At 52.6% G+C, this 115,343-nt stretch carries 109 protein-coding genes, 7 tRNA genes, 1 other RNA gene and 1 riboswitch (1 of these 118 running past the window's edge); of the genes, 52 read left to right on the forward strand and 65 right to left on the reverse strand.

Annotation, left to right across the window (positions count from 1 at the left end; all coding sequences use genetic code 11):
* Positions 1-1,207: the 5' portion of an NAD(P)H-hydrate dehydratase gene (locus tag NQF89_RS02775; RefSeq protein WP_266137449.1), read on the reverse strand. 269 nt of this gene lie to the left of the window's left edge; 1,207 of the gene's 1,476 nt are visible here — the first part of the coding sequence; it begins with the start codon at positions 1,205-1,207; its stop codon lies beyond the left edge, outside the window.
* 59 nt (positions 1,208-1,266) lie between these two features.
* On the opposite strand from NQF89_RS02775, the gene NQF89_RS02780 reads away from it, so the two are divergent.
* From NQF89_RS02780 to NQF89_RS02790, 3 genes are all read left to right on the forward strand, one after another.
* Positions 1,267-1,710 carry a hypothetical protein gene (locus tag NQF89_RS02780; protein WP_155579399.1) on the forward strand — a complete coding sequence of 148 codons (444 nt, stop codon included), beginning with the start codon at positions 1,267-1,269 and terminating at the stop codon, positions 1,708-1,710.
* Between the two features lie 181 nt (positions 1,711-1,891).
* On the forward strand, positions 1,892-4,123 hold the full coding sequence (locus NQF89_RS02785; RefSeq protein WP_407652346.1) for a DEAD/DEAH box helicase: 2,232 nt from the start codon (positions 1,892-1,894) through the stop codon (positions 4,121-4,123).
* The gene (locus tag NQF89_RS02790) at positions 4,120-5,418 is read left to right on the forward strand and encodes a class I SAM-dependent RNA methyltransferase (RefSeq protein WP_099027146.1); all 1,299 of its coding nucleotides are present in this window, start codon (positions 4,120-4,122) and stop codon (positions 5,416-5,418) included. The genes NQF89_RS02785 and NQF89_RS02790 overlap by 4 nt, the downstream gene beginning before the upstream one ends.
* 12 nt (positions 5,419-5,430) lie before the next feature.
* On the opposite strand, the gene NQF89_RS02795 is transcribed toward NQF89_RS02790, so the two are convergent.
* The 8 genes from NQF89_RS02795 to NQF89_RS02830 all read right to left on the reverse strand — a co-directional run bounded on the left by NQF89_RS02795 (position 5,431) and on the right by NQF89_RS02830 (position 12,753).
* Positions 5,431-5,787 carry a HesB/IscA family protein gene (locus tag NQF89_RS02795; RefSeq protein WP_099027147.1) on the reverse strand — a complete coding sequence of 119 codons (357 nt, stop codon included), beginning with the start codon at positions 5,785-5,787 and terminating at the stop codon, positions 5,431-5,433.
* A 14-nt stretch (positions 5,788-5,801) separates the two neighbouring features.
* On the reverse strand, positions 5,802-6,251 hold the full coding sequence (locus NQF89_RS02800; RefSeq protein WP_266137450.1) for an SUF system Fe-S cluster assembly protein: 450 nt from the start codon (positions 6,249-6,251) through the stop codon (positions 5,802-5,804).
* 7 nt (positions 6,252-6,258) lie between these two features.
* Positions 6,259-7,470, reverse strand: coding sequence for an aminotransferase class V-fold PLP-dependent enzyme (locus NQF89_RS02805; RefSeq protein WP_266137451.1), 1,212 nt, complete (start codon positions 7,468-7,470; stop codon positions 6,259-6,261).
* Positions 7,460-8,662 (reverse strand): Fe-S cluster assembly protein SufD, encoded by a 1,203-nt coding sequence (gene sufD, locus NQF89_RS02810; protein ID WP_266137452.1) that lies wholly within the window; start codon positions 8,660-8,662, stop codon positions 7,460-7,462. Before sufD ends, NQF89_RS02805 begins: the two co-directional genes overlap by 11 nt.
* The gene (gene sufC, locus NQF89_RS02815) at positions 8,659-9,429 is read right to left on the reverse strand and encodes a Fe-S cluster assembly ATPase SufC (RefSeq protein WP_266137453.1); all 771 of its coding nucleotides are present in this window, start codon (positions 9,427-9,429) and stop codon (positions 8,659-8,661) included. Before sufC ends, sufD begins: the two co-directional genes overlap by 4 nt.
* Positions 9,430-9,432: 3 nt before the next feature.
* A complete protein-coding gene (gene sufB, locus NQF89_RS02820) occupies positions 9,433-10,914 on the reverse strand; it encodes a Fe-S cluster assembly protein SufB (RefSeq protein ID WP_155573306.1) in 1,482 nt (493 codons plus the stop codon).
* On the reverse strand, positions 10,889-11,383 hold the full coding sequence (locus NQF89_RS02825) for an SUF system Fe-S cluster assembly regulator (RefSeq protein WP_266137454.1): 495 nt from the start codon (positions 11,381-11,383) through the stop codon (positions 10,889-10,891). Before NQF89_RS02825 ends, sufB begins: the two co-directional genes overlap by 26 nt.
* Before the next feature lie 113 nt (positions 11,384-11,496).
* Positions 11,497-12,753 (reverse strand): DUF445 domain-containing protein, encoded by a 1,257-nt coding sequence (locus NQF89_RS02830; protein WP_155579403.1) that lies wholly within the window; start codon positions 12,751-12,753, stop codon positions 11,497-11,499.
* Positions 12,754-12,966: 213 nt separating this feature from the next.
* On the opposite strand from NQF89_RS02830, the gene NQF89_RS02835 reads away from it, so the two are divergent.
* Positions 12,967-15,759, forward strand: coding sequence for a phosphoenolpyruvate carboxylase (locus NQF89_RS02835; protein ID WP_266137455.1), 2,793 nt, complete (start codon positions 12,967-12,969; stop codon positions 15,757-15,759).
* A 66-nt stretch (positions 15,760-15,825) separates the two neighbouring features.
* On the opposite strand, the gene NQF89_RS02840 is transcribed toward NQF89_RS02835, so the two are convergent.
* The 4 genes from NQF89_RS02840 to NQF89_RS02855 all read right to left on the reverse strand — a co-directional run bounded on the left by NQF89_RS02840 (position 15,826) and on the right by NQF89_RS02855 (position 21,868).
* Positions 15,826-17,160: a voltage-gated chloride channel family protein gene (locus NQF89_RS02840; RefSeq protein ID WP_266137456.1), complete on the reverse strand. Its 1,335-nt coding sequence runs from the start codon at positions 17,158-17,160 to the stop codon at positions 15,826-15,828.
* Positions 17,161-17,206: 46 nt separating this feature from the next.
* Positions 17,207-17,289, reverse strand: a riboswitch (Fluoride riboswitch).
* 103 nt (positions 17,290-17,392) lie between these two features.
* Positions 17,393-19,504 (reverse strand): elongation factor G, encoded by a 2,112-nt coding sequence (gene fusA / locus NQF89_RS02845; protein ID WP_266137457.1) that lies wholly within the window; start codon positions 19,502-19,504, stop codon positions 17,393-17,395.
* 123 nt (positions 19,505-19,627) lie between these two features.
* A complete protein-coding gene (rpmB, locus tag NQF89_RS02850) occupies positions 19,628-19,933 on the reverse strand; it encodes a 50S ribosomal protein L28 (protein ID WP_099027157.1) in 306 nt (101 codons plus the stop codon).
* A 129-nt stretch (positions 19,934-20,062) separates the two neighbouring features.
* Positions 20,063-21,868 carry an ATP-binding cassette domain-containing protein gene (locus tag NQF89_RS02855; protein WP_155573311.1) on the reverse strand — a complete coding sequence of 602 codons (1,806 nt, stop codon included), beginning with the start codon at positions 21,866-21,868 and terminating at the stop codon, positions 20,063-20,065.
* Between the two features lie 170 nt (positions 21,869-22,038).
* Here NQF89_RS02855 and NQF89_RS02860 point away from each other — a divergent pair, with 170 nt between their 5' ends.
* Entirely contained in the window at positions 22,039-22,890 is an 852-nt protein-coding gene (locus tag NQF89_RS02860) for an NUDIX hydrolase (protein WP_230880604.1), read from the forward strand.
* Positions 22,891-22,940: 50 nt separating this feature from the next.
* Positions 22,941-24,083 carry an AI-2E family transporter gene (locus tag NQF89_RS02865; protein ID WP_266137458.1) on the forward strand — a complete coding sequence of 381 codons (1,143 nt, stop codon included), beginning with the start codon at positions 22,941-22,943 and terminating at the stop codon, positions 24,081-24,083.
* Between the two features lie 11 nt (positions 24,084-24,094).
* On the opposite strand, the gene NQF89_RS02870 is transcribed toward NQF89_RS02865, so the two are convergent.
* The 7 genes from NQF89_RS02870 to NQF89_RS02900 form a co-directional block, all read right to left on the reverse strand.
* Positions 24,095-24,171, reverse strand: a tRNA-Pro gene (locus NQF89_RS02870).
* Positions 24,172-24,245: 74 nt separating this feature from the next.
* Positions 24,246-25,346 (reverse strand): MerR family transcriptional regulator, encoded by a 1,101-nt coding sequence (locus tag NQF89_RS02875; protein ID WP_155579407.1) that lies wholly within the window; start codon positions 25,344-25,346, stop codon positions 24,246-24,248.
* Positions 25,343-25,654: an integration host factor subunit alpha gene (locus tag NQF89_RS02880; protein WP_266137459.1), complete on the reverse strand. Its 312-nt coding sequence runs from the start codon at positions 25,652-25,654 to the stop codon at positions 25,343-25,345. The genes NQF89_RS02875 and NQF89_RS02880 overlap by 4 nt, the downstream gene beginning before the upstream one ends.
* 72 nt (positions 25,655-25,726) lie before the next feature.
* The gene (locus NQF89_RS02885) at positions 25,727-26,716 is read right to left on the reverse strand and encodes a beta-ketoacyl-ACP synthase III (protein ID WP_155573314.1); all 990 of its coding nucleotides are present in this window, start codon (positions 26,714-26,716) and stop codon (positions 25,727-25,729) included.
* Between the two features lie 8 nt (positions 26,717-26,724).
* Entirely contained in the window at positions 26,725-27,828 is a 1,104-nt protein-coding gene (gene plsX, locus NQF89_RS02890) for a phosphate acyltransferase PlsX (protein ID WP_155573315.1), read from the reverse strand.
* A gap of 107 nt (positions 27,829-27,935) precedes the next feature.
* Positions 27,936-28,139, reverse strand: coding sequence for a 50S ribosomal protein L32 (gene rpmF, locus NQF89_RS02895; protein WP_099027164.1), 204 nt, complete (start codon positions 28,137-28,139; stop codon positions 27,936-27,938).
* A 222-nt stretch (positions 28,140-28,361) separates the two neighbouring features.
* On the reverse strand, positions 28,362-28,961 hold the full coding sequence (locus tag NQF89_RS02900; protein WP_155579409.1) for a DUF177 domain-containing protein: 600 nt from the start codon (positions 28,959-28,961) through the stop codon (positions 28,362-28,364).
* A 214-nt stretch (positions 28,962-29,175) separates the two neighbouring features.
* Between NQF89_RS02900 and NQF89_RS02905 the strand changes: the two genes are divergently transcribed.
* Positions 29,176-29,700: an outer membrane protein assembly factor BamE gene (locus tag NQF89_RS02905; protein ID WP_230873286.1), complete on the forward strand. Its 525-nt coding sequence runs from the start codon at positions 29,176-29,178 to the stop codon at positions 29,698-29,700.
* A gap of 58 nt (positions 29,701-29,758) precedes the next feature.
* On the opposite strand, the gene NQF89_RS02910 is transcribed toward NQF89_RS02905, so the two are convergent.
* Complete coding sequence (locus NQF89_RS02910) at positions 29,759-30,235, reverse strand: MarR family winged helix-turn-helix transcriptional regulator (RefSeq protein ID WP_155573318.1); 477 nt, start codon at positions 30,233-30,235, stop codon at positions 29,759-29,761.
* 206 nt (positions 30,236-30,441) lie between these two features.
* Here NQF89_RS02910 and rpsU point away from each other — a divergent pair, with 206 nt between their 5' ends.
* Complete coding sequence (gene rpsU / locus NQF89_RS02915; protein WP_026294133.1) at positions 30,442-30,645, forward strand: 30S ribosomal protein S21; 204 nt, start codon at positions 30,442-30,444, stop codon at positions 30,643-30,645.
* A 76-nt stretch (positions 30,646-30,721) separates the two neighbouring features.
* Here rpsU and NQF89_RS02920 read toward each other — a convergent pair whose 3' ends face one another.
* Positions 30,722-32,134, reverse strand: coding sequence for an ArnT family glycosyltransferase (locus NQF89_RS02920; protein WP_266137460.1), 1,413 nt, complete (start codon positions 32,132-32,134; stop codon positions 30,722-30,724).
* A gap of 16 nt (positions 32,135-32,150) precedes the next feature.
* Positions 32,151-32,615, reverse strand: coding sequence for an Lrp/AsnC family transcriptional regulator (locus tag NQF89_RS02925; protein WP_266137461.1), 465 nt, complete (start codon positions 32,613-32,615; stop codon positions 32,151-32,153).
* A 239-nt stretch (positions 32,616-32,854) separates the two neighbouring features.
* On the opposite strand from NQF89_RS02925, the gene trxB reads away from it, so the two are divergent.
* On the forward strand, positions 32,855-33,838 hold the full coding sequence (gene trxB, locus NQF89_RS02930; protein ID WP_266137462.1) for a thioredoxin-disulfide reductase: 984 nt from the start codon (positions 32,855-32,857) through the stop codon (positions 33,836-33,838).
* A 185-nt stretch (positions 33,839-34,023) separates the two neighbouring features.
* Positions 34,024-34,968 (forward strand): LysR family transcriptional regulator, encoded by a 945-nt coding sequence (locus NQF89_RS02935; protein WP_155573543.1) that lies wholly within the window; start codon positions 34,024-34,026, stop codon positions 34,966-34,968.
* On the opposite strand, the gene NQF89_RS02940 is transcribed toward NQF89_RS02935, so the two are convergent.
* Both NQF89_RS02940 and NQF89_RS02945 read right to left on the reverse strand, forming a co-directional pair.
* Positions 34,952-35,236, reverse strand: a complete 285-nt coding sequence (locus tag NQF89_RS02940; protein WP_155573322.1) for an HU family DNA-binding protein — start codon at positions 35,234-35,236, stop codon at positions 34,952-34,954. The two genes, NQF89_RS02935 and NQF89_RS02940, sit on opposite strands and share 17 nt — an antisense overlap.
* Positions 35,237-35,374: 138 nt before the next feature.
* On the reverse strand, positions 35,375-35,857 hold the full coding sequence (locus NQF89_RS02945) for a MucR family transcriptional regulator (RefSeq protein WP_155573323.1): 483 nt from the start codon (positions 35,855-35,857) through the stop codon (positions 35,375-35,377).
* Positions 35,858-36,074: 217 nt separating this feature from the next.
* Between NQF89_RS02945 and NQF89_RS02950 the strand changes: the two genes are divergently transcribed.
* From NQF89_RS02950 to NQF89_RS02960, 3 genes are read left to right on the forward strand one after another with little or no spacing between them, the layout of a single operon-like run.
* Positions 36,075-38,273, forward strand: a complete 2,199-nt coding sequence (locus NQF89_RS02950) for an FUSC family protein (protein ID WP_155579413.1) — start codon at positions 36,075-36,077, stop codon at positions 38,271-38,273.
* 5 nt (positions 38,274-38,278) lie between these two features.
* Entirely contained in the window at positions 38,279-39,388 is a 1,110-nt protein-coding gene (locus NQF89_RS02955; RefSeq protein ID WP_266137463.1) for a glycosyltransferase, read from the forward strand.
* Positions 39,385-40,233: a fumarylacetoacetate hydrolase family protein gene (locus tag NQF89_RS02960; RefSeq protein ID WP_266137464.1), complete on the forward strand. Its 849-nt coding sequence runs from the start codon at positions 39,385-39,387 to the stop codon at positions 40,231-40,233. Before NQF89_RS02955 ends, NQF89_RS02960 begins: the two co-directional genes overlap by 4 nt.
* A gap of 146 nt (positions 40,234-40,379) precedes the next feature.
* Here the strand turns inward: NQF89_RS02960 and NQF89_RS02965 are convergent, their stop codons facing one another.
* Entirely contained in the window at positions 40,380-41,414 is a 1,035-nt protein-coding gene (locus NQF89_RS02965; RefSeq protein WP_196424599.1) for a tetratricopeptide repeat protein, read from the reverse strand.
* Positions 41,415-41,506: 92 nt separating this feature from the next.
* A tRNA-Ser gene (locus NQF89_RS02970) sits at positions 41,507-41,596 on the reverse strand.
* Between the two features lie 313 nt (positions 41,597-41,909).
* Here NQF89_RS02970 and rplU point away from each other — a divergent pair.
* From rplU to obgE, 3 genes are all read left to right on the forward strand, one after another.
* On the forward strand, positions 41,910-42,224 hold the full coding sequence (rplU, locus tag NQF89_RS02975; protein WP_099027176.1) for a 50S ribosomal protein L21: 315 nt from the start codon (positions 41,910-41,912) through the stop codon (positions 42,222-42,224).
* Positions 42,225-42,253: 29 nt separating this feature from the next.
* Positions 42,254-42,520 carry a 50S ribosomal protein L27 gene (gene rpmA / locus NQF89_RS02980; protein WP_099027177.1) on the forward strand — a complete coding sequence of 89 codons (267 nt, stop codon included), beginning with the start codon at positions 42,254-42,256 and terminating at the stop codon, positions 42,518-42,520.
* Positions 42,521-42,627: 107 nt separating this feature from the next.
* Complete coding sequence (gene obgE, locus NQF89_RS02985; RefSeq protein WP_155573328.1) at positions 42,628-43,629, forward strand: GTPase ObgE; 1,002 nt, start codon at positions 42,628-42,630, stop codon at positions 43,627-43,629.
* A gap of 49 nt (positions 43,630-43,678) precedes the next feature.
* On the opposite strand, the gene NQF89_RS02990 is transcribed toward obgE, so the two are convergent.
* From NQF89_RS02990 to budA, 5 genes are all read right to left on the reverse strand, one after another.
* The gene (locus tag NQF89_RS02990; RefSeq protein WP_266106593.1) at positions 43,679-44,269 is read right to left on the reverse strand and encodes a LutC/YkgG family protein; all 591 of its coding nucleotides are present in this window, start codon (positions 44,267-44,269) and stop codon (positions 43,679-43,681) included.
* Between the two features lie 11 nt (positions 44,270-44,280).
* The gene (locus NQF89_RS02995) at positions 44,281-45,693 is read right to left on the reverse strand and encodes a lactate utilization protein B (RefSeq protein WP_266137465.1); all 1,413 of its coding nucleotides are present in this window, start codon (positions 45,691-45,693) and stop codon (positions 44,281-44,283) included.
* Entirely contained in the window at positions 45,690-46,433 is a 744-nt protein-coding gene (locus tag NQF89_RS03000; RefSeq protein ID WP_155573330.1) for a (Fe-S)-binding protein, read from the reverse strand. The genes NQF89_RS02995 and NQF89_RS03000 overlap by 4 nt, the downstream gene beginning before the upstream one ends.
* A 175-nt stretch (positions 46,434-46,608) precedes the next feature.
* A complete protein-coding gene (alsS, locus tag NQF89_RS03005) occupies positions 46,609-48,291 on the reverse strand; it encodes an acetolactate synthase AlsS (RefSeq protein WP_266137466.1) in 1,683 nt (560 codons plus the stop codon).
* A gap of 77 nt (positions 48,292-48,368) precedes the next feature.
* Positions 48,369-49,100 carry an acetolactate decarboxylase gene (budA, locus tag NQF89_RS03010; protein WP_099027182.1) on the reverse strand — a complete coding sequence of 244 codons (732 nt, stop codon included), beginning with the start codon at positions 49,098-49,100 and terminating at the stop codon, positions 48,369-48,371.
* Positions 49,101-49,201: 101 nt separating this feature from the next.
* Here budA and NQF89_RS03015 point away from each other — a divergent pair, with 101 nt between their 5' ends.
* A complete protein-coding gene (locus NQF89_RS03015) occupies positions 49,202-50,116 on the forward strand; it encodes a LysR family transcriptional regulator (RefSeq protein WP_155573332.1) in 915 nt (304 codons plus the stop codon).
* A gap of 5 nt (positions 50,117-50,121) precedes the next feature.
* On the opposite strand, the gene NQF89_RS03020 is transcribed toward NQF89_RS03015, so the two are convergent.
* Positions 50,122-50,388, reverse strand: a complete 267-nt coding sequence (locus tag NQF89_RS03020; RefSeq protein WP_155573333.1) for a DUF2312 domain-containing protein — start codon at positions 50,386-50,388, stop codon at positions 50,122-50,124.
* A 367-nt stretch (positions 50,389-50,755) separates the two neighbouring features.
* On the opposite strand from NQF89_RS03020, the gene zwf reads away from it, so the two are divergent.
* The 25 genes from zwf to NQF89_RS03145 all read left to right on the forward strand — a co-directional run bounded on the left by zwf (position 50,756) and on the right by NQF89_RS03145 (position 80,610).
* A complete protein-coding gene (zwf, locus tag NQF89_RS03025; protein ID WP_266137467.1) occupies positions 50,756-52,228 on the forward strand; it encodes a glucose-6-phosphate dehydrogenase in 1,473 nt (490 codons plus the stop codon).
* A 126-nt stretch (positions 52,229-52,354) separates the two neighbouring features.
* Complete coding sequence (locus tag NQF89_RS03030; RefSeq protein WP_266137468.1) at positions 52,355-52,807, forward strand: hypothetical protein; 453 nt, start codon at positions 52,355-52,357, stop codon at positions 52,805-52,807.
* A gap of 50 nt (positions 52,808-52,857) precedes the next feature.
* Positions 52,858-53,258, forward strand: an RNA gene (gene rnpB / locus NQF89_RS03035) — RNase P RNA component class A.
* 351 nt (positions 53,259-53,609) lie between these two features.
* Positions 53,610-54,086, forward strand: a complete 477-nt coding sequence (gene mraZ / locus NQF89_RS03040) for a division/cell wall cluster transcriptional repressor MraZ (protein WP_155579420.1) — start codon at positions 53,610-53,612, stop codon at positions 54,084-54,086.
* A 29-nt stretch (positions 54,087-54,115) separates the two neighbouring features.
* The gene (gene rsmH / locus NQF89_RS03045; RefSeq protein ID WP_155579481.1) at positions 54,116-55,060 is read left to right on the forward strand and encodes a 16S rRNA (cytosine(1402)-N(4))-methyltransferase RsmH; all 945 of its coding nucleotides are present in this window, start codon (positions 54,116-54,118) and stop codon (positions 55,058-55,060) included.
* Positions 55,057-55,800 carry a cell division protein FtsL gene (gene ftsL, locus NQF89_RS03050; RefSeq protein ID WP_266137469.1) on the forward strand — a complete coding sequence of 248 codons (744 nt, stop codon included), beginning with the start codon at positions 55,057-55,059 and terminating at the stop codon, positions 55,798-55,800. Before rsmH ends, ftsL begins: the two co-directional genes overlap by 4 nt.
* Positions 55,801-56,017: 217 nt before the next feature.
* Positions 56,018-57,790 carry a peptidoglycan D,D-transpeptidase FtsI family protein gene (locus NQF89_RS03055; RefSeq protein WP_266137502.1) on the forward strand — a complete coding sequence of 591 codons (1,773 nt, stop codon included), beginning with the start codon at positions 56,018-56,020 and terminating at the stop codon, positions 57,788-57,790.
* A 9-nt stretch (positions 57,791-57,799) separates the two neighbouring features.
* Positions 57,800-59,287 (forward strand): UDP-N-acetylmuramoyl-L-alanyl-D-glutamate--2,6-diaminopimelate ligase, encoded by a 1,488-nt coding sequence (locus NQF89_RS03060; protein WP_266137470.1) that lies wholly within the window; start codon positions 57,800-57,802, stop codon positions 59,285-59,287.
* On the forward strand, positions 59,287-60,699 hold the full coding sequence (locus NQF89_RS03065) for a UDP-N-acetylmuramoyl-tripeptide--D-alanyl-D-alanine ligase (RefSeq protein WP_266137471.1): 1,413 nt from the start codon (positions 59,287-59,289) through the stop codon (positions 60,697-60,699). Before NQF89_RS03060 ends, NQF89_RS03065 begins: the two co-directional genes overlap by 1 nt.
* The gene (gene mraY, locus NQF89_RS03070; protein ID WP_155573340.1) at positions 60,699-61,790 is read left to right on the forward strand and encodes a phospho-N-acetylmuramoyl-pentapeptide-transferase; all 1,092 of its coding nucleotides are present in this window, start codon (positions 60,699-60,701) and stop codon (positions 61,788-61,790) included. The genes NQF89_RS03065 and mraY overlap by 1 nt, the downstream gene beginning before the upstream one ends.
* Before the next feature lie 2 nt (positions 61,791-61,792).
* Complete coding sequence (murD, locus tag NQF89_RS03075; protein WP_266137472.1) at positions 61,793-63,169, forward strand: UDP-N-acetylmuramoyl-L-alanine--D-glutamate ligase; 1,377 nt, start codon at positions 61,793-61,795, stop codon at positions 63,167-63,169.
* The gene (locus NQF89_RS03080) at positions 63,169-64,362 is read left to right on the forward strand and encodes an FtsW/RodA/SpoVE family cell cycle protein (protein ID WP_155579427.1); all 1,194 of its coding nucleotides are present in this window, start codon (positions 63,169-63,171) and stop codon (positions 64,360-64,362) included. Before murD ends, NQF89_RS03080 begins: the two co-directional genes overlap by 1 nt.
* A gap of 3 nt (positions 64,363-64,365) precedes the next feature.
* Complete coding sequence (gene murG / locus NQF89_RS03085) at positions 64,366-65,478, forward strand: undecaprenyldiphospho-muramoylpentapeptide beta-N-acetylglucosaminyltransferase (protein WP_155579428.1); 1,113 nt, start codon at positions 64,366-64,368, stop codon at positions 65,476-65,478.
* Between the two features lie 42 nt (positions 65,479-65,520).
* On the forward strand, positions 65,521-66,939 hold the full coding sequence (gene murC / locus NQF89_RS03090) for a UDP-N-acetylmuramate--L-alanine ligase (RefSeq protein ID WP_266137473.1): 1,419 nt from the start codon (positions 65,521-65,523) through the stop codon (positions 66,937-66,939).
* Entirely contained in the window at positions 66,936-67,847 is a 912-nt protein-coding gene (gene murB / locus NQF89_RS03095; RefSeq protein WP_266137474.1) for a UDP-N-acetylmuramate dehydrogenase, read from the forward strand. The genes murC and murB overlap by 4 nt, the downstream gene beginning before the upstream one ends.
* Before the next feature lie 13 nt (positions 67,848-67,860).
* Positions 67,861-68,853, forward strand: coding sequence for a D-alanine--D-alanine ligase (locus NQF89_RS03100; RefSeq protein WP_266137475.1), 993 nt, complete (start codon positions 67,861-67,863; stop codon positions 68,851-68,853).
* Between the two features lie 6 nt (positions 68,854-68,859).
* The gene (locus tag NQF89_RS03105) at positions 68,860-69,753 is read left to right on the forward strand and encodes a cell division protein FtsQ/DivIB (protein WP_266137476.1); all 894 of its coding nucleotides are present in this window, start codon (positions 68,860-68,862) and stop codon (positions 69,751-69,753) included.
* A gap of 4 nt (positions 69,754-69,757) precedes the next feature.
* The gene (gene ftsA / locus NQF89_RS03110) at positions 69,758-71,077 is read left to right on the forward strand and encodes a cell division protein FtsA (protein WP_155573348.1); all 1,320 of its coding nucleotides are present in this window, start codon (positions 69,758-69,760) and stop codon (positions 71,075-71,077) included.
* A 129-nt stretch (positions 71,078-71,206) separates the two neighbouring features.
* Positions 71,207-72,643, forward strand: a complete 1,437-nt coding sequence (gene ftsZ, locus NQF89_RS03115) for a cell division protein FtsZ (protein ID WP_155579433.1) — start codon at positions 71,207-71,209, stop codon at positions 72,641-72,643.
* Positions 72,644-72,655: 12 nt separating this feature from the next.
* On the forward strand, positions 72,656-73,708 hold the full coding sequence (gene lpxC / locus NQF89_RS03120; protein ID WP_266137477.1) for a UDP-3-O-acyl-N-acetylglucosamine deacetylase: 1,053 nt from the start codon (positions 72,656-72,658) through the stop codon (positions 73,706-73,708).
* Positions 73,690-74,727 carry an outer membrane protein assembly factor BamD gene (locus tag NQF89_RS03125; RefSeq protein ID WP_230873287.1) on the forward strand — a complete coding sequence of 346 codons (1,038 nt, stop codon included), beginning with the start codon at positions 73,690-73,692 and terminating at the stop codon, positions 74,725-74,727. The genes lpxC and NQF89_RS03125 overlap by 19 nt, the downstream gene beginning before the upstream one ends.
* A gap of 128 nt (positions 74,728-74,855) precedes the next feature.
* A complete protein-coding gene (gene recN / locus NQF89_RS03130) occupies positions 74,856-76,592 on the forward strand; it encodes a DNA repair protein RecN (RefSeq protein WP_266137478.1) in 1,737 nt (578 codons plus the stop codon).
* Complete coding sequence (ligA, locus tag NQF89_RS03135; RefSeq protein ID WP_266137479.1) at positions 76,589-78,664, forward strand: NAD-dependent DNA ligase LigA; 2,076 nt, start codon at positions 76,589-76,591, stop codon at positions 78,662-78,664. Before recN ends, ligA begins: the two co-directional genes overlap by 4 nt.
* Before the next feature lie 9 nt (positions 78,665-78,673).
* Complete coding sequence (locus NQF89_RS03140; RefSeq protein ID WP_155573353.1) at positions 78,674-80,035, forward strand: hemolysin family protein; 1,362 nt, start codon at positions 78,674-78,676, stop codon at positions 80,033-80,035.
* A complete protein-coding gene (locus tag NQF89_RS03145) occupies positions 80,032-80,610 on the forward strand; it encodes an isochorismatase family protein (protein WP_266137480.1) in 579 nt (192 codons plus the stop codon). Before NQF89_RS03140 ends, NQF89_RS03145 begins: the two co-directional genes overlap by 4 nt.
* A 1-nt stretch (position 80,611) precedes the next feature.
* Here NQF89_RS03145 and NQF89_RS03150 read toward each other — a convergent pair whose 3' ends face one another.
* On the reverse strand, positions 80,612-81,994 hold the full coding sequence (locus NQF89_RS03150) for a glucoamylase family protein (RefSeq protein WP_155579438.1): 1,383 nt from the start codon (positions 81,992-81,994) through the stop codon (positions 80,612-80,614).
* 313 nt (positions 81,995-82,307) lie between these two features.
* On the opposite strand from NQF89_RS03150, the gene glf reads away from it, so the two are divergent.
* Positions 82,308-83,462, forward strand: a complete 1,155-nt coding sequence (gene glf / locus NQF89_RS03155; RefSeq protein ID WP_155573356.1) for a UDP-galactopyranose mutase — start codon at positions 82,308-82,310, stop codon at positions 83,460-83,462.
* A gap of 6 nt (positions 83,463-83,468) precedes the next feature.
* Here the strand turns inward: glf and NQF89_RS03160 are convergent, their stop codons facing one another.
* Positions 83,469-85,334 (reverse strand): glycosyltransferase family 2 protein, encoded by a 1,866-nt coding sequence (locus tag NQF89_RS03160; RefSeq protein ID WP_266137481.1) that lies wholly within the window; start codon positions 85,332-85,334, stop codon positions 83,469-83,471.
* A 144-nt stretch (positions 85,335-85,478) separates the two neighbouring features.
* Here NQF89_RS03160 and NQF89_RS03165 point away from each other — a divergent pair, with 144 nt between their 5' ends.
* Positions 85,479-86,372, forward strand: a complete 894-nt coding sequence (locus tag NQF89_RS03165; RefSeq protein ID WP_155573358.1) for a glycosyltransferase family 8 protein — start codon at positions 85,479-85,481, stop codon at positions 86,370-86,372.
* 109 nt (positions 86,373-86,481) lie between these two features.
* On the opposite strand, the gene NQF89_RS03170 is transcribed toward NQF89_RS03165, so the two are convergent.
* The 4 genes from NQF89_RS03170 to NQF89_RS03185 form a co-directional block, all read right to left on the reverse strand.
* A complete protein-coding gene (locus NQF89_RS03170) occupies positions 86,482-87,123 on the reverse strand; it encodes a hypothetical protein (protein ID WP_155573359.1) in 642 nt (213 codons plus the stop codon).
* A 111-nt stretch (positions 87,124-87,234) separates the two neighbouring features.
* Positions 87,235-88,275, reverse strand: a complete 1,041-nt coding sequence (locus NQF89_RS03175) for a glycosyltransferase family 32 protein (protein WP_196424601.1) — start codon at positions 88,273-88,275, stop codon at positions 87,235-87,237.
* Between the two features lie 4 nt (positions 88,276-88,279).
* Positions 88,280-88,936 carry a hypothetical protein gene (locus tag NQF89_RS03180; protein ID WP_155579440.1) on the reverse strand — a complete coding sequence of 219 codons (657 nt, stop codon included), beginning with the start codon at positions 88,934-88,936 and terminating at the stop codon, positions 88,280-88,282.
* A gap of 47 nt (positions 88,937-88,983) precedes the next feature.
* Positions 88,984-90,828, reverse strand: a complete 1,845-nt coding sequence (locus NQF89_RS03185; RefSeq protein ID WP_155573362.1) for an HAD-IIIC family phosphatase — start codon at positions 90,826-90,828, stop codon at positions 88,984-88,986.
* Positions 90,829-90,984: 156 nt separating this feature from the next.
* On the opposite strand from NQF89_RS03185, the gene NQF89_RS03190 reads away from it, so the two are divergent.
* Together NQF89_RS03190 and NQF89_RS03195 are read left to right on the forward strand one after the other, a co-directional pair.
* The gene (locus NQF89_RS03190) at positions 90,985-91,626 is read left to right on the forward strand and encodes a hypothetical protein (RefSeq protein ID WP_266137482.1); all 642 of its coding nucleotides are present in this window, start codon (positions 90,985-90,987) and stop codon (positions 91,624-91,626) included.
* A 17-nt stretch (positions 91,627-91,643) separates the two neighbouring features.
* Positions 91,644-92,678: a glycosyltransferase family 32 protein gene (locus NQF89_RS03195; RefSeq protein WP_155573364.1), complete on the forward strand. Its 1,035-nt coding sequence runs from the start codon at positions 91,644-91,646 to the stop codon at positions 92,676-92,678.
* Between the two features lie 123 nt (positions 92,679-92,801).
* Here NQF89_RS03195 and NQF89_RS03200 read toward each other — a convergent pair.
* From NQF89_RS03200 to ispH, 8 genes are all read right to left on the reverse strand, one after another.
* Positions 92,802-92,878, reverse strand: a tRNA-Arg gene (locus NQF89_RS03200).
* Positions 92,879-92,899: 21 nt separating this feature from the next.
* Positions 92,900-92,976, reverse strand: a tRNA-Pro gene (locus NQF89_RS03205).
* 79 nt (positions 92,977-93,055) lie between these two features.
* The gene (gpt, locus tag NQF89_RS03210; RefSeq protein WP_155573365.1) at positions 93,056-93,571 is read right to left on the reverse strand and encodes a xanthine phosphoribosyltransferase; all 516 of its coding nucleotides are present in this window, start codon (positions 93,569-93,571) and stop codon (positions 93,056-93,058) included.
* A gap of 146 nt (positions 93,572-93,717) precedes the next feature.
* Positions 93,718-93,793: transfer RNA gene (locus NQF89_RS03215), tRNA-Asn, on the reverse strand.
* Positions 93,794-93,922: 129 nt separating this feature from the next.
* A tRNA-Asn gene (locus NQF89_RS03220) sits at positions 93,923-93,998 on the reverse strand.
* A gap of 110 nt (positions 93,999-94,108) precedes the next feature.
* Positions 94,109-94,576 (reverse strand): ribonuclease HI, encoded by a 468-nt coding sequence (gene rnhA / locus NQF89_RS03225; RefSeq protein ID WP_266137483.1) that lies wholly within the window; start codon positions 94,574-94,576, stop codon positions 94,109-94,111.
* Positions 94,566-95,519, reverse strand: a complete 954-nt coding sequence (locus NQF89_RS03230) for a homoserine kinase (protein ID WP_155573367.1) — start codon at positions 95,517-95,519, stop codon at positions 94,566-94,568. The genes rnhA and NQF89_RS03230 overlap by 11 nt, the downstream gene beginning before the upstream one ends.
* 6 nt (positions 95,520-95,525) lie before the next feature.
* Positions 95,526-96,548, reverse strand: a complete 1,023-nt coding sequence (ispH, locus tag NQF89_RS03235; protein ID WP_155573368.1) for a 4-hydroxy-3-methylbut-2-enyl diphosphate reductase — start codon at positions 96,546-96,548, stop codon at positions 95,526-95,528.
* Positions 96,549-96,711: 163 nt separating this feature from the next.
* Between ispH and NQF89_RS03240 the strand changes: the two genes are divergently transcribed.
* Positions 96,712-97,314: a hypothetical protein gene (locus NQF89_RS03240; protein WP_266137484.1), complete on the forward strand. Its 603-nt coding sequence runs from the start codon at positions 96,712-96,714 to the stop codon at positions 97,312-97,314.
* Positions 97,315-97,328: 14 nt separating this feature from the next.
* Here NQF89_RS03240 and NQF89_RS03245 read toward each other — a convergent pair whose 3' ends face one another.
* From NQF89_RS03245 to NQF89_RS03255, 3 genes are all read right to left on the reverse strand, one after another.
* A complete protein-coding gene (locus NQF89_RS03245; protein ID WP_155573370.1) occupies positions 97,329-98,423 on the reverse strand; it encodes a glycosyltransferase family protein in 1,095 nt (364 codons plus the stop codon).
* Positions 98,424-98,429: 6 nt separating this feature from the next.
* A complete protein-coding gene (locus NQF89_RS03250) occupies positions 98,430-99,026 on the reverse strand; it encodes a hypothetical protein (protein ID WP_155573371.1) in 597 nt (198 codons plus the stop codon).
* Positions 99,027-99,205: 179 nt separating this feature from the next.
* Entirely contained in the window at positions 99,206-99,751 is a 546-nt protein-coding gene (locus NQF89_RS03255; protein WP_155573372.1) for a DUF4142 domain-containing protein, read from the reverse strand.
* Positions 99,752-99,861: 110 nt separating this feature from the next.
* Here NQF89_RS03255 and NQF89_RS03260 point away from each other — a divergent pair, with 110 nt between their 5' ends.
* Positions 99,862-100,248, forward strand: coding sequence for a DUF423 domain-containing protein (locus NQF89_RS03260; RefSeq protein ID WP_196424603.1), 387 nt, complete (start codon positions 99,862-99,864; stop codon positions 100,246-100,248).
* Here the strand turns inward: NQF89_RS03260 and NQF89_RS03265 are convergent.
* The 11 genes from NQF89_RS03265 to ffh form a co-directional block, all read right to left on the reverse strand.
* On the reverse strand, positions 100,245-100,565 hold the full coding sequence (locus NQF89_RS03265; protein ID WP_266137485.1) for a hypothetical protein: 321 nt from the start codon (positions 100,563-100,565) through the stop codon (positions 100,245-100,247). The two genes, NQF89_RS03260 and NQF89_RS03265, sit on opposite strands and share 4 nt — an antisense overlap.
* Before the next feature lie 127 nt (positions 100,566-100,692).
* Complete coding sequence (locus NQF89_RS03270; protein ID WP_155573374.1) at positions 100,693-101,898, reverse strand: pyridoxal phosphate-dependent aminotransferase; 1,206 nt, start codon at positions 101,896-101,898, stop codon at positions 100,693-100,695.
* Positions 101,898-103,100 carry a pyridoxal phosphate-dependent aminotransferase gene (locus NQF89_RS03275; protein ID WP_155573375.1) on the reverse strand — a complete coding sequence of 401 codons (1,203 nt, stop codon included), beginning with the start codon at positions 103,098-103,100 and terminating at the stop codon, positions 101,898-101,900. The genes NQF89_RS03270 and NQF89_RS03275 overlap by 1 nt, the downstream gene beginning before the upstream one ends.
* Before the next feature lie 49 nt (positions 103,101-103,149).
* A complete protein-coding gene (gene leuB / locus NQF89_RS03280; RefSeq protein WP_266137486.1) occupies positions 103,150-104,259 on the reverse strand; it encodes a 3-isopropylmalate dehydrogenase in 1,110 nt (369 codons plus the stop codon).
* Positions 104,256-104,918, reverse strand: coding sequence for a 3-isopropylmalate dehydratase small subunit (gene leuD / locus NQF89_RS03285; RefSeq protein ID WP_155579453.1), 663 nt, complete (start codon positions 104,916-104,918; stop codon positions 104,256-104,258). Before leuD ends, leuB begins: the two co-directional genes overlap by 4 nt.
* A gap of 2 nt (positions 104,919-104,920) precedes the next feature.
* Positions 104,921-106,363: a 3-isopropylmalate dehydratase large subunit gene (leuC, locus tag NQF89_RS03290; protein ID WP_155573378.1), complete on the reverse strand. Its 1,443-nt coding sequence runs from the start codon at positions 106,361-106,363 to the stop codon at positions 104,921-104,923.
* A 33-nt stretch (positions 106,364-106,396) separates the two neighbouring features.
* Positions 106,397-106,774 carry a 50S ribosomal protein L19 gene (gene rplS / locus NQF89_RS03295; protein WP_155573379.1) on the reverse strand — a complete coding sequence of 126 codons (378 nt, stop codon included), beginning with the start codon at positions 106,772-106,774 and terminating at the stop codon, positions 106,397-106,399.
* Positions 106,775-106,798: 24 nt separating this feature from the next.
* The gene (gene trmD, locus NQF89_RS03300; RefSeq protein WP_155573380.1) at positions 106,799-107,503 is read right to left on the reverse strand and encodes a tRNA (guanosine(37)-N1)-methyltransferase TrmD; all 705 of its coding nucleotides are present in this window, start codon (positions 107,501-107,503) and stop codon (positions 106,799-106,801) included.
* The gene (rimM, locus tag NQF89_RS03305; protein ID WP_155573381.1) at positions 107,500-108,042 is read right to left on the reverse strand and encodes a ribosome maturation factor RimM; all 543 of its coding nucleotides are present in this window, start codon (positions 108,040-108,042) and stop codon (positions 107,500-107,502) included. Before rimM ends, trmD begins: the two co-directional genes overlap by 4 nt.
* A 22-nt stretch (positions 108,043-108,064) precedes the next feature.
* Complete coding sequence (gene rpsP, locus NQF89_RS03310; RefSeq protein WP_155573382.1) at positions 108,065-108,421, reverse strand: 30S ribosomal protein S16; 357 nt, start codon at positions 108,419-108,421, stop codon at positions 108,065-108,067.
* A 53-nt stretch (positions 108,422-108,474) separates the two neighbouring features.
* Entirely contained in the window at positions 108,475-109,896 is a 1,422-nt protein-coding gene (ffh, locus tag NQF89_RS03315; RefSeq protein WP_266137487.1) for a signal recognition particle protein, read from the reverse strand.
* Between the two features lie 177 nt (positions 109,897-110,073).
* On the opposite strand from ffh, the gene NQF89_RS03320 reads away from it, so the two are divergent.
* From NQF89_RS03320 to NQF89_RS03330, 3 genes are all read left to right on the forward strand, one after another.
* Positions 110,074-110,874, forward strand: coding sequence for an NAD(P)H-dependent oxidoreductase (locus tag NQF89_RS03320; RefSeq protein ID WP_457851384.1), 801 nt, complete (start codon positions 110,074-110,076; stop codon positions 110,872-110,874).
* A gap of 52 nt (positions 110,875-110,926) precedes the next feature.
* A complete protein-coding gene (locus tag NQF89_RS03325; RefSeq protein WP_266137488.1) occupies positions 110,927-112,237 on the forward strand; it encodes a DUF2130 domain-containing protein in 1,311 nt (436 codons plus the stop codon).
* 510 nt (positions 112,238-112,747) lie between these two features.
* Positions 112,748-112,837 (forward strand) — tRNA-Ser (locus NQF89_RS03330).
* 91 nt (positions 112,838-112,928) lie between these two features.
* Here the strand turns inward: NQF89_RS03330 and NQF89_RS03335 are convergent.
* Both NQF89_RS03335 and NQF89_RS03340 read right to left on the reverse strand, forming a co-directional pair.
* Positions 112,929-113,192 carry a hypothetical protein gene (locus NQF89_RS03335; protein WP_099027240.1) on the reverse strand — a complete coding sequence of 88 codons (264 nt, stop codon included), beginning with the start codon at positions 113,190-113,192 and terminating at the stop codon, positions 112,929-112,931.
* Between the two features lie 21 nt (positions 113,193-113,213).
* Complete coding sequence (locus NQF89_RS03340) at positions 113,214-113,534, reverse strand: hypothetical protein (RefSeq protein ID WP_155579455.1); 321 nt, start codon at positions 113,532-113,534, stop codon at positions 113,214-113,216.
* Between the two features lie 82 nt (positions 113,535-113,616).
* Between NQF89_RS03340 and NQF89_RS03345 the strand changes: the two genes are divergently transcribed.
* Complete coding sequence (locus tag NQF89_RS03345) at positions 113,617-114,186, forward strand: hydrolase (protein WP_266137489.1); 570 nt, start codon at positions 113,617-113,619, stop codon at positions 114,184-114,186.
* 79 nt (positions 114,187-114,265) lie between these two features.
* Here the strand turns inward: NQF89_RS03345 and NQF89_RS03350 are convergent, their stop codons facing one another.
* Together NQF89_RS03350 and NQF89_RS03355 are read right to left on the reverse strand one after the other, a co-directional pair.
* A complete protein-coding gene (locus NQF89_RS03350) occupies positions 114,266-114,595 on the reverse strand; it encodes a hypothetical protein (RefSeq protein ID WP_155579456.1) in 330 nt (109 codons plus the stop codon).
* Between the two features lie 69 nt (positions 114,596-114,664).
* Positions 114,665-115,222, reverse strand: a complete 558-nt coding sequence (locus NQF89_RS03355; RefSeq protein WP_099027272.1) for a DsbA family protein — start codon at positions 115,220-115,222, stop codon at positions 114,665-114,667.
* Positions 115,223-115,343 lie beyond the last annotated feature (121 nt).

Raw genomic sequence — 115,343 nt, forward strand, 5'->3', positions numbered from 1 at the left:
CGACCCGACCATCAGGGGCTGCAATGATGCTATCGGCCCCTTTCAGCACGACCACAAGATTCAACTGCTTTGCTGCGTGACGGGCTGCCTGTAAGCGATCCCCCTGAATAGGCCCGAAAAGCCGTGCAAACTCCCCCATATGCGGTGTCATAACAGTCGCCCCCTTTAAACGCCCGGGATTCCCCGCAGCCCAAGAAAAAGCACCTGCATCAACAACAATCTGCCGCCCTTCCTTTTGGAGTAACGGAAGGGTACGTCCCACTTCATCAGGCTGCAAACCGGGGCCACAAACCCACACATGCCGCCGTTTATCCTCCAAAGCGGCGGCTAAAGATTGGGTATCAACAATCGCGGCTGGAGAGGCGAGTCGATACATCATGGCGGCCGCCTCTGGCACTGTCAGCCGCACCATACCCGCCCCAACATGCCGCGCTGCCTCAGAGGCAAAAAAGGCTGCACCGGGCATCTCGGCCCCGCCGCACACACTTACCACACCACGGCTATATTTATGATCAAGCGGCTCTTGCTGCGGTAATGCCCATAAGGCAGGGCCATTCTCCCACATTATACTGCGCGTATCAGCTAAAATCGCTTCAGGAATGGCCAAATCAGCACACAGCACCTCCCCACAAACCGAACGTCCCGGCAAAAGCAAATGCCCCGGCCGCTTGCGGATAAGTGCAATGGTCTTAGCACATGGTGCTACCTGCCCCATCAAGCTGCCCGTTGCGCCATCAAGACCAGAAGGAACATCAATAGCAATAATGCGCGGTGCCGCTGCAAAAAAGGCTTCTACAAGAGGCGGTAATGGCCGATTCACCCCGGCCCCAAAGACGGCATCCACCACCAACTCCGCCCTTGCAGCTTCCTGCGGGGTAAAATCGACCACATCACCATGCCAGCGCGCCGCCATTTGCTGGGCCAAGCTGCCCTCAACAGGGGGCTGCGTCATCGCAACACGCACCGGCCACCCCCATGAGAGCAAATGCCGTGCCAGCACATAGCCATCCCCGCCATTATTCCCCGGCCCGCACGCCACCACAACACGACAGGGCTTTACATGCTGGCGGATTAGCCGTGCGGCCATCATGCCTGCACGCTCCATAATCATAGGGAGAATCGCCTCCATGGCTTGGTCCATCTGGCGTGTTTCTTCTGGTGATAAAAGAGCTGATGACAAAAAACTTTGCTGGGAAAGACAGGACATAAAGCAATCTTCTCTCTATAAAGGTGGGCGAACAGATTATGACACAGTATGGATGAACTATGACCAGCTCTCTGCTTTGGGGCGTTGTCCTTGCCCTACATCTTCTTTGTATCACCTATTGGGTTGGTGGGGCTATTTTCTGCCTACAAACACGCCGCACCACACGTTTATTAGACGCCCAACAAGCCAGCACGGTTTTATTGCAGAGCTATAGCCGTTTTTTAAGAGCGTTATGGCATGTTATTCCTCTTGCTATTCTCAGCGGCATTGCGCTCATCATCCATGCAGGTGGGCATCTACCATGGCCGTATCATCTTATGGCCCTGTGCGGCCTCTTAATGATTATTCTCTTTCTAAGCATGACTTTTGGCCCCTTACGGACGGCACGCCGTGCTTTGCGGCCTCAACCGCAGCTCTTTACCACTTTACACCGCCGTACTGCGCTCATGGCACTTTGTGGCATTATTGCCATCTTTGCCGGGGCTCTTGGTGGGGTGGGCTAATAAACACCCTGTTTTAACTATAAACCGCTTGGCCTTCACCTTGCCAAAAAGGGCTTTTGCAGATAACAAACGAGAAACGCATACTGCAGAAGGTCGTTTCCCCTATCTGCAAAATGCGCGTGGGGCTGTCCGACGGGGTGCCGGATGGCCAGACCTGTAACAGCAATAGTCCGAGAATCATTTGAGCAGCAAAACCTCCTCTGGTCCGTCCAAAACCCGCAGCAGCACAAGCCGCACACGGAAAACCCCTTCCCCACGCACCAAAACAGCTAAGGCAGAGGCCGAAACGGGAACGGAACCATTAAGCGATGAGGATGTGAAGGCCGACTCTACGCCTACCCCCCCTAAAAAGACGACCACGCGCCGCCGCACAACGGCAACGAGCCGCAAAAAAGCCGTCACTCCTGCTGAGACAGAGAGTGGAGCTGATGCTTCTATTGAGGCTGAAGCTGCAACTGAGACGCCAAAACGCAAAACACCCACCCGCCGCCGTACAACCAAAGCTACCGCAGCGGAAGAGACCATTCTTGCTGACGGACCTGAAAAGAAGCCCGCTAAACGGACACGCCGTAAGACGGTGAGTGCAGATGAGGCCCCTACCACCACGGACGATGGCGAGGCCAAAGCCAAACCGACTACGCGTAAAAGAACGACCCGCGCCAAAGCAAAACCCGTAGCCTCTGAGCCTGAAGTGACGGATGCGGACGAGGCTCCAGTCCCCAAAACGCAGCGTACACGCCGTAAAAAAGCGGTTGAATCAAAAACCACTGCACCAGCCGATGAGGCTATAGCAGATGGCGATTCTACCACACCAAAGACAAAGCCCCGTACTACTACGCGGAAGCGGGCAAGTACGCGCAACACTAAGAGTGCAGACACCAATAAACCTGCTGAGCAGACCGAGACACAGCCCGTCACAGCGTCTTCATCGCAGCATAAAGACACCCCTCATCATGAGGATGCGGAGCAGGAAGGCCGTCCGCGCTTCCAAGACCTTGCCTTATCAGCCCCTATTCTTAAAGCTGTTGAGGCCATGGGGTATACTCACCCAACGCCTATCCAAGCTCTTGCCACGCCGGCAATTCTAGCAGGGCGTGATGTGCTGGGGGTTGCCCAAACAGGGACGGGTAAAACAGCCTCTTTCACGCTGCCTCTTCTAGAGAAGCTCTCCAAATCCCGCGCACGAGCGCGTATGCCGCGTTCGCTCATTCTGGAGCCCACGCGGGAACTAGCATTGCAAGTAGCAGAGAACTTCAAGCTTTATGGGGCACATCTCCGCCTGACCCACGCTCTATTAATCGGCGGGGGGAAACTGAATGAACAACGCGATATTCTTAATCGTGGGGTAGATGTACTCATCGCCACACCGGGGCGTTTACTAGATATGTTCGACCGCGGCGGGCTGCTGCTTACACAAACGGACACGCTCGTTATTGATGAAGCAGACCGTATGCTAGATATGGGCTTCATCCCTGATATTGAGCGCATTGTCAGCCTCCTCCCTCGCCAGCGTCAGACGCTTTTTTTCTCTGCGACGATGGCACCGGAGATTCGCCACTTAGCGGATAATTTCCTCAATAACCCGAAGGAAATCACCATTGCGCGGCAATCCTCTGTTGCTAGCACGATTACTGAAGGGCTGCTCATTGTCGAGAAACGGGATAAAAACCGCGCTATCTCCGCATTACTACGCCATGATGATGTTCAAAATGCCATTATCTTCTGCAACCGGAAGCGCGATGTTGATTCCCTAGAACATTACCTTACTAAACAGAAGTTCTCTGTAGGGCATCTCCATGGTGACCTCGCCCAAGATGTGCGTTTTGATACGTTAGAGCGTTTTCGCTCTGGTGAGTTATCCATTCTTGTTTGCTCTGACGTTGCAGCACGCGGGATTGATATTGGCGGGCTTTCCCATGTTGTGAATTACGACCTCCCCTTTAATGCGGAGGATTATGTTCACCGTATTGGTCGGACAGGCCGCGCAGGGAAGGAAGGAGTCGCCTATAGCCTCGCCACGCCTGATGAGCAAAAGCTGCTCGAATCTGTTGAGGCCCTCACCGGTAAGAAAATTGAAGCTATAGAGGTTGAGGATTTCCCCTCCCTGCAATGGCGCGGCGAGGATGAGGCGAAACCATCTCATAAAAAAGATGGGGCGAAAAATACCCGCCAAGGGCGCAACAAACGCGCCCCAGAGGCAAAAACGGACGAGCAACCCACACCGCCGAAGAAGCAAGCTTCACGCGCTCTTCTTCCTGAGGCGCGTAAGCATGACCATAAACGCTCTGGTCGGGCGGAGCTGCTCCCCCCTGTGCCAGAGACAAATGGCATGCAGGATGGTTTTGGTGAGAACGTCCCTGCCTTTATGAAGGTCAGCTATCTGCCAGATCCGCATGAACCTTCTGATTCATGAGGGGGGATTCCCAGCAATGCCATCTCACGGTCGAGCAGCTAGGCCGCTCAGGCGATGGGATGGTGCGTTACGAAGGACGCAGCTATTACATCCCCGGCACATTGCCCGGTGAGCAGCTTCATCTACGTTTTCATCACGAATCAGTAGAGCTTTTGGGGTGGGATCATTATGCCCCGGAGCGTGTTAACCCCCCTTGTAGCCTTGCAGGCCGTTGTGGGGGGTGTACCCTCCAACATATGGAGCCTACCGCCCTCCTGCATTGGAAGGCCCAGCACATAGAGCACGCTTTAACCAAAAGTGGCTTTACCGACCTCCCCACCCCCATAATGTATCAAACCCCACCTCATAGCCGCCAAAGGCTGGATGTGGCCCTGCAACGCGTGCCCGGTGGGGTTATTCTCGGCTTACATGAACGCGGTGGGGACCCCGTTGATATGACGGAATGTCCGCTCATCCGGCCAGAACTATTCGCTCTATTGCCCCCATTGCGTACATGCCTTGCCTCATTAGGGGCTTTGACAGGCCGGGGAGCTTTAGCGATTAATCTGCTCGAAAGCGGACCAGACCTCACCTTAGAAACCCCCGCCCCTTTGAGCGGCTCAGACCGTGAAAAACTCGCAGCTTTTGCGCGTGCGCACCATATACCACGCATCACATGGCGGCCTGCCCCCGGCAAAATGATGGAAACTGCTGCCCAGAATGGCCCCGTTTTTCATCATTTTGGGGGTGTAAAAGTCACCCCGCCCCCCGCTAGTTTCCTCCAAGCCAGTAGCGAGGGTGAGGCCGCTATTTGCGAAGCCGTATTAGCAGGGCTGCCTCCCCTCAACCGTAAAGACCGCATTATTGAGCTTTATGCAGGCTGTGGGACATTAACCTTCCCCCTCGCACAGCATGGTTTTGTGAAAGCCTATGAAGGCGATAAAGCGGCTATATCCGCGTTACGCGCAGCCACGCATGGAAGTCGCGCTGAGGGAGCAGAGCGCGACTTAAACCGCCAACCTCTCCTCCCAACCGAGCTTAATCAGGCACGCGTTGTTGTGTTGGACCCACCCTATGCAGGGACGGGCAAGCAACTCGCCTCGCTTATACGCTCGACTGTGCAGGACATCATCTATGTAAGTTGCAGCCCTGCAGCGTTGGAGAAAGAACTTCCAGCCCTCCACAAAGCTGGGTTCGCCTTGCTCTCATGGCATGTGATTGACCAGTTCCTATGGTCAAGCGACGTAGAGGCCGTCTTAACACTCTCGCGCGACCCCAAACGCATCCGCAAGGCGAGAAAAGCACGGCAAAGCTAATCTCTATACCGCTTAAACGTGGAAACTTTCCCCGCAGCCGCACCGGCCTTTCTCATTAGGATTGGTAAAGGTGAATCCTGATTCAAGCTCCTTCACCTCATAATCCATTACAGTACCGATGAGGAACAAAGTGGCCTTGCGGTCCACCAGCAACGTCAAGCCATGGTCCTCAACGCGCTCATCCCCTGCTGTGGCCTCAGAGACAAAATCCATCTCATAAGACATGCCAGAGCAACCGCGCTTACCAACACTAATCCGCAAAAGCTTACCCTGCTCTGCCCCTTCATAAAGGGCTTTTAAACGGGTAGCGGCTTTATCTGTTAAGCTCATCAAGGGTGGTAAAGAACGCTTCTTGGGCATTTCTGTCATGATATTCCCCTTGCTTAAAACATATTCAAGGCCAAACGGGCCTGATCGCTCATCCGGCTCATATCCCATGGCGGGTCCCACACGACCTTAACGGTCACTTCCTTCACCGTGGGGACGGAAAGAACAGCGTAACGGACCATCTGGGGTAATTCTTGCGCGCTAGGGCAGTTAGGCGCGGTAAGGGACATCTCAATATCCACACGGCCATCATCATGCAAATCAATCGTGTAAATCAGCCCTAGCTCATACACATTCACTGGAATTTCCGGGTCAAAGACCGTCTCAATCGCAGCAATGACTTCATCTTGCTGTGGCGGCGCATCCACTGGTGGGGGGACAAGCTCCTCCTCCCCCGCATAAGCCTCCTCTTGCGTAGGCAGGGGCATCCCTTCTGTAGGCGTAGTCGCCTCACCTACCAGAGGGGCTGTGGAATCATTCATCATCTGGTCATCTGCGCCTGTCATAACACCCTCACGCAAGTAAGCTACGCGTACGCTCAATCCCGTGTGCCAGAGCGTCTATATCATCACATGTTGTATAGATAGCAAAGCTAGCGCGTGCTGTCGCTTGCACGCCAAGCTCATGCATCAATGGTTCGGCACAATGTTGCCCCGCACGGATGGCAATGCCCTGTTGGTCCAGCAGTACAGCCAAATCATGCGGATGAGCCCCCTCCACTTGGAAAGAGAACACCCCCCCACGCTCTACAGGGCGGCCCATAATGCGAACACCCTCTAGCCCCTCAAGCCGCTCTTGCGCATAAGCCACCAACTCACGCTCATGCGTTTCTATCCGCTCAGCCCCTATGCCCTCAACAAAGCGAATAGCCGCCCCAAGGCCGAGCACCTCCAAAATAGCGGGCGTCCCAGCCTCAAACTTATGCGGCGCATCCGCCCATGTTGCTGCTTTAAAAGAGACAGAGCGAATCATATCCCCGCCCCCTAGGAAAGGCGGCATCTCCTCCAGCAAAGGCAGCTTACCCCACAAAATGCCAACACCAGTTGGGCCATATAATTTATGCCCCGTAAAGACAAAGAAATCCGCACCAAGAACCTGCACATCTACCTTGCGATGCACGATAGATTGGGAGCCATCCAAAATGATTTTTGCCCCATAATGATGGGCCAGCTCCACAAGCCGCTTGGCCGGTGTAATGGTCCCCAACACGTTGGACATATGCGTGACTGAGACAAGAGCCACACGACCATCACGCAGCAAATCCTCATAAGCGGTCAGGTCAATATCCCCCGCAGCATTAAGCGGTGCAACGCGCAGCTCAATACCCAACCGCTCTCGTAACATAAGCCACGGGACGATGTTCGCATGATGCTCCAAGGCGGAAATCAGCACCGCTTGACCAGGTTTTAGCTGATTGCCTAAGGAATGAGCCAAAAGGTTAAGGCCCTCTGTGCTATTCTTTGTAAAGACAATCTCACGCCGGTCCGCTGCATTAAGGAAGCGCGCTACATCATCACGCACGGCCTCATAAGCCTGCGTGGTCCGCTCGCTCATATCATAAAGGCCGCGATGAATATTCGCATAACAATGCCGCGCCGCATGCCCCATAGCCTCGATGACACATTCCGGCTTTTGGGCCGAGGCCGCACTATCTAAAAAGACAAGCGGGCGGCCATGTGCCGTCTCTGAAAGAATGGGGAATTGGGCGCGTACATCATCCAACATGGCCGGGTAATGCCTTTAGCAAATAATGACGGAGGCTCTCATGCTCTACGAGCTCTACCGTCTCTAGCAAGAAAGCCTGTACGAGCATATCACGCGCCTGCGCCTCTGGCACACCGCGCGAGCGTAGGTAAAAAAGCTGCTCCTCATCCAACGCCCCCACAGTCGCCCCGTGGCTGCATTTGACATCATCAGCATAAATCTCAAGCTCTGGCTTGCTGTTCATCTGCCCTTTTTCAGAGAGAAGCAGGGCCTGATTCATCTGATACCCATCCGTCTTTTGGGCAATTTGGTCCACCAAAATCTTACCCTGAAAGACCCCTTGCCCTTGCTCGGAGAGGACTGTCCGCACCGTTTGGCGGGATGTGCAATCCGGTGCGGCATGATGAATCATAGAGGACAGGTCATTCAGCCGCTCTCCATCCACAAGCTGAATCGCATTCACATTCGTATTGCTAAACGGCCCATTAAGCTGGCTAACAACCTCTTGCCGCGCTAAGGCTCCACCCTGATTGAGGGTAAAGCTATCATAATTGCCCCGCCCCTCAATCTTGGCCCCAGCAATCGCAAGGCGTGCTGCAAGGGGGCTCTCTTTTTGATGCGTGATATGGCTAAAATGAGCCTCCTCCGCACAATGAACATCCATTTGCGGGTTTGTCAGATACCGCCCAGTCCCCAGCTGAATATCCAGCAAAGTCAACTTTGCCCCTTTTGCTAAGGTAACACTATGGTGCAAATGGGTGGAGACATCCTCGCCCTCAGTAAGGCTGACCATAATCACCAAACCCGCATCCCGCCCAGCGGGAACCTTCAACCGCGCACCCGGCTGACGCAAAGCGGCATTCAATCCCGCTGAAAAGCGCCCTGTTAGCAAGCGCGGTACAGCGGCCCCATCACCATATTCTTGCACTTCCATACAAGCAGGTAGATGGGACAATGCAGGGCAGAATTGCCCATTGGCAAAAACCAAAATCCCATCATGCTGAGGGAGGTCTAGCTCTGCCACGCTCTGCTTAATGCGCGCCTCCCCCAACGCAGGAGCAGCCTGCCATGCCACCCCATTAAGCGATTGCAGCGGCGTATAATGCCATGCTTCCACTCGTCTTGTCGGCAGCCCCTCCGTACCAAGCAGGGCTGCACGCTCCCCAGCACGACCCGTTAGAGCCTGCCAAGCTGCTGCCTTATTCTCACTCACGCTGCGGCCTCAAGAAACTGTTTATAGCCTTGTTTTTCCAGCAATTTGGCCACCTCTGGCCCACCGCTATGGATGATACGCCCATGGGCCATCACATGCACACGGTCTGGCACGATGTAATCCAAAAGACGCTGATGATGAGTAATCACCAAAGAAGAGAAATCCGGCCCACGCAGGGAATTAACCCCCTCTGCCACAATACGCAGCGCATCAATGTCCAAGCCGCTATCTGTCTCATCCAAAATGGCTAAGGAAGGCTTCAATAAGCGCATTTGCAGCACTTCATTACGCTTCTTCTCACCACCGGAGAAGCCGACATTCACGGCCCGTTTGAGCATCTCATCCGACATGGAGAGACGCTTTGTCTCTGCCCGTACGAGTTTGAGGAAGCTTACAGCATCCAACTCCTCCTCCCCGCGGGCCTTGCGCACGGCATTAACGGCGGTCCGCAAGAAGTTAGCGTTATTTACCCCCGGCAATTCCACCGGAGCTTGAAAGGCCAAAAACACACCAAGAGCAGCGCGTTCTTCTGGCTCTAAAGCTAATAAATCTTGCCCCTTAAACTGCGCTGATCCTGCCGCAACTTCGTAATCCTCACGCCCTGCCAGAACATAAGAGAGTGTGGATTTACCAGAGCCATTCGGCCCCATAATGGCATGAACCTCCCCTTTGGGAATCTCCAAGCTTAGGCCCTTTAGAATCTCCTTTGGGGTGCCATCAGCATCAATCTGGGCTTTCAGCCCCTCAATTTTTAGAAACTCACTCATACCTTACCCCACGCTTCCTTCTAGGCTGATTTGAAGCAATTTCTGCGCTTCCACAGCGAATTCCATTGGCAGCTCTTTAAGCACTTCCCGGCAAAAACCATTGACGATAAGCCCCACAGCTTCCTCCTCGGAAAAACCACGGGAGCGACAATAAAAGAGCTGGTCCTCAGAGATTTTGGAGGTTGTGGCCTCATGCTCGACACGCGCACTCAGAGAGCGGCTCTCGATGTAAGGCACTGTATGCGCCCCGCATTGGTCGCCAATAAGCAAGCTATCGCATTGCGTAAAGTTCCGCCCATTGCGTGCCTTTGGCTGCATCCGCACCAAACCACGATACGTGCTATCGGACTTCCCTGCCGAGATTGTCTTTGCCACAATGGTGGAGCGTGTATCGGGGGCGAGATGGATCATCTTCGTACCCGTATCAGCTTGTTGATGACCATTTGTTACGGCAACGGAGTAAAACTCCCCCACTGAGCCTTTACCGGCAAGAATACAGGAAGGGTACTTCCATGTAATGGCAGAGCCTGTTTCTACCTGCGTCCACGAGATGCGGGCGCGATCGCCTTTGCAAATCCCCCGCTTGGTTACGAAGTTATAGATACCGCCTTTGCCATCCTCATCACCGGGATACCAGTTTTGCACTGTGGAATATTTAATGGAGGCATCCTCCATCGCCACAAGCTCTACAACAGCAGCATGAAGCTGATTTTCATCACGCTGCGGGGCTGTACAGCCCTCCAGATAGGACACTGTAGCACGGTCCTCAGCGATGATTAAGGTCCGCTCAAACTGCCCAGTATTACGAGCATTAATGCGGAAGTAAGTGGATAGCTCCATCGGGCAACGTACCCCTTTAGGCACATAGACGAAAGAACCATCGGTAAAGACAGCTGAGTTTAACGCCGAGAAGAAATTATCCCCCACTGGCACAACCGTGCCGAGATACTTCTTCACCAAGTCTGGATGCTCAATAATCGCCTCAGAAATTGGGCAGAAAATCACTCCCGCTTCGGCCAATGTTTTACGGAAAGTCGTCGCAACAGAGACGCTATCAAACACCGCATCAACGGCAACGGGCGTTTTTTGCCCGGCCCCCTCAACACCAGCGAGCATCTCTTGCTCATGCAGGGGGATGCCGAGCTTCTCGTAAGTCTTCAGCAGTTCGGGATCCACCTCATCAAGGCTTTTAGGCCCCGGCTTCTTTTTAGGCTGAGCGAAATAATGGGCATCTTGATAATCAATGGGAGGGTGCTTCACCTTCGCCCAATTTGGCTCGCTCATCTCCTGCCAAGACCGAAACGCCTTTAACCGCCATTCCAACATCCATTGCGGTTCTTTCTTCCGTGCAGAAATGAGCCGGACGATGTCCTCATTCAGTCCCTTAGGGGCGAGGTCCATCTCCACATCTGTCTCAAAGCCCCATTCATAATTGGACTTTGCCAGTTTCTCTACAGCTTCACGAGTTTCCGACACAGCCGGCATGGCATCCTCCCTGTCCTTCAGCTACACGCATTGTCGCTCCCGCCGATGCGGCAGAGGACGGATCAAACTTGAGAGCGGGGTTGGCCATATCCGCAAGGCTAATACTCTCTAACGCCTGACGAACAGCCTGATTGACCATATCCCATTGGCCAGAGAGACCACAGGTCTCCCCATGGACACATTCCCGCCCATCACAACAGGCGGTAACACGAATGGGACCATCCACAACCGTAATGACCCGCGCTACAGAAATATCCTTTAGCTCATCAACTAACCGGTACCCCCCACGCGCACCACGAAAGGAAACCACAAGCCCACCAGCGGCAAGGCCTTTTAACAGCTTTGCCACGGTTGGCTCTGGCACGCCTGTCTCCTGCGCGAGAGCCGCCGCCGTGGCCAAAGTCCCACGCTCCCCTAATCTTACGAGGACAACAGTCGCATAGTCAGCCAATTTGGATAGTCTCAGCACGGTGAAAACCCACAACCTCTGTTACGATTCTTTATTTAAGACCTGCACGGTCCGTATTCAAGGAGGTGGCCTATATTTTCCCGGGGGTCAAGCTTTATCTTGGGTTTTTTAGGCTATGGTACAAGCCAAACCAACAAAGCTTCTAACAAAGCTCCTACCACAAAACCCACCACGGTGCCATTCACACGAATATAAGCGAGGTCACGCCCAATACCGGCCTCTAACCGTGCCGAAAGGCTCTCTGCACTCCATTCTCCCATCACGCGCTCTATCATCCCTGCGGCATAATGCTGCGTAGCAGGCAGAGCCTTTATTACTGCTTGCTGAACTGCTTGGTTCATCCGATTAGACAAAACCGTCCCATGCGTTAAGCTCTCAATAAATTGCTGATAAATCGTGCGTAATGCCTGCATGCTTAGCCCATCATCACGCGCGCTATCATCCTCGACCATCATCCGCAAACGCTGCCATAAGCTCCCACTCCATTCCTTGACACTTTCATGGGCAAAAAAGGCCGTAATGCTCTCCATCACATCATGCGCACTTTGTGGGTCGTCCTCTAACTCCTGAATCTTTGTGCGTACCCACCGGGTAAAGCCATGTCTTAAATCGGAATCCATGGGGTCCACACGTCCCAACTCGGCCCGTAATGCTGTAAGCACTTGTGTTGCAATAGATGTTCCCATAGCCCAGCCAATCAGCCGTCCACCTTGCTCCTTCACCCGTTTTTCTACAAAACCTCGTAAATCCTCCTCGCGCGTTGTAACAAACTCCTTCAACTGAGCGAGAAAGAAGGAGAACACCTCCTGATGTATCTCCTCATCCACTAACGCTTTAAAGCCTCGCAACACTAGAGCTGTGACATCTTCACGCTTTAAGAGTGTGGGAAATAACGTCACCAAAAACGAACTACCGCGCCCATCACCAATACGCTCTAAAATCGCTGGGGTCAGGTTGCGTAAATATCTTAGGATTTGATTCTCGATCTCTGGCTTTTGCAAAAAGCGCGCTAACAAAACAGGGAGATCAACTTGCTCTAATAGGCGAATCACCTCCACTTTTGTGAGAAAATGCTCCACCATAAACCGCCCCAAAGCACTCCCAAGCTGTGCTTTGCGTTGCGGAAGGATAGCCGTATGCGGGATAGGCAGCCCTAGAGGATGGCGAAATAAGGCCGTCACGGCAAACCAATCAGCAACCCCACCAACCACACCAGCTTGGCTACCAGCTTGGAGCATGTCCAACCATAATGGTGTGCCATATAGATGTTGCCATAGGCTCAACCGGCTAATAATTGCCACGCCGGAGGCTCCTGCCAGCAACAATGTCGCACTCAGAGAGACCCGATTTTTCCGCTGTGGAACGGACATGATAACGGTCACCCCCTCCTAAAGCCTCGATAAAACCCACGCTTATTAAAACGGAGGGGCTTATCCTCGCTCCTTAAAGTAAGTACGCAACAGTTTTTATCAATGCTTGGCTCTCTAGCACGATTCCGCCTATACAGGAACAATCACGTTAGAAGGGGAAGTGAGCCTTCCCTACCTAATAACCACAAATGAACACAAGCGAGACTGTTCCTCATGCCAGATTGCGCCTCCCCAACTGACGCATCGCCTGCCGAACTGATTAAATCCTACGCGGCTACGCTTACACATAAGCCGCATGACCTCTCCAGCCTCATTATTACATTAGCGGAAAAAATAAGTGCTCCGGGAGAGAATGAGACAATCAAACAGGCGATCCGTCTATTACGGGACCGCAACTTCACAACACGCGCTGCCGCCCTGCGCCGTTATATCGGCTTAGAGCAAAACGGGGCGGAGGCATCCCCTACCGAACGGTTACGCCATGTAGCAGAGCAGCTTGTAGCCCATGCAAAAACGCCGGATGACCTCGCTATAACGGGTTTTTCTGCCGTTTTTACAGCCCATCCCACCTTTGCTTTAGCCAATGATGTGTACGACCTTCTCGCCCAATGTGCGGAGGACCCGGCCCATCCTCTCCCCATCCTGCCGACCCATCGCCGTGCTGCCCCTCCCACATTGGATGAGGAACAGGCCCTCGCCCTTGCCGCCATCACGCGCGGACGCGATGCATTGGATGTCCTCGCCCAAAACATCTTCCAAGCAGCACGTCAGCGTTGGCCAGAGGTCAAGAACCTAAATCCCGCCCCTATCAAACTCGCAAGCTGGGTAGGATTTGATACTGATGGACGTAATGATATTGGCTGGTGGGATACAATCCGCATCCGCCTCGGCCTTAAAATCGCCCAGCTAGAACGCCTCTTAGAGGGGCTGAAAAAGATTGGACTGCACGATTCCCCTCTCGGGGAGCGCGTTCTTGCGGCCCTTATGGCCACTGTGCAGCAACGCGATGCCTGCCCACGCTCCATCCCGGGGAAAAGCTTAACGCCAGAAGAGATTGTTCAATTCTCACACAAGCTCATCTCATTGCGCGAGACGGCCTTGCTTCATGCGGAAGATTTGCTCCCGCTCTTCCAAGCAGAGCGTGCCAAGCTGGATGACGCAACGGCTCAAGAGCTTGATGTCATCCGGGCTGGCTTTCTCAATCACGGTCTTGGTATCTCCCATATCCATACCCGCCTCAATGCTGCGCAGATTTATAATGTCGCACGCACGCGTTTAGGGTTGACGGACGATCCAACACTCCCCTTCCATCGCCGGGCTTTACTCTCCCATATTGATGCCGCGATGGATAACCTCAAACCCCTCGCGATTGATTTCGGGGCCTTGTTGGTTGAACCAAGTGCCGCCTCGCGTTTGATGATGGTGATGGCGCAGATCCTCAAACATATTGATTCCGGCTCGCCCATTCGCTTCCTCATTGCAGAAACGGAGAGCGGCTATACGCTGCTTGCGACTTTGTGGTTAGCGCGCCTCTTTGGGATTCGGGATGAGCAAATCGAAATATCTCCCCTCTTTGAGACTGAAACAGCTCTCGAAAATGGGGCGGAGATTCTTGAGGAAGCCTTCCGCTCTCCCCATTGGCGGGCTTATCTCCGTGTTAATGGGCGGCTCTCGCTGCAATTTGGTTATTCCGATTCCGGCCGGTATGTCGGCCAGCTCGCAGCAGGGCCAATGGTCGAGCGGCTACGGTTACGCACCTTAGAGCTTATGAAAGAACACGGGCTGGATGACATCGCCCTCACTATGTTCGACACACATGGTGAGAGCATTGGCCGTGGGGCACATCCTTTCAGCCTTAAAGAGCGGTTGGATTATTTCTCCCCCGCTAATACCCGCCAAGCGTTAAAAAAGGCCGGTATCACCAGCCGGGTGGAAACGGCCTTCCAAGGGGGGGATGGGTATCTTCCCTTCGGCACGGCTAAGCTTGCTGCCTCTACCATCGCCACATTAGCGGAGTTTGTCGCCGCTCAACATGAGCCAATCGACCCTATTGCTTTAAAAGACCCCCTCTTTAGCAAGCCTGATTTTGCGATGGATTTCTTCTCCACCATCGCCCTAAAGATGGGGGATTTGGTGGATGACCCCGGCTATACAGCCCTCCTGAGTGCTTTTGGCCCCTCTTTGGTGGATAAAACAGGCTCCCGCCCTTCTGCTCGTCAATCCGATACAGCGCGGGTAACGCGTATTACGCACCCAAGCCAAATTCGCGCTATCCCTAATAACGCCATCCTCCAACAACTTGGCTGGTGGGCCAATGTGCTACATGGCCTTGGGGGCGCAGCACGACGTCATAGCGAGCAATTTGAGCAATTACGGCATAAATCTCCCCGTTTTCGCCAGCTTATGGATTTCGCAATCCAAGCTCTTAAACATTCGGACCTGGATGTCCTGCGTGCGACCATCCATCAGCTTGACCCCGGCACATGGCTCAACCGCGCAACAGAGTGCGATAATGCCGATGACCGTATGCACTTCCTCAGCATCGCGCGCGACTTGGAGGAGCTAGAGTTCTGGAAGAGTGTGCCCGCCCTTTTCCGCCGGATTCAACGGGAGGATATTGCTCTCCGTTCCGCCTGGCCAGAAACACCCCGCATGGAGGTTGAAGAAAAGCTCCTCCATGTCATCCGTTTCGCTTTGATGGAACGGATTTGGACATTAGGCACCCAGATCCCCTATTTCGGCCCACGTGGCGGCCTCACGCGTGAGGCCATCACCACCTTGATTCTCTGCCTCGATGTCCCACGGGCCTTGCGCCTCTTGGATGATCTTTTCCCCATCTCTGCCCCCAGCATTGCCGACCTCGACTTCGGTGAACCCGGCGGGGCGGGAGAAGCCCAAGGCTTTGCACGCGAACATCGGGAAATCTTCCAACCGCTGCAAGAGGCGTTTGACCTCCTTCGTGAGGTTGGCATCGCCATCATGCATGCAAACCATTGCTTTGGCTAACACGCTTATAATGGTCCCTTCCCTCTGAAAGGGACCATCAAGCAAAAAAGCAGCGCGCGCGAGCGGTTAGTCCTCCTCCCGCCACACACCGTTTCTGGCACGTTTTAACAAGATACCGGGTTGGAAATCAGCCCGCCAAATCTTGGGGATACCAACCCGTTGGGAGAGGTAAATCCCCGTATGGCCGGAGCATAAATACGCAATAAAACAACCCGTTGCGTAATAAACGATGTTCGTACCCCCAAAAAGCTCGACCCCCATAATGGTACAAGCTAATGGGGCATTTACTGCGCCCCCAAAGACAGCCACCATGCCTACACCGGCTAGCAAATCCCCCGGCACACCTAAAAATGGTGCGAGGGCATTGCCTAACCCAGCCCCTATGAAGAAGAGCGGCGTAACCTCCCCTCCTTTATAGCCTGTTGCCAAAGCAATGACGGTAAAGAGCAGCTTTAATAACCAACTCCACGCATAATGTGTTGAGCCGAAGAAATTGACAATGGACGCCCCGCCAAGCTCCGGTGCTGTAACGCCCAAGCCCAAATAATCCCGCGTCCCTAAAAGCCAGACCAGTGCAATCGTTGCGACACCGCCAATAGCTGGCTGCAACCATGTTTGAGGACAAAGCTTTTTAATAAGCGGAGCAAGCCTATACACCCCCTCGGAGAACGCCTTACTCGCAAACCCAAAGGCTACCGCTGCAAGGGCCACTTTAGCCCATAACAACGCATCCACATGGAAAGCAGGCTGACCTTGAGCTGCAAACCCTTTAAAACTAACGATATAACTCGCATGATGAATTCCCCATTGATGGCATGTCCAATCTGCTATGATGGACGTTACTGCAACGGGCAAAAGTGCTGAATAATCCAACGCCCCAAGCGTGACGACCTCCAGCCCAAACACCGCCCCGGTAATCGGTGTGCCATAAACTGCCCCTAGGCCGGAGGCCATACCAGCCATGAGGAGGATACGCGTCTCTCTTTCATCAAGGCAGAAGAGTCGCGCAAAATTACTGGCAAGGCTTCCGCCCATCTGCACTGCTGTACCTTCCCGCCCGACAGATGCCCCGAATAAATGGCTCACCACCGTCCCAATGAACACAAGGGGAGCCATACGCAACGGTACGCCTTCACCAGGCTTGTTAATCTCATCAAGAATGAGGTTATTGCCCCCGCCGGCACGGCCACCCCACCAATAATAAGATAACGCTACAGCAACACCCGCCAAAGGCAGCCCATATAGAATGTTCGGATGGGTAAAGCGATAATGCGTTACCCATTCCAACATCCACAGGAACAGAGCGCAGAAGCTCCCTACAAACAGGGCAAGCGGCACTAAAAGGCAGAACCAACGGCCCAAGCGCAGCATAAAGGCTATAATTTCTTTAAAAGATACCATATCAGACTCCTACACCATGCCCCTTATCCTTAATTCATAAGGGGGTCCATTGGTAGGAATCATCAGCCTTTCCCTCGCGGGTGGCGGTTCGGCCTATCGGCCCGGTGGTAATCCATCACCGTATAACGAGGATAACATCATTCTTAGGGATAAGGTCAAGCCCAAAAAGAAAACCCTCCGCCAGATGACTGACGGAGGGCCTCCCCTAAGCAAGACTTACCTGCAAAGCGTCTTAGGTACGCTCTGCGATAATCTCATCCTGCACGTTGCGCGGCACAGCTTCATAATGATGGAACTGCATTGTAAAGGACGCACGGCCCTTTGTTGCGGAACGCAGATGAGAAATGTAACCGAACATTTCCTTCAGCGGTACTTGAGAGCGAATCAGAACAGTAGAGCCAGAGGTCTCCTGATTCTGAATGATACCACGGCGGCGGTTAAGGTCACCCACAACGTCACCAACATGATCGTTCGGTGTGGTGATTTCCACATCCATGATAGGCTCCAGAATAACCGGGCCAGCCTTCTTCATCCCCTCGCGGAAGCACGCCTTAGCGGCGATCTCAAAGGCCAGAGCGGAAGAGTCAACATCATGGTACTTACCGTCTTCCAGCGTGAACTGAAAGCCCACAGTCTCGAAGCCTGCTAGAACACCCGTGCTGGCCTGCATACGGATACCTTTTTCCACCGCAGGAATATATTCCTTCGGCACGGCACCACCGACAATCTTATTCTCGAAGAGAATCTCTTCTGCGCCCTTCTCTGTCAGCGGCTCGAAGGTGATCTTCACCTCAGCGAACTGACCAGACCCACCGGACTGCTTCTTATGCGTGTATGTCTCGGTGTGGGACTGTGTGATGGTCTCACGATAAGCCACCTGCGGAGCACCGATATTGGCATCCACGCCATATTCACGGCGCAGGCGGTCCACGATGATGTCCAGATGCAACTCACCCATACCGGAGAGGATGGTCTGGCCTGTCTCTTGGTCTGTACGCAGATGCAAGGACGGATCCTCAGCTGTCAGCTTTTGGAGAGCCAGTGTCATCTTCTCAACGGCGTCTTTGGTCTTCGGCTCGACAGAAATATCAATCACCGGAACCGGGAACTGCATACGCTCCAAAATGACAGGGTCAGCAGCATCAGCCAAAGTATCACCTGTTACAGTGTCCTTCAGCCCCACGAAGGCAGCAATATCACCAGCTCCAACAGACTTTACTTCCTGACGCTTATCAGCGTGCATTTGGAACATGCGGCCCACACGCTCCTTGGTGCCCTTGGTGGTGTTCAGCACGGTATCACCCGTATTCAACACACCACGATAGACACGCACGAAGGTCAATGTGCCGTATTTATCGGAGATAATCTTAAAGGCCAGACCAGCAAACTTACCCTCTGGGTCAACCGGGATGATCGGCAAGAAGCTCTCATCAACTTCCTTATCTTCCGGCGGAGCAATACGGATGCCCTCAACCTCATCAGGAGCAGGAAGGTAATCAATCACGGCATCAAGAAGAGGCTGCACACCCTTATTCTTAAAGGCAGTACCGCACAGGACAGGGCGGAACTCACCAGCGATTGTACCTTTTTTGATACAACGCTTCAGTGTGGCGACATCCACCTCACCTTTATCGAAATATTCTTCCATCGCAGCGGTATCGACACTCAAAGCTGTGTCGAGAAGGTTCTGGCGTGCTTCCTCAGCACGTTCCTTCATATCGGCTGGAATCTCTTCGTAATGGAACTTCGCCCCAAGCTCGCCACCTTCCCATACGATGGCGCGCATCTCCACGAGGTCCACAACACCGACCATATTCTCCTCAGAGCCAATCGGCAGCTGAAGGGGAATCGCCACGATGTCCAGCTTTTCCTTCAATGTGCTGAAAGCGTAGTCGAAGTCAGCCCCGGTGCGGTCCAGCTTATTGATGAAGATAATACGCGGCACGTTATAGCGGTCTGCCAAACGCCAATTGGTCTCAGATTGCGGCTGCACACCAGCCACACCCTCGATCACGAAAATCGCACCATCCAGCACGCGCAGGGAGCGGTTCACCTCGATGTTAAAATCGATATGGCCGGGAGTGTCGATGATGTTGATGCGGTGGTCATTCCACTCACACGTCACAGCAGCGGAGGTAATGGTAATACCGCGCTCACGCTCCTGCTCCATATAGTCAGTTGTGGTGTTCCCGTCATGCACTTCACCGATACGATGAGACATACCGGTGTAGTAGAGCATACGCTCTGTTGTGGTCGTCTTACCGGCATCAATATGTGCGGTAATACCGATGTTACGAATCTTTGAGAGAGCGGACTTCGCGCCCTGGACGCTATCGTCGGTCACGGGAAACCTCCAAAATCAAGGAAAGGTGCCTCGGCTTAATACCGGGGCACCCTCATAAGCCCTGTATGAATATCATAAATCGTCCTCCAGCAGAGCCACCCCAGAGGAACCATCAAACCCTTATCAGGCTGCGGACTGTGCCGTCTTACGCTCCTGAACGCGCAGGATACGCCGCTTAATCACCAGAGCTTCTGGCGTTAGCTTACGGTTTGGCGTGCCGAGCAGGAAGGAATCCAGCCCGCCATTATGCTCAACCGTGCGGATGCCCTTGGCAGAGAGGCGCATACGCACAGGGGCCCCAAGAATATCGGAAAGAAGGGTGGCCTCCTGCAGATTCGGCAGGAAACGACGGCGGGACTTGTTATTGGCGTGGCTGACGTTATTGCCCGTCAGTACCCCTTTGCCCGTGACATGGCAACGGCGAGACATAGAACTTCCTCGATACTGTGATACGCCAAGCAACGAGGCTCGGCGTGTTCCGTAAATAAGGCGGGCTTATGACTTACTAACGACGATACGTCAAGTCTTTCCTGCCTTTCTACCGACAGAAGCAGCCCGCTATCCCTCTACAACCGAATGAGCCTTAGTGAAACCCCCTCTTACCTGTAATCTCCACATTCCTGCATAAATACCCGCTTTTCTCAGCAATTCTTCATGCGTTCCCTCCTCCACCACACGCCCGGCCTCCATAACGAGAATATGGTCAGCCGTTTGAATCGTGGAGAGGCGATGGGCAATGACAAGTGTTGCCCGCCCTTGAGAGAGCTTCAATAATTCTTGCTGAATAGCATGCTCAGTGCGCGTATCTAACGCACTGGTGGCCTCATCCAACACAAGCAGGGGCGGATTGCGCAAAATCACACGAGCAATCGCAATGCGTTGCCGCTCCCCGCCGGAGAGGCGTATCCCACGTTCACCCACTATACTCTCTAGCCCATCAGGCAACTGCGCTAATAGGGGACCAAGCTGAGCGGCTTCTGCCACGCGTTGAATCTCATCCCTACTAGCCCCAATCCGCCCATAAGCAATGTTCTCAGCAATCGTGGCGTTAAAAAGGGATGTCTCCTGTGCAACCACACCGATGTGACCACGCACAACATCCACTGCAAGCTCTGGCAAGGGCACGCCATTCATGAATACAGTACCAGAAAGCGGGTCATAAAGGCGGCTCACCAATTTCGCTAACGTAGATTTACCAGAGCCACTCCGCCCCACAATCGCTACCCTCTGCCCCGCATGAAGCTTAAAACTCACATCCTTGAGACGCAGCTTATCAGCCTCATAGCCAAAGCAGACATGCCGCATTTCTATCCCCACACTACCTGATGGCCCTTTGGGCAATGGCGTAGGATGTGCAGGCGAGCGTATCTCTGGCTCTAAAGCAAGAAGCTCAAGATAGGATTCAATATCTACACGCGCATTACGCCAGCCAGCCCCAACATAATTTAAGGCCCCCACCGCGCTATAGACACTCCGCAAATAAGTGCCCATCAATACAAACTGCGCTACACCAAGACGATGCGCTAAAATATCCCTCACTGCCAGCCCCAATAAAGCCGCACTAGCAAAGGCGATTACGCAATTACGAATAGCTTGGGAGCCCCCAACAAGCCATTGCAAATGGCTCTCGGCACGATTTAACCCCCGCCATACGACTTTTTGCCGCTCACATTCATAGGCTATATTCCCAAAAGCACGCACAATATCGGCATTGAGCAGACTATCCACTATATGCCGATGCACCATATTATTCGCCGCATTACGCGCCCGCCGCGCCCGCATACGCCAGCGTGTAAAGAGATACGATATTGCGCTATATAAAAGGAGCGTGCCGCACAGTAGAACGAGGTACTCCCCACTAAACACACGCAACACGACAAAAAAGGTTAGCCCCAATCCCAGCATATTCGGCAATAGATTGGAGAGGGCCATATCCACAATCATGCTTGCCGCGTCCGCCCCTCGGTCAATAATCCGCGTTAAGGCCCCTGTTTGCCGGCTTTGATGAAAGCGTGCGCTAAGATGATGGATATGCTCCACTCCCAACACGCTAATACGTTCTTTTAAGGTCGTCCTTACCGGCATCATCAACACGCTACGCGCTGGCCCTGCTACGGCCCCTAAGACACGCAGCACCGTATATTGTGCAAGCAGGGCTATCATGGCTGCCGCTACGACATCACGCCCTGAAAGCTGACCAACCATACGGCTAAAAAGCCATGGCGTGGCCACTGTTGTGCCACTTTCCACCACTAATAGAAGGCAGGACACACCAAAGCGCATCACCCAGCCATACAGCCTTGCTGGTCGCACCTTTTGCCATAAAACACGCAGGGATAAACGCTGTGTCGTGCTGGATGCCATGAGCCCCTATCCCTTTTAGCATTGGAATGAGCTGAATAAGAATGACAATTTTTTTACACAGATAGCCCTTTTCTGCCAGTGGTTCCCTGTTATGGCTGTTACAAGCACGCCTTCCTAAGCAGGCTATCTTTTACGCATCCGAGCCTCTATCGAGGCCTTGAGAGGGACTTATGCTATCCCCTGCCGCCGCACCATTCCTCCGCCATATAAAACGCTGCCACAATGTCACACTCCCCGCAGGGCGAATCCCACTTTTATATCAAGGCATGACAATAGGATTAGTGGACCCTAACGCCCTAGACTGGCTCACCAGTGGTCCATGTGCATCCTTGCTCCATGTGACCTCTAACGCCATTACCCTCCCCGCGGGGGAGCATCTGCGTGACATCAGCACCGCCCTCATCGCGCAAGAGCGTGTTGTACCGTTTAATGAATGGTTTGATGTACGCACACCAGAAGGCACCATCATCGGGCAAATTGACCGCGCTCTTATTCCTGTTTTTGGTGTGGAGGCCTCTGGCGTCCATATGAACGGCCTCGTACGTAAAACAGATGGTTTATATCTCTGGGTTGCCCATCGTAGCCCCCATAAACGCCTAGACCCCAGCAAGTTAGACCATCTTGTTGCTGGCGGTATGAGCAGTGGCCTTACACCTCTTGAGACCCTTGTTAAAGAAGCGGAAGAAGAAGCGGCTATCCCTGCTGACATTGCCCAACAAGCACATCATGCCAGCACACTCCATTATGCTATGACGCGCCCAGAGGGCCTCCGGCGTGATAAGCTTTATTGCTATGACCTCACTTTACCTGAAACATTCATCCCTCATGCAAATGATGGTGAGGTCGAATCCTTTCATCTCACCCCTATTCAGGAGGTTTTTCAACGCGTGCGGGAAAGTGATGACTTTAAATTTAACGTCAATCTCGTTCTCTTAGACCTTTTCCTCCGCCTTGAGATGTTCGATAAGCAGGATAGTCTATTATTGACACGCGCTCTACACGGGCAGACTAAGCCCGCTTAGTTTCTCATTCCTTCATAGCCATAGAGCGTTGTGGTATTTTTTGGAACAACATGACCGAAACATCTCCTCCCCCCACACAAAAACCCTTCCCTAAAGAAGCACGCCAGTTGCGTCTGCCTGCGCCCTCCAAAACATTACAGCGGCGCGCACGCAGTTTTCTTGCGCTCTTCTTCATCATCGCTGCCCTTTGGACGCTAAGAAACATGCTGCCAGCCCTACTATGGGGCTGTATCTTTGCAATTGCGTTATGGCCTCTTTATAAACGGGCTACCAAGCGCTTCGGGACCTCCATTTGGCTTCCCCTCTCATTCACCGCTGTTCTAGCCTTGGTCTTTTTGGTACCGGTCTCCTTCATCAGCCTAAAAATCGCCGATGAGGTCAGCGGAGCTTTGTTGTGGGTCGATCAGATTCGTCATCAAGGCATCCCTACCCCAAATTGGGTGGACCGCCTTCCTATTGCCTCCGCGCAAGTGAAAGCCTTCTGGGCGCAACATCTCAATAACCCCGATACGTTAAACGAGCTTGTCCACTCCCTCAGAATGGGGCGCGGGGTTGCGTTTGGTAAACAATTTGGCTCTGAGATTCTCCATCGCGGTATCTTATTTGTCTTTTCTTTGCTTACGCTTTTCTTCCTTCTCAAAGATAGTGAGAGCATCATCCGCAAATGCCTCATCGGCTCACAGCGGCTTTTCGGCGCGCAAGGGGAAACATTAGCGCGGCAGATTATCTCCTCCATTCATGGCACTGTCTCCGGCCTTGTCCTTGTTGGGCTTGGTGAAGGGGCCATCATTGGAGTGTGTTACATCATAGCCGGAGCCCCACAGCCACTCATCTTCGGCCTCGCCACAGCCATTGCTGCCATGGTGCCACTACTGGGCTGGATTGCCGTAACGGGTGTATGCTTCCTCATCGCCTTTAAAGGTAGCATGCTCGCCGCTGTCATTGTGTGGCTTATTGGGGCGATTGTTCTCTTTATTGCCGACCACTTCATCCGCCCTATCTTAATCGGCGGTAGTACAAAAGTACCCTTCCTATGGGTTCTGCTTGGCATCCTTGGGGGGGCAGAAACATGGCATCTCATGGGCCTGTTCCTTGGCCCGGCCATTATGGCAGGCCTGCACATGCTCTGGAGCCTCTGGACCAGCAATAAAGGCCCGGGACTGCGTGTTGTGCGTTATCATAGGAGGAGATGAACCGCAGGAGATGGTCGGGCAGGCGGGATTCGAACCCACGACCCCCAGTCCCCCAGACTGATGCGCTACCAGACTGCGCTACTGCCCGTCGTCCTGCGGTGAGGAAGCTCTAGCAGCCTCGCGCCATTCCTGCAATGGGGCGAGGCTCTTTTTTAACTTTTTTTACTCTGTAATGAGCTGTTTCAACTGGTACAGCTCACCCTGTAACTCTTGTAGGAACTGCTGAATCCCTGCCTGTTTCTGCCCTACAGCGTGATGTTCTTCATCCCGGGCAGATAAGGCTTGCTGCAAAGAGGATCGCTCTGCCTTTAAGGTCGCATTAGCACTCTCTAGGGCTTGAACACGCTCTGTTAACCGTACCTGCTCCTGCCGCATCGCCTCCCCTTCCTTCAGAGAGCGTTTAAGCCGCACATTCTCATCTTCTAAAGTTTGCATGAGAAGGACAGACTGCTCAAACTTTTGAACCAACCTATGCCGCTCATTTTCTAACAACGTCTGTCGTTCTTCTCCCGCGCGAGTCTCAGCCTCATGGGTCGTTTGTCTTTTTTGCTCAGCATCGCGTAACGATTTACACTCTGCTCGACTGCGCGCAAGCTCCTCACGCAAAGCCACAAGGGCGGCAGTATGCTCACTCTCTTGCACCTGCATATGGGCTTTGTGCCCAGCTAACTCCCTCTTTAGCTGCTCTATCGTATCATGTAGGGCGGCGTTATCTTCCTCCAACGCACGCTTAGAGGCTTCATAGCTCTGACGCTCATACTCATCGCGACTCTGCGCGGCCTCTTGCTTTTGCCTTAGAAGCTCATTTTCATCCTCAAGTGTCTTGAGGGAGAGAGCAATCTGTCCAAACGCTTCCAACTGCTCCCCAAGCTGTTTATTTTCTTGCTCTAGCTGCTTCAATCTCTCTGTCAAAGAAGTCACATCATGACGTGATAAACCATGATTCTGAAACGAGTCTTCTTTGGAAAGTCGTTGCGATTCTGCAGGTTTTTCCGTCTTAATCACCCCATCTTGTCGCAAGCAAGAGATAATCTCGTGGCTTTTGGCCCCCTCTTGATAAAGCAGGCGCGCAATATGCCTTACAACTTCAACGGCATGAGCATCATAATAACTCTGCCCATCCTCACCTTGATGAGTCGCAAAAACGGGATATAAACTCTCCCACGAATGAAGACGATAAAGAGGCAGGCCTAGCTCCTCCGCCACACTCAAAGCTGAGCGTAACCTTTCCTGATGGAGGTGATGTGATGGCGTTGCTGTCATAACTGAACATCCTGCATCGGTGATGAGCTATTCACACTATCTCGTAATAAGCGTGAAGGACGAAAGAAGGGCACACGCCGCGCAGAGATAACAGCTTCCTCCCCCGTTAGCGGGTTACGGCCTAACCGGGGGGCTTTATCCCGTACGGCGAATGTCCCAAACCCACTAATCTTCAGCGGCTCGCCTCGCTCAAGCGTTTGGACGAAAAGCTCGAACATTTCCTCCAAGAACAAGGTCGCCTGCTGACGCGAAAAACCCTGCTCCTCTTGAAGAAAATCTACCAAATCGGCGCGTGCAATGGTCTCCATAATGGATAAACCGTATCACGCGCTTCTCATTTAGCACACTGAAAAAAATGCAAAGCCGTTAATAACCGCATATCACATACGGATTAAGGCTGAACCCCATGTTAAACCACCGCCTAGAGCTTCCATCAAAACAAGATCACCTTGTTTGATGCGCCCATCGCGTACTGCCTCATCCAAAGCAAGTGGAATAGAGGCCGCAGAGGTGTTTGCATGGCGGTCTACCGTGACCACAACGCGCTCTGCAGGGAGATGAAGCTTCTTAGCCATCCCCTCAATGATTCGAAGATTAGCCTGATGTGGGACCATCCATTGGATGTCCGTCCCCTTTAAGCCGTTTGTCTCCAAAGCTTCATCCACCGCTGCTGCCAGATTTACCACGGCATGACGGAAAACCTCACGGCCTTGCATCTTCAAGGCAACCTTGCCAGACGCACAACCAACCGCACCATCCACATAAAGGAGGTCACCCAAATGGCCGTCCGCATGGAGATGAGTTGATAAAATACCCTCTCCCTCACCAGCACCTGACTCTAGCAGCACAGCCCCGGCACCATCGCCAAATAACACGCATGTGGAGCGATCTTCCCAGTCCAGCAGGCGTGAAAAAACCTCAACCCCGATGACCAAGACTCGCCCCACTTGACCAGCACGAATCATAGAATCAGCTACCGATAGCGCATAAACAAAGCCCGAGCAGGCCGCACTAACATCAAAGCCAAAACCACGCTCCATCCCCAAAGCGGCCTGCACACGCACCGCAACAGAGGGAAAAACTTGGTCAGGTGTCGAAGTCGCTACGATAACAGCATCCACATCATCTGCTGTTTTGCCTGCGTAATCTAACGCATTCTGCGCTGCTTTATGAGCTAGAGAAACGGCTGTCTCGTCACCAGAAACGAGATAACGCTGACGAATACCTGTCCGTGTCCGAATCCATTCATCTGACGTATCAATCTGTGCAGCAAGCTCATCGTTACTTACAGCACGCTTGGGAAGAGCCGCCCCAACACCTGTTAACCGACTACCAGCTCTCTTATTCTCAGAGGAAGGATTCTGCGCCATGGGAGGTCTCACTCCTGCTCTTTTGCCTCTACGGGCTGGCCGAGCATCCCAAGCTGCTCCAACCGATGACGAATCTTATCATTGAGGGTGTTTTCAACAGCATCAATCGCGACATCCACAGCAGAAGCAAATCCCTCTGCATCTGCACCACCATGAGATTTTACAACAATCCCATTTAACCCGACAAACACCGCACCATTATATCGGCTAGGGTCAATCCACTCCCGCATGCGGCGCAAACCGGGGCGCACCAACATATAGCCGAGCTTCGTCAACCAATTCGTTTGGAAGACATGCCGCAGGAGACCTAGAGCCAGCTTTAAAGCCCCTTCCCCCGTTTTTAGCGCAACATTGCCCGTAAACCCATCGGTCACAACAACATCCGTTACGCCTGCGGTAATATCATGTCCCTCTACAAAACCATGAAAACTATCGGCCAACACACTATCACGCAGTCTTTCCGCTGCTTGCCTTAGCCGCTCATCACCTTTTAGATCTTCTGAACCAACATTGAGCAAGCCAATAGTCGGGGCTTTTAATGACAGAGTCGCTTGAGCGAAAGCCTCACCCATAATCGCAAACTCGACAAGGTTACGAGCATCACACACAATGTTCGCACCAAGGTCCAACATCACAACATCACCACGCGCAGAGGGTTGAACTGCCGCCATAGCTGGGCGGGAAATACCCGGTAAAGCCTTAACGATAATCTTCGCTAAAGCGAGCATTGCCCCGCTATTACCAGCAGACACAACACCGCGCGCTTCCCCCGCGGCAACAGCTTCCATCGCAGCGCGCATAGAAGACCCACGCACACGCAGAGCCGCGGTGGGTTTCATATCCATAGGGATGCTCTCTGGTGCATGGCGCACCGTGCAAGCAGCACTCAACCGAGGATAATTTTTAAGTGATTGATTTAGAATCTCCTCATCACCGATGAGAAGAATCCGAATCTTCGGATGATGGATAAGTGCCGTCTCCAGCCCTGCTAGGACGATTTTGGGAGCGTTATCCCCCCCCATAGCATCAACAGCTAGGGTAAAAGGAACTGAAGCTTGCGCCATCCGTTTATCAGCCTCGCCCTCAGCTCTGACGACAGACGCCTCCGTCATGAGTGCAGCCCCCTGAAAGTTCTTCCATCTTCCCTGTTTGCACAAACGCAAGACAGGCGCAGCCCTAAGCCATGCTCAGGGCTTTTCCCCTTTATACAAAGGGATGATTAAGCGCGGACAGCTTTCAGCGCACGACCTTCAGCATTAACAACCTCACGCCCATCATAATGGCCGCAATGGCTGCATACATGGTGCGGACGCTTCATTTCACCGCAATTTGCACATTCTGCATGAGCCTCAATACGAAGCGCATGGTGGCTACGGCGCATACCGCGACGGGACGGTGTCGTTTTTCTCTTAGGGACGGCCATGGGTCTCTGCCTCTCACTGGGTTATATTCCGGCTCCTGCTACCGCATAGCGCGGCCTCAAGCCAGAGAAATCTCAATTACTCTCACCACCGCCATAAGCTACGGTGCTTAGGCGTGGGGCTCTAGCAGAGAGAAAGCCTCCCTGCAAGCCATCAATGCCTTACGACATCACTACTCTGCACGTTTTTCTATCAGAATCGTTACAGAAAGGCCACTCTTGGCTCTATTTTTCCTGCATTTTTTTCAAAATATCAAAAGGAGTCTTTCTCTCTGCCCCAGAGCCTGCATCAAGCTCATCATCAGAGGGCGTAACATCCACAAAGCTCTCCAGCCCTGCTCCAGCACGGCGTGGATAAGGCGTTAGGCATAAAGCTAATTGCTCCGCTGCCGCTTCACCAAGGTCAATCATCCGTCCATCATAAGGGACATCATCCGCATCTTCTTGCAGCAAGCTTTCAATATCAATTTCATCATCAGCAGGCATAGCGGATTCTGGCACAAAGCGAAGCTGGAACACTTCATTCAGCACCTCCTCTACCGGCTCGCCTGTAATGATACAGGCTTGCTCAGCCTTTGCATGAAGATGCCCACCCGCTAATACAATACCATCTTGCCCCCGTTGAAGCTGGAACTCACATTTTAGCTGGCTTAACGACACTAACCCAAAACGCTGTTTAAGGGCCTCGCGCTCCTCAGCATTAGCCTCCACACACTCCTCTAAGGGACGACCAAGCTTTGCTAAAGGAATACGGCGTGAAAACTCCGGTGTTATACGCTCCAGCGGTACGACTGCACTAGGCTCGGCTGGGTTTTTAGGGGGCATCGTAACCTCACGAATGAAAGCATTTATAGTCCTTAACTATGGCACAAATGCTACGAAAACGCATGAAAAAAGATTGACATATCTCGCTCGCTAGGGCACCGGAAAGAGCCATATAACTTGCCCGCATGCTATCAGGACAATTCGCCCTCCCATGACTACCCTTACGACAAGTTGCTTTCGCCTGTTCCGGTCCCTAATAACGCGCCCCTGCTCCATGGCAGGTCTAGCGGCTGTCGGGCTCCTCATGCTCAGCGGTTGCGAGGCTATCAGCCCGCCACCTATCCCACGCGGAGCTTTGGTGGAGAAGATGGATTATGACCAGCTTGTCCTTAATTCCAGCACGCAGAATGATGCTCTAAGCATCCTCGGCTCCCCAACGGCGCATGCGACATTTAATGATAACACATGGATTTACATCTCCATGACGAAGGACCTCGTCCCACTGGCACATCCTGTTATTGATAAGCAGCAAGTCTTGGTACTCAACTTCGATAATTCTGGCATCCTGCGGAAGATGAATGTGCTGAATAAACGTGATGCCATTCATGTTCATATGGCAGGCGGGGTCACCCCTACACCGGGGACGCATATCTCCGTTATTCAAGAGCTGTTAGGCAATGTTGGCCGTTATAACCCGATGAACAGCATGGGCAACACCTTCGGCGGAATGGGCAATGGCATGGGCCCGATGAGTGGCCAAGGCACAGGCAATGGGGGCGTTGGCAACTCCATGCCATAACGCGACTCATACCGTTATGGATAATGTTAGGGCGTGCCTGATGATGGGTACGCCCTTTTTAATGCGAAACGCTTAAAGCCTCGACTGCCCGTAGCACACGGCGAAATCCATCAACTGCATTACCATCAACCTGTTTATAAGCCTGTATCACAACAGCCCGAATAGCCCCGAATAACTCACGCTCTAAATCCTTTCCCTTTGCTGTTAAGAAAATGGGACGGCGTCTTTTATCAGCACCATCCTCACGCTGCTCTACCAAAGCATTATCCTTCAACTCCCCCAAAGCACGGCCAAGTGATTGTTTTGTAATGCCTAGTTTTGCGCATAATGTGCTGGGCAATAAGCCTTCATGACTACCTAGCATGAATAAAATCCTATGATGTGCAGGGCCTAACCCATGATGGGCTAACCCCTCCTCACAGGCCAAAGACAGGCACCGCCACATCGTTAGCAAGCCCTCAAAAGACTGCCTGATGGAATCCTCACGCAAATATAGATGCGTCTCTACCATCGCGCGCCCTTCATCCTGCATCATACCCTCCTTTGCCACTATTAATGATGTGATTATGCCCATAATTCATAAATAATCGCTCCTCCCCTCTTTCCTTATCTAGAAACTATTGTCTCATCTTTTGGAGTATGATAGGCCCTTACGCACTGTAATCGGATCCCATCCTTTCAGTGTGCTGTGGTTATAACACATGCTGGAGGATCAGAACCCCCAAAGGAGATGACGACACCGTGCAGGTTCTCGTTCGTGATAATAATGTAGATCAGGCTCTGAAAGCCCTTAAGAAGAAAATGCAGCGCGAAGGCGTCTTCCGTGAGATGAAGCTGCGTCGCCATTTTGAGAAGCCGTCTGAGCGGCGCGCTCGTGAGGTGGCCGAGGCTGTACGCCGCGCCCGTAAGATGGAGCGTAAGCGTCTGGAGCGTGAGGGCTTCTAATCCCCTCATCTCGTACTGTTACGAATGAGAAAGCCATCCGCTACGGGTGGCTTTTTTCATAAGCGCATAAGCACTCTTACCGAATCTGCCAGCCTGTGCTCTTAGATTTTAGCTCAATACGATAAGCCCGCACACGTTGAGAGCCGCTATACCGCGTAATCTGCTCCCCCCTCGTTTGGGCAAAAGCATAATGCGCATCTTCTATCAAAAGGACAGGCTGCACATTCATCCGTGGGAGTTGCTCAATATATGCCCAACGCGAATCTAACCCGATTATCTGAAGGCCGCGCGGGTGGTAAAACGCTAAAATAGAGGCCAAGGCATAATCCCGCACAGCAATAGTTGAGATAGTCTTCTGCTGCGCCTGAGCTATAATATCCGCTGTTAATCGCCCCCATCCTGCACTAAGGCGTGTGATAGGATTCATCGAGGCGGGCAGAGCCATAAACCCCGTCAGAGCTTGGCTATAGATTAAAAACGAGCTTGCCATCCCCATCAGCACAGCCCCCTTTATGTGGCCTCCATACCCGGCACCTGCGACAATAAGAGGGGGATATAATACCCACACCCAATTTGCCTGAACGCGATCTCCTAGTGCATGACATAAGAAGACGGCCATCATCGGCAAAGCAAGCCATAAAAGCACGTTTTGCCGACTACGCGCCCGCCATAGCCCTAGCATGCACACCCCCGCTACCCACGGGGTCAGCAACGCCGCTTGCCCTAGAAAAAACTCCCCCAGAAACTGCCCTGCACGCTCTGGGTGCCATTGCATAGTGCGCCCCCCCTGCTTTAACAGCCCAGCCCAATGATGCTTCAGATTCCAATATAGAGTCGGCACTGTCATCACACAGGCAGCACAGCCCGCAACCCAGGGGCCTGCCATACGCCACAAACCGCGCTGGCTAAAGAGGATGTATCCCGCAAGCCCAAGCCCCCATAAAACCGCTGTGTATTTTGAATCCATCGCTAAGCCGAGGCATATACCGCACAGCACCCACCACCCCCAGCGGCTTTGTGGCTGCCCAACCCTTAGCGCGTGAGCCAAAGCCCATAGGGACATGGATAGAAAAAGACATAATGGTGCATCTGGCGTGGCGGGAATAAGCCCAATACTCGCCATAAGCGTAGCATTAAAGAGCCATATAGCCCGCCTCCCTGCTGATTTTTCCTCTGGGAAGAATTGCTGTGCTGTGAGAAAGATGAAAAGATTCGCCACACCGAACCCGACCAGCCCAACAAAGCGCACACCAAAGGCTGTATCACCCCATAAAGCCGTGCCCCCACGCACCCATAAGGCCACCATAAAGGGGTGATCCAGATAGCCCCACTGCATATGGCGCGACCATAGCCAATAATAGGCCTCATCCGGTACGAGCGGGATGCGTATGGCGAGCAGAAGATGCAACAGCCAAAGCAGCCCTAGAGCACCATATAAAAGACGCGGCCCGCGCCAAAAGGTGCATCTATTCCCGCCCGTGCTTGGCATATTTATCTTGGCATATTTATATAGGCACACCAGCCCGCTCGCAGCTTGTCCTAATCACCTGCAAGGTCTGCACACGCACCACATGGGTAACCTCTATCAAATCCCGTGTAAGGCGATTCTGATGCTCAGCATCGCGAGCCATGAGGCGTAACAGGAAGTCCTCTCCACCACGAATCATGTGACATTCCCGCGTCTCTGGCCATTGTGCAACGAGGGCTTCAAACTCCTCCAACACCACACTTTTCTGGCTATCTAAGCCTATGAGCGCGTAAAAACTAATCGTCCACCCTAATTGAGCCGGGGCTAAAGCAGCATGATAGCCTTGGATAAGCCCCATCTCCTCCAGCCGTCTTACGCGCCTTAGACAAGGGGGAGCGGAGATTCCGACACGGCGCGCAAGCTCCACATTAGTCACCCGCCCATCTTGCTGCAATTCAGCGAGAATGCTCCGATCAATCTCATCAAGGTCTGCAATGCTCATATACCGTCCCAAAAGGCTGCGGGAGAAGACTATACCAGCTTATATAACCTGCTCTTTTTAATGTGGAAACCATTTCCTCCTTTCTGGGCAATAATCTTTCATATTTCTTCTCTTATCATTATTTTTATCGACATCTTTCATATACTATATTTGTTACCCAACAGGCTTAGGTCAGTGCCATAATGGTCCTACCCTACGAGGGCCATCTGGTCATCCTCTTTAGAATTATGGAGCTTATCATGGCTAAACAACACCAAACCGATATGTTAATTGTTGGTGCTGGCCCCGCAGGATATACCGCTGCTATCTATGCTGCCCGCGCGGGAATGAATCCCCTCCTCGTCACCGGTATGCAACCCGGAGGGCAGCTCACCATCACAGATGAGATTGAGAACTTTCCCGGTTTTGCCAAACCTGTCCAAGGCCCTTGGCTGATGGAACAAATGCGCGAGCAAGCCGAGCATGTTGGCACGACATTACTCTACGACCTCATTACAGAAGCCTCCCTTAAACAAGGCCCCGATGCGGAAGGTTATTTTCACCTCACAGGAGATTCTGGTGATCAATTCCGCGCCCGTACGGTTGTTATCGCTACAGGGGCCCAAGCGAAATGGCTCGGTTTAGAATCTGAAAAAGCCTATCAAGGGGCGGGCGTCTCGGCTTGTGCAACTTGCGATGGATTCTTCTATCGCGGCAAAGAGGTCGCCGTTATCGGTGGGGGCAATACAGCTGTGGAGGAAGCCCTTTACCTCACTCATCATGCTTCTGTTGTCCATCTTATCCATCGGCGTGATAGTTTGCGCGCAGAGCGTATCTTGCAAAAACGTCTGCACGCAAACCCCAAAATCAAGCTGCATTGGAACAAAGAGGTCCACGAGATTTGCGGCAGTGGAAGCCCTGCCGTTGTTACAAAGCTGCGCCTTGCTGATACAAAACAACCCGGCGTTATAGAGGAACTCCCCGTAGATGGCGTATTCATTGCCATTGGTCATAGCCCTAGCATTGGGCCTTTCCGTCATGAGGTCGCTTGCGATGAGGAAGGCTACATCATCACCAAAGCAGGGACGGCGAGCACCTCCATCCCCGGTGTTTTCGCGGCGGGTGATATTCAGGATAAAACCTACCGCCAAGCCATCACAGCCGCCGGGACAGGGTGCATGGCCGCATTAGAGGCGGAACGTTACATTGCCGAACTCGGCCTAAATGACGAAAAACCGCGCTAAAATACCGCTTATTCCCCTTCACAAAGAACGATACGCAAAAGAAACGCATTTGATTGCTATTCTGCCCTTGACCATTCGGTGCTTTTCAGGAAGTTTTTACCAAAGAAAACACTGAAGGTCAGGGCGTAGGGTATATGAGCAAAGCAGGCCATGATTATTGCGAAGGGGCGTACGGGAATCAAAAAATGGATTGGGATAAACTCCGCATCTTTCACACCGTAGCTGAGGCCGGGTCCTTTACCCATGCAGGGGACCGCCTTAACCTGAGCCAATCTGCTGTATCTCGACAGATTTCTGCCCTTGAGGAAGTACTCGGCGTACCACTTTTTCACCGTCATGCGCGTGGCCTCATCCTGACCGAGCAAGGTGAAGTCCTCCACCGGACGGCGCGAGAGGTCTTCTCTAAACTGGCTCTAACCCAAGCGTTTTTAAGTGAAAACCGCGAGAAAGCAGCCGGCAAGATTAAGGTCACAACAACCTCTGGCTTCGGCCTCTCTTGGCTAACACCGCGCCTGCATCGTTTTGTGGAGAAGCACCCTCATGTTGAGGTCACTCTCCTACTTGAAGATTCCGATTTGGACCTCAGCATGCGCGAAGCTGACGTAGCTATTCGCCTGCATCCCCCAACCCAGCCGGACCTTATTCAACGTCATCTCGCCAGTTTTCACATGCCTATTTATGCCAGTAAGGAATATTTAGAGCAGCACGGCACACCAACTAGCCTTAAAGAACTTGCCCAACATAATCTTATAGGATTTGCAGGCTGGCACCTTCCCCTACCTCATGTAAATTGGCTCATAGAGCGACTTTTAAAAGATAAAATTATCCTTCACCCCAAAATCAACCTTGCTATTAATAATATAGCTGCCGTTGGTATGGCTATTGCCCAAGGTAATGGGATTGGAACCCTACCCTTTTACACAGCTTCTGCTCATCCCAATCTAGTCCGTATTCTACCAGATGTTCATGGACCATTGGCAGAAGCCTTTTTTGTCTATCCTGAGGAGCTAAAAAGCTCTAAACGCATTTCTGTCTTCCGGGACTTCTTGTTAGAAGAACTCAACGCCGCACGCACAGGGAAGGATGTGCCCTCCCATAGCGCAGAGGCCTTTATTACTTCGCACGATTGACCCGTTCGCGCAGCTCCTTCCCCGCGCGGAAGAAAGGAACGCGCTTTGCCTTAACATCAACGGCCGCCCCTGTCCGGGGGTTGCGCCCTTGGTGAGCGGTGTGTTGACGCGTTCCAAAGCTACCAATCCCCCGCAGCTCTGCCCGATTGCCAGCTTCCAACCCTTCGGCAATATGCGTAAAAATCCCATCGACAGCCTTGCTGACTTTCTCTTTAGCCATGCCATCCAGACGTGAGGCTAACAAGGCGACAAACTCCGACCGCGTCATTTCTACCCTCCGTCATTTTGTTCCCTAACAAGCAGAGTGGCAAGATGTAGGCCGGAGCGTCAAGCAAAAAGCAGTATTATAGAAAAAGCCGGGAACATGCCCGGCCTTCTCATTACTCATAGCTTCTACTTCACTCTATTAGAGGTCACTATTATGACCACGCTTATGCTCCGCAGAGACCCCAATATTCCGCCCCAGACCAATCGTTCTGGCTAATTCAGAACGGCGTGCAGCATAAGAAGGAGCCACCATAGGATAATCCGAAGGGAGGCCCCATTTCTCGCGATATTGGTCCGGTGTCATATCATAGGTGCTTTTAAGATGACGTTTGAGCATCTTCAGCTTTTTACCATCTTCCAAACAGATAATGTAATCTGGGAAAACAGATTTACGAACGGGAACAGCCGGCTGCTGCTTAGGGGATGCACCTTCCTCTCTTAGGTCGCTCTCCCCTCCTGCCAAAGCTTCATATACCTGGCGTATCAGTCCCGGTAGACTATCAGCAGGCACATCAGAGCCTGCTAACTTAGCAACGACAATATCAGCCGTTAACTCTAAGAGCTGTTTACGCTCGGCATTGGAGGAACTTTGGCCTTCTCTAGCCGGTATATTTTCTGTCATTGAATAACCTTCTTCGCTATAAATCTTCATGAGAGGATTCATGAAACTTTTACTATTTTTCCTCTAAACAAAAAAGAGAAAATATTCCTACTTACAAAAAAAAACATCTTTCCCGTCCTCCTTCCTTCCACGAACTTTTCAATTACTAAGTGTTACCCCTCGCCTAAACAGACAAACAGAAGTAGGGTCCTATACAGAAATCTTTTTGGACCAGAACATGCTTACCCGTTTCCTAACTAACTTACATTCCAGAGGGGCTTCTTTTTTACCCTGGGTACTAGCCCCCTCTCTCAATGGGTTTCTCTTTGCCCTTCGCACGACCATTGCCGCCTGCCTAGCCCTCGGAATCGCCTTATGGCTAGAGCTTGATAGCCCCATCTGGGCTCCGATGACGGTATGGTCTGTAGCACAACTTACGCGTGGGGAAAGTCTCTCTAAGGCACGCTGGCGCATCATTGGCACGTTGATCGGCGGGACGGCGGCTCTTGTCTTTATTGGTATTTATCCGCAAGCTCCATGGCTCTTTTTCCCCCTCATTGCGGTATGGATTGGCCTATGCAGTGGGTTTGCTACCTTTGTAAGTAATTTTCGCTCATATGCGCTTGTTCTCTCTGGCTATACCTGTGCTATCATTTGCATGGATATTGTCCCAGAAACCAACAACATCTTTATGTTTGCTGTCTCGCGCGCCAGCTACATCATCCTTGGTGTGTTATGCGAGGCATTTATTGGCCTACTTTTTGCCTTTAACCAAGACCACCGCGCCCATATTAGCGTCCGCCAAAAACTAGAATCTGCTCTTACTCTTGTTTGTAATACTTTATACCACATTCTGCGGCAGGATCGTGGTGCCATAACAGAGGCCCGCAATCTCTTTGGGACCATTCTATCCATCAATGATCAAATCGAGTTTTCCGAGCTTGAGATGGGCGTGCATGGCCATGAAGGCGACCATGCCCGTGCAGCCTTGGCAGCCGTCTCCGCTTTGTTATCTCGCAGTTTTGGGATGGCCACACGCTTGGAGCTTCTCTCCTCCAACCATAAGGATTTTGATACAGTCATTGCGGCCTTCATCCAATTCTTGCAGCATTTCTCTAAGCGTCTCCCCCAGGAGAGTGAAATATCAGAGCTTCTTGCGGAACTTCAGCATCTCAGAGACCTTTGCCGCCGCTATGCGACTCCTCACCGCCTTATTCCCCTTACTCCGACCGACCCCACCACACCAACAGAAGATAGCCTCATCACCAACTCCGCCTTAGATGAACGTATTCTCTTTTCCTCTTTAGGGGACCTCATCGGTGACCTTGAAGAAGCCATTACAGAATATCACGCCAGTACCCACACAATTCGTGGTGACCATTTTCAGTTCCAACGTCATACCCACCGTGATGGGCGGCTTGCTTTTAATAATGGCTTCCGCGCTGCATTGGCTGTTCTTGTTACATCTTTTATTTATGAAGTCACCGCTTGGTCAAATGGCAATACACTCATCAGCATTACCGCTCTAATCTGCGGCCTTTTCGCTACGAAGGAAAACCCTGTCCTAGGAACGATCAAGTTCCTAAAAGGATTGGCGGTAGCATGGTGTGTTGCGTGGCTACTCTGCTTTGTCTTCATCCCGATGGTAACAACTTATGAGCCCCTTATCATCATCCTCTCTGCTGCGATGATGCTCGGCGGCCTCGCACGGGCTAACCCTGCAACGGCCCCTGCTGCTGCTGCGTATAATCTACTCATGCCTCTTATGCTGGGGATTCAAAACCATCATATTATTGATGAATCGAAGTTCTATAATACGACATTAGCGATTATGCTTTCCGGCGTTACGGCGGTTTTAATCTTCCGCAGCATTCTCCCCTTTAATCGCAAAGCAGAAGCCTTCCGCTTACGCAAGGCAACCCTACGCGAGCTACGCAACCTCGCTAGCCTGGGCAGCACACCGCATATCAGCGCATGGATTGGGCATAATACGGACCGTTTCTCCCGCTTGCTCCGCCATGCCACAACCATCACTCCACTCGTAGAAGCTGGCATACAGGGGACATTAGCTACCCTTACCTTAGGGCTAAATATCATTCGCCTTCGCGGTTTGCTTAATCGTGAATATTTACCCGAAAGCGCGCGCCGGCCTATTACGCTTGTTCTCTATTACATCGAACATTCATCCCGCCGGCATGACCGCGCCGCCCGCCTGACCCGTGCGGCCATTCGCCGCCTCCGCGAGCTTGATACACAAGACCATGAGGCCATCATTCGGCTAGAAATCACCCGCGCCTTGACCCATCTTGTCGTCATTGAATACACATTGCGTACCAATGAGAACTTTCTTGATGCGAGCGAGCCTTTCCGTGGGGAAGGTCCCATCACCACACCTCCCCCTCAACCGCCAACATTGCAAGAGTTAGAAAGTACCTAACGATTATGAAAATCCATTATCTCGTCACAAGTTTAGAGACAGGCGGGGCGGAATTTGCCATTCCTGACATCGTTCATGCCCTTAAAACCTATGGGCATCATGTTGATGTCACCGCATGTGAACCCCGCGATATGGGAGCCGCCCCGTATCTTGATCGCGCAGGCATCCCGTATCGACTACTTGGGACAAAAAGGCGGCCTTTCCTCCTCACGCTCTTGCGTATTTTACGCTTACTCCGCAAAGACCGCCCTGATATTATTTGGACCTCCCTAAGCCGCGCTACGTTACTCGGCCAACTTGCGGGGAAAATCCTCTCCATCCCCGTTGTGAGCTGGAAGAATAGTGCAAGCATCCGTTTTACCACGACAGCGGGGCGGCCCATCACACGGTTATGGGTGGCGGATTCCCCTTATGTTGCACAATTTTTACAGGATGTTATGGAGATTCCTCCAGCAAAGATAACATGCTGGCCACTTTATATTGCTGCGCCTAACAGCCATCCAGCCCCGCAATGGGATGGCACAACACCGCTGCATATTGGCACTACAGGCCGCTTACATGAGGTTAAAAATTATCCCCTCTTGATTGAAGGCCTTGCCCTCTTCCGCCAGCGTTACCCACAATGGGCCGACCATATCCGCCTCTCCTTTGCTGGAGATGGCCCCCAACGTGCCGAGTTAGAAAGCCTCATCAAAACATATGGGCTTCAACACCATGTGTTTCTTTTAGGCTTTCAAACAAATGTCACGTCTTTCCTCAAGACACTCCATCTTTATACGCAACCCTCACGCTATGAGGGCATGTGCCTTGCCGCGCATGAAGCCATGAATATGAGCCTCCCTGTCATTGCCACACCAGTGGGGGAAATGCGTCATAGCGTCCAACCCGGTAAAACGGGGTTTATCCTCCAGCCTGACCATATCCCAGAAACATTCTGTGAGACCTTAGCAGAGATATTCCAACACCCTGAAGAACTGCACCGCTATGGCATAGCCGCTAAAAGCTATATTGATGCACATTATAGCCGAGACGCCTTCATGCAGCGATGTGGAACGATTGTTGAAAGACTGGCGCAGATAACTGGCATAAAGACATTGGAGAATACTCCATCATGACAAAACTCTGCCGCTATGGCCTCCTCGGCTCTGAAAAACCCGGATTAATTGATAGCTCTGGCACAATACGAGACCTCTCCAGCCTTTGGGATGATGTAACACCAGAGCACCTCTCTCCCCACTCCCTTGCCCAACTAGCGAAGATTGATACAGCGACCTTGCCACTTGTGGAGGGCTCTCCACGGTTCGGCGTACCTGTTAGTCATGTTTCTAAATGTGTTTGCATTGGCCTAAACTATGCTGACCACGCCGAAGAAGCCGGTCTTCCCATCCCGCAAGAGCCAATCGTCTTTCTAAAAGCTCCTTCTGCCCTTTGTGGTGCTTATGATGATATTCCCATTCCCCCCCATGCCACACAGATGGATTGGGAGGTGGAGCTAGGCATCATCATCGGCAGCACGGCACGCTATGTGACAGAAGCGGACGCTTTGGACTATGTGGCAGGATACTGCATCATCAATGACGTGTCAGAACGCAGCTTCCAAATGCAATCCTCACAATGGGACAAAGGCAAAGGCTGCGATAATTTCGGACCTGTTGGTCCCTATCTCGTCACGGCTGATGAAATTGCCGAGCCACAGCAACTCCGTCTCTGGCTGGATGTAAATGGCACACGCCGGCAAGATGGCTCGACAGCGACTATGATTTTCTCTGTCCGGCAGATTATCGCCTATCTCAGCCGGTACATGACCCTCCTCCCCGGCGACATCATCGCCACTGGCACCCCACCCGGCGTGGGGATGGGGCACAAGCCACCCCTTTGGCTGCAAGAAGGTGATGAAATACGACTTGGTATTGAAGGGCTGGGCGAGCAAAAACAAACACTAATACGGTGGCGGCAATGAAAACACCGCCACCATCCTCGTGAATATGGAGCATCAGTTTCACAATACCGGGAGGAACAAGAATCATATTATATTGCTGATCCTCGGCACGTGAAGCTGAAACAATTTATGATCTTATTTTTCAACACAATATTATCTGTTTTATATCACAGCTTCTTTAACTTCTTCTGTGCATCTATATTACCCATAGACGCTGCTTTACGAAGCCAATTTGCCGCTATATGTACATCCCGCTTTGTTGAATGTTCTTCTAGATATATAAGCCCCAAAGTATAAGCCGCAACATCATCACCTTGTGCAGCGGCACTTTCCAAATAGGCTATCGCCGTATCGAGGTCTTGCCACCCCCAATAAATTGTCCCCAGTTTAGTTTGGGCAGGGGCGTAACCTGCCTCGGCGGCTTTTTTATACCACGCTAAAGCGGTATCTTCATCGCGCTTCACGCCCTGCTTATTCTCATAAGCCAAACCTATATCATAGGCTGCCGCTGCACTACCTTGCTTCTCTGCTTTTTGGAACAGAGCAAACGCCTTTGCATAATCACGCGGGACACCATGGCCATCCCTATAAAGCTCTCCAAGCTTTGCTAACGCCAAGTCATCATCTTGAGCTGCGGCCTTTTGATACCATTTTAAAGCTTCGTTATAATCTTGGGGAACGCCCTGCCCGTACTCGTATAATAACCCAATATTATATTGGGCCACTGAATCATCTTGCTCTGCGGCCTTCCGATACCATTCTAAGGCCTTGCCATAATCTTGAGGAACACCCCGCCCCAACCGGTATAACGTCCCAAGCCCCTCTTGGGCTGTAACATCATCTTCAACAGCCGCCTTCTGGTACCACATGGCAGCTTTTGCGTAATCTTGAGGCACACCTATGCCTTGGTCGTAAAACTCACCCATCTTCGATTGAGACGGCACATCACCTTGATCTGCCGCCTTTTTATACCATTCAGCCGCTCTTACTTCATCCTGTGCAACACTTATCCCAAAAAGATAAGCGTTCCCCATGACACTCTGAGCACTTGCATTGCCATGCTCTGCCTTATTGAAAATAACAAACATGCCCGGGTCTCGCGGGTCTATATTAGGATTCTGCTTAGACTTCGCACATCCAGCATGGCTTAAAGAGACCATAACCGTGGCTGATAATACCGTTAGAATGATACGCGTCTTCATCCTGCAGCTCCCTAAACTCTGCTGTATAAGCAGCAATCTACCCGAGACTAGCATCTTCTATGATGATTCATATGTAAAAAATACGGAATCCTTGGCGGAGAGAGAGGGATTCGAACCCTCGGAACGCTTGCACGCTCAACGGTTTTCGAGACCGCCCCAATCGACCACTCTGGCACCTCTCCGGGGCTTGGGGCTAAAGCCGGGACTATGCCCGGACACCACCAAGTAATGCCGGTGTTATGGCGAGATTTTACCCACTTGGCAAGGGGTTTCCCCTCTCATCCTCTCGTCAATCCTCCCCTGCAACCCATAAATCCTACTTTATTTATTGACGATACAAGGGAAAAGCAGTACAGAACCCCACTGTTCCTATGGTTTTCTACCACTGGTAGGAAATTGTTTGAACCAATGAAAAAAAGCGAGCGGGTCTGCCAAACCTACAAAGCTAGGTGAGGCTAAGGGCCAGAGGCTTCGGTAACATAAAGAGAGTTTTGCATGTTTGCAGTCATCCGCACGGGCGGGAAACAATATCGCGTTGCTAAAGACGCTATCTTGAAGGTCGAAAAGCTAGAGGCTGAGGCTGGTAGCACAGTGACCTTCTCCGATGTTCTTATGGTTGGTGGTGAAGGCAGCACCAAGGTTGGGGCTCCGCTGGTCGAAGGGGCTAGTGTTACCGCTGAGGTTGTTGCCCAAGATCGCTTGCCAACGGTCATCATCTTCAAAAAACGCCGCCGTCAGAATAGCCGCCGTAAGAATGGCCATCGCCAGCCGGTAACTGTTCTGCGTATTACCGCAATCAACGCCGCGTAACTTCGCCCGTTCTTTAAGGAGACACAGTCATGGCACAAAAAAAAGCAGGTGGTTCCAGCCGTAACGGGCGCGATAGCGCAGGCCGCCGCCTCGGTGTGAAAAAATTTGGTGGCCAGAGCGTCATCGCTGGGAACATCATCGTCCGTCAGCGTGGCACAAAGGTGCATCCGGGTGAGAATGTCGGTATGGGCCGTGACCATACACTTTTCTCCCTCGTTGATGGCCGCGTGCGCTTCCAGCGTCGTGCTGGTGGTAAGGTCCATGTGTCCGTTGCCCTAGCAGAAGCTGCTGAGTAACACTCTCTGTTGCCCTTATAGGCGCAGAGCATGAGGAAGGGTCGGCTCCATCATGGTGCCGGCCTTTTTTCTTCTCCCCTCCTCCCTTCGTACATGCGGTCTTTCTCATGAAATTTCTTGATCAAGCTAAAATCTATGTCCGCTCCGGTGATGGGGGGGATGGTGTGGTCGCTTTCCGGCGCGAAAAATATATCGAGTTTGGCGGCCCTGATGGCGGTGATGGTGGCCGGGGTGGGCATATTTACGTCCGGGCTGTGCCGAGCCTTAATACATTAATCGACTTCCGCTACACTCAACATTTCCGCGCCCGTAAGGGAGGGAATGGGGCTGGCTCCAACAGAACGGGGGCTGGAGCGGATGATGTCATCATTGATGTGCCCATCGGTACGCAAATCTTTGATGAAGACCGTGAGACCCTTCTTGCTGACCTTGATGAAGATAATAAAACCGTTCTGCTCTGTCAGGGGGGTGATGGCGGGCTTGGTAATGCTCATTATAAAAGCAGCACCAACCGGGCCCCGCGCCGTGCGGATAAAGGCTTCCCCGGGGAGGAACGCTGGGTTTGGCTCCGGCTGAAACTCATTGCCGATGTCGGCCTTGTGGGCCTACCCAATGCAGGTAAATCCACTCTCCTCTCTGTAGCCTCGCGTGCCCGGCCCAAGATTGCTGATTATCCCTTCACAACCCTGCATCCTCAACTTGGCGTTGTGCGTCTTAACGCTATGGAAGAGTTCGTCATTGCCGATATTCCCGGCCTCATTGAGGGCGCAAGCGAAGGTACAGGGCTGGGTGATCGCTTTCTCGGCCATGTGGAACGCTGCGCGCTACTCATCCACCTCATTGATGGGACAGATGAACATTTCGTCCAAAATTGGCGGATGATTCGTAAAGAGCTCAAAGCCTATGATGAAGGCCTTGCTGCTAAACCAGAGGTTTTAGTCCTTAATAAATGCGATGCACTTCTGCCAGAAGATATTGCAGAACGTAAAGCCGCTTTGGAAGCTGCCTCTGGCGCGGAGGTCCATCTCCTCTCCGGGGTCAGCAGGGATGGGCTGCCAGAATTACTCCGCTATGTACAAGACCGCGTAACAGCCTCTCGTAACGCTTAAACCTTTAAAGGGAGGGACGCCTTCATCCCAACGCCCCTCCCCTTTATCGCTACGCCCATATAACCGAAAGGCTGCGCACGCCTTGTGCGCCGCGGATTAAGACCCCTTCAATATCCGCTGTGGCAGAAGGACCAGACATTAACACGCCATACCCTGCTGTACGGAACTCTGAACGTTCCCGGTAGGCATTATGCATGTTCCCGACCAACTCATCTTTGGCGAGCAGAACAACCAAATGCTGTGCAAGATGGACATCTGCGAGATGGTCCTTCAACTCCACTTCGCTAAGGAAGATACCGCCCATCTCCGCCACGCCAAAGGCTGCACGCACCACCATAACATCCACTGTATCTGCCTCTTGGTGCGTGGTGAGGTCCTCTATTCGTAACGTGCCTTTTACTTCAGGCACAGCGGTGCAGAGATTACGCCGTTTAGGGAAAGCACGCGCAATCGCTGCCTCCACCGTCTCACCATCTTGGCGATGAATCATCTGCCCGCCCATCAAAGCAAGGTTGGATTCAAAACGCTCCGGGCTAGCATCTTGGTCACCCAGCATCACAATGGGAGGCAAAGGGTAAGCCTCCTCCGCAGGGGACTTCACCGCCCGTAAACGACTAAGAATGACATCACGCGCGCTCATAGCCTTATCACTCATGATGATGTCCCCTCCTGCGCGGTAGTCTCTTTCTTTAAACGGTTCTTTTTGTACCAACTATGGAATGTCTCCTTCACCGGGTGAGGGAGCTCGCGATGTTTTCCCCATGGGTTCAAATAATTATACAACACAAAACGCGGCATGGTTTTTAAAGCCACCTCTGTCCCGCTAATGGAGAGGCGATATAATTTCGGCTGGGATAATAACCGCCCGGCCATCTTCATAATTTCCTTTTTCACAAAAGGAATCTCATGCCGCTCGGCTAAAATACGCCGCCATTTATAAAGCTGGTCGTGAATATCAATCTTCACCGGGCATACATTAGTGCAGCTTCCATTCATCGTGGAGGCAAAGGGAAGTGTACTAAACTTCTTCGCATTAAACGTAGGGTCGATAATCGCCCCGATAGGGCCAGAATAAACCGCACCATAAGACTGACCACCAGACCGCCGATAAACGGGACAGGTGTTCATACACGCCCCACAGCGAATACATTTGAGCGAGGACCAAAAATCCTCCATCCCCAACCGTTCTGAGCGGCCATTATCCACAAGGATGACATGCATCTCCCCGCCCTTCTTCGGCTTACGGAAATGCGTTGTATATTGCGTAATGGGTGAGCCAAGCGCGCTGCGGGATAATAAGCGTATAAACACGCCTAAATCCTCCATCCGCGGCACAAGCCGTTCAATCCCTAATGTCGCGATATGTAGATTCGGCAAATTCGCGCTTAAATCCGCATTGCCTTCATTAGTACACACCACAAAACTCCCTGTCTCTGCAACAAGGAAGTTCCCCCCCGTCATGCCTGTATCGCCACTCAGCAAAACGGGACGCGCTGCATTGCGTTGTGCCTCTGCCAAAGCGTGAGGGTCATCAATCGCAGGGTCTGTGTGGTAATGTTTGGCAAAAACCTTCGCAACATCTTTGGTAAGCTTCTGCACCGCGGGGACCACCACATGGCTAGGCAGCTGATTATCCAACTGTTGGATGCGCTCGCCGAGGTCTGTCTCCGTAACGGTAATGCCTTTAGGCTCCAAATATTCGCGCATTTCACATTCATCGGTAATCATCGACTTACTTTTGATGATGGATGAATGACCATGCGCCTTGAGGATGCCCTCTACGATGCGGTTATGCTCTGCCCCATCGCGTGCCCAATGGACGTGAATCCCATTCTTTTTTGCATTCTGCTCAAATTGCTCCAAATAATGCGGCAACTGGGCAAGTGTATGCTCTTTAAGCCGGGATGCTTGTTGGCGCAGCTCCTGCCATTCTGGCAGCTCATGCATTTGTTCATCCCGTTTCTGCCGCATCCCCCAAAGACGTTCATCATGAAAAATGCGATGCAGATCATCCTTTAAAAACTCAGCCGCCAATGAGGCATGCGGGACTGGCTTCTCCCTCATGAGCGCGCTCCATTAAGAATATCAGCAATATGAATAAAGCGGATTGGCACGCCATTGCGCTCCGCACAGCCTTGTTGGTGCATCATGCAAGATGTATCGGCAGAGACAATATATTCCGCCCCCGCATTATGGTGATCATTCACTTTATCCAACCCCATCCGTGCTGAGACGGCTTCCTCCGTTACGGAATATGTGCCGCCAAAACCACAACATTCATCAGGGCGTTTCGGTGTTGCGAAGGAAATACCCTTCACCGCAGAAAGTAACGTCTTAGGTTTGGAGAAGAACGGCTCGCCCAACTCGGACATGCTGGCCGTACGCAAAGCGCGTAATGTTGCACAACTATTATGCAGCCCTACTTTGTGAGGAAACTCTGCCCAAGGGAACTCCCGCACCCGCAGCACATCATGAATGAACTCTACAAGCTCATACGTATTTTGCCGCACATGACGGACCTCATCAGTCTGCTCAATCGCATCAAAGTTCTCACGAATATGATGAACACAGCTCCCAGATGGAGCCACAATCATATCATATTTAGCGAAATTGCGGATAAAGAGTGCTTCTGTCTCTTTCGCATCGCGATTGCACCCGGAGTTCGCCATAGGCTGACCACAACAGGTTTGGTCCATAGGATACTCAACATCCTGCCCCAATTTCTCCAGCAACTCCAACGTTGCAATGCCTGTTTTGGGAAAGAATGCATCTATATAACAAGGAATAAATAAGCCAATTTTCATAATGGCTTGTTGTATGAGGGGCTTAATGAACAATCAATAAAACAAAATGTGACTAAACTTAATAATCAATGAGATTACTAAATGATAATCACTCTCATCTATACTAATACCTCTGATGGAAAAAGGGGGCGTTCATCACGCCCCCTCTCCTCACGACCTAATAAAAGGCTACCTCTTACTTAGCAAGAGCCGGTAGCGGGTCCATTAGGCCAGGGTTATCGGCATAATCAACAGGCACAGCAATCACAACCGGGCCTTGTGTCTCCATCCCCTCACGCAGAGCAGCTTTAAAGCTCTCTACGCTATTGACGTTAATCCCCTTCGCCCCAAAAGAGCGGGCAAAGGCTGCAAAGTCAATCGGACCGAATGCTACTGCGGCATCACGGCCATATTTCTTCTCTTCCTGAATACGGACCATGTTGAAGTGCTGATCCACCCAGATGATATGGATGAGGTTGCTCTTCAGACGAACAGCCGTCTCCAGGTCCATAGAGGACATCATGAAGCTACCATCGCCAGAGACGGAAATAACCTTCTGCGCTGGGTTAAGGATGCTGGCAGACATACCCCATGGCAGAGCAACGCCCATCGTCTGCTGGCCGTTACTGATGAGCATCTGCCGTGCACGGAAGACGTCCAAGAAACGCGCATGCCAAATATGGAAGGACCCCATATCCAAACAGATTGTCATATCCTGCGCGACGATATCTTCCATCACCTTGATGACCTCAAGCGGATGGAGCATCCCCTGCTGGGTGCTTTTTGCCTTCTCGAAAGCGAGCTTTTGAGAGGCACGATACAGCTCTAGGATCTTATCCAAAGCGGCACCGTTGGAAAGGCCAGAAACCTCCTGCGTCAGATGCTGCAATGTATGAACAATGGAGCCAATCAACTCAATTTCTGGATTAAAGGCATTGTCCAGCTGAGCCGGAACGACATCAATATTCACAATCGGGCGATCAGGCTTCGTGTTCCAAAGGCCGGGATCATACTCAATGGGGTTATACCCAATAGCAATGACAAGGTCCGCCTCTTGCAGCAGGTAATCACCATACTGGTTGTGGAACAACCCAATCCGACCACAGAAGCGCGATTGCAAGTCTTTAGAGAGAGTACCAGCAGCCTGGTAGGTCTCCGTTACCGGTAAGTTGGTTGCCTTAATAAAAGCACGGATTGCCTCGGCATTTTCAGGCTTGCTGGCCTTCATCCCCAATAGGACGACCGGCTTTTTAGCCTTCTTAATCGCCGCAGCGGCATCCTTAATCTCATCCTCTGGGGCTGGGCCAGCTTTAGCAAAGCTGCGTTTACCCATTAGCGGATAATCTTTGGTGATTTCTGCGTTCAGCACATCCATCGGGATGCTTACAAAGGCACCGCCCTGCCGGGGGCTCTCTGCTGCACGCAGCGCATTGCCGATAACCTCGGAGGCCGCAGCGGGATCACCAATCTCTGCGCTATATTTCGTCACCGGGCGCAACATGCTGACTGTATCCATGCTTTGATGGGTCAATTTCAGCAAATCAGCACGCCCAACAGCCCCGCCAATGGTGAGGACAGCATCACCCTCGGAGGTTGCTGTTGCCAAACCGGTTGTCAGGTTGGACACACCGGGGCCAGATGTGGCAATCGCTACACCAGCTTTACCCGTGATACGGCCAATCCCCCCCGCCATAAAGACGGCATTTTGCTCATGCCGCGCTACAATGGTGCGGATGGGAGAATCTTCCAATGCCTCAAAGAGACGGTCAATCTTTGCACCGGGAATCCCGACAATATGGTCAACGCCATGGGCTTCTAAATTACGGACGATAAGATCCGCTGTTGTTTTGCCCGCGTTAGGAGCTTTCTTCTGCGTCATGAGCTACGTTCCTAATCCCATATAACCCCGCCATTATCTAGGCGGTGTTATTGTAAACATATCAAACCAAGTAAAAATCAACCGCCCTCAGCCGTGCGAATAGCCTCATGCAAGCCTGCTGGCAGGAGGTCGGCCTTAGCGAATTCTTCTGTCTTTGGCAGGGAGATTTCCAAGTCGGACATACGGGCGACTTCCAGCTTGCCAGACTTCACACGGTAATCCGTCACATGCCCGCCATGCTTGCGATCATCACTCAAAACATGGAGGTGATAACCTGCAACATTAATCCCTTGCATATAAGGCGGGGTACGGAAGCCAAGCATCACACCGCTAATCTCCCCCATTTTGAAGGTCGGCTGCTTGGCCACAACCTCCAACATGCCCGGGTAAGGCTTATGCTGGCAAAAGACTGTGCGTGTATCGACTTTCTCAAACTCACCGGTAAACCGCACAGCCCCAAAGAGGTTAGGGTTATCGATAAGCTCATTTACAAGAGCCTCAAACTCTTCTTTGCTCATGGGCTTATCAATTGTGACGGTCTTTTCAGGCTCAAAATAGGTCACACAAGCGAAAGGGGTCTTCATATCCGCTGTCGTGCCAGAAGCAATCCCCTCGGAGCGGAACTGCCGTACCTCCCCTTCGGTGACGATCATCTCACCATCTAGAGCATCAAACGTACCCAGACCGAAATCACCATGCTGAACCAGCTCACCCAGCGTCATTTCACCGTCATAAACAGCGTCCAACAACGCGGCCATGGTAGATGTCTGGAAAAGCCGGTTCGGCTTTACACCTGAAGGTCGAGTCATATTGCCCCCTGTGTTGTTACTCTCTTCTTCCCTAAAGCAGGTTAGGGAAGGTCACAAATATATAGTTACCATTACCACCATATATCTTATATATGGCTCCTATGGAGATTCGTCATTTTCGCTATTTTGTGACCATTGCTGAGACAGGCAACATCACCCATGCTGCTGAAAAGCTAGGGATGGAACAACCACCCCTCAGCCAACAAATCCGCCGTTTAGAACATACACTCGGCATTGCCCTCTTTCGCCGCCAAGCACGCGGTGTCAGCCTAACAGAAGCCGGACGCGCACTCTTGCCCCATGCGCGTTTGATTCTCGACTTACGCCGTCAATTCATTGAGGATGCACACGGCCTTGCCAGAGGGGAGAAGGGCCATCTACGCATTGGCTTAGCAGGGGCTGTCCCCCTCCTCCCCAGCATTCCTTTTGCCATCCGCCAATTCAGCACCATTGCGCCGGGCGTTACCCTCTCCCTAGAAGAAAGCAATACCCCCGCCTTGTGCGAGGCCTTACTCTCCTACCGCACGGACATCACAATTTTGCGCCCGCCTGTGCCGGATCAAGCGAATGTCCATGTCATTCCTTTATTAGATGAACCGACCCTCATCGCCTTACCGAAAGGGCATCCTTTTACCGATGTAGCAGAGATTCACCTCAGCCGCTTAGCCACCGAGCCACTCATCATCTTCCCGCGGGAATTAGGGCCGGGATTCTTTGACGCTATATTAGCGGCTTATCGCGATGCCGGAGTTACGCCTGCCCTTGGCCAACAAGCCCCACAAATTGCAGGAACCATCCCCCTTGTGGCCGCAGGCTTGGGGGTGTCCATCGTCCCCCAATCACTCCACCAACTTCATACAGGTGGGGTGACATTCCATAAAATCGCACGGCCTGCCCCCCATGCAGCCCTCGCGATTGGGGTGCGCAGAGGCGAACAACCACCTCTCATCAACCATTTTATCAGCGTATTACAACAAGCCTGCAAAACACATACCGAATTGCCTGACCTACCATAACCGCCTTACATACCTAAAGCGCGCCGATAAATATCCAGCAATGTTTCTTGCTCCTCAACCTCAGCAGGCTCTTGCTTACGCAATTTGATAATCTGTTTGACCACTTTTACATCAAATCCGGCGGATTTTGCCTCGGTGAAAATATCACGAATATCCGCCCCTAATGCTTTACGTTCCTCCTCCAAACGCTCCACACGCTCGATGATAGAACGCAAGCGATCCACCGCAATACCGCCTGTTACCGTACCTTCTTCATTATGATTCATATCCATAATCTCTCTGCCTCCCTACTCAACAATTACACGCTACGATGTTTAGGCGGCTTATCGCCCCCTTTTGAAGGGGTCAATACCGCTCCCTGTGGGAAAAAAGCACACCCTCCGTCATAAAGGGGATAAAACGACTTTAAAATCGCCAAAAATACTCGCAAGGAGCAAAATAGCAGTTCTAAATAAGGCGTAACAGCATCCCTCATAATTTTGCATAGCCCCACCATACCCTCCGTCAGTGCGGCTTCCTCACCTGCGATGCGGTTATGGCTTGAATAAACAAGGCTAGAGGCTTTAAAGGTAAGAAACCAGAAATAAGAGGTCGCTTTCGCCTCACCCTAATTTCCCCTTTAGGAAAGGTACGCCCATTATGGCTTACTCTCAACAAACCGCACCGTTTGATTATGTCATCTTCGGTGGGACGGGCGACTTGACGATGCGCAAGCTCCTCCCCGCTCTGTATAATCAGCTCCGTATCGGGCATGTTCCTGAAGATGCACGCATCATCGGCACGGCACGCTCAGAACTCTCATGCGATGAGTATCGGGAGCGGGCACGGGAAGCGTTGGAGCATTTTCTGCCTCCCGCCCATAAGGATGCAGCCCTCATTGAGCGTTTCCTCAAAAAAGTGCATTACATCACACTTGATGGCACTAAAAGCGACCATAACTGGGATGACCTCCATGCACTCTTAGAGCAATCCCCAGCAGACCGCATCCGCGTCTTTTATTTCTCCACTGCGCCACAGCTTTTTGAAGCGATTAGCGAGAATCTGCATCGCTTCAACTTCATCACGCCACAATCCCGCGTTGTGCTGGAGAAACCCATTGGGACCGATAGTGCCTCTGCCCGTGCTATTAATGAAGGTGTAAGCCGCTTCTTTAAAGAAGAACAAATCTTCCGCATCGATCATTATCTCGGCAAAGAAACTGTACAAGACATCATCGCTCTGCGCTTTGCTAACCCTGTTTTTAACGCAGTATGGTCGGCTGAGCATATCCAAAGCATCCAAATCACTGCCGCAGAGACGGTGGGGGTCGAGGGCCGCGCTGCTTATTATGATACATCCGGTGCCCTGCGCGATATGATTCAAAACCATCTGCTGCAAGTGCTTAGCCTATGCGCGATGGAAGCCCCGGCAGACCTTGGTGCAGATTCTGTTCGCGATGCCAAGGTGAAGGTTCTCAAAGCCCTGCGCCCCATCCCAGCTGATAAGGTGGCACAGGAGACACTCCGCGCCCAATATGTTGCTGGCGAGATGGCTGGCTCGAAGGTCCCCGGTTATTTAGAGGAGCTGGGTACAGAGAGCGCAACAGAGACTTACGCCGTTATGCGCGCTTATGTCGATACCCCACGTTGGAAGGATGTCCCCTTCTATATCCGCACCGCCAAACGCTCTCATAAAAAAGTGAGCGAGGTGGTGGTGACCTTCAAAAAAACAGCTTCCTCTCTGTTTGGTAAAGACGGGGAGCATAACCGCCTTGTCATCCGCCTTCAGCCTGATGAGGGCTTTGGCCTGGCCCTGAACATCAAAAACCCCTCTGCTGCGGACTTTTCCCTCCAGCATGGTGCTATGGACGGACGCTTCGCCCCGGCTGATGGCTCTCTCATCCCCGATTCTTACGAGCGTCTCATGCTAGATGCTGTACGCGGCTACCCCGCTCTCTTTATCCGCCGCGATGAGGTAGAAGCCGCATGGGCATGGGTTGAACCTACATTGCAGACATGGGCGGCCAATAAAGTGCCCATGACACATTATCCCGCAGGTTCTTACGGACCAGAGGAGGCGCGTAAGTTCATCGCCTCAACGGGAGATGCATGGCATGAGGATATGGGAGCTTAAAAAAGCTCCCTCCCCTCGCTCTCCCCATGGTTATCACAACACAAGACCGTCCTGCTTTGCTTTTAGCGGGGCGGTTTTGCTATCTCACTGCTCATCCCCTCATTCAAAACATGCAGGTTCATCATCGTGACAGACAACACGCCCCCACGCCTTGGCCGCCGCCGCCCAAGGCCGCCGCGCTCTCTCAAACAGCATATCATCCGCCGACTCATTGTTATCGTCCCAGCCTTTTTCTTAATGTTCATTTTTGTGAGAACAGGCGCACTAGATAACCTCTATGACCGTTTCACCTTTAATAAGCTAAGCTGGTTCGATAATACGGCTTTGGTAGAGCATTTACGGACGGTCATTACCCGTAAAGGCCTTACCACCATGCCACGCCGCTGCCTTGTTATGGTCGTCAACGGGGATGCGAGTACACCCGTACCCTCTATTGATGTCTTGGGACGGCATGGGAATGGCTGCCCCGGCACAACACCATCGGCTGAGCTGTTATTTCACCTTCGTGTTGATCGTGCTGGCCAAAGCATCATGACCGACGCAGGCTCCCCCGGATTATATCGCCCCCTCATCCCTTAACCCTTCCGTTAACTTGACCTCCCCCCATGAGGCAGGCATAAGCAGCCCAGTCAGATGGTCGGGCGATCGCTGTAGCTCTTTAAAAGGGCTAGGGAGGAAAGTCCGGGCTCCACAGGAAGACGGTGCCGGCTAACGGCCGGCGGGGGTGACCCTAGGGACAGTGCCACAGAAACAAAACCGTCCGCCTATCCCCCTTTTTACAAGGGTGATGCGGATAAGGGTGAAACGGTGCGGTAAGAGCGCACCGCGCGGCTGGCAACAGCAGCGGACATGGTAAACCCCACCGGGAGCAAGACCGAATAGGAATGACAAGCCACATATGGCTGGGGGTGCCTGCCCCGTCATTCGGGTTGGTTGCGTGAGGTGTATTGCAAAATACATCCCAGAGGAATGATCGCCCCATCCCCGTAAGGGGATAGGACAGAACCCGGCTTACAGACCATCTGGCCCTTACCCCTCCTTCCCTAACATTCTTTTAATCACAACAAAGCTTCATCATGAGATTTGCCGTCATCATGACAAGAAGGCGGCCTTTTTCTGTCATCCCACAAACCCTTCTTTTCACAAGAGATACACTCCTAACAGCCCGATAGAATCTATTTACCCTCCATTCATCGTTCATTAATTTTAAAATAATTTTCCCTCCCTTTGCCTCCTTTTTTCTGCCTAAAAAACGCACTTTATCGCCGTTTTTGCACAATAAAACTTTGACGACCCATAAAATCCCATGATACCCCATAAGCTCCCAATTTGTGGGACGTTGTATCCATCACTCAGGTAAAGGGGAGGAGCATTTCACAACATGACTATGTTTCTCGGTACCCATGCCAGCAAGGTGGATGCAAAAGGACGCATCTCCATCCCCTCACCCTTTCGGGCAGTCCTACGCGATAATGCCCGGCCGGGTGATGCGATGATGATTATCCGCCCCTCCCACCTCCATGATTGCTTAGAAGGTTGGACATCCTCTGCCTTCTTCGCCTTCTCCAATGCGTTGGATGAATATGATCCTTTCTCTGAGGAGCATGACGACCTCGCCACAAGCCTTTACGCTGATGCCTACCCGCTTGATTGCGATAAAGAGGGACGCGTCAACCTCCCCAAGGCGTTAAAGGAATATGCCAACCTAGAGGGGGACGTTACTTTTATGGGGCTTGGGCGTGTCTTTCAGATATGGAACCCCGCTCTTGCTGAAGACCGTAGGAAGCAGGCGCGCAGCCATGCGCGTGAGCTAGGCCGCCGCAAGGTCACCTCCCCGCGTGAGGAGTCCGCACCATGAACCACGATATGTATCGCATTGCCGAAGATATGCGGCAGGAAGGGCACTTCCCCGTTATGCTGCCAGAAGTGCTAGAGACATTAGCCCCTAAACCGGGCGGGACTTATCTGGATGGCACCTTTGGCGGTGGCGGCTATAGCCGTGCCCTCCTCCGCGCCGCGCCCTGCACAGTCCATGCGATTGACCGCGACCCTGATGCAATTAAACGCGGCCAGCCTCTCATTGCCGCCTCAGAGGGGCGATTGCACCTCCATCAAGGCACCTTTAGCGCGATGGAGAAGCTTGTCGGCGCATATGGACCTTTTGATGGCATCGTCTTGGATCTCGGTGTTTCATCCTTCCAACTCGACCAAGAAGAACGCGGCTTTTCCTTCCGTCATGATGGGCCTTTGGATATGCGGATGAGCGCAACCGGCCCTAGTGCGGCCGATATCGTCAATGGGGAGAGCGAAGCTGCTCTGGCAGATATTCTGTACCATTATGGGGAGGAACGCCGCTCCCGCCGGGTTGCCCGCGCTATTGTAGATGCCCGCCAGAGCGGCCCCCTCCAGACGACAGGGCAACTTGCCGAAATCATCCGCAAGGCTGTGCCGAAAGAACGACCCAATTTCGACCCTGCAACGCGGAGCTTCCAAGCCATCCGCATCGCTGTGAATGACGAATTAGGCGAGCTAGAGCGCACCCTAAAAACGGCCCCTAACTTGCTCGCCCCGGGCGGTATTTTCTGTATTGTGACCTTCCATTCCCTAGAGGATAGAATGGTTAAGCGCGCCCTTGCCCAGCTAACGGGCCGTGTTGCAGGGCCGTCACGCCATACCCCTCTCTCCTTACAGCAGGCAGAAGCCCCCGCTTTTGCGCTGCTCCATACACGGCCTCGCTCTCCCTCCGAGACAGAGCTTACCCTTAATCCTCGTTCCCGCAGCGCACGTTTGCGCGCTCTGCGGCGCATTTCCGCCCATGGAGCTTCCGCATGATCCGTTTTGCTACTCTTCTCTGCGCCGCGATGGCCGCTGGGTCTGGCCTCTTTCTTTATACAAAGAAGCATGAAACCCTCGTGCTGAATCAAGATATTCGCAAAACAGTGGAGGAAACCCGCCGCGTCCAGCAAGAGACGGCAATACTCCGCACACAATGGGCGTTGCTCAACCAGCCAGACCGCCTCTCTGCGTTATCGCAACGTGTGCTGCCTCAACTAAGGCAGGTCGAGCCTACACAATTTGTTCAGCTTGCCAATTTACGAGAGAGACTCCCTGCAATCAGCCATCATGTCATTGCCATGACACCTGCGCGGGAGCAAGCACGGCGTACATTAGTGGCCCTCACCACGCCTGCTGCCCCCACAACAGCGACCCCGCATGATGATAGCCTCCTCACTGAACACCACACCACACACACGCACAGCCCCGCCAGCATTGCGGATAAGCAGAGCGTCACAAACCACAGTTTAGAGCAAGACCTTGCCTTACTTAGCGGGCCTGATAATACTAAAGCCACACGCCCTCACCGGCATGATGCAGATGCTACCATCCTTCACAAAAGCCATTCTGTAACGTCCCATCCCCATACAGAGGCTACGGATGATGTCGCTTGGCATCCGTCTGCTTCTCACCAAGAGGGACACCACAGCCATGAAAGGGGCATCCATACATCCGCCCTCTCTTTTGGTGATGACGACCAAGCCCCCTTACCCCCGCCTACGCCTTTAACGAACTAATCAAAGCGGTAAGGCGTACCGCTCCCCTCCTCCACCTCTTTCGTAACCGAACCCCCGCCCCATGGCTGCCAAACCTTCCCATACAGCTCATAAGAAACAACGGAGGCCCTTTTTTCTCCTCCGTTGGGTAGCGGCCTGTCGGCAATGGCGCAATGACCGTAAGCAAAACCCTTTTAGCTGGTTAGAAACAAGCCATAATCGGCTCATCTATTTGGGGATGGGATTTCTCTTTCTTTATGGTGGGGTCGCGTTAAAGGCCCTCTTTGCCACCATTCTTGCCCCTATGGCCCCGCTTCCTAATCAAGTCGGGGCGATTATTCCTGACATTCCCCACCCAGACCCTAAAGCCCTCGCTGGCAGTGGGTTTGTACTGCCTAATATTCAACGCGCTACCATTACAGACCGTAACGGCCAGCCTTTGGCTCTCTCTCTGCCGGTTGTGCAAGTTTACGCCAACCCGATGGAAATTATTGAGCCTGAAGATGTTGCCAAACAACTCCATTCCATATTGCCTAATCTAAATATCCCTGAGACCATTCGCCGCTTAAAGCAGAAAAAACAGTTCGTTTATCTCGCCCGCAATATTGCCCCTGTTGATGAATTGGCAATTAATAATCTAGGCATCCCCGGCATTTATTTTGAGAATGGTGAACAACGCCATTACCCGCTTGGCACGCTTGCCGCGCAAATATTAGGGGCTGTGGATATTGATAATCACGGCATTGCAGGGGTGGAGAAATATTTTAATCAACGCCTCCTCAGCGACCGCACCCCCCTGCGCCTCTCCCTTGATGCCCGCGTGCAAGCGGCAATGCGCGATGAACTTAATGAAGCCAAAACACGCTTCCGCGCTATCGGGGCCTCGGCCATCCTCATGGATGTCCATACGGGGGAAATCATCGCTATGATTAGCTTGCCTGATTATGATGCGAATAACTTCGCCCATGCCTCAGATGATGCACGCTTTAACCGTGCAGTAACAGGTATGTATGAGCCGGGATCGACCTTTAAGCTACAAACAGCAGCTATGGCGTTACAGCTTGGGGTAGCGCATCCGTGGGACCAATTCTCTACCACTCCTATCAAGGTAGGGCGGTTTAAAATCTCCGACTTAAAGACCGACCATTTCGCCCCTTGGCTGGCTCTACCATCGGTCATGGCGTTTTCCTCCAACCCTGCTTCAGCTCATATTGCCCTAGATGTCGGGCGGGAACGCCAACATGATTGGCTTAAAAATATGGGCTTCCTCGACCGCGTCCCAGTCGAACTCCCCGAGGCGGGCCGTCCCATCGTCCCTTCCCTCAAAAATTGGGGGGAAACCACCGTTATGACCGTAGGCTTTGGTCATGGTGTTGCGGAATCCCCTCTCGCTATCGTCCGTGGGACAGCCACAACGGGGAATGGTGGGTACCTCGTCACCCCTACACTCTTAGCCCGCGATCATCTAAATGATGATGTCGTGATGGCTGAGGAGGAGAAAGGCCCACATCTCATCTCCACCCACAATGCAGACCTATTACGGCGTATTTTACGGCTCGTTGTTACAAAAGGCATCGGTAAAAAGGCCGAAAGCCCCGGTTATCTCGTTGGTGGGAAAACCGGCACGGCAGAGAAAATCGGGGCACATGGCGGGTACCTTAAACACGTCAATATTACCGCCTTTACCGGCATGTTCCCCATGAACGCCCCACGCTATGCACTCTATGTCATGCTGGATGCCCCCCAAGGTACGGCAGAAACCCATGGCTGGACAACCGCCGGCTGGATTGCCGCACCGACATTCTCCAAAATCGTTACACGCGTTGCCCCTATGCTGGGCCTCTTTCCCGTCCCGCCGGAGAAGGCCCAGCAGCTTGATGACCAACTCGCCCTTGCTTTGACCCCACCCGTCCCGCCGGGAGTGCGTCGCCCCCTTGGCCCCGGTAATGACCCCGGCGCGGCGGCTGTTAATCGCCTTGCTGCTAAACATACCCCTCATCACGCTCATTAGGCCCTGCTCATGAAACTCTCTGCCTTACTCCATCGCTACGCTCTCTCCTCCCCCAGCACGCATGACCCCCTCATCACCGCAATCACGGCTGATAGTCGGCAGGTCAAAGCGGGGAGCCTCTTTGTCGCCCTAAGCGGCCATAAACATGATGGGCGAGACTTCATCCCCGCCGCGATTGCCCAAGGGGCAGCCGCAATCATCCTTGCCCCCAAACAAGGGGAAACCCTCCCGCCGGAGCGACATGAAAACGGCCATACAGCCCCCCTCATCCCTGTAGCGGACCCAGCCCATTTCCTCGCCCAAGCGGCCGCTTACCTCGCAGGGCCACAACCAGCACATATCACCGCCATTACGGGGACAAATGGCAAAAGCAGCACGGCTGACTTCCTCCGCCAGCTTTATCAACTCCGCCATTATAAAGCTGCCAGCCTCGGCACGTTAGGCCTCATCAGCGATGTAGAGATGCCCCCTCTGCCAGCCTTAACCACGCCTGATGCTGTTAGCTTAGCAACAACACTCGCGCGCCTAAAAACCTATGGTGTTGAGCATGTTGCCTTAGAGGCATCATCCCACGGGCTTCATCAAAAACGGCTTGATGGCGTGGCCATTACCGCAGCAGGTTTTTCCAACCTCACGCGTGATCATCTCGATTATCATCACACGATGGAGGACTATCGAGACGCTAAGCTCTCCCTCTTTAGCACCCTATTGCCGGAAGGGGGGCTTGCGGTCATCAATGATGATATAGATGTTGAGAGCCGAAACGCCCTCCAGCATATTGCCGCAAAACGCGCTCTAAAACTCCGCACAGTCGGCACAAAGGGTGAGACAATCCGCCTTCTCGATGCGCAACCAACCCCACATGGGCAAGACCTCACCATCCAGCTTTATGGCCGTACATTACCGCCTATTCACTTCCCACTACCGGGGCGATTCCAAGCGGAAAATGCATTGCTTGCCGCCGCTCTTTGCTGGGAGCATGAGGAGGAAGCAGACGCCATCATCGCCCTGCTCCCCCATTTAAAAGGGGTACCGGGCCGTTGTGAACCGGTCGCAACCCTCCCTAATGGGGCCTGCGCTTATGTTGATTACGCCCATACGCCTGATGCATTAGAGCATGTTCTCCTCAGCCTCCGCCCCCACGCAGCGGGGCGGTTGGTGGTGGTCTTTGGTGCAGGAGGCGACCGCGACAAAGGCAAACGCCCTCTCATGGGGCAGATTGCCGCTCATCTCGCTGATGAAGTCATCATTACTGATGATAACCCCCGCAGCGAAGACCCCGCCACTATCCGTGCCGCCATCCGCGCGACAGCTCCCCAAGCGCAAGAGATTGGTAACCGCAAAGACGCTATCCAAACCGCTCTTGAGAGCCTCAGAGAAGGTGATGTGCTGCTCATCGCTGGGAAAGGCCATGAGACTGGCCAGATTATCAACGGGGTAACCCATCCTTTTGATGACCGTACACTCACAGCCGCCCTCGCTGCGGAGTTATCATAATGCCCACCAGCACAGCCCCACTTTGGACAAGCCAAGACCTCCGCAACGCCACACAAGGCCAGCTCACCGGTGATGTGCATGTCCGTGCTGTCTGTATTGATACGCGCAGCCTCCAACCGGGGGACCTTTTTATTGCACTCATTGGCCATAATGCGGATGGGCACCAATATCTCAAGCAGGCTTTAGAGCATGGCGCGGCCTGCGTTATAGCTCATGATGGTGCGGCCATTGCTAAAGCTGGCTTAACCGATGACCCTCGCCTCCTCCTCGTCTCGGACACGATGCAGGCCCTAGAGGCATTAGGGCGTTATCGCCGTGCTCAGTTTAAAGGCAAGGCCATTGCCATCACAGGGAGCGTAGGCAAAACCACAACCAAAAACATGCTCGCCACAGCCTTAGCCGCTTATGGGAAGGTTCATGCCTCGGTGGCTTCCTTTAACAACCATTGGGGCGTCCCCCTTACCTTAGCGCGCTTACCTCAAGACGCTGCCTTTTGCATTAGCGAAGTAGGCATGAACCACCCTGGCGAGATTGCCCCTCTAGTGGCTCAAATCCGCCCCGATATTGGCCTTATTACCACCATCGGGAGCGCGCATCTCGGCCATATGGGCAGCCTTAACGCCATCGCTGCGGAAAAAGCCAGCCTCTTTGCGGCTCTACCAGCGGGTGGAACGGCCCTCTGCCCAGAAGAAGCCGCGCAATTCCCCGCTGTCACCCACGCTATCCCACAAGATGTCTCCCTCTGGCAGGTGGGGACAACGTCTCATGCAACCATTCATTGTGATGAGCTGCACTGCACCGCCACGGGAAGCCAACTTCATCTCTCCACGCCGGCGGGGGAAGCACAGCTTACACTTACAGCCCCGGGGCCTCACCTCGCCCGCAATGCCGCTCTAGCTCTTGGTGCAATTGCTGCTTTGGGCCTTCCGCCCCAGGCGGGGGCCACGGCTTTACGCCACTTCCAGCCCGAGGCGGGGCGTGGGCAACAACGGCTTTTACCCGGTGAAATCACCTTATTGGATGAAAGCTATAATGCCTCCGGCCCCAGCATACGTGCAGCACTGGAGACGCTGAGCTTAATGCCCGCCCCCCGCCATATTGCCGCCCTGGGGGATATACGCGAGCTCGGCACCTTTGCCGCAGAGGAGCATCGTGCCCTAGCCCAACCGTTAACAGAGCATAACATCCTTACTTTTTGTTGTGGCCCGCATATGAAATCCCTTTACGAGGCCCTTCCCCGATCCCTACAGGGCGGTTATGCTGAGACATCAACCCAACTTGCCCTTCTTCTACGCCCTGCTTTGCAGAAGGGGGACGTTTTGCTTGTAAAGGGCAGCTTGGGAAGCCGTATGCGTGACCTCATTGCGTTATTAGACCAACCCGAATCATCCCACAGCCCAGAGTCCACCTAATGCTGTTTAACCTCCTTGCCGCTCCCTATTCTTCCCATGGTGGCCTGCTCAACCTACTGCATTATATGACCTTTCGGGCCGGATGTGCTTGCTTAACGGCATTAATCATCTCCCTCCTCTTGGGGAAACCTTTTATTGCCCAGCTTAAACGCATTCAACGGCAAGGCCAGCCCATCCGCGCTTTAGGGCCAGAACGCCATATTTTGGAGAAAGCAGGCACCCCCACAATGGGCGGGGGCCTTATTCTTTTCTCCCTCGCTCTCTCCACCCTATTATGGGCAGATTTACGCGATGGTTTTGTGTGGGCTGTCTTACTCACCACGCTAGGCTTTGGCGCTATTGGCTTTGCAGATGATTACCTCAAACTCGCCAAAGGCAATAGCAAAGGGGTCTCTAAAAAACTCCGCCTCGGTGGGGAGTTCCTCATCTCTTGTCTTGCAGGCATTGCGATGGAGGCCCTCACCCCGCCAGAGTTCCGCAATGCGGTGGCCTTTCCCTTTACAAAAACCTTCATGTTGCATTTGGGCTATGTGTTCCCCCTCTTTGCAATGGTCACCATCACAGGTTTTGGTAATGCGGTAAACCTCACTGATGGGCTTGATGGCCTCGCTACTGTCCCCTCCATCATCGCTGCTTTGGTCTTTGCCTTAATCGCCTATCTGGTTGGTAACCACGTCTTTGCAGATTATCTTCAGCTTCATCACGTCCCTGGCACGGGGGAGCTAAGCATCTTCTGCGCGGCTCTCATTGGGGCGGGTTTGGGCTTCTTATGGTTCAATGCCCCTCCGGCAGAGGTCTTTATGGGCGATACCGGCTCCCTAGCCCTTGGTGGGGCTTTAGGCGCGGTGTCCGTAGCGGTTAAGCACGAGCTAGTCCTCTGCCTCGTAGGGGGGTTATTTGTGATGGAGACCATCTCCGTCATTCTCCAAGTCTTTTGGTTCCGCCGGACGGGGAAACGTATTTTCCTTATGGCTCCCCTCCACCATCATTTTGAGAAAATGGGCTGGCAAGAGCCAAAGATTGTCGTACGCTTTTGGATTGTCGCTATCATCTTGGGGCTATGTGGCCTCGCTACGTTGAAGATACGCTAATCATGGCCCATCCCACATCACCTCCTCCCTCATCATGGCCTAAAACCCTCCTCTCCGGGCAGCGTTATGCTGTATGCGGGCTAGGGCGTAATGGAGCTGCTGTTGTGGAAGCCCTCCTCGCTATGGGGGCGGAGGTTCATGCGTGGGATGACCATAACCCTACCCTCTCTAAGGCCCTGACCGTCCATCCCAGCCTCACACTGGCCCCACTTGATGACCTCACCGGCTTTACAGCCCTCATCCTCTCACCCGGCATTGCCCATCATCTACCGCAGCCACACCCTACGGCACGCCTTGCTCAAAAGCAGCACATCCCCATCCTCTCCGATGCGGAGTTGCTCTGGCAGGTCACCCGCAAAGCAGGCTCTAAAGCGCGCTTTGTCTCCATCACGGGGACCAATGGCAAGTCCACCACTACGGCTCTATTAACCCATATCCTCACCGAGGCCGGTATTCCTGCTTATTGTGGCGGCAATTTCGGCACGGCCTCTCTGGCCTTACCGCCCCTTGGCGATGATGGTGTTTATGTTATCGAGATGTCCTCTTACATGCTCGAGCGTCTGGAGCATTATCACGCTTGTGCGGCTGTCCTCCTCAATTTAACACCTGACCATCTCGACCGTCATGGCTCTATGGAGGGCTATCTCACCGCCAAAGCTCATGTATTTGATAACATGACCAAAGGCGACCTCGCCCTTTTGGGAGAGGCTGCCTCATGGAGCAAACCCCTCCAAACCCGCCTGACCTCCCAAGGGCTAGACGTCCATACTCTTACTATCACCGATGCCCTTTCCCCGGAGGATGCCCCCTTCCTACCCGGCCCGCATAATGCCCAGAATATTGAAGCCTGCCGCCTCATAGCGCGTCATCTGGGGCTCTCTGATACAAGCATTGCCCGTGGCATACGCAGCTTCCCCGGGTTAGACCATCGCCTGCAACATATCGCAGAGGCAAAGGGCATCGCTTTTATCAATGATAGCAAAGCCACCAATGCGGAAGCCAGCTTCCACGCTCTGCGGGCTTTTCCTCATCTTTTATGGATTGCTGGCGGTATAACTAAAGAGGGCGGCATTACAAATCTCGCCCCGGTTTTAGGGCATGTAAGTCGCGCCTTCCTCATTGGGCAGGATGCCCCCCTCCTTGCCGAGACGCTTAAAGCCCATAATATAGCTTTTGAAATCAGCACAACGTTGGAGCAAGCCACCCGCGCCGCTTGGGCCTATGCACAAGCCAGCACCACCCCCTTACCAATTATTCTCTCCCCCGCTTGCGCGAGTTTTGACCAATTCCGTAATTTTGAGGAACGTGGCACAGCCTTTGCCACCCTCGCACGCACACTCTGCCATGCCGATTGCCCTGCTGAGGAGGAAGCCCGCTAATGGCTCTATCCGACCGCACGAACAACTCCCACCATGCCCAATGGTGGCGTAGTCTCGACCATGTAAGCCTTAGCTGCGTTGGTGCGCTCATCGCCCTTGGCTATATCCTCATGCTCGCCGCAAGCCCTGCTGTGGCCCACCGCATTGGGGCCTCACGCAATATGTTCATCCTCAAACAAGTGGTCTTTTTGGCCTTAGCCGGGGCAGTCGTCATCGTCACATCCCGCCTGACCCCGCGCATGGTGCTACGCATTGCGCTCATTGGCGGGGTCATGGCCTTGGGAGCCACCTTCATGACGCTCATTCATGGGATGGAAATTAAAGGCGCGCGCCGCTGGATTGCCCTACCCTTAATGTCTGTGCAGCCTTCGGAGTTTCTAAAGCCCTGCTTCGCCGTTGTGACGGGGTGGTTGCTTAACCTTCGTTATGAAAAAACCCTCTCTAATGGTTGGCGATTTCCGGGGCGTTTGGTCGCTTGTGGTGTTTATCTGGTCATTGCTGCACTCCTTCAAGCCCAACCAGATATCGGGATGCTATCTGTCATTAGCATGGTGTTCATCACCCAACTCTTTATTGATGGCTTGCCTATTATTGTCTTTGGTATGCTCGTCTCCGCAGCTTTAGGGGCTTTTGGTGTTGCGTATCTGGTGTTTGAGCATGTTCACTCCCGCGTGCAACGCTTCCTCCACCCCGATGTGGGGGACCATTACCAAATTGATACCTCTATGCGTGCCTTTGGTAACGGCGGGTTGCTCGGACGTGGGCCGGGGGAAGGCCGTGTTAAAGACCTCCTACCCGATGCTCATGCTGATTTTGTCTTTTCCGTCGCGGGGGAAGAATATGGCTTTGTCATGTGCCTTTTTATCATCGCGCTCTTTACTATCTTGGTCTTTTCCACGCTCAATCGCTTATTGGAGGAGAAGAACCCTTTCATCATCCTCTCCACAAGCGGGTTGATAACAGGCTTTGGCTTACAAGCTTTTGTCAATATGGGGTCATCGCTACATTTAATCCCCACTAAAGGGATGACCTTACCGTTTATCTCCTATGGGGGAAGTTCCGCTCTCTCTGTTGCTTTAACAATCGGCATGGCCCTAGCCTTAACACGCCACCGTGCAAAACCAGGCCTCTTTACACCAGCCTCTCATGAGGCCAATACACGCTTATCAGCTCCATCTAAAAAGGAAGAATAACGCATGACACACGCCCCTATCATCATCGCCGCTGGAGGAACAGGCGGGCATTTCTTCCCCGCTATTGCCTTGGGGGAAGAACTCCACCAGCGTGGCTACCCGCTCATCCTCATGACAGACCAACGCCGTAATCGCGCAGAACAAAGCATCTTTGCGCTCTACCCCCGCTATACACTCACCAGCAGCGGCGTGGCGGGTAAAAAACCACTTGATAAGCTTAAAGCAATTAGTCGCTTATTATGGAGCTGCCTTGGCGCGCGTAAACTCATCGCTATCTGCCGTCCAGCCGCCGTTATCGGCTTTGGGGGGTACCCCTCCATCCCCCCGTTACTAGGCAGCCGCTTGCTGTGCCGTAACCGCCCTGCGCTCATCATCCATGAGGGCAACGCTATTCTCGGCCAAGCCAATGTTGTTCTCTCACGCTTTGCTAATGCCATTGCCACCTCTTACCCACGGGTCATGCGCCTCCCTGTTGGGAAAAAGGTCATCCAAACAGGTATGCCCGTCCGCCCTGCGATTGAAGCCCTAGCTGATGAGCCATACAGCCCACCCACCCTCCATACAAATGAGGACCCCATCCATCTCCTCATCTGGGGCGGCTCTCTTGGTGCGCAGATTTTCAGTACGGTCGTGCCTCAAGCCCTCTGTAATTTACCCCAATATGTCCGCATCCGCTTGCATGTTACGCAGCAAGCCCATGAGGATATGGTCCCCGTGCTAACCAACTTGTACAAACAAGTCGGTATCACAGCACATGTTACCCCCTTTATTGATGATGTCGCCTCCGAGCTTAAAAAGGCTCATCTCGTCATCGGGCGGGCTGGTGGCTCCTCCGTGGCAGAACTCGCCACAGCGGGGCGTCCCTCCATCATGGTGCCCCTCCCCATTGCTGCCTCTGATGAGCAAGGCGTCAATGCTCAAACGATGGAGCGCGCAGGCGGGGGCTGGATGATTCGCCAGCGTGATTTCAAGTCTGAAAAGCTCTGCGACATGCTCCTCCATCTCTTTGAGCATCCTGATGAGCTAAAACATGCTGCCCATGCAGCACGGACGCTCCAACATCGCCATGCTGCTAAAAAACTGGCTGACCTTGTTGAAGCCACTCTAAAACGCTGATTATCTGCCCTCTCCCCCCTTTATTGACTGGAGTAACCCTTTATGCGCGCATTACCCCTTAACCTGGGTTTAATCCATTTTGTTGGTATTGGGGGCATTGGCATGTCCGGCATTGCAGAAGTGCTGCATCTGCTGGGCTATAAAGTGCAGGGGTCTGATATTGCCGAGAATGCGAATGTTCAACGCCTTCGCAAAGCAGGGATCACCGTCCATATCGGTCATGATGCCGCTAATTTGGGTGAAGCGCGCGTGGTGGTGACCTCCACGGCGGTTAAACGTGACAATCCAGAGGTTGTCGCCGCACGCGCCCGACTCATCCCCGTTGTAAGACGGGCCGAGATGCTCGCCGAACTCATGCGCCTACGCTGGGCTATCGCCATTGGGGGGACGCACGGCAAAACCACCACCACCAGCCTTGTGGCCTGCGTGCTAGAGCAAGCCAAGCTGGACCCGACCGTCATCAATGGCGGAATCATCGAGGCTTACGGCACCAATACCCGCATGGGTGCTGGGGATTGGATGGTCGTAGAAGCTGATGAGAGTGACGGCTCCTTCCTCCGCTTACCGGCTATCATCGCCGTTGTTACCAATATGGACCCCGAACATCTGGACCATTGGGGCTCTGATGAGGCTATGGAGGCAGGCTACCGGCAATTTGTCTCCAACATTCCCTTTTATGGTTTTGCCGTCTTATGTGTGGACCATCCACGCGTCCAACAGATGATCCCTCAACTCTCTGATCATCGCCTCATTACCTACGGCTTCAGCCCGCAAGCGGATGTCCGGGCCGAAATCACCGGGACAGATAGTGAGGGCGTCACCTTCCACGTCACCATCACAGACCGTACCGCTAACACCCAACGGCGTGCAGGGCCGTTCCATCTCCCCATGTTTGGCCATCATAATGTCCTCAATGCTGTAGCTGCCATTGCCGTAGCTTTAGAGATGGACATTCCCGATACTGTCATCGCCGATGCACTTGGCGGCTTCCGCGGGGTACAACGCCGCTTTACCCTCACCGGGATATGGAATGACGTAAAAATCATTGATGATTACGGCCATCATCCTGTTGAAATCGCCGCCGTGCTAAAAGCCGCGCGACAAGCTGGGGCAAAACACGTTATTGCTGTGATACAACCTCATCGTTATTCCCGCTTGCAGGCCCTCTTTAACGACTTCTGCACCTGTATGAATGATGCTGATACCGTCATCGTTGCTGATGTCTATGCCGCAGGAGAGCCCCCCCTTGAGGGCGTTGGGCGTGATCAGTTGGTCGAAGGGCTACGCGAGCGTGGACACCGCCATGTTCTGCCCCTCCCTTCGGAAAAAGACCTCGCTGCCTTAATTGCAGACATTGCCGTACCGGGGGATTATGTCCTCTGCTTAGGCGCAGGTTCCATCACCCATTGGGCAAAAGCCCTCCCTGCTCAGCTCGCTGCGCATAAACCGGAGAGCTTATGACCAGTACAGCAGCCCCTTTCCAGCCGCTCCGTGGCAGGCTGAAAGCCAATGTCCCCCTTGCCCCGCGCAGTTGGTTCCGCACTGGGGGGCAGGCGGACTGGCTCTTTGTCCCACAAGATGAAGAAGACCTCGCCACAGCTCTACAGCAAAGCCCGCCTAATATGCCCCTTACCGTCTTGGGGGCATGCTCTAACGTTATCATTCGCGATGGCGGGTTAGCCGGACTAACGCTACGCCTCGCCGGTGGTTTTGCCCAGATTGAAGCTGATGGTGATGGGCTCATCGCCGGGGCGGCAGCACTGGATAGCAGCGTGGCAGAAGCCGCCGCCCGCGCTGGGATGGCAGGCTTTGCCTTTCTCTCCACCATTCCCGGCTCTATTGGCGGGGCAGTACGGATGAATGCCGGGGCTTATGAGGGGGATATGGCCTCCTTGTTAGATTGGATAGAGATTCTCACGCGTGAGGGCACATATCAACGCCTCCCCGCAGCGCATTTGCACATGGGCTACCGCCATACAACCCTGCCAGACGGTGCCATCATCCTTCGCGCTCGTCTCAAAGCCCAAGGGGCGGAAGACCCCGCCCTCATCCAAGAAGCGATGCACGTTATGCGGGCTAAACGCGAGGCCAGCCAGCCTTTACGCGCTCGTACTGGTGGCTCAACCTTCCGTAACCCAGAGGGTCATAAAGCGTGGGAGCTGATAGACGCCGCTGGCTGCCGTGGGTTGCGTCATGGTGGGGCACAAATAAGTGAAAAACACTGCAATTTTATGCTCAATACAGGCCACGCTACCAGCACCGAGCTAGAAGACCTTGGCGAGATGGTCCGCGCCCGCGTGCTAGCACAAAGCGGTATAGAGCTACAGTGGGAAATTAAACGGCTAGGCCGCCTCTCTCATCCAGCATGATGAAGTTTTGAGTATGACGCAGCACTTATCCTCCTCTCCGACCTCACAGTCTGTAGCCGTTCTTATGGGCGGGACCTCCAGCGAGCGCAGCGTAAGCCTCTCCAGCGGCAAAGCCGTCACAGCGGCTTTAAAAGAAGCCGGACATCACGTCCACGCGCTTGATGTCGGGCCGGACATCACCACGACCATCGCCGCGTTAAAAGCCTGCCGCCCAACAGTTGTCTTTAATGCGCTGCATGGCCCCGGTGGGGAGGATGGTGCCATTCAGGGCGTGTTAGAATGGCTAGGCCTGCCCTACACACATTCCGGCATTTTAGCCTCGGCAATAGCGATGAATAAGGCCACCACCCGCATGGCCCTCCAAGCAGCTGGCCTACCCGTAGCAGAGGGCTGCCTCATCACCCCCGCCGCCCTTATTGACCATGCCCCCCTTCCCGCGCCTTATGTCCTCAAACCAGTCGCCGAAGGCTCCTCTGTTGGGGTTCATATTCTCCATCAAGATGATGAATCAACACGCCGCACGATTGCGGAATCATGGACCTATGGCCCGCAGATTTTGGCTGAACGCTTCATCCCCGGGCGGGAACTTACCGTAGCTGTATTGGGGGATACCCCCCTCGCTGTAACAGAGATTCTTCCCCAAGAAGGCGGGGGATTTTATGACTTCGCTGCAAAATATCAGGCGAATGGCTCCCGCCATATCATTCCCGCCCCCCTACCTGCATCCATCACTGAGCGCGCCCTCGCCCTAGCATGCCAAGCTCATCATGCCCTTGGCTGCAAGGGGGCAAGTCGGACGGATTATCGCTATGATGAACAAACCCATCAGCTCGTGATTTTGGAGGTCAATACCCAACCGGGGATGACAGCAACCTCCCTCCTGCCAGAGCAAGCCACCGCGCGTGGGGTCAGCTACCCGCAACTTTGTGATTGGTTAATCAAAGACGCGCTGGGCCAAGCAAGCCCCCTTACCCTTACATCTCTGCCTTCGACACATACAGCCTAACACCCTATGGCGTTTTTCTTCAAAAAACGGCCTCACATGCCGCTAGACCCTTACGAGGACCGCCCCTCTCGCCTCTTTCTCTTTTGGCAGCGTCAAAAGATGATTCTCCGGCGATTGAGCATTGTCATACTCGTTACCGTCCTCCTCGCTGGGGCTGGCTGGCTGGCATGGCTCAGCCTAGGTGGCCATGCTTTTACCAACGCCTTAACCGAACGCTTCGCTCAACTAGACCCCCTCCGCATCCGTCACATCATCATCACAGGCCGCCATTTAACTGATGAAAGCGACGTGCTGGAGGCCCTCGGCACGGGCTTAGATCATTCGCTCTTTGGTTTCTCCGTAGAGGATGCCCGCAAACGCCTTGATAAACTACCCTTTATTGAGCATTCGACCGTCGAACGTCATCTACCCGATACAGTCCTCATCACGTTGGAAGAAAAACACCCTATCGCCATCTGGCAGATTGATGGCCATTTCATCCTCATCAACCAAAAGGGCGATAATGTCTCCCAGCAAGAATTGACCGCAGGTAACCGCTCTGCCTTTCGTAAATTACCGCTTGTTGTCGGGGCTGGGGCAAACCTAGAAGCCGCCTCTCTTTTAGGGTTATTAGACCATTATCCCGACATTAATAGCCATGTTCTTGCCTTCATCCGCATCGGGCAAAGACGCTGGAACATCCTCATGAAGAATGGCACAACCCTCCTCCTGCCCGAAGGAGCAGAGGCTGCCGCTTTGGAGCGTCTGCATAGCTACCAAACGACATTCCAACTCCTTGACCGTCCCTTAAAAAGCATTGACATGCGCCTGCCCGACCGTATGGTCATTCATCCTGAAGTCCCTAATACCGAGCAAGAAACCCCATCACCGCCTACCCCATCGCCCTCAGTAGAGCATTAAGCTTATGCCACACACACACCATCTTGCTCCCCTCACCCCCCATCCAGACCGTGCGGTTCTACCCATCCTCCCCTCAGAGGAGCAAAAAGGCTTCCTTTGGACCCCCGGCCTAAAGGCTGTCTTAGATATTGGCTCTACCAAAATTACATGCCTAATTGGGCAAGGGTTAAAGAATGGGGGGTTACGTGTCCTTAGTTGGGGCTGGAGACGATCCGAAGGTGTAACCTCTGGTGCGATTGTCGATACAAAACAGCTAGAGCGCGTCATCCGCGCTACAGTTGGCGATGCAGAGCGAAAAATTCACCGTCATATTAGGGATGTAACCGTCAATCTTTCCTGCGGGAAACCACGCAGCTACCATCTTGATGCCTACCTCACCCCCAATGGGCGCGAGGTTAATGACGCCGATGTCCACACACTTTACGAACAAGCACGCTATGAGGCTATGGAGCCTGACCGCCGCATCGTCCATGCCATGCCTCTCGGCTTCAACATTGATGATAGCGTCACCGTCCTCAACCCTTGTGGTCATCAATGTGAAAGATTAATGGGCAAGTTCCATATTATTGATGCCCAAACTGGCGTTCTCCATACATTAGATAACCTCCTCCAGCGGGCTGAACTCCGCGCTGTGGACATACTCTCTAGCCCCATTGCCTCTGGCATCGCGGTAACAGACCATGATGAACGCGACCTGGGTGTTACAGTCGTTGATATGGGGGCAGGCACCACAACCCTAGCCGTTTTTGCCCGTGGGCGTGTTCTTTATACACGCCATCTCCGGGTTGGAAGCCACCATATCACCAATGATATTGCCCGCGCCCTCACAATCCCTATTGATGCAGCAGAACGCCTAAAAACACTTTACGGTGTTGCCTATGCGTCTGCTGATGATGCTAGCCTCCCCATTGCTCTGCCTCTCCCCCATCATAGCGGCATCCGCCACATCACACGGGCTGATATTGTTCGTGCCATTGCTCCGCGTGTGGAAGAAACCCTAGAGATGCTCCGCCACGAGCTTAACGGCGCAGGGCTGGGCCACCCAGCAGAAGGGCCAGTCATCCTCACCGGTGGCGGGGCCTTGCTAAATGGGTTGGATAATGTTGCTGCGGAGATTCTCAACCGCCCCATCCAAGTCCGCCCCCCAACTGCTATACGCGGCTTGCCGCAATCCAGTCATCCCTCTATATGGGCCGGCTTCTCCACCGCAGCAGGGCTGTTGGCATGGTCAGCAGGGGCACGCAATAGCTTTTGCTTGGCAGACCAAAATGCGCCCCCCCGTGGGTTTGGTAAACGATTGGCAAGCTTACTGCGTAAAAAATGATAATTAGCGCAGAATACTCATATTTAAGGTTACATTTGGTACTATTAATGATAGCGTGCCAGCACTTTATAGCCGCTACACCATATCTGCGGTTCTTTTTTCTTTAACCCTAGCCGGAGCTTCATCGTTATGTCATTAACTCTGACACCCACAACCCCCGGTTTAAGTGCCGTCAGCCCGCCGCGCATTACCGTTATTGGGGTTGGGGGCGGTGGTGTTAATGCCGTCAATAACATGATCAGCGGCCAGCTCCGTGGGGTGAACTTCATCGCCGCGAATACCGATGCTCAACAACTTGCCCTCTCCAAGGCGGAGACGCGTTTGCAACTCGGCCCAACATTAACGCGCGGCCTTGGGGCGGGGGCTAAGCCGGAGATTGGTCGCCAATCTGCCGAGGAAGTGGAAGACGAAATCCGCCAACATCTTGAAGGAGTAGACCTCGTTTTCGTCACTGCCGGTATGGGTGGTGGGACTGGGACCGGTGCCGCTCCCGTTGTTGCACGCATCGCCCACGAGGCCGGGGCCCTAACCATCGGCGTTGTGTCAAAACCTTTCGAGTTTGAAGGGGCACGCCGCGGCCGTGCCGCCGCCGCTGGGATCGCTGAGCTAGAGAAATATGTTGATACTTTGCTCGTCATCCCTAACCAAAATCTCTTTGGCGCAGCATCATTTAACACCCCTTTAGTGCAGGCCTACGCTATGGCGGATGATGTCCTCTATAGTGGGGTCCGCAGCGTTACAGACCTCATGGTCGAAGCGGGCTACCAAAACCTCGATTTTGCCGATGTCCGCACAGTTATGAGCGGTATGGGCAAAGCAATGATGGGTATTGGGATAGCCTCTGCCGAAGAAGACGGCGAGGATTGGGCCATTACAGCGGCAGAGCGTGCTATCTCCAACCCTCTATTAGAAGAAACCTCTATTAAGGGGGCCCGTGCTTTGCTGGTCAATGTCACGCTAGGGCCAGATATGAGCTTGATCGCTTATAATCAAATTATGAATCTCATCCGCGAAACAGCGAATTGTGACGATGAAGAAATCAATAGTGGCTTCGTTGTTGATGAGAATATGCAAGGACGGGTCCAAGTTTCTGTCATCGCTACCGGCCTTGATGGCAGAACACACACTGCCCCTCACTCTGAGGAACCTGCTGCACCCGCTGCTCCTGTAGAGGCTGCCGCACCTACACACACACAAGATGACGCCCAACCTATCGCTGAAGAGGCCCCTCCTACCCCCCCCATCCATGAGGAAACCCCTGCCCCAGAACCCCGCAGCGAGGATGCCCCTCACCACATAGCCGGTAGCTCCGCCGCGCCATCGGCTCCCAATTATACCCTTCCCGAACGTGAACCCTTGGAGGTCTCACGCCTACAAGAGGACGCTCCGCAAACCGGCGGCGGTTTGTTTAGCCGCTTTTTCCGCAGCCGCCCTACCCCACCGACGGAGCGCAAAACCCCTGTAGCCCCCACTATGCGTGAGGACACCCATCCCTCTCACCCTACAAATAGTGAGGAGGATGACCTCAACATCCCCACCTATCTACGGCGTGGCCCCAAATCCTAAAGGGGCCACTCCGTGCCCCCCACTAACATCGTAGATGCCCCACATTATGGGGGGCAGATACTACCCCATAAAGGTAAGCATGATCCCGCGCAACAAACCACTCTAGCTCACGCCATCCATTGCCGTGGTGTGGGGTTACATAGTGGACGGCCCGTTACATTACGGCTATCGCCTGCGCCTGCTGATACGGGTTTACATATCCAGCGGTTAGACCGCCCCGATGCGCGCCCTTTTCGGCTTACATCGGGCTGCATTATGTCTAGCCCCCTTGCCACGGTTGCAGCCTCTCCTCATCAAAGCGACCTCCATGTCGCCACTATTGAGCATCTGCTCGCAGCCCTTCATGCGTGCAAAATTGATAACCTCCTCATCCAACTTGATGGGCCAGAACTCCCCATTCTGGATGGTTGCGCAGCGTCCTTTATCTTCTTGCTAGAGGCCGCAGGGCGTACATATCTTAACGCCCCACGTCACATTATTGCTGTCCGTCAGCCTATCTCTGTCGAAGGAGAAAACGGAGCTTATGCCCGCCTCCTACCCCACCATCAAAACCAACTTCATCTCTCTTTAAGCATAGACTTCCCTGCCCCCGCTATTGGCCAACAATCCTATGCGCTCACGCTTGATAAAAAGCATTTTAAACGCGACATCGCCTTTGCCCGTACCTTCGTAAATTATGAGGATATAGGCCGCCTCCATGCTCAAGGGCTTGCCCTTGGTGGATCGTTAGAGAACGCCTTAGTCATCCAACACGACCATGCGCTCAACCCCGGCGGGATGCGCCTTGTTGATGAATGTGTTCGCCATAAGATGCTTGATGCTATCGGCGACCTCTATTGCACAGGCTATAGCCTTGCCGCCCGGTTTGAGGCACATAAAACTGGCCATTCCCTCAATAATCAACTTCTCCGTGCCCTATTCGCCTCACGCGATAATTGGCAATTTGTTAAGGATTTCGCAACAATCCTTCCTTTACCTCATGAAAATATCGGGCTAAAGGACAAGAACACCCTTCCCCTAGAAAACTCCCATGCTATAAGAAAATCATGGTCAGCAGCATCCTAAACACACAGAATACCCGCTCTCGTTTCTATCTTTCGGCTTTTACAGCTCCTGTTCTGCTAGGCTTTGCCCTGCTCACGGGCTGCTCATCAGATGCCGATATTCAAGCGAAATTGCCACGCACCGCCGATGCCGAGACGCTCTATAATTACGGGATTGATGCCCTCCATGGCGGGCATTACAAACTCGCTAGTGCTGAGTTTGAGCTTCTGCAACAGAATTACCCATATTCCGGCTATACCGGTAATGCGGAGCTGATGGAGGGATACGCATATTACCTTCAAGGCGAATACGCGCTCTCTGTCCAGCAGTTAGAACGCTATCTGCAACTCCACCCCACCAGCCCAGATGCCGCCTACGCCTACTATCTGCGTGGCTTATGCTATTACGAACAAATCGGCGTTGTCTCGCGCGACCAGCTCGGCACGCTTGAGGCGATGGATGCCCTCCAAGAGGTCATTACACGCTTCCCGCAAACATCCTACGCGCGTGATGCACAATTAAAAATTGACCTCTGTCGCGACCATCTCGCTGGGAAAGAGATGTTCGTTGGTCGTTACTATCAGCGTGAGAAAGATTATCAGGCGGCTTACGGACGGTATCAGCGCGTTATCCAAGACTTCCAGACAACCAACCATGTTCCCGAGGCTTTGGAACGTCTTGTTGAGGTTAATCTGAATCTTGGCTTGCCAGATGAGGCCCGCCAAGCCGCTGCTGTGCTAGGTTATAATGCACCAGATAGCCGTTGGTACCATCTGGCTTATCGTAAGCTAAAAGCAAATCATCAACTTACACCGCAGATCCGCAAACCAGAGCCTCTGCGCAAGCAGCCGAAAGAAAAGCACCATCATGGCAAACATCATCATGATGCCGTGATGCCTGCCCCCGCAATTGCCAACCCTGCTAAGTCAGATTCTGTGATTACACAGCCTGTCTCAGCGACACAATCCACCCCTGTGGCAGCGATTGACATTCCACCAACCAATAACACTCCTGCCAACAAGGCAAAAAAAGGGAAATAAGCCTTAAAGTTAAGGCCAATAAGCCCGCAATCTTGCGAAATTGGCCTTAACGTCTCATATATCTGGCACTGCATGGTTTAAAACATCCAAGAGATGCACCATCTTTGCGAGGTTCTGGAGGCTGCATTATGCTCACACATCTCTCCATCCGTGATGTTGTCTTAATCGAGAAACTGGACCTCCCCTTCCATGCGGGGCTAACCGTCCTAACGGGGGAAACCGGGGCCGGTAAATCCATCTTGCTCGATAGTTTAGGCCTTGCTTTGGGGGAGCGGACCAATAGCCGCATCATCCGCTCTGGGGCAGAGCAAAGCAGCGTTACCGCCGTGTTTGAACTCCCCACTGACCATCCCGCTTATGCCCTCCTCCGCCAAAAAGACATTGCCTCTATTGAGGAAGGCGAGCCTATCGTCCTCCGCCGTATTGTCACGCAAGAGGGACGCTCCCGCGCTTATATTTGTGACCAACCAGTCGGCATCACTATTTTGCGGGATGTTGCCGCCTTACTGGTGGAGATTCAAGGTCAGCATGAACAAATGGGGCTGGCGAATCAAGCGGCTCATCAATCATTATTAGATGCATTCGGCGTTCCTACCACCTTATGCCAAAAGGTCGCCAAAACGTGGGATGAATGGCAACATGCCCTCCGTTCCCTAAAGACCGCTCGCCAAGAGATAGAGGAGGCCACCCAAGAGGAGGACTGGCTCCGCCAAATTGCAGAGGATCTCACCGCCCTCGCCCCCCAAGAAGGCGAGGAGGAAGAACTCGCCGCTCTCCGCGTTAAGCTCCAACAAGATGAACGCCGGGGCGAGGCCGTAGCCGCTGCTTTGGGTGAGCTCACCCCACGGGATCGCCGCTCAGCCACGCCAGCCAATGCCCTACGTGCGGCTAATCGTGCGCTCTCTCGCCTCTTACCCTCCCCTTTAGATCGGGAACAAGCCACTGCACAGGAGATTCCCTCTGCTCAGCAAGAGCAAGCGCAAGATGCCCTCACCGCGCTAGAAAAAGCCGAAGAATATCTCGCTGAGGCCGAAACCCTCCTCTCCCGCCTTGCAGTAGATACCACTGTCGATTCACGCCTTTTAGAAGAGACGGAAGAACGCCTCTTTACCCTCCGCGCTGAGGCCCGCAAACATAAGATAAGTGTCAGCGAACTCCCCAATTTTCTGGAAAATATCAATCAACGCCTCGCCTCGATTGAGTCCAGCACAGAGGCTCTCGCAAAATTAGAAGAACAAGTACACCAAAAGCGCGCCGCTTATGAGGCCGCAGCGCAAGAGCTTAGCATCGCTAGGGAAAAAGCCGCTCGCCAGATTGAAAAACGCGTTATGGCGGAATTAGCCCCCCTCAAATTAGAACGCGCTCGCTTTATTGTAGAACTCTCCTCCCTCGCACCAGAGCAATGGAACCGCCATGGGATGGAGCAGGTCGCCTTCCTCATTGCCGCTAACCCCGGCCAACCACCCGGCCCACTTGGCAAGGTCGCCTCTGGGGGGGAACTCTCCCGCCTTATGCTCGCTCTTAAAGTCGTACTCGCGGGGCGGTCCTCCCTTACAACACTCGTGTTTGATGAAGTTGATTCCGGCGTGGGCGGGGCCACGGCCTCAGCCATTGGCGAGCGACTTCATCGCGTAGCGCAGGATGTGCAGGTGTTGGCCATCACCCATAGCCCGCAAGTTGCCTCTCGTGGAGATTATCAACTCCGCATTGCCAAGCATGTAAAGCAAAACCACACGCAAACCAGCGCAACCCTCCTCAGTGAGGAAGAACGCCGGGAAGAACTCGCCCGTATGCTTGCGGGCACTACCGTTACCGATGCCGCCCGTGCGGCGGCCGATAGCCTTTTGGGACCCACAACACCATGACCACCCAAACCCCGGCCCAACGTTACGCAGAGCTTGAAGCTAAAATCGCCCGATGGAATGAGGCGTATCATGGCCATGACGCGCCGGAAGTCTCCGATGCTCTTTATGACCAAACCCGGCTAGAGCTTGTCATGCTAGAGGCTCGCCACCCCGAATTAAAACGAAAAGATGGTGCCTCTGCCCAGATCGGGGCTGCCCCTAACCCTGCCTTCGGCAAGGTCGAGCATCGCGCGCCTATGCTCTCGCTCGATAATGTTTTTAATGAGGAAGACTTCGCCCATTTCATCAGCAAGATTGGCCGTTTTTTAGGGCTTGATAATAGCCAAACTGATGCCCTCATCTTCATTGCAGAGCCTAAAATTGATGGGCTTTCCATCAACCTAACCTATGAAAATGGCCAACTTACAGTCGCCACCACCCGCGGCGATGGCACGGTTGGGGAGGATGTTACGGCCAATATCCGTACCATCAGCACAATCCCACAACAGCTTCCCGCCCCTTATCCTGCTGTTATCGAAATCCGGGGCGAAATCTTTATGAGCCGCGCGGCCTTTCTCGCCCTCAACAAACAACAAGAAGAACGCGGTGAGAAGCCCTTCGCCAACCCACGCAATGCCGCTGCTGGGTCCCTCCGCCAATTAGATGCTTCTATTACCGCGCGCCGTCCTTTAGGGCTTTTTGCTTATGGGATGGGCTATAATACGGGGCTTGATGTCACCACCCATACAGAATGGCTCGATCAGCTAAAATCATGGGGCTTCAGCGTTAATCCCCTCTCCCGCACCATCCATCATGCCAGTGATGTCCCCGCTTATGTGGCAGAGCTTGCTACGGCACGGCCTGACCTTGATTATGATATTGATGGCATCGTTTTTAAACTTGACGATATCGCCCTCCAAACACGGCTCGGCTTTGTAGGCCGTGCGCCTCGCTGGGCGATTGCGTGGAAGTTCCCTGCCGAACAAGCCATCACCCGCCTTAATGATATTGAGGTCCAAGTCGGCCGTACAGGGGCCCTCACCCCCGTGGCGCATTTAGAGCCTATCAATGTTGGTGGAGTCATCGTCTCGCGGGCTACCTTGCATAATGAGGATGAAATCCGCCGCCTTGATGCCCGCCCCGGTGACCTCGTCCAGATTCAACGCGCAGGGGATGTCATTCCCCAAATCGTGCGCGTTATGGATGCAGAGCGTCCAAACCGTGCCCCGCCTTTCCACTTCCCCGACCACTGCCCCGTCTGCCACGCCCATGCCGAACGTATAGGTGATGAAGCCGTACGCCGATGCAGCGGTGGCCTTACCTGCCCCGCTCAAACGGTCGAGCGACTCATTCACTTTGTCTCTCGCAAGGCCTTTGATATTGATGGCCTTGGCGAACGCAGCATTCGCAGCTTTTACGAGCTCGGTCTTGTTCGCCGCCCCGGGGACATCTTCCGCCTATATGAGCATAAAGACCGCCTCCAAAAGTTAGAAGGCTGGGGGCCGCAATCGGTCGAAAACCTCCTTAACGCGATTGAAGCCCGCCGCACCATCAGCTTTGCGCGGTTCATCTACGCCCTTGGCATCCGGCGTATTGGGGAACGTAACGCCCAGCTTCTGGCCCGCCATTATCACAGCTACCCCATATGGCATAAAGCTATGATGGCCGCGCAACAGCCTGATAGCGAAGAGCGCGCTCATCTTAGTGCCATTATGGGCATCGGCCCCGCCATTGCAGAAGAAATCGCCAATTTCTTTGAGGAAGAGCATAATCAAGAGGCCTTAAATGACCTCACCCCCACCCTCACCATCTCAGAGGAAACCAGCCCCACCCGCGGCGAAGGGGACGATGCCCCTTTAACAGGGGAGATTATGGTCTTTACTGGCTCCCTCACCACGATGTCCCGCCCGGAAGCCAAAGCCATTGCCGAGCGTCTTGGCGCGCAAGTAACAGATAGCGTCTCGCGACGCACCACGCTGGTTGTTTTGGGTGAAAAAGCAGGCTCTAAAGCCAAAAAGGCCCATGAGCTTAACATCCGCACTGTTAACGAAGCCGAATGGCGCGCGATTGCCGGGTTAGCAGGAGACGTGTAGAGACAATCCATGCCCACTATATCACCAACCCACCATCCCCTCCTGATGCTCACGACCGGCCTCATCGCTATTGTGCTGCTTATTGGGGTGTCCGTCCTCATCTCCCTTTCGGAGATTTCCTTCGCTGCGGCGCGCGAGACGCGTATGCGTGCCCTAGCCGAGGCCGGGGATAAACGCGCCCGTGCCTTCCTTCGCCTCCGCCGCAATAGCGGACAAGTGATGACGGCTATCCAAATCTGCCTCAACGCGGTTGGGATTCTCGGCGGTGTGATTGGTGATGCCCTCCTTACCGACCCCTTTGCCGATGGGCTTTGCGCGTTAGGTATGGCCGCCCCTTTAGCGGAGAAAATAGGCTCCTTCAGCTCCTTTATCCTCGTCACTGGGCTATTCGTCCTCTTTGCGGACCTCCTGCCCAAACGCACAGCGATGAACGCCCCGGATAAAATCGCCCTCGCTGTTGGATGGTTCCCCGCCCTTGTCCTAAAATTGCTTTACCCGGCTGTGTGGGTCTTTTCGCATATTGCAGACCTCATCTTAAAACTCCTGCGCATCCCTGCTACCGCCACGGTAGAGCCTGTCACACCGGAGGACCTCCGCGCCATTCTGGCCGCAGGTACAGCCTCTGGCGTGTTATTAGAGCAAGAACATCAGATGATTCAAAATGTCATGGCCTTACAGACACGCTCTGTGACCTCCGCCATGACCCCGCGTGATGAAATCGTCTATCTTGATGTCAATGAAAGCTTGGAGAGCCAACGCGATAAGGTCCGTGTTCGGCCTTATTCGCGCTATCCTTTATGTAATGGCTCGTTAGACCAAGTCATCGGCTCTATTCGGGCTGAAGATGTTCTCGTGGCTGTGGTAGATGAACCCGCCACTCTAACAGACCCGCAAAAAGCCCCTCCCAAACAAATCTTCAACATGCGGCGTGATGTTCTCTCCCTGCCCGATACGCTTAATCTTTGGGAGACGCTCGCGCAGTTCGATACACATGGGGCAGGTTTTGCGCTCATCTTTAACGAATATGGGCTAGTTGTTGGCCTCATCACCTATAAGGATATTATGGGTGCGCTCATGGATGGGCTTGCTAACCCATTTGAGGAACAAGCCATCGTCCGCCGTGATGATGATTCTTGGCTCATTGACGGGGCAGCCCCTGTTCTTGATGTCGTGCGGGAGCTTGATATTCCTCTCATTCTTGACCATGCCGAGTTTGATACAATCGGCGGCTTTGTCATCCACCGCCTCCGCCGTATGGCCCGCAAGGCTGATCGTATTGAGGTTGCAGGGTTCCGCTTTGAGGTAGTCGATGTCGAGCGATTCCGCATCAATCAGCTCCTCGTCACACGGATGAAGAAGGCCATTCCATGACGCCCTCTCTTGCCACACCGTACGGCACGGCCCAAGATGCGCTGCTCATTATCGATATGCAGCGGGACTTCATGCCCGGTGGGGCCTTGCCTGTCTCCGATGGGGATAGGCTCATCCCTCATATCAATCAGCTAACAAAGCTTGGCTTTCGTGCCGTCATCGCTACGCAGGACTGGCACCCGGCAGGCCATTGCTCCTTCACCCAACAAGGCGGGCCTTGGCCTATCCATTGCCTTGCAGGCAGCCACGGTGCCGCCTTTGTGGATGGGTTAAACCACAACCCTATAACCCATATCATCCGCAAAGGCACAGCGTTGGGAGCAGACTCCAACTCCGCCTTTTACGATGATACAGGCACATCCACCGGGCTAACCGCCCTGCTCAAAGGCTTAGGCGTATCCCGCGTCTTTCTCTGCGGTGTGGCGTTAGATGTCTGCGTATTCGCAAGCGCGCGCCACGCCGTGCAGGATGGCTTTACCACCACCATCCTCCAACACGCCTCTGCGGGCATCAGCATCACGCCTGAGTTTTTCGCAAAAGCCAAGCGTGAGCAGATTCATATCAGCAACCCCTAATTCACGGCATCGTCTCTTGCGGCTTCGAGAGCCATCCCCCCGTAAATCCGGCTTTCTCCAACCCTGCACGGATATAACGGTTCTTCCGCATCACCTTCCATACAAAGCCGCTGCGTAGATTCTCAATCATCAGCAAAATTGGCCCTTGATCAATACCAAGCTGCTGCTCATCCACCCAAAACCCATCCTTCGTCTCAAAACTTGGGTTAAACGCATCCAAAAAACCATATTGATTATAAATCCGCGCTCCGTAGCGTTCCTTCATCGCTTTTAGCGCGGGCAGCGTAATTTCCGGCGCAAACGCAACGGACCCACCTATGGCCGTTGGGGCAATCGTACCATCATCTAAGACATAATCGCGCCCCGCCCCACGGGCACTATAAGCCATAAAATGCCGCTTCTGCCCATCGACCTCACGCTCAGCCTCACCCGGCCCATCGGAGGCCGTTAAGCCCCAGATATTCTCATCATATCCCCGCCAATGGCCCGGATTATGCACGGCATAATCCCGCTGCGCATAAACAGCCTCACGGCTATTCTGGAAGTAATCATACCCGCGCTCACGGCTCGCTTTATCGCGAATATCACGGAAATCGACCCACGATTCGCTATATTGATGCCCAAATAATGGCGCGAAATTAAGGAGGTGATGCCCGTAAAACTCCCCTTGCTGTTCTTTATGCGTCTCCGTCCAACGGTCCCATGTTTCCGCTGGCAGAGCATGAGATGGGGCCCCTAACGCCATAACATACAGCATCAGCCCCTCATTATAGCCTTTCCATTCCGCAGAGAGGAACTTATCAGGCGGCATCCACCCCATGCTCAACCAAGAGCTTTTACCGCCTGTCATCCAACGCCAATTCACACGGCGATAAAGCTTATCCGCTAATGCCCGAATCTCACGCTCATCAGCATTATGTCCATCATAATAGGACTGGGTGAATAACACCCCAGCCATCAATAAGGCCGTATCAATACTCGAAAGTTCCGACCAATCTGCCACGCGCAAACCGGTCTCAGAATCTAAGAAATGATAGAAAAACCCACGATACCCCGCCGTCCCATTCACCGCGCGCCCTTGCGGTAAAGAGAGAAGAAAACGCAGCGTGACCAAACTGCGCTCCACAGCCTGCGCCCGTGTGATATAGCCACGCTCCACACCAATGCCATAAGCTGTCAAACCAAAGCCAACACTGGCAATACTCGCCGCCCCATGCGGCAAAGGCGCACGGTCTGGCACCAACCCATTGCGCGGATTCGCCGTCTCCCAAAACCAATTAAAGGTCCGATGCTCTACCTCCTCAAGGAAAATATCATGAGAGGAAAGAGAGGCCCTAGAGGACTGTACTGCCGAGGATGCCGCATAAGACGTTGAGGGGATCATACACCCTCCCCCCACACATGCTGCTATCCCTACATATAAGAAACGCCACACGAATGAACGTAAAACGACACGGGACTCCGTCATACTCTCTTATCCTCCCATCAAATCGCCTCTCTATGAAAAAACAAACCCCGCCACACCACAAGGACCAAATGGTCTCCCCCAAGGAGGAAAGGTATAAAATAAGATATATAATTATTTAATTAAATATAAACCATATATTAATGTATGATTAGACATATAATTTTTCTTCTTGAAGTTAAAAATATAGAGTATATTTTAAGTATTACGTTTTATTTATAGAAGGTTAATAATGAAGTTCTGCGTTATTGGTGCTGGCTTTAGCGGGACCATTATTAGCCGTCATCTCGCCCTACATGGTCATGACGTTCTCCTATTAGATGAACGCCCACATCTCGCAGGTAACTGCCATACATCGCGTGACCCGAGCAGCCATATTATGCTTCACCATTATGGGCCACATATCTTTCATACAGCCCATCATCATGTTTGGGAATTTATAACGCAATTTGGTACATTTCGGCCCTATATTAATCGGGTCAAAGCCATAGCTCAAAATCACGTCTTTTCTTTACCTATTAATTTGATGACCATAAATCAATTTTATAAAAAGACACTAAATCCTCAAGAAGCAGAACAATTTATCTATAATATCGCTGACAAAACAATCAAAAATCCTTCCAATTTTGAAGAACAAGCAATCTCCCTCATCGGAAAAGACTTATACAATACCTTCTTCCGAGGCTACACACGCAAACAATGGGGGATGGACCCTAAGGAGCTTCCTGCTTCCATCCTAAAAAGGCTACCAATACGGTTTAATTATGATGACAATTACTTTAACCACCCTTATCAAGGGATTCCAGAGCAAGGCTATACAGCCCTTATTAACTCTATGCTGCTCAACCTCCCTATAGACATCCAACTCAATACAAGGTTTGAAGATATTCCTTTCAAAAATCAATTTGACCATATCTTCTATACAGGACCACTTGACCGTTACTTTAACTATGCCTACGGCCGTCTACCCTATCGCACATTAGATTTTGAAAAATACGAAGGCCTTGGTGATTACCAAGGCACAGCCGTCATCAATTATTGTGATGAAGCCGTTCCCTACACACGCATCGCCGAGCATAAACATTTCACCCCATGGGAGGCACCACATCTTAAAAAGACCGTTTGGTTTCGGGAATATAGCCGCCTCGCTCAAGCTGATGATGCGCCTTATTACCCTATACGGCTTGCTCATAAGAGCCAAAACCTAGCCCATTACATCCAAAAAGCACGGGCGACCCCTCATGTGTCCTTTCTAGGACGACTCGGCACTTATAGATATTTAGATATGGATGTCACAATCAACGAGGCCCTTCAGGCCTGCCAGAAGATAGACCACGCCCTAAAGAGCGATACGCCTATCCCCAGCTTTTTTATAGACCCGTCCTAAAAGAGCTTAACTATGCAAGGTCAGGCTTCCAGCCCGCTCCATCGGAATAGTATCCAGAATATAACGCCACTCCTCCCGCAAGCGCGATGCGACATCAGCTTCCTCAATCATATCCAACAGATAATTCAGCCGCTCCTCCCACGCATAGCGGACGATATTTTCAGCATCTCGCAAGGCAGGTACACGGCGGAGACGTTCCAATTCATTCCGTGTTGCATGCTCACGCAATAAAATATTCTCATTTACCGCGGTAGATGTATCCTCAAGCTGCGTGATGTAAGAGTTCGCCCAATAATCAGCATAACGCTCAACACCGAAGGAAATCGCACCATCTAGCCCGCTATTACGCGCATATTTCCAAACCCATTCCACAATAGATTTAAAATAATAATGCGAGACATAGATTTTATCGAAATACCCGTGGTCAGAGAAAGCAGGGTCCCGCCCGATTCCCGGCGGTGGGTTGCGATATTCATGCAAACCGCCATTAGCCAACCGGTAAGTAAAGGAATCACCATGCCAAGCCAGTGGGTTATGCGGGCGTGATTGCAGCACGCTATGAGGCCGACAGACTGTCTTAACAAGACGCCATCCCTCACCAACACGTCCATGAGACACAATCACCCTATTACGCTGTGTCAGCGGGATTGTAAGGTCGGAGAAACCATTCTGATTCACTTCAGACGAGATAAACTGCCAATTAAGCGCGATAGCATCGGCATCCCATCGCTCCATGCCTTTTAAATAATCTTGTACCCTATCAAACATCGGCGATAATGTTATGAACTCATCCCCGTCAAGGATAAAGCTCCATTCATAATCCAAAATATCGGGCAAAATATTCAACGCATGTCCATATGCTTTTAACTGCGCTGAATCCCCTAACGAGACCTTATTATCAATATATGTGATGATACCTTCATTATGTAAGGCTTTTAACAAAGCATCAGATTGGTCATCATTATCATTACTATAGATAAAGAAATGCTCAACACCGATATTTCTATGATAGGCAATCCATTCTAATAGATAAATACCCTCATTGCGTACTGTGGAAAGCAGGCACACTTTTTTACGCGGCTGGATATGGCGGCGCATATAATGCACCAGCATTTGTAAAAAGCCTTCCGGGGCCCCAACCACACCGTAAGTCAGCCTTATATTACCCTCATCACAGACCAAAGAGGCGCGTGATGCAGGACGACCCTCATCATCCCACGCAACCAAAGCCTTAATAGCCTCGACCCAGAAGCCCTCTTTCACCTTCTGCCCCAAAGCCCCTAATAGAGCCTCATCCTTAAAGAGCAGGGCCGCAAAGGCGCGCATATCCGCCGCCCGCATGAAAGGAAAAACGGCATCCAGCACATGCTGGAGGCACGGCCCCTCATAAGTGAGAATCAATGTGCGTAATGCGTCTGGCCTCAAAGCTTGCCGGAAATGCCCCGCTAAGGCACGACCAAGCTCCAGCAAGCTCCCCTCAGGCTCTACTGGACAGAAGCGGAACTGCTCCCACCCCTTCATCTGCACGCAATCACCGAGGAGATGGTTAACACCCTTTGTATAAGACCATGCGTGCGTTGTGCAGAAACGCTCTTGTACAAAAACGCTCTCTAACCCCGCATATTCCCCACTTTCTACCGTTTTAATGCGGCGAAAAGGAATCACTGTGCCTTTATAGAGGAACTGATCCACCCATAGGACAGAAGGCATTGTACCTTCCTCCATAGGGGGCTCTGCTGTTAAGAATGCATAATCAGGCCATTGTGGGAATACCACACACAATAATGGGCGATAGAGTGACGTACCATCCTCTGCGCGCGAGACCATCTCATCACAACGCACATGGCACACCGCACCGTCTGCCTGCCTCACAGCTAGCCAGCCTCCGTGGGCAGTTTCCAAATAAAAAAAACTTCCCCGGTCTGCTTTCATGCCTGACAACCCTTCTGCATTCTTACCACACTAATCTCGCTTTTTTATCTTGGCACCTTTATCAGGTATTGGTATTGTTTGGCTATGCAGACATTACCTCTCCCATCGGCTGGCACCATTCCCATCGTTCTAGGCCTAAGCGAAAACTTCGCGCCTTACGCCTATACTACCATACAATCCGGGTTAGACAATATTCTTCCCGGGGTTCGTTTGGCCTTTTACCTATTCCATGAGGGGATGTCCGAGGCGGTGCAAAATATTGGCCGCGCCCTCTTTAACACGGACCGCTCAGAGATCCATTTCGTGGATGTCAGCGAGTGGATGAACAGGCATAATCCTTCTTACTTGGGCCATGCCTCGCGCCCTACTTTCTACCGCCTTGCAATCCCAGAGCTGCTGCATAATTTTCCGCGTGTTATCTATCTTGATTCTGACATCTTTATGCGGCGTTGCCCGAGCTTACTTTATTATTCCATCCATAAAGATGCCCAAATTGGGGCCACACGGGACCTTTTGATGATCCCTGCTCAGCATAATGGCTTCCGCCTCCCGCAAGAAGTCGCTGGGGGACCTCCTTTAATTGATTATCATCGCGGCGCGCTTGGGGTTCAAAACTCTGATGACTATTTCCAAGGTGGTGTGCTGGTTATCAATATCAACAAAATTACAGAGCATCAGGTCAAAGAATGTGGTGCATTATGTGGTACGCTCTTTTGGATGATGGACCAAGATATCCTTAATCGCATCTTCTATGGCCGTGTTTGTTTTATTCATCCCAACTGGGATGTTTGCTGGGGGCCGGGATGTGAAGAAGCAAGTGAGAATCTGCCCGACCATTGGCGCGATCTCTACCAAGAGACCTTAAAAGACCCATTTGCCATCCATTATACCGGCTTCCCTAAACCATGGAATGGATGGGATGGTCCTTACACCGATGATTACCGTAAAACGCTCGAACGCGTTATGGTACGCTTCTAAGATCTAAGACAACACCCCAGAGACATCATCTCTGGGGTGTTTTTTTTGCCCTTAACACCACCCCTTTCATAATTCCTTTAAAACTATGAAAGGGTATGTATCGCTGCAATCAGTCTTCCAACGGCACGTCAGAACGTGTCACTGTTAGCTTTATCTGGTCGCTCTCTGGGCTAAGCAACAGCACATCCACAGACTTACCCGGCGGAATCTCACCAATCTCAGCCAGCTTCTCAAGATTCCGAGAAAGAGCCACTTTATGCTCGCCGAGCCAGAAGTAGTTCCCGATATTATGGGCAACATCCGGCCATGTCAGGCCGCTCACCGGCTTACCATTAATCTTCAACTCAGCAAAAGAGCCATCAATAAAAATGGAGAAAGCATCCATCATGGGCTTTGTCAGAGGGATGAAACGTTCCCAATCCAACAGGTAGCCAGCATACCAGTGTGTATCTTCGTTGCTAGGGTTAATGGAGAGGAATGTCCCCGCAGCCCCTTGCGTTTGAAGCCCAACAATATGCTTACCAGCCTCCACAAATTGTGCCTCTGGTAAACCTTGAGGGATAGAAGATGTCCGGCGCAGCATTACACGTGACGGCGTTTGCACGGGCCAAGAAGAAATCATAAACAAATCAGGATATTCACACGGTGTCAGAAACTGACGACGCAAATCCTTCCGGTCGGCATCATAATTTAGAACATGGCCGAACCAATCCATAAGCCATACACGTTGCAAAGCATCAAAATCAGGCATAGACATTTCCTTCACTGGAGATAGGACATACGCCAACAGGCGTACACTCTCTTAACAGGCTTTACCAGAATCCTAACAAAACATCAAAAAAAGATGCGCACTACACTCCATTTATAATGCAGCGGGGTTCTGCACTATAGGTGAGATAGACGCAGAATAATGCACGCGACCTGTATGCTGCTCATGCCCGCCTCTCTCACCAACGGTTGTATATTCCACGCCGTTGCTTAAACTATGAATATGACGGACTGGTCCCTCGTGAGCATAAGCCTCAATCATACGCGAATACATAATAGGGCCTGTCAGCACCAACGTACCATGCCGCCCAGTCCCCTGCATATCCGGCTGATAAACCCGCAATAAACACATCACCTGATGGATAATACGCCGCATTAAAGGATGCCCAGACGCGCAGATGATATAATATTGCTCATACTCGCCATAGGTCATATGCTGAACTTCGGGATGTTGACGCGCCCCATGCCACCATTGCGAGACCAAGAAGCGATCCTCAGGCTTAATAATCGTACTAAGCGGTGCTGCGATAACGGATTTTAAATCCACATAAACACCACCTACCGCGTATAAACATAAGTACCGGAACAGGTCAGCTTTCGCCGCACCATAATCAGGATGAATAGCCTGATAATATTCGTAAACCTCCTCGCTATAATAATCCAAGAGGAACTTTTTTATGTCAAAAAACCCACCATCAGACCAATAAAAATACTCATATTCTGAATTTAAATGAATGAGCTGTGCGCGGTTTTCACGAAATATTTCGGGGTATTCTCCCGGATCACCCAAACCAATACCAATCTGATGAATATTCCTCTCAACCCCTCCATTAAGAGGCCGCTCGGCTACAGGGTCTGGAAGGATGGAAGGGTCAATCTCCTGAAAAATCTCATTCTTCCTTGGTGATGCAACATGCGTAACACTCATATCATGGGCAAAAGAGAGGCAACCCTTCTCTGCATGTTGAAAAACATACCGCCCATTTGCCACATACTGACGCACATAGCCTCTTGCTTCTAACTCCTCTTGCGTGAGGGGGTGTGCCTCATCCTTATCAAACCAAGAACATAAATGGCGTTGTACAATCTCCCCATCATGCAGGGCGATATAAGTCCCCAGATACCCAACGAACATGGCCTTAGCCCTCCCCCACGATAGGTTGCAGACGGGTTGCTGTGATAATGCAATGCCCTTTCCCCTCATAAAGGGGTAAAGAGAGTGTTACAGTTTCATTCACACCCAAACGTCCCAAAGCCGCAAAGGCGACTCGGCTTTCCTTTAAATCAATCCGGGCATCACCCAGCAACGCAGTATGGAACTCAGACGCACCCCCTACAGGAAACACTAATTCCCTTACTCTTTGTCCTGTAGAGGCTAGTCGTACTTCGCCAATATCGGGGTTTGTCATTAAAACCAACCCTTGGAACATATCATGCGTAATAGGTAAAAAACGCTCCCACCCATTAAGCCCAACGACAAGAGGCGTTTTGTTATTATGAACGTCAATAGAAAGATATTCGCCTGTTAATTTCTTACGCAAAGTTACAAAATCATCAGATGTACGTTCTAACAAAAACTCTGGCACCTCTAACGGGCTCCCTGCACTCCCCCACCATGTCGGCACAGAGGAGATTGGCAATGGATAAGGCAGAGCCACAAATCCCTTTAATAACATCCCTAATATCGGAACGCGCGCCAGCCCTTTGTAATAAGGAGCGTAACATAGAACATGCCCGTAAGCATCAAGGAACCAAATACGCTCAAAAGAGACATTAAAAGCGTTTTTTATCGACATTTAAAATCCTTATTACCCTACTATTCTAACACATAGCGATATTGTGCTTATTGCACGGCTAAATCATCAGGCGAAACATCTTTCTCTTTTACAGAGGAAGGCCCTTCATCCTGCTCTGAAACTGATGCTTCGTGCAATTCACGCAGCTTCTTTTGATACAAATCCTTGAGATACTGCCCAGCCCTTAAATAAACCACACGACCAAAATGATCATAGGTGTGAGCATCCTCAGGGGATTGGATGAATTGGTCAAAATTGACACAACGCACATTCGGGAACTCCTCAGAGACCTCATACTGCCAGAATGCCACCGTATTATGCCGCTCTAAAATCCCAGAATCTGGATATAAGTCCGGCACCTTAGACGGCAAGGTAAACAACACAACATCACAGTGAGCAGGAACTTTACGCAAAATAGCCCTTAGATTCTCCTTATGTCGCTCCTCATCAATCACACCTAGGGGCCGTAGATTCGCTTTTGCAAAGCGATAATGCCGCAACTCAGAACGTGGACCCCCCATCCTCAAGAAGTCATCTTCATAAAACTCTTGAAAGTTACCGTATGCTACCTGCGGAGGGCAATAAGTCGCCGTATGCTCACTATCGGGCAAACGGTAAATCTGGAATCCAGCATCAGCCCAAAAACTAAAAACAACAAGTCCCCAAGCGGCATCTTCTAATGGCTTTAAGGAGGGGAAGAAATCCTCCGCTTGATAACCACATTGCCGCAGAGTTGTTTTTTCCTGCTCGCAACCTTCCACACTAATACGCACCATAGAGGAATGGTCCCGCCGGATAAGGAAGCCATGGCGCACCGTATTTGTAAAAACGGTAATATCGCTAGAGCAATCCTTCACATAATGCCGAATGGAATCAACATCACATCCGCCACCCATAAGAATGGGATAATCCGCTTGCTCAAGAGGGACAGCCTCCCCGTCACTATCAAAGGATGTGAGCTGTACCCAATCCACGGGGGCTGTATCTGTAGTCGGGTCATTTGCGACCTCGCCTTGTACCTCAAGATAAGGTTTACCTAGATAACGATAAACCCATGTCTCAATATGCATCCCCAATGTACGGCAGGAAAAGCAGAAATGCACAAGGAAGTTATCCGTTGCATTTTGCACGACATGGAAAAAACCAACAATCCCATAATCGCCGTAATTATCCCGGACACGCACCACCGCCATATGGTTGAACGTGCCTGTATGCTCTACCATCCGCTCTACATCATAAAGGGCTTCCGCTTTATTCTCTGAGAGCCTCTTTTTTGTAAAGTTAAGCTGATTCGTCCGATTGAGCAGCTCGGCAACACGCTCTTTATGGTCTGTCAAATCATAGATAATTTCGACCTGTATATTACTCTTTCTAAGAAACTCATAATCATCAAGAGCAGCATCACCATTTCCTTCACGGTCTGCATATTTCTGCTCTTGCAATTTATACTGTTTAAGACGTGTTTTTTCTTTATCATCTTTGCCCTTAAAAAGGTCAGACTCTAATATCTGGGCTATAAAATGCTCATCCTCAACCTGAATACCGGGGCAGGCTTGACGCACTTCCTCACGATTAGTGGCATTATCATCAATGAACATAACCGCCTCTGGGCGAAGCTGCATTTTTTGAATAATCTCAGCAACACGTTTACCTTTGCTGGACCAATCAATACTGGGAAACACAAAGTGATCCCACACACCCATAGCCTCAAGCTGCGTTTTGACAGATTCAAAATCATTTTTTGAACAAATCGAGTTCATAATGCCGCGCTCCGTTAAAGAGACGACAATCTCCGAAGAATCACTTCCCGCAATGATGCCCTCCTCGGCTAATGTACCTTTCCAAAAGGTCTCGTCCATGTCCCATATTAGCAATCGAACTGCTTCACTCATCCCCACATCCTAACCCCGTACAGAAAGAAGGCTTTTTACAACCCTCTCACCTACGGCACACAAAGTGTAACGCTCTATCTCCGTACAGTATAAACTTTTTCTCAAGAATGAGGAAATAATCTTATAAAGAATCATAAAAAGTTCTATAGTCTTGTGATGATGCAGCATAGCTCACCTTTTTTTGAGAGAGTTTGGTTTCTGGATTGCTTTGGGCATATCATCAGCTATGCTCCCTCTCAGGGCCGCCTTATTCGTACGCCCTTCCAAGGGACGCTAACCAATGGCTTTGTACCCTCCCCCTTCCCCATTCCGCTAGAAGCGGAGCTTACATGGTGGACCCTTTATGGGGAGCAACTACCCATCGAGCCTCTGATTATGAAGAAAATCCGCAGAGGTCTGGTTAAGTTGCAGAAGAAAGGGGCACAAGAATTTTTGAGCATCAATCCACGTTCTGATGACCTAGGCTTTGTAAACGACGTAAATGCGTGGGAGCAGTTTCTCCCTGTGACAGAGCAAATATTGCAAGGGCTTTCCCTCATCAGTGACCCTGATATGAGCACTATTTGTGAGGCGACATCAGCGCAACATGTGGGGCATTTCTCTTTTTTACCCCCTAGTGAAAATAAACCAGGCTGCGGGCGCATCGGGGATCATATAATCAATATTTATAACAATCTCTCTAGCCTCTCTGCTTTATCCAGCATTCAAGAGGGTGAGATGCGCACAATCTCTTTAACAAATGATGAAGATAACGCCATCAGTCACTTCACCCTCTCCTGCCGCTCGGTCAAACCCTAAGCGAAAGGGCCTGCATCATGTTCCTTAGCCGCCTTAATACTTATATTGCCTACACCACCGAGAGGCTAACACAACAGCATGTTTGCGCTTACAGCGATGAAAACGCTCTCCCTCCTGCCTCTGAGCAAGAGATGGCAAAGCATGGCTATGTGCTTAAAAATATGGGCAATAATCAATGTGTCTTTACCCATCCTGAAAAAGGAAACCTCGTTCTCCATCCTGATATGTCCATGGCTCACCATAGCAATATGCTCAGTGCCGATAGCTATGTGCGTATCATTGACCCTAATATACTTCCCGCCCCGCCATCAGCCGTAACGCCAGCCACCCAAATTGCAAAATATATCCACCAAACAGGCAAAGAGGCTGAGTTCCCCGAATCGTTTCGGCAAAATCGTGATAATCTGATTCTTCTCAACCCAGATTATGACTTCTGCTATTGGTCCGACCAAGGCGGCCGTACTATTCATGAGTTTATAGCAGAGCACTATGGTCACGATGTTTTACAATATTATAACGCTATAAACCCTCGCTACGGAGCCGCACGAGCCGATCTTTTCCGCTATCTTTGCCTCTATCAGCTTGGCGGCGTGTATTTGGACCTTAAATCAACAATCGTTGTCCCGCTGCATACAATAATTCATCCTGACGATACAGCCTTATTATCTTTCTGGCCACGTGTCAGTACGGAATATCCTGAGATTCAGCATGTTAAATATGCGGGAGAATATCAACAATTCTTCCTTATCTACGCAGCAGGGCACCCTCTATTGCGGCGTATTATTCATCAAACATTATGTAATATTAAGCTTTATGACCCTTTCATCCATGGTGTCGGCCTGCAAGGGACGTTCCTAACCACGGGGCCTATTATATATTCCCGTATTCTCCACAGCTATCGCACACCGCACAATGCACGGCTTTTCCATGCGTTAACAAGTGGTGTTGAGTATAATATTTTCTCTCACGAGGCTCATTACGCCAAAATTGGGCCAACGCATTATACGCGCCAAGACACCCCCCTCATCCTCAACCCCGAATCACTCCCTTAAAACACTGCCCACAGCACTAAGGGAGTGCGCGGCTCCATGTTGTGCCCTTTTACGGAGAGAGGATTAACTGTCCTACTCACAGAGGCTAAGAAGGCTATCTATTGTAAAGGGTAAAATATAAGCTGGTGCGCCCTGCTGGATTCGAACCAGCGACCCACAGCTTAGAAGGCTGTTGCTCTATCCAGCTGAGCTAAGGGCGCGCTGTGCCCTACTATAAAACGTGGTCGGGGCGCCCGGACTCGAACCGGGGGCCTCCTGTACCCAAAACAGGCGCGCTACCAGGCTGCGCCACGCCCCGACGACGTGAGCTACTTCTTAAAGGGCCTTACCCTTTTAGACAAGAGGGTTTCGGCCCAAAAAGGATGTTTTTTTACAAATTATACAACACTCCCTCGGCTAAGGGGCGGTACAAATTGCGGGGCCATATCCCACGGGAACAACACCCATGTATCTTGTGCGACTTCCGTTACATAATGGTCTGTATAAGGTCGGCCATCGGGTTTGGCATAAAGGCACGCAAACACCGCCTTAGGCAGCATCTCCCGCACATAACGCGCTGTCACACCGGAATCGACAAGGTCATCAACAATGAGGAACCCCTCACCGTCCCCTGCGGCCTCTGCCGCTTTGAGCAGTTTGGGTGCCTGCTGGGTCCCTTCCTCCCCCTCATAGCTCACTACTGAGACCGTCTCGATCAACCGGCATCCCAGCTCTCGCCCTAAAATTGCGGCAGGAATCAAACCGCCCCGTGTGATAGCCACAAGACCACGAAAGGGCCTATATTGACGCATCAACTCCGTTGCAAGCAGACGCGCATCACGGTGGAGTTGATCCCATGTCACGGTTGCATATTTAATGCTCTGAGAGCCTTGTGTCTGCGCTGCGCCTGTCATGTTGTTCTCTGCCCTTCCTTATGGCTAGTCCTCATACTTCCCCCCTCATACTGCATTGTAAGAAAGGGTAGAACCGTTAGGGCAGATTATTTGCAAGGGCTATAAAAAAAGCCCGCACCTTAAAAGGTCGGACTTACTAAAAAGGCTGGCTCCCGAAGTAGGACTCGAACCTACGACCCAGCGATTAACAGTCGCTTGCTCTACCAACTGAGCTATTCGGGACCAGCGAGGCTCTATCTAGCGAAACTCCTCGGATGGGTAAAGGCTTTTTTTCACAATGATGAAAAAACTTTCCTCGCTTTAAGCACAAAAAAAGCCCGCACCTTAAAAGGTCGGACTTGCCCAAAAGGCTGGCTCCCGAAGTAGGACTCGAACCTACGACCCAGCGATTAACAGTCGCTTGCTCTACCAACTGAGCTATTCGGGACCAGCGAGGCTCTATCTAGCGAAACTTAACCGATGGGTAAAGCCCTATAATGCGCTTCTCCACAAGAAAGATGCAAAACCTTCCTTATTGAAGGAGATAGCGGAAGCCCCTTACTCCAGCTCCTCCCGCCCCTCGGTTGCTAATTGGTCAACGCGCTCATTTTCCTCTAGCCCTGCGTGAGCCTTCACCCAATGCCATTCTATTTTATGGCGTTTTGCAACGTCTAAAATGCGCCGCCATAAATCCATATTCGCTACCGGGTCACCTGATGCATTACGCCAATTACGGCGTACCCACCCTGTATGCCAACGCATTATGCCATTCTGCAAATAAGCACTATCGGTATAAAGATTCACGATACAAGGTCGCTTTAGGGCCTCCAAGGCCATAGCGGCAGCGGTAAGCTCCATACGATTATTGGTCGTCTCCGCTTCGCCGCCTTTCATTTCCTTCTCATGCCCTTGATAGCGCAAAAGTACGCCCCATCCCCCGGGGCCGGGATTAGGTTTACACCCGCCATCGGTCCAAATATCAACCTCCATAGTGGGGGTATCTTTCGCCTCAGCATTACGGGACATGCGGCACCTTTTGGAAATGATTCAACCGCCGTTGATACGCCCATGGGTCTTTACGCGTCACTAACGCCCCGGCTGGGGTATGAACCCAGTCATAAAGACGCGTGAGCAAAAACCGTAACGCCGCCCCTTGGCATAAGACCGGCAAAGCCGCCCGCTCTGCATCACTTAGGGAGCGAATCTGCTCGTAACCTTGTAAAAGGGCCGCTGCTCGGTCGGGTTGATAATCTTGCTCGGCTTTAAAGCACCACGCATTTACACAAATAGCGAGGTCATAAGCGAGAAAGTCTGTACAGGCGAAGTAGAAGTCGATAATGCCGGATAAGGTCTCTCCTTCAAAAAAGACATTATCCACGAATAAATCGGCATGAATCTGCCCACGCGGTAAATCATTCGCCTCTGGCCATGCCTTAATAGCCGCAGCGAGAGCCTCTTTTGTTTCTGTAATGAGGGCTGCTACAGCCTCATCACCGCCATCGGTGCAACTTGCGAAGACGCTTTGCCATCCCTGTGGCCCCAGAGCGTTGGGACGCTCCGCTTCATAACTTTGCCCCGCCTTGTGCAAACGCGCCAAAGCCTGCCCCACTTGCGCGCACGCCGCTGGTGTAATCTCCTCCCGTGCGTGCCCCTCAAGGAAGCTGACAATCACAGCAGGCTTACCCGCTAATTGCCGCAATACGCGGCCATCCCGCGCCATGACAGGTTGAGGGCACGCAATATCATGCTGCGCTAAATGACCCATCAACCCCAAGAACCACGGCAATTCTTGCGGGTTCATGCGTTTTTCAAAAAGGGTTAGGATAAAGCGGCCCTGCGTTGTCTTGAGCAAAAAATTGCTATTTTCAACACCTTCCGCAATTCCAACGAAGGAGTGCAAGTCCCCTATAGCGTAAAGGGAGAGGAAGTCCCGTAAGACCTCCTCATCTAACTCCGTATAAACGGCCATAAGGCTTTAGACCGCATCCGCCAGAGGCTGTGGCAAGCGGAAATTGATATTCTCCTCCTTCACAATGCGCTCCTCAATAGTGACATCATAGCGAGCGGAAAGCTCCTCTATCATCTCCTGCACCAAGCTCTCCGGTGCGGAAGCCCCGGCACTCATCCCCAATGTTTTAACGCCATTCAATTCGCTCCAATCCATATCGGAGACTTTCGGCACCAAGAGGGCACGCTTTGCAAGAGAGCGTTCTGCCACTTCGCGTAGCCGCTGCGAATTGGAGGAGTTGGGCGAGCCAATAACAATCACCAAATCACATTCCGCAGCCAGCTCCTTAACCGCCATTTGGCGATTCGTCGTGGCGTAACAAATATCTTCCCGCCGTGGCCCCTCAATATTAGGAAAACGCGTACGCAGAATATCAACAATCTCCGCTGTATCATCAACTGAGAGTGTCGTTTGGGTAATGAAGGCGAGACGATTCACATCCTTTGGCTGAACCTCAGCAGCCTCACGCGCATCATTAATCAAGGTAACGGCTCCGGGAGGGAGCTGCCCCATCGTCCCCACAACCTCGGGGTGACCTGCATGGCCAATCATCAAAATATGACGCTGCTCCGGCCCACCACCGGCAAAATGACGCTCTGCCTCCCGATGCACTTTAGAGACAAGCGGGCATGTAGCATCCAAATATAAGAGGTTACGCCGCTGCGCCTCCGCTGGCACGGATTTCGGCACACCATGGGCGGAAAACACCACATGACCATCTTCAGGAACTTCATCAAGCTCCTCTACAAAGATAGCCCCTTTTTCTTCCAGCCCCTCCACAACGGTACGGTTATGAACAATCTCATGGCGGACATAAACAGGAGCACCATAGCGGCGTAAGGCTTCCTCCACCACACGAATGGCGCGGTCCACCCCCGCACAAAAGCCACGCGGGCCGGCGAGTAGAATCTTTAATTTAGGCCGAGAGGCCGGCGAATCTGCTCCGGGGTTAGCAGAGTTGGAGGTTACAAGCGTCGTCTGTTCTGACATAATCTTCCCCAGGCAGGCGATAAACGATACAATATTGAACGGTTTGGCGATACCTCATACAAGGACATAGCGCATAAAGCATCCCCTTGGGGCCCTATATCGTCTGTATTGCCGTCTGCTGCAATGTCCTGCACCTAATTTTCTGTGGAGTTTTCTGAGTCCGATGCCTGTATTCTCCTCTCCTACCCGCATTTTCTCCCACCTGATGGGGGGACTCAGTACCCTCATGCTCGTAACATTACTCACTGGCTGTGAGGGTGAAGACACAACCCACACCTTCGCCCCCGCCTGCCCTAAGTTTGATGTACCCAGCCCCTTAGCCGACCTCATTACCTATGATGGTAAAGGGCTAGATGCCGCGCACAGGCTGACCTCAACGCATATTCTGGCCGTGCAAGGTGATTGCCGTACAGGCCCTAAGGATGAACAAAAACGCCCCCTCACCCGTGTTCGTCTTAGCTTGAACCTTCAGCTAGAGCGCGGCCCGGCGGCAAAGGGCGATACTGTGACCATTCCGTATTTTGTAGCCATCCTGCAAGATGGACAGATTGTGGATAAAAAAATCTTCACCGAGACGGTGAAATTAACGCCCTCTCTCTCGGTTATGCAGGCCAACACGCCCTTACGCTTTATTGATATTCCAACAGGGAACAACCCGCAAATTAGCCCCTACTCTATGGAAATCGGCTTCCAATTAAACCATGATGAGCTGACATATAACCGCACACATTTGCGGGCTGCGCAGTTCCAAGAGCATGTGCAGTAAGTAAGGTCCGTCCCCTATATGGCGGCTATATGCCGCCACCTATGCTCATCCTCCAAAAGCGTGCCGAGTGTCTGGCCAATCAAATAATTGGCCACGGCACGCTCATTAAACAGCTGATGATAACGCTGCCACCCCGCCCGCGCGACCGCTTGCCGCGCCTTGGGGTGGTGATGGAAGAAGCGCAGCATCTCACTTAGCTCCTCCAGCGTATTAAAAAAGCCCATTTCTTGGTCAGAAAAGAGGCGGTCATACCCTGTTTGCCGCTCCATAACCACAAGCTGGCCATTGCCAATCATCTGCGCAAGACGGTCAGAACTATAGAGGTAATAATCTGCGCGGCGGCTAATATTAAGACCCATTGCGCTCTGCTCTAGCAATGCGGCGTAAAAAGGCCCGTTCACATAAGGTTGCCCGCGTACCCCAGCATACGCATAGCGCATAGTGGGCGGCAATGTCCCCTCTAACATCTGGCAAAACCGATTCATCTCCCAGCTCTGACCACAAATGAGCCGCTCTCGCGCTGGATTGCCACAAGAATAAAAAAGGTCCGCCTTCAAAAACTGATTCGCAAACGCTCGGCCACGCTCAATGCTGGCATCTACCGGATTCGGTAAAAAATAGACGCGCCCTTCCTCTCCCACACACTCTCGCACAACAGAGCCTGCTGTGGAGATAAAGCTTGCATCCACCACCTGATGCCGCGCTGCAAAATCCCGTGCATTATCGGGAACAAATAATGCATCAATATTCCATTGAACGATGAGCATACCCGGCTGCTGGCGGCGTATCTCCGCAATAACAGCCGGGGGAATCATGTAGCCATGACCTAGTAAAAGAAGGTCCGGCGCACTAAGAGCGAGAAACGCCTTCAACGCACGCCATAAATATCGCCGCCCTAATTTGCGGCTGCCAAACCATCCCCCCGCACGCGCAATATCGCGGTAGGAGACATCAATAACGTGATGCCCGTTGCGGATTAACCCATGAGAGAGCTTTCCCCCCACGCTAAACTGGCTAGGGGCGTTCTTCTTCAAACTAAAAAAGAAATCCCCGACATGGACAATCTTTAACGGGCGCGCCGCCACCCGTTCTTGCCCATGCCGCGGCATAGGCCCTTAATCCTTCCACCATTGCACTGGCTCTTGGCCAGATTCATCCGTCTCCAATGGAGCTGTTTTCACCGTCTCCACCGCCGCAGATTTTTTGCGTTGTTGCTCCTTCAGTTGATGCAGCTCCGAACGAAGGCGTAAAATCTCCTCATCACGTTTTCGGAGTTCAGCCTTCCCTTCATCCACTTGGAGACGCAAATGCGTTATTTGCGTTGTCGCCGTACGGACACGTTCCCCCAAAAGCGCAATTTCTGCCTCTGCGTCATGAGCGCGGCGTCTTTCCCGCTGTAAACTCTGCTTGAGCCGCTCTTGCTCCTGCCCCGCTTCTGTCGTGATAGCCGCGCGGTTTGTATGCCGCTTCTGCCCGGGGCGCGTAAGAGTTTGATGCTCCACGACCACGGTATCATCCCCCGCAAAACGCCGCCGCCTTGCTGTGGTCTGCTGCCCTACCCGCGCCCTAGAGGGACCACGCCCCTCCTGATGAGCTTGCGGGCGTGATGTGCCCTCACTGCCTTGCGGGCTTGTCTTCCCTTTATTACCCATCCCCATTCTCTCCAACGCTTCACGGAGAGAATGTTCACTCAGATATGATTCATCCTGCATTGTCTATAATTTCAACAATCTTCAATAAAGTGATACAGCTAGGCCCGTTACCCTACCCCTCTCTCTACAAAATCCCCCCTCGAAGAAGAATGATGCATCACATTTAGAGAGAATAACGAACCTTTATTGTGAGCTACTACTTGCCTCTGCCACATCATCACAAAAAAGTCAAAAACAAGTTAACGATGATATAACCCATTACCTTGAGTACGGCACTGCTCCAACAAAGTTGCTACTGCAGTTGCAAGGCTTTTCACATCGGCTATACTCCCATTTTTCTGCACAGCAACTAAAGTGGCTCGCTCTTTAGCCGTGGAAGCATGGGTAATATCGTATAAGAAGGCCTTATCAAAAGGCCGCCCATACAGCTTGCCCAACGTCGCCAAACGGGCTTTCTCCACCGGCGAGGATGTATCCGCCAAAGTAAGATTAAAGTTCGTTGCAATCTTCTGCGCGGCAACATGCGTTTTATCGTAATCTTGCGCTAGCTGACTTGCAAAACCCTTAATAAGGGCATCCTCACTATGGGTTGCGGCTAAACTTGCAATAGCCTTCATATAAACGGCTTTAGAATCAATGCTCTGCACTATACCCACATCTGCCGCAGCAAGCTTAGGCGATGCTGTAGGGCCTTTTGGCAAGGGGGGAACCCTTGGAGGATTCGGCGGGAACATACATCCCCCCATCGCTAAAAATGCGATACAGGTTATAGAATAACGTCTCATACAATTTTCCCCTTCTCATCCCTCAAAACAACTGAAACAATGGGCGTCTCTTAGAATGACATCAGGTTATACTCAATATGCCACCACATAACAGGATGATTCCCCACTCTATGTGTAAGATATTACATTATCTTTTCGCACTTGGTGCTCTTTATGCTGGCCTTGCTGTGGCAACACAGGCACTTGCAACGCATCTACCTGATGCCGCCTTCTTCCCACCACAAGGGCGTAGCATGGTGCAAAAAGCCGCTGATATTGCCTTATGGCACGGTATTGCACTTTGCGCTCTTACCCTAGGCGTCACCCGCCTGCATCCGCTTCGCCTTACTATAGGATGCTTAGGACTCGCACTCGGCACCACCTTTTTTAGCATCCCCGTCGCCTTACATGGCTTTGGGTATCTCCTTCTCGCACGGCTTGCCCCTCTTGGAGGCAGTATGATCATCCTCTCATGGTTGTGCGTGGCATCATCCGCTTTAGGGCAAAAGAAGCCCTAACGCCTGCGGAGTTTATGTAAGAGCCACAACCCGATAAGCTGAATCAGCAGGGCCAATATAAAACACGCCAACACAATGCCAAGGAGCAACATTTGCTCCCGCCCCAAAGCGGTCTCGATATGGAATAAGCTATAAAGCTGCTGCCACCATCTTGTCCCAGCCACATACTGCACAAGAGGAAATACAGGGCGATAAAACCGCACGATCAGAAGGAAGCCGAATGTCAGCCCCAACAACACAAACATACGACCAAGCGTAGAAGCAACTGATACCTCTTTCCGTGAGGCTTTATAAAAAATTGGCCGTTTTCGTCTCACCGCAAACACCTATCCTCCTGATGACGTGCCCGCACCCTAGCAGGAAATCACGGCTTATCAAGAAAGGCCGACTTTTAAGAAGTATTTTCACAGTTGCGCTGTTACGCTTTTGCTAACAACTATCGTCCTAGCCCTTTATCCCCGCCACAAAATCCTTCAATCGCTCGCAGGCTTCGGCAAGCTCTGCATCGGCGGCCGCAAAGGAGAGCCGTAAATGTGGGCCATAACCAAAGGCAGAGCCGGGAACTGTAGCGATGTGCGCTTCCTCCAACAGAGCCTCAGCAAAGGCGACATCATCTTTTAACAAACGCCCCCCGGCTGAATACATTCCCATCAAAGTAGATAAGCCGGGATAAGCATAAAATGCCCCTTGCGGCATAGCGCAGCTAAGCCCGGTAATCTGCTGTAAAGCCCCGACCACAACGCCACGTCGCCGCTCATAAGTTGCCCGCATCGCCTGCACCCCGGCCATATCTTCCCGCAAAGCCGCGGCGGCCCCGCCTTGTGCCAAGGTACAAATGCCGGATGTCGCATTGCCCTGTACTTTAATCATCGCCTTAATGAGCGGCACAGGACCACAAGCGAAGCCGACACGCCAGCCAGTCATCGCATAAGCTTTGCTCATCCCATTGATGATGAGGACACGCTCTGCCAAATCCGGCGCGACATTGAGCAAAGAAAGATGCGCTTTACCATCAAAGGTGAGATGCTCGTAAATCTCGTCACTCATCACCATGACATGCGGGGCATCGCGCAACACGGCAGCAATCGCCTCCAAATCAGCGCGCTCTAGAATAGCCCCGGTCGGATTATTGGGGAAGTTCAGCACAAGCCAACGCGTGCGTGGGGTGATTGCTGAGCGAATCGCTTCTGCTTGTGGGCGAAAGCCATCTTCCTCCCGGCAAGGGACCTCCACCGGCACACCACCAAACATCCGCGCAATAAGGGGATAACTCACCCAATAAGGAGCGGGAACAACAACCTCATCCCCCTCATTTAAGGAGGCCATAAACGCATTAAAAATAGCTTGTTTGCCGCCATTACAGACCATCAACTGCTCTAGCGATACATCCAACCCATTATCCCGCTTAAACTTTGCCGCAATGGCCTCCAATAGCGGCTTCTGACCGGGAATTGGCGGATAGCCAGTATGCCCCGCGCGGACTTCTGCCACCGCACCTTCCAACGCGGCGTTAGGCGATGGGAAATCCGGCTGGCCCAAGGCTAAGGAAATCACCGGCTTACCCTGCGCTTTAAGCTCACGCGCACGCGCGGCCATAGCAATGGTTGCGGGTGTGGGTAATGTCGCTAAACGCTCAGCTGGTTTAAACATTAGGCTAGCCCCTCACAAAAACGGGCAATGCGGCGGCAGGCTTCCTCCAAAAGCTCCGTGCTTGTCGCGTATGACACACGGAAATAACCCGGCATCAAAAACGCAGTGCCATGCACGGCAGCAACCCCGGTTTCATCCAACAAGGCCGTGACGAAATCTTCATCATTCTTCAGCACATGCCCACTTGCTGTGCGCTTACCCAACAGATTTTGCACCGAGACGAACACATAAAAAGCCCCTTCCGGCTTAGGGCATATAAGCCCCGGCACGCGGGAAAGGGCTGCGACCACGAGGTCCCGCCGTTTTTGATAAACAGAGACCATCTCTTGAATGAAATCTTGCGGGGCAGACACAGCCGCCAAGGCCGCCGCTTGGGCGATAGAGCAGGCATTACTCGTACTTTGGCCTTGCAGCTTTATCAGCTCCTTTATCAACTGCACGGGGGCGGCAGCAAAACCAATACGCCAGCCTGTCATGGCATAGGCTTTACTGACACCATTCATCGTAAGGGTACGCTCCCGCAAGCGCGGCTCTACCTGCACGATGGTATAAGCCTGCCGCCCATCATAGGTCAGCTTGGCATAAATATCGTCCGTTAAAACCCAAATCTGCGGATGCTCTAGCAGCACATCTGTTAGGGCCTTTAACTCTTCACGAGAATACGCACTGCCTGTCGGATTACAGGGGGAGTTCAACATCAGCCAACGCGTCCGCGGTGTAATGGCTGCCCGTAACTGCTCGGCTGTTAGACGGAACCCCGTCTCGGACGTCGTGGGTACGATGACCGGCTTACCATCAGCCAGCTGTACAATATCAGGGTAAGAGACCCACGCCGGGGCCGGGATGATGACCTCATCCCCCTCATTCAATGTCGCGACCATGGCGTTATAAATGACCTGCTTACCGCCTATAGAGATGCAAATCTCCTCCGCGCGGTAATCAAGGTCGAAATCAGCATTCAACCGCGCAGCAACAGCTTGGCGTAAGGCCGGTGTTCCCGCTACGTCTGTATATTTTGTCTCGCCACGCTGGATTGCCTCTATCGCTGCCTGTTTGATGAAGTCAGGCGTATCAAAATCCGGCTCCCCGGCAGAGAGGCTAATAATATCCCGCCCCTCTGCTTTTAAAGCCCGCGCCTTTTGCGTAATGGCGATGGTCTGGCTAGGCAAAATACGCCCCATCCGCGTGGCAGCAAGTGGCATATCCACTCCTCTTTACATCTTTAACAGGGGCTTCTTAGGCCCCTTGCACTTAAGCGCGGGCGCGCAATGCTTTGAGAACAGCCGCACCCATCTCCTCAGTCCCCACGGGGGTATCGCCCGCCGCCGCAATATCTGCCGTCCGTAACCCAGAGGCCAGAACATCAGACACGGCTTGCTCAATCAACGCAGCATCCTCACCACGCTCCAGCGAATAACGCAGTAACATCGCTAAGGAGAGGATTTGCGCAAGCGGGTTCGCAATGCCCTTGCCCGCAATATCGGGTGCACTCCCATGAATGGGCTCATATAAAGCCGCGCGTTTATCACTCCCGACCGGTGTGCCTAATGTGGCAGAAGGCAACATGCCTAAAGAGCCCGTCAACATCGAGGCGAGGTCAGATAATAAATCCCCAAAGAGATTCCCCGTAACCATCACATCAAATTGCCGTGGGTCCCGCACGAGCTGCATCGCACAATTATCAGCTAACATGTGGGTCAGCGTGACATCGCTATATTCACGTTTATGTAGGTCCGTCACAACCTCACGCCAGAGCAGACCGCTCTCCATGACATTGCCCTTCTCTACCGAGCAAACACGACCACTCCGCAAACGAGCGAGGTCAAACGCTACACGGGCCACACGCTCAATCTCGGCTGTGGTGTAAACTTCGGTATTAATCCCGCGCTTTGTGCCATCGGGGAGGGTCTCAATACCGCGCGGCTCGCCAAAATACACACCGCCGACCGTCTCACGCACAATCATCAAATCCAACCCACGCACCACATCCGGCTTTAACGCAGATGCCGATAATAACGGGTCGAACAATTTGGCAGGACGTAAGTTTGCGTAAAGATTCAAATCCTTACGCAAGCGCAGAATAGCTACCTCTGGCCGGCGGTCAAAGGGGACATCTTTCCATGCTGGGTCCCCTACCGAGCCAAATAAAACAGCATCGGCCACTTTTGCTTTGGCAATCACCTCATCGCGGATGGGTACATCATATTTAGCCAGAGACGCCCCACCGACAAGGTCCTCCGACAAGTCAACATTAAGCCCGCGCTCGGCCTTCAACCAATCAATAATCTTGACCGCCTGAGCCATAATTTCTGGCCCGATGCCATCACCGGGCAGCAAAAGGATTTTATGTGAGGCACTCATACTGTTTCTCCTTTTGCGCCAATGACGCTTTGCGGGCGGCTAGCTTGCTTCGTTGAAGGCACCCACGCGCGTGAAGGCCGGGCCTCAAAAGCGCGGATGGCCTCCTCATGAGTCTTCAGCGTTTGAGCCACATCATCCAGCCCTTCTAAAAGAACCTGACGGCGGAACGGGTCCATCTCAAACGTCACGACCTCACCATCAGGGCGATGAATCTCTTGCTTTTCCAAATCAACGGTTAAGCGCGCATTTTCACCATGGCTCGCATCCTCCATCAGAGCGAGGCATTGCTCACGCGGCAGGCGAATGGGCAAAATGCCATTCTTAAAGCAGTTATTATAGAAAATATCGGCAAAGCTAGGCGCGATAACGCAACGAATACCGAAATCCAACAACGCCCAAGGGGCATGCTCGCGCGAAGAACCACAGCCCAGATTATCTAGCGTGATGAGAATACCAGCCTTACGATAGGCTGGTTTATTCAGCACGAAATCCGGGTTTTCCTTCCCCTGCGCATCATAACGTTGCCCGGCGAAAAGATGCTTACCCAACCCCGTGCGATGAATGGTTTTAAGAAAACGAGCGGGGATGATTTGGTCCGTATCCACATTCTCTTGTGGGAGAGCCGCTGCAACGCTGGTTAAACGTGTAAACTTTTCCATGATTAAGCGGCTCCTTCTGCCAATTCAGGCTTTAACAAATCACGCGCATCACAGAGCGTCCCTGTCACAGCCGCCGCAGCGGCCATAGTGGGAGAGCAAAGATGCGTCCGCCCATCCGGGCCTTGCCGTCCCTCAAAATTACGGTTGGAGGTGGATGCAGAACGCTGCCCCGCACTGAGCTTATCGGGGTTCATACCCAAGCACATAGAGCAGCCCGCTTCGCGCCATTCAAACCCGGCTTCACGGAAGATTTTGTCCAGCCCTTCTTGCTCCGCAGCATAGCGCACAAGGCCAGAGCCCGGCACGACCATCGCGCGCACACCCTCGGCCACCTTACGCCCCTTGAGGACTGCCGCAGCGGCGCGAAGGTCCTCAATACGGCTATTCGTACAAGAGCCAATAAAGACGACATCCACCGGTGTGCCGGCAATTTTCTGCCCTGCTTCTAGCCCCATATAGGCCAGCGTGCGGCGGATACGCTCGGCCTTGGCTGGGTCGGCAAACTCCTCAGGGCGGGGCACGGTGCCTGTAATGGGCAGGACATCTTCCGGGCTTGTCCCCCATGTGACAGACGGCGTAATTGCCGCGGCATCCAACACCACTTCTTCATCAAAATGCGCGCCATCATCGGTGGCTAACGTCTTCCAATAAGCCACGGCTTGCTCGAAAGCCTCACCCTGCGGGGCAAAAGGACGACCCTTTACATACGCAAAGGTCGTTTCATCCGGTGCGACCATGCCCGCGCGCGCTCCGGCCTCGATAGACATATTACACAGCGTCATGCGCCCAGCCATATCCAGATTACGGATGGCAGAGCCTGCAAACTCAATCACATGGCCTGTCCCACCAGCTGTGCCGATACGGCCAATGATGCTGAGCATGATGTCCTTTGCCGTCACGCCCGGTGCGACATCACCCTCAACCCGCACACGCATATTCTTGCTACGCTTCTGAAGCAGCGTCTGGGTTGCCAATACATGCTCGACTTCAGACGTACCAATACCAAAAGCCAAAGAGCCAAAAGCCCCATGGGTGGAGGTATGGCTATCCCCGCACACAATCGTCATGCCGGGGAGGGAAACGCCTTGCTCTGGCCCAACCACATGCACAATGCCCTGCTGGCGGGACCGTAAAGGAAAATATGGAACGCCAAACTCTTTAACATTCGCCTCCAATGTTTCAATTTGAAGGCGGCTCTGTGGGTCTTCCACCGGTTGGGAGCGGTCAGAGGTTGGAACATTATGGTCTGCCACAGCCATTGTGGCATCAGGACGCCGTACTGGGCGGCCCGCAGCCCGCAAACTCTCAAAAGCCTGCGGGCTGGTCACCTCATGGAGGAGGTGCCGGTCGATGTAGAGAAGGCTTGTTCCGTCATCAAGGGTTTTCACCACATGATCATCCCAGATCTTATCGTATAAAGTTCTAGGGGTTTCCGGATGTTGCATTCTCTCTCATCTCCTTTAATGAGAGCTGAAGAATCAGCCCTCCTGCTTCACATCGCGTGGACGCTCGGCAATACGAGCGGACTTACCAGAGCGACCGCGCAGATAATATAGCTTCGCACGGCGCACCTTACCACGGCGCACTACTGTAATATCAGCAATCGCAGGGGAGAAAAGAGGAAAAACACGCTCCACCCCCTCACCATTGGAGACTTTACGCACCGTAAAGCTGCTGCCAAGGCCACGGTTAGAGCGGGCAATCACGACCCCCTCAAACACCTGAACACGTTCGCGTGTGCCTTCCACAACGCGCACACCAACGCGCACTGTATCCCCTGCGGCGAACTCTGGTACGCTACGGATAGCAGCGAGACGCTCCATTTCGCGCGCCTCATATTGCTGAATGATGTTCATACTCAAACTCCTGCAAAAACAAACTCAATCGTACTGAAAGCGTTCATACACAGCCCAGAGGTCTGGGCGGCGCGTCCGCGTTACAGCAATGGATTTCTCATCACGCCAACGGGCGATCTCCCCATGATTGCCAGATAGCAGAACCGGAGGAACCTCGCGCCCCTCCCAACATGCAGGCCGTGTATATTGGGGATATTCCAACAATCCAGCAGAGAAGCTTTCTTCCTCCCCACTTAATGCGGACCCCATCACACCCGGCAGAAGCCTCACACAACCATCCAAAAGGGCTAACGCTGGGATTTCTCCCCCTGAAAGGACAAAATCCCCCATGCAGACTTGCTCGACTGCATGTTTCTCCAGCACGCGCTCATCCACCCCTTCGAACCGTCCACAAAGAATGATAACCCCATCCCCCTGAACGTAACGTGCAATATCCTTCTGCCCTAGGCGATGCCCACGCGGTGTTGGATAAATCACCGGGCGGTTATCGCCTACCTGCTTTACACTGGTTAGGGCGTCATCCAGCACATCAGGCCGCATAACCATCCCTGCTCCCCCGCCAAAAGGCGCGTCATCCAAAGCTTTATGCACCCCCCGCCCAAAGGGGCGAAGGTCGTGCGTATGGCACGCCCATAAAGCTCGCTCTAACGCACGGCCTGCTAAAGAACAGCCTAGCGGGCCGGGGAACATCTCCGGGAAAAGGGTTAAGATATCAGCCTGCCATGTCATGAGCGGACTTCTACCTCACCAGCTAAATCCCCTTCTACCTCCACAGCCTCCGGCGGAACGATCACAAGGCGTTTTGCCTTTATGTCTAGCTCCGGCACGCACGCCATGGTGAAAGGAATCAACTGCCCTGTTTCCAGCTCTAAGCTTGTACCTGCCCCATAATCATGGACATTCACAACACGCCCAACTGCTTCCCCAGAGGTTAGAGAGGCCTCCATACCGATGAGATCAATATGATAGAACTCATCCTCATCTGCCTCTGGCAATGCCTCACGCGCTGCATAGAGCTTACGATTCACCAGCTTTTCTGCCGCTGTACGGTCCGGTAATGGCTGGCCATCCTGCCCTAGAATGGCCGCTATGCCCGGTGCCTTCCAGCGTATATGCCACATAGCCCCTGTCTCATCATGCAGAGGGCCAAGTGCCTCCACAGTTTCGGGATGCTCTGTGGCAGGATGCAGGCGCACAAGGCCCCTTACACCATGCGGGCGGCCAATTGTGGCCACCAAAACATCCTGATGTGACGAAGATTGTGACAAGAGGAAATCTCCCGCTTAGGCCTTACTCGGCCTCGGCTGCCTTAGCGGCCTCAGCAGCGGCAGCAGCACGCTCTTGGGCTTTCTTCTTCGGTGCAGATTTCTTCGGCTGCTCATGGAAGGTCGGCTTCGGAGCCAACCCTGCATGACCGAGGAAACGTGCCACACGGTCGGTCGCTTGCGCGCCCTTCTCCAGCCAATGCTTAATGCGCTCGTCATTAAGACGGACACGCTCGGCATGGTCGGAAGGAAGCATCGGGTTATAAGCCCCGACCTTCTCTACAAAACGGCCATCACGCGGGCTACGGCTGTCGGCCACCACAATGTGATAGTACGGACGCTTCTTCGCCCCTGCGCGGGATAGACGAATCTTCAGGCTCATAATAACTCCTGCCTTATCAAAACATTACAAAAAACACACAGCCAAGCAGACACTTAGCCAAAAGGTGGTCGGCCAGCTGGACCGCCCATCCCCTTGAGCATATCACCTAGGCCACCAGCACCCCCCATGCCACGCATCAACCCTGCTAAGCCGCCCATTTTACTAAGCCGCTTCATCATCGTGGCCATCTCGCTAAATTGCTTTAATAGCCGGTTAACCTCTGGCACGCTCGTCCCAGAGCCAAGAGCGATACGCTTCTTGCGTGACGCCTTGATAATCTCCGGGTTTTTGCGCTCCTGCGCTGTCATGGAGGAAATAATCGCCTTGTGCCGGTTGAAGATGGAGGTATCCAAATCCTTCCCCGCGAGCTTATCCTTCAGCTTGCCCATCCCCGGCAACATACCAAGAATACCAGAGATAGACCCAAGGCGGTTAATTTGATTGATCTGTGAGACGTAATCATTCAGATCAAACTTGCCGGCGAGCATCCGCTTGGCAACACGCTCACCTTCTTCCTGATCAAGCTGCTCGGACGCTTTTTCCACCAGCCCGGCGACATCGCCTAAACCGAGGATACGCCCTGCAACACGCTCAGGATGAAACTCTTCCAGAGCGTCCATCTTCTCACCAGAGCCGGTGAATTTGATGGGCTCCCCTGTTACGGCCTTCATGGAGAGGGCGGCACCACCACGGGCATCACCATCCATACGGCTCATAATCACGCCTGTTAGCCCGACCTGCTCCTTAAAGGATTGGGCGGTATTAACGGCATCTTGCCCGGTCATGGCATCTACAACCAGCAGCGTTTCCACCGGTTTTGCCACGTCACGGACCTGACGGACCTCATCCATCAAAGCTTCATCAATCGCCAGACGCCCTGCGGTATCTAAAATAACGACATCAAAGCCTTCACGACGGCCAGCCTCTAGCGCGCGGCGGGCAATATCAACCGGCCCTTGCCCCTGCTCTATCGGCAATGAGGTGACTAACCCCTCCGTCCGTCCCCTCACTTGCTCAGCAATTTGCTGAAGCTGCAACTGCGCGGCGGGACGCTGCACGTCCAAGCTCGCCAGCAGCACCTTTTTACGCTCCCGGCTAGCAAGGCGCAAAGCCAGCTTACCGGCGGTCGTGGTTTTACCCGCCCCCTGCAAACCAACCAAAAGATACGGAATCGGTGCCGGGGCAGAGAGGTTAAGCGGAACAGCCCCCGCCCCGCCCAGAGCCTCAATCAACGCATCATTGACAATCTTCGCCACAGCCTGACCGGGGGAAACGCCATCCAGCACCTCACCACCAACAGCGCGCTCCTTTACCTTGCTGACAAAGCTGCGCACCACAGGCAGGGCGACATCGGCCTCCAGCATGGCCAAGCGAACCTCGCGCATGGCCTCGGTGACGTCACCCTCCGAAAGCTTCCCCCCACGGGAGAGACCCTCAAAGACCTTCGACATTCTGCCAGAGAGCTGCTCGAACACGATCTATCCTTAATTCCATGACAAATGCGCCACTGCGCGAACCCTCGCGGAGTGACGTGTCCGTAAACTTTTTATGCCTTTACGACCTCTACCGCCCTCCGTCAAGCATTTCCCACTCTGCCCTACCTTCTGTTGCCTCTCTTGCAGCAGAAGCGTAGCCTAAGTGGACCTCTTTATATGATGATCGGACTCACAAAGGGTTACAGCATGAATATTCTCATCGTCCTCGCCCATCCTGAACGCCAATCCCTCAATGGGGCTTTGGTTGATATTGCCGCACGAGAACTCGGCTCCCTCGGCCATGAAGTACGTCTATCCGACCTTTATCGCATGGAGTGGAAAGCCACGGTTGATCGTGCTGACTTCCCCCATCAAACAACGGGCGAGCCTTTTAATGTCGCAGCCTCCTCTGCCCAAGCTTATAAGAGTGGAGAACTGACCGAAGATGTTAAAGAGGAGCAAGAAAAGCTCCTCTGGGCTGATGCGGTTATCTTCCAATTCCCCCTCTGGTGGTTTTCTGCTCCGGCTATTTTAAAGGGATGGATTGAGCGCGTCTTTTCTGCTGGCTTTGCATATGGCACAGGCAAAAGCTACGGCGATGGAAGCATGAAGGGCAAACGCGCCATGCTCAGCGTGACAATCGGCGGGACAGAACATGACTACGCCGCCCGCGGCATTTGCGGCCCTATTGAGGACCTCCTCTTCCCGCTCACCCATGGCACGCTCTTTTATACGGGCTTTGCTACCTTGCCGTCCTTCCTCGTCTATAACGCCGACCGGCTAGAAGATTATGGCGAAGGCTTCCCAGCTGTTGTTGACCGCTTCCGGGAGCGTCTCGCCACGTTAGAAACCACGCCGCCTATTGCGTTCCGCTCCGCAGCGAGTGGGGATTACGACCCTAAAACGCGGGAGCTTCGTCCCGGTTTGGAAGAGGCTCATGCGCATGGCTTTAACCTCCATATCAAAAAGCTATCCTAATCCCGCTCTAACACGCGTTCTCTAACCCTCTCCCCCTTCTGAAAGCTGCTCCATGACCGCACATAACATTACTTGCCCGCACTGCCATGAGACGTTCTCGCTTGATAATGCAGGCTATGCTGACATTGTTAAACAAGTGCGCGATAAGGAGTTCTCCAAGGCCCTGCATGAAAAGTTGGAAGCTGCCGCCCAGGAAGAACGTCTTGTTGCCGAGCGCGCTAAGCTGGCCTCCGAGCGTGAGATGAATCAGGCCCTTCATGAGCGTGATGCGAAAATACAAGCCCTTAAAAACCAGCTTGAGCGACATGAAGCCGACCAGCAAGCCGCCGCCCGCCTCGCTGAAGCAGAAAAGAAGGCCCAGCTACAAGAGGCTGTGCAAGCTAAGGAGCGGGAAATCCATGCCCTCCAAGCCAAGCTATCAGCAAGCAAAACAGAGCAAGAGCTTGCTATTACGAAGGCGGTGGACGCGATTCAGAAGGAACGTGACACCCTACAAAACACCTTAAGTGAAGCTGAACTCAAAAGCCGCCTCGCCACCACGCAACTAAAAGAGCGTTACGAGTTGCAGCTAAAGGACCGTGACGACCACATCGAGCGGCTAAAGGACATGAAGGCCCGTCTCTCCACCAAAATGGTTGGGGAAACGTTGGAGCAGCATTGCGAGGTGGAGTTTAACCGCTCCCGCGCTATGGCCTTCCCGCGCGCGTATTTTGAGAAAGATAATGACGCGCGCTCTGGCAGTAAGGGCGATTACATCTTCCGCGATATGGATGAAAGCGGAACGGAAATCCTCTCCATCATGTTTGAAATGAAGAACGAAAATGACAGCACAGCCACCAAAAAGAAGAATGAAGATTTCCTCAAAGAGTTAGACAAAGACCGCACGGAGAAGAAATGCGAATATGCCGTGCTGGTCTCCCTGCTAGAGCCAGAAAATGAGCTATATAACACAGGCATTGTGGATGTCTCACATCGCTACCCGAAGATGTACATCATCCGCCCGCAATTCTTCCTCCCCATTATCTCCCTCCTTCGCAATGCGTCCACCAATGCACTAACCTATAAGAGAGAGCTAGAACTCACACGCCAGCAAAGCATTGATGTCACCAATTTTGAGGAGAAGCTGGAGACATTTAAAAACGGCTTCTCCCGCAATTACGACCTCGCCCATAAGCAATTTAACAAAGCGATTGAGGAGATTGATAGATCCATCTCCCACCTTCAGAAAATCAAAGAAAACCTGCTGAGTTCGGGCAACAACCTCCGCCTTGCCAATGACAAAGCCCAGGACGTCACCATCAAAAAACTTACACGCGGCAATGCAACAATGAAGGCGCAATTTGCGGCTCTGAAGGGAGAGTGATGGGTTTCATGAAGATAGTAGGATATTTCATGCGTTGACCTCTTTCATGGAAGGAGCTATCTTTATTCCATGGTAAAAGAACTGGTGAGTCGCCCCTCACCAGTTCTATGCCTCCATGCAACAGATACGGAGATTATCATGAAGTATGATGCACCTCACTCTAACATAAAAAACTGGTTACATACCAGTCTTTTCATACTAACTACCGTTCTCCCTCTTCTCATCAACCACCCCGCGGATGAGAAGCAGATCGATATTTCTGCAGTAATCGCGATATCCATCCAAAAAATGTAATCACTTTTTAGCCGTTCCTAAGTTCCTCGCCTTTGCGGGGATGAACCGATAGTCGAATATTTCATCGGTTCTATGGAAGAACGTTCCTCGCCCTCGCGGGGATATACGGAAAAAGCCACTCTATAACGGGGTGGCTTTTTCTTTACCCTTTATACCCCCATACCGCGAACACCGCTTGACGCTATTCGCGTGAGACAGTATCAACAGCCGCAGATTGGATGGGTGTCCGAGTGGTTTAAGGAACTGGTCTTGAAAACCAGCGTGCGTGGAAGCGTACCGTGGGTTCGAATCCCACCCCATCCGCCACGAGCCATGTAAGGTCGTCCTTACAAAGACGGCTCATCTCCCTATGATAGAAGACGAGCCGTTACGTTTTGTAAGGGGATTCGGGGCGTTATCAGCCGCGATGGTCGTACTGGGCGCGCTCTCCAAGCTTGGTGATCTGTGCGGCCTCTAGCCCTTCTGGGTTATGCTGAGCCTTTTTAGCAATCTCGCGCTCTGCCTCTGTCGCATGCTCACCAGTTTTGAGAACGTGATGAGCAAGCTCCAACACTTCATCCTTTGTAAGCAGTTTTGGCGAATGAATTGCCTTGCGGGCGAGCTCATGCAGGGAACTGCTAGCATGGGGGGCTTTATGCTCATGTGATGATGTATGTGGCATATCCCTAACCTTTCTTTCCTCTCACTTAAGACGCTTCATCGCCTCCCCTTCACGGTGGGGCCTATGCTGCCATGGCACAAGCGCAGCCCTTGCAAGACTGATATGCCCCCGCTGGTCATTCTCAGATAAGCCAGAATCGTCATTATGTGAATCTACCGTCCCTGCGTAATGGCCTATGCCATCTTGCACGCTGCTCATTACCTCCAAATGTGCCTCGGGATCAGCACTGCCCTCATAGCGTATCGTATGGGCCCGCGCGAAACTCGGCATCCCTATCACGCCCAACCATCCTATCGCCAGCAGAAGACCAATATAGTGCATCTCATCCTCCATAAGGCTCATGGCCCCTTCTTTTCATAGCTTTCTCTTGCTGCGCCTCCTCAACATGAATTACCACTTAACCCTTCGTAATTAGGAGCCCTCTATGCCACATACGCTTGACCCTCACCGCACAGCCCTTATCCTCATCGACCTCCAAGAAGGCATTGTCTCCCTGCCCACAGCACCACGCAGCGGGGCTGAAGTCGTAGCTGCGAGCAAGATAGTCGCGGAGCGTTTCCGCCACGCTGGAGCAGTGGTTGTGCTGGTTAATGTCGCCTTTGCTGCTGATGGAAAAGATGCTCTATCCGCCCCTGTCGATAAGCCTTTGCATGACCCCAATACATCTCTACCCGCTCATTGGGCGGAACTCGTCCCCGATTTGGCACGGGAGGGAGACCTCCGCGTTACAAAACATCAATGGGGCGCGTTTTATGGAACCGATTTAGACCTCCAACTACGCCGGCGAGGGATAAACACTATCGTACTGGGCGGAATCGCTACCAATATGGGCGTGGAATCCACTGCCCGCGCCGCGCATGAACACGGCTATCACGTCATTATCCTAGAGGACCTCACCGCGGGGCTGGATGAGGAGATGCATCATTTTGCTTTCCAACGGCTCTTCCCGCATCTGGCGCGCATTCGCCAAAGCAATGAGATTCAATTTTCCTAAGTTTTATCCTAGCACATAAAAAAACAGCCTCCCTCACATCTTGAAGAAGGCTGCCACGCACTATGAATCAGCATAAAGGTCAGTGAGGCAGGCGATGAAGCAGAATCAAAGCACCTGCCTTCCGGTCTGCGTCAGACAGTGGGGCATCCCCATCAGTCCCATCCCGCTCTATGCTTCCAAGATAGCTGCCACCTTCTCCCCTTATGGTTCCATCCTTCTCGATATTCCCAGCATAACTACCACCGGGCCCCCGTATAACGCTGATCTGCTGTACATGCCCCAAAGGCACGGACTGACCATCATATGCACCAGCAACACCCGGCATACCGGCAACACCCAGCCACCCCATCACCACTAAAATACCGGTGTAATTCATCACAAACCGCCTTAAATGAAAAATCTTTTCCATATGCCTCACTACACCGTATCTCGTGGCAACTGCGTTACAACGCCATGAAGACGCCGTAACCATGCTAGCTCACTTCAAAAGAGCCGCCCATTCCTCCACCGATTGCCCGCTTTGGAAACGCTCATCCAACGTGCCATTCAGCATAAAACTTGGTGAGACATGAATCTTATTGTGCCGTGCATAACGTGTATGGGCTTTAATAGCCTCCGTCACGCTTGCTAGACGGAACGGCACCGCAAGATTAAGCCGCGTATAGACCTCTAGCCGCTCTAACAATTCTTCCGGCGTGGTGTGCATATTCGCGCCCTCATAATGATGAGCGAACTCGAACTCCTCACGATGATCCCCCACACTCCGCAACGTTTGCCACGCTTTATCGCGCCCCTCTGGCAATGCAGCCGCAGCCAAAATGCAGCGCGTCACCACGCCAGAGAAGAGATGCCACGGTTGGGAATGGAGATAAATATGCAGTGTCATAGCCTCCTCCCCTACATGGGCTAAGAGGGGCATTAACTTACGTGAGGCCCGCACACAAAAGGGGCATGTTGGCTCTAAAAAGACCTCTAATTTTTTCGGCCCATGGCCCCAGATAAGCTCTGCGGGTTTATGCGTCTCTTGTGCTGGCATAATCTGATGCTCCTTAGCTTTACCCCTATGACCTCCCCCTAACGTAGGGTGCACCCCCATAGCAAAACAGCCCCGCATAAAACGGGGCTGCCACGCATAACACACATAACCACAAAGCTTT

It is taken from the genome of Bombella pollinis, assembly GCF_026385485.1.
Lineage (GTDB): Bacteria > Pseudomonadota > Alphaproteobacteria > Acetobacterales > Acetobacteraceae > Bombella > Bombella pollinis.

Bases quoted from the DNA above. Each gene is read 5' to 3' on its own strand.
- NQF89_RS03150 (WP_155579438.1), bottom strand. From the start codon at position 81,994: ATGATCCCCTCAACGTCTTATGCGGCATCCTCGGCAGTACAGTCCTCT.
- NQF89_RS03175 (WP_196424601.1), bottom strand. From the start codon at position 88,275: ATGTTCGTTGGGTATCTGGGGACTTATATCGCCCTGCATGATGGGGAG.
- NQF89_RS02880 (WP_266137459.1), bottom strand. From the start codon at position 25,654: ATGGAGACCATTGCACGCGCCGATTTGGTAGATTTTCTTCAAGAGGAG.
- murG (WP_155579428.1), top strand. From the start codon at position 64,366: ATGACACACGCCCCTATCATCATCGCCGCTGGAGGAACAGGCGGGCAT.
- NQF89_RS03275 (WP_155573375.1), bottom strand. From the start codon at position 103,100: ATGCCACTTGCTGCCACGCGGATGGGGCGTATTTTGCCTAGCCAGACC.
- NQF89_RS03185 (WP_155573362.1), bottom strand. From the start codon at position 90,828: ATGAGTGAAGCAGTTCGATTGCTAATATGGGACATGGACGAGACCTTT.
- leuD (WP_155579453.1), bottom strand. From the start codon at position 104,918: ATGGAAAAGTTTACACGTTTAACCAGCGTTGCAGCGGCTCTCCCACAA.
- NQF89_RS03165 (WP_155573358.1), top strand. From the start codon at position 85,479: ATGCAGACATTACCTCTCCCATCGGCTGGCACCATTCCCATCGTTCTA.
- leuC (WP_155573378.1), bottom strand. From the start codon at position 106,363: ATGCAACATCCGGAAACCCCTAGAACTTTATACGATAAGATCTGGGAT.
- mraZ (WP_155579420.1), top strand. From the start codon at position 53,610: ATGACTATGTTTCTCGGTACCCATGCCAGCAAGGTGGATGCAAAAGGA.
- NQF89_RS02790 (WP_099027146.1), top strand. From the start codon at position 4,120: ATGAGGGGGGATTCCCAGCAATGCCATCTCACGGTCGAGCAGCTAGGC.
- NQF89_RS03180 (WP_155579440.1), bottom strand. From the start codon at position 88,936: ATGTCGATAAAAAACGCTTTTAATGTCTCTTTTGAGCGTATTTGGTTC.
- trmD (WP_155573380.1), bottom strand. From the start codon at position 107,503: ATGACATGGCAGGCTGATATCTTAACCCTTTTCCCGGAGATGTTCCCC.
- NQF89_RS02860 (WP_230880604.1), top strand. From the start codon at position 22,039: ATGCTATCCCCTGCCGCCGCACCATTCCTCCGCCATATAAAACGCTGC.
- NQF89_RS03250 (WP_155573371.1), bottom strand. From the start codon at position 99,026: ATGCAGGATGAATCATATCTGAGTGAACATTCTCTCCGTGAAGCGTTG.
- NQF89_RS03240 (WP_266137484.1), top strand. From the start codon at position 96,712: ATGCCTGTATTCTCCTCTCCTACCCGCATTTTCTCCCACCTGATGGGG.
- NQF89_RS02955 (WP_266137463.1), top strand. From the start codon at position 38,279: ATGAAAATCCATTATCTCGTCACAAGTTTAGAGACAGGCGGGGCGGAA.
- NQF89_RS03195 (WP_155573364.1), top strand. From the start codon at position 91,644: ATGTTCCTTAGCCGCCTTAATACTTATATTGCCTACACCACCGAGAGG.
- murB (WP_266137474.1), top strand. From the start codon at position 66,936: ATGACCAGTACAGCAGCCCCTTTCCAGCCGCTCCGTGGCAGGCTGAAA.
- sufB (WP_155573306.1), bottom strand. From the start codon at position 10,914: ATGCCGGCTGTGTCGGAAACTCGTGAAGCTGTAGAGAAACTGGCAAAG.
- NQF89_RS02875 (WP_155579407.1), bottom strand. From the start codon at position 25,346: ATGACAGCAACGCCATCACATCACCTCCATCAGGAAAGGTTACGCTCA.
- NQF89_RS02950 (WP_155579413.1), top strand. From the start codon at position 36,075: ATGCTTACCCGTTTCCTAACTAACTTACATTCCAGAGGGGCTTCTTTT.
- NQF89_RS02840 (WP_266137456.1), bottom strand. From the start codon at position 17,160: ATGGTATCTTTTAAAGAAATTATAGCCTTTATGCTGCGCTTGGGCCGT.
- sufC (WP_266137453.1), bottom strand. From the start codon at position 9,429: ATGAGTGAGTTTCTAAAAATTGAGGGGCTGAAAGCCCAGATTGATGCT.
- NQF89_RS03055 (WP_266137502.1), top strand. From the start codon at position 56,018: ATGGGATTTCTCTTTCTTTATGGTGGGGTCGCGTTAAAGGCCCTCTTT.
- NQF89_RS03320 (WP_457851384.1), top strand. From the start codon at position 110,074: ATGATGATCGGACTCACAAAGGGTTACAGCATGAATATTCTCATCGTC.
- rpmB (WP_099027157.1), bottom strand. From the start codon at position 19,933: ATGTCTCGCCGTTGCCATGTCACGGGCAAAGGGGTACTGACGGGCAAT.
- NQF89_RS03080 (WP_155579427.1), top strand. From the start codon at position 63,169: ATGGCTCTATCCGACCGCACGAACAACTCCCACCATGCCCAATGGTGG.
- NQF89_RS03105 (WP_266137476.1), top strand. From the start codon at position 68,860: ATGGCGTTTTTCTTCAAAAAACGGCCTCACATGCCGCTAGACCCTTAC.
- NQF89_RS02940 (WP_155573322.1), bottom strand. From the start codon at position 35,236: ATGACGCGGTCGGAGTTTGTCGCCTTGTTAGCCTCACGTCTGGATGGC.
- budA (WP_099027182.1), bottom strand. From the start codon at position 49,100: ATGACTCGACCTTCAGGTGTAAAGCCGAACCGGCTTTTCCAGACATCT.
- gpt (WP_155573365.1), bottom strand. From the start codon at position 93,571: ATGACAGGCGCAGCGCAGACACAAGGCTCTCAGAGCATTAAATATGCA.
- ftsZ (WP_155579433.1), top strand. From the start codon at position 71,207: ATGTCATTAACTCTGACACCCACAACCCCCGGTTTAAGTGCCGTCAGC.
- NQF89_RS03000 (WP_155573330.1), bottom strand. From the start codon at position 46,433: ATGAAAATTGGCTTATTTATTCCTTGTTATATAGATGCATTCTTTCCC.
- NQF89_RS02805 (WP_266137451.1), bottom strand. From the start codon at position 7,470: ATGTTGGATGATGTACGCGCCCAATTCCCCATTCTTTCAGAGACGGCA.
- rsmH (WP_155579481.1), top strand. From the start codon at position 54,116: ATGCGGCAGGAAGGGCACTTCCCCGTTATGCTGCCAGAAGTGCTAGAG.
- plsX (WP_155573315.1), bottom strand. From the start codon at position 27,828: ATGACGGAGGCGTCTGTCGTCAGAGCTGAGGGCGAGGCTGATAAACGG.
- recN (WP_266137478.1), top strand. From the start codon at position 74,856: ATGCTCACACATCTCTCCATCCGTGATGTTGTCTTAATCGAGAAACTG.
- NQF89_RS03270 (WP_155573374.1), bottom strand. From the start codon at position 101,898: ATGTTTAAACCAGCTGAGCGTTTAGCGACATTACCCACACCCGCAACC.
- NQF89_RS02800 (WP_266137450.1), bottom strand. From the start codon at position 6,251: ATGACAGGCGCAGATGACCAGATGATGAATGATTCCACAGCCCCTCTG.
- leuB (WP_266137486.1), bottom strand. From the start codon at position 104,259: ATGAGTGCCTCACATAAAATCCTTTTGCTGCCCGGTGATGGCATCGGG.
- ligA (WP_266137479.1), top strand. From the start codon at position 76,589: ATGACCACCCAAACCCCGGCCCAACGTTACGCAGAGCTTGAAGCTAAA.
- NQF89_RS02795 (WP_099027147.1), bottom strand. From the start codon at position 5,787: ATGACAGAAATGCCCAAGAAGCGTTCTTTACCACCCTTGATGAGCTTA.
- NQF89_RS03190 (WP_266137482.1), top strand. From the start codon at position 90,985: ATGATGCAGCATAGCTCACCTTTTTTTGAGAGAGTTTGGTTTCTGGAT.
- zwf (WP_266137467.1), top strand. From the start codon at position 50,756: ATGGCTTACTCTCAACAAACCGCACCGTTTGATTATGTCATCTTCGGT.
- NQF89_RS02925 (WP_266137461.1), bottom strand. From the start codon at position 32,615: ATGAGCATTGCAGACCTTGATGAGATTGATCGGAGCATTCTCGCTGAA.
- NQF89_RS03350 (WP_155579456.1), bottom strand. From the start codon at position 114,595: ATGGAAAAGATTTTTCATTTAAGGCGGTTTGTGATGAATTACACCGGT.
- NQF89_RS02885 (WP_155573314.1), bottom strand. From the start codon at position 26,716: ATGGCGCAGAATCCTTCCTCTGAGAATAAGAGAGCTGGTAGTCGGTTA.
- alsS (WP_266137466.1), bottom strand. From the start codon at position 48,291: ATGACGCAGAAGAAAGCTCCTAACGCGGGCAAAACAACAGCGGATCTT.
- NQF89_RS02945 (WP_155573323.1), bottom strand. From the start codon at position 35,857: ATGACAGAAAATATACCGGCTAGAGAAGGCCAAAGTTCCTCCAATGCC.
- ftsA (WP_155573348.1), top strand. From the start codon at position 69,758: ATGCCACACACACACCATCTTGCTCCCCTCACCCCCCATCCAGACCGT.
- rpsP (WP_155573382.1), bottom strand. From the start codon at position 108,421: ATGAGCCTGAAGATTCGTCTATCCCGCGCAGGGGCGAAGAAGCGTCCG.
- NQF89_RS03335 (WP_099027240.1), bottom strand. From the start codon at position 113,192: ATGCCACATACATCATCACATGAGCATAAAGCCCCCCATGCTAGCAGT.
- NQF89_RS02920 (WP_266137460.1), bottom strand. From the start codon at position 32,134: ATGCCAAGCACGGGCGGGAATAGATGCACCTTTTGGCGCGGGCCGCGT.
- NQF89_RS02905 (WP_230873286.1), top strand. From the start codon at position 29,176: ATGGCAGGTCTAGCGGCTGTCGGGCTCCTCATGCTCAGCGGTTGCGAG.
- NQF89_RS03245 (WP_155573370.1), bottom strand. From the start codon at position 98,423: ATGCCGCGGCATGGGCAAGAACGGGTGGCGGCGCGCCCGTTAAAGATT.
- NQF89_RS03255 (WP_155573372.1), bottom strand. From the start codon at position 99,751: ATGAGACGTTATTCTATAACCTGTATCGCATTTTTAGCGATGGGGGGA.
- NQF89_RS02780 (WP_155579399.1), top strand. From the start codon at position 1,267: ATGACCAGCTCTCTGCTTTGGGGCGTTGTCCTTGCCCTACATCTTCTT.
- NQF89_RS02995 (WP_266137465.1), bottom strand. From the start codon at position 45,693: ATGAGGGAGAAGCCAGTCCCGCATGCCTCATTGGCGGCTGAGTTTTTA.
- ftsL (WP_266137469.1), top strand. From the start codon at position 55,057: ATGATCCGTTTTGCTACTCTTCTCTGCGCCGCGATGGCCGCTGGGTCT.
- NQF89_RS02990 (WP_266106593.1), bottom strand. From the start codon at position 44,269: ATGAGCGCGCGTGATGTCATTCTTAGTCGTTTACGGGCGGTGAAGTCC.
- NQF89_RS03260 (WP_196424603.1), top strand. From the start codon at position 99,862: ATGTGTAAGATATTACATTATCTTTTCGCACTTGGTGCTCTTTATGCT.
- trxB (WP_266137462.1), top strand. From the start codon at position 32,855: ATGGCTAAACAACACCAAACCGATATGTTAATTGTTGGTGCTGGCCCC.
- glf (WP_155573356.1), top strand. From the start codon at position 82,308: ATGAAGTTCTGCGTTATTGGTGCTGGCTTTAGCGGGACCATTATTAGC.
- NQF89_RS03345 (WP_266137489.1), top strand. From the start codon at position 113,617: ATGCCACATACGCTTGACCCTCACCGCACAGCCCTTATCCTCATCGAC.
- NQF89_RS03060 (WP_266137470.1), top strand. From the start codon at position 57,800: ATGAAACTCTCTGCCTTACTCCATCGCTACGCTCTCTCCTCCCCCAGC.
- NQF89_RS02900 (WP_155579409.1), bottom strand. From the start codon at position 28,961: ATGCCCCCTAAAAACCCAGCCGAGCCTAGTGCAGTCGTACCGCTGGAG.
- rpmF (WP_099027164.1), bottom strand. From the start codon at position 28,139: ATGGCCGTCCCTAAGAGAAAAACGACACCGTCCCGTCGCGGTATGCGC.
- rnhA (WP_266137483.1), bottom strand. From the start codon at position 94,576: ATGTCCCGTAATGCTGAGGCGAAAGATACCCCCACTATGGAGGTTGAT.
- NQF89_RS03125 (WP_230873287.1), top strand. From the start codon at position 73,690: ATGGTCAGCAGCATCCTAAACACACAGAATACCCGCTCTCGTTTCTAT.
- rplS (WP_155573379.1), bottom strand. From the start codon at position 106,774: ATGAACATCATTCAGCAATATGAGGCGCGCGAAATGGAGCGTCTCGCT.
- NQF89_RS02965 (WP_196424599.1), bottom strand. From the start codon at position 41,414: ATGAAGACGCGTATCATTCTAACGGTATTATCAGCCACGGTTATGGTC.
- NQF89_RS03230 (WP_155573367.1), bottom strand. From the start codon at position 95,519: ATGGCCGTTTATACGGAGTTAGATGAGGAGGTCTTACGGGACTTCCTC.
- NQF89_RS03100 (WP_266137475.1), top strand. From the start codon at position 67,861: ATGACGCAGCACTTATCCTCCTCTCCGACCTCACAGTCTGTAGCCGTT.
- obgE (WP_155573328.1), top strand. From the start codon at position 42,628: ATGAAATTTCTTGATCAAGCTAAAATCTATGTCCGCTCCGGTGATGGG.
- NQF89_RS03140 (WP_155573353.1), top strand. From the start codon at position 78,674: ATGCCCACTATATCACCAACCCACCATCCCCTCCTGATGCTCACGACC.
- NQF89_RS02910 (WP_155573318.1), bottom strand. From the start codon at position 30,235: ATGATGCAGGATGAAGGGCGCGCGATGGTAGAGACGCATCTATATTTG.
- NQF89_RS03065 (WP_266137471.1), top strand. From the start codon at position 59,287: ATGCCCACCAGCACAGCCCCACTTTGGACAAGCCAAGACCTCCGCAAC.
- NQF89_RS03145 (WP_266137480.1), top strand. From the start codon at position 80,032: ATGACGCCCTCTCTTGCCACACCGTACGGCACGGCCCAAGATGCGCTG.
- NQF89_RS03170 (WP_155573359.1), bottom strand. From the start codon at position 87,123: ATGCCTGATTTTGATGCTTTGCAACGTGTATGGCTTATGGATTGGTTC.
- ispH (WP_155573368.1), bottom strand. From the start codon at position 96,548: ATGTCAGAACAGACGACGCTTGTAACCTCCAACTCTGCTAACCCCGGA.
- NQF89_RS02835 (WP_266137455.1), top strand. From the start codon at position 12,967: ATGCCAGATTGCGCCTCCCCAACTGACGCATCGCCTGCCGAACTGATT.
- NQF89_RS03325 (WP_266137488.1), top strand. From the start codon at position 110,927: ATGACCGCACATAACATTACTTGCCCGCACTGCCATGAGACGTTCTCG.
- NQF89_RS03020 (WP_155573333.1), bottom strand. From the start codon at position 50,388: ATGGATATGAATCATAATGAAGAAGGTACGGTAACAGGCGGTATTGCG.
- rpmA (WP_099027177.1), top strand. From the start codon at position 42,254: ATGGCACAAAAAAAAGCAGGTGGTTCCAGCCGTAACGGGCGCGATAGC.
- NQF89_RS03355 (WP_099027272.1), bottom strand. From the start codon at position 115,222: ATGCCAGCACAAGAGACGCATAAACCCGCAGAGCTTATCTGGGGCCAT.
- NQF89_RS03015 (WP_155573332.1), top strand. From the start codon at position 49,202: ATGGAGATTCGTCATTTTCGCTATTTTGTGACCATTGCTGAGACAGGC.
- rplU (WP_099027176.1), top strand. From the start codon at position 41,910: ATGTTTGCAGTCATCCGCACGGGCGGGAAACAATATCGCGTTGCTAAA.
- NQF89_RS02855 (WP_155573311.1), bottom strand. From the start codon at position 21,868: ATGGCATCCAGCACGACACAGCGTTTATCCCTGCGTGTTTTATGGCAA.
- murD (WP_266137472.1), top strand. From the start codon at position 61,793: ATGGCCCATCCCACATCACCTCCTCCCTCATCATGGCCTAAAACCCTC.
- NQF89_RS02960 (WP_266137464.1), top strand. From the start codon at position 39,385: ATGACAAAACTCTGCCGCTATGGCCTCCTCGGCTCTGAAAAACCCGGA.
- NQF89_RS02935 (WP_155573543.1), top strand. From the start codon at position 34,024: ATGGATTGGGATAAACTCCGCATCTTTCACACCGTAGCTGAGGCCGGG.
- NQF89_RS02830 (WP_155579403.1), bottom strand. From the start codon at position 12,753: ATGTCCGTTCCACAGCGGAAAAATCGGGTCTCTCTGAGTGCGACATTG.
- NQF89_RS02865 (WP_266137458.1), top strand. From the start codon at position 22,941: ATGACCGAAACATCTCCTCCCCCCACACAAAAACCCTTCCCTAAAGAA.
- mraY (WP_155573340.1), top strand. From the start codon at position 60,699: ATGCTGTTTAACCTCCTTGCCGCTCCCTATTCTTCCCATGGTGGCCTG.
- murC (WP_266137473.1), top strand. From the start codon at position 65,521: ATGCGCGCATTACCCCTTAACCTGGGTTTAATCCATTTTGTTGGTATT.
- NQF89_RS03340 (WP_155579455.1), bottom strand. From the start codon at position 113,534: ATGAGCCTTATGGAGGATGAGATGCACTATATTGGTCTTCTGCTGGCG.